At 70.2% G+C, this 112,985-nt stretch carries 110 protein-coding genes and 1 pseudogene (2 of these 111 running past the window's edge); 35 read left to right on the forward strand and 76 right to left on the reverse strand.

The genetic code is table 11. The annotated features are described in order from the left end of the window. From Q9R08_RS08165 to Q9R08_RS08205, 9 genes are all read left to right on the forward strand, one after another. Positions 1 to 851 carry the 3' portion of a sensor histidine kinase gene (locus tag Q9R08_RS08165; protein WP_308867402.1) on the forward strand. Its footprint begins 412 nt before the window's first position, so only the last 851 of its 1,263 coding nucleotides appear in the window; the start codon falls outside the window, past its left edge; its stop codon occupies positions 849 to 851. Further along, positions 848 to 1,519 (forward strand): response regulator, encoded by a 672-nt coding sequence (locus tag Q9R08_RS08170; protein WP_308867403.1) that lies wholly within the window; start codon positions 848 to 850, stop codon positions 1,517 to 1,519. The genes Q9R08_RS08165 and Q9R08_RS08170 overlap by 4 nt, the downstream gene beginning before the upstream one ends. Before the next feature lie 95 nt (positions 1,520 to 1,614). Beyond that, positions 1,615 to 2,910 (forward strand): acyltransferase family protein, encoded by a 1,296-nt coding sequence (locus Q9R08_RS08175; protein ID WP_308867404.1) that lies wholly within the window; start codon positions 1,615 to 1,617, stop codon positions 2,908 to 2,910. A 124-nt stretch (positions 2,911 to 3,034) separates the two neighbouring features. Then, positions 3,035 to 3,682, forward strand: a complete 648-nt coding sequence (locus Q9R08_RS08180; RefSeq protein ID WP_308867405.1) for a biotin transporter BioY — start codon at positions 3,035 to 3,037, stop codon at positions 3,680 to 3,682. A 174-nt stretch (positions 3,683 to 3,856) separates the two neighbouring features. Next, positions 3,857 to 4,882, forward strand: a complete 1,026-nt coding sequence (locus Q9R08_RS08185) for an iron-siderophore ABC transporter substrate-binding protein (protein WP_308867406.1) — start codon at positions 3,857 to 3,859, stop codon at positions 4,880 to 4,882. A 22-nt stretch (positions 4,883 to 4,904) separates the two neighbouring features. Beyond that, complete coding sequence (locus tag Q9R08_RS08190; RefSeq protein ID WP_308867407.1) at positions 4,905 to 5,951, forward strand: FecCD family ABC transporter permease; 1,047 nt, start codon at positions 4,905 to 4,907, stop codon at positions 5,949 to 5,951. 32 nt (positions 5,952 to 5,983) lie between these two features. Continuing rightward, a complete protein-coding gene (locus tag Q9R08_RS08195) occupies positions 5,984 to 6,997 on the forward strand; it encodes a FecCD family ABC transporter permease (protein WP_308867694.1) in 1,014 nt (337 codons plus the stop codon). Continuing rightward, positions 6,994 to 7,839, forward strand: coding sequence for an ABC transporter ATP-binding protein (locus Q9R08_RS08200; protein WP_308867408.1), 846 nt, complete (start codon positions 6,994 to 6,996; stop codon positions 7,837 to 7,839). The genes Q9R08_RS08195 and Q9R08_RS08200 overlap by 4 nt, the downstream gene beginning before the upstream one ends. 11 nt (positions 7,840 to 7,850) lie before the next feature. Then, positions 7,851 to 8,762: a siderophore-interacting protein gene (locus Q9R08_RS08205; protein WP_308867409.1), complete on the forward strand. Its 912-nt coding sequence runs from the start codon at positions 7,851 to 7,853 to the stop codon at positions 8,760 to 8,762. 33 nt (positions 8,763 to 8,795) lie between these two features. On the opposite strand, the gene Q9R08_RS08210 is transcribed toward Q9R08_RS08205, so the two are convergent. From Q9R08_RS08210 to sufB, 7 genes are all read right to left on the reverse strand, one after another. Beyond that, the gene (locus Q9R08_RS08210) at positions 8,796 to 10,166 is read right to left on the reverse strand and encodes an MFS transporter (RefSeq protein WP_308867410.1); all 1,371 of its coding nucleotides are present in this window, start codon (positions 10,164 to 10,166) and stop codon (positions 8,796 to 8,798) included. Further along, entirely contained in the window at positions 10,163 to 11,323 is a 1,161-nt protein-coding gene (locus Q9R08_RS08215; RefSeq protein ID WP_308867412.1) for a MalY/PatB family protein, read from the reverse strand. The genes Q9R08_RS08210 and Q9R08_RS08215 overlap by 4 nt, the downstream gene beginning before the upstream one ends. 68 nt (positions 11,324 to 11,391) lie before the next feature. Next, positions 11,392 to 11,721 (reverse strand): metal-sulfur cluster assembly factor, encoded by a 330-nt coding sequence (locus Q9R08_RS08220; protein ID WP_194415642.1) that lies wholly within the window; start codon positions 11,719 to 11,721, stop codon positions 11,392 to 11,394. Between the two features lie 9 nt (positions 11,722 to 11,730). After that, positions 11,731 to 12,525: a Fe-S cluster assembly ATPase SufC gene (sufC, locus tag Q9R08_RS08225; protein WP_308867413.1), complete on the reverse strand. Its 795-nt coding sequence runs from the start codon at positions 12,523 to 12,525 to the stop codon at positions 11,731 to 11,733. A 15-nt stretch (positions 12,526 to 12,540) separates the two neighbouring features. Next, entirely contained in the window at positions 12,541 to 12,870 is a 330-nt protein-coding gene (locus Q9R08_RS08230) for a non-heme iron oxygenase ferredoxin subunit (RefSeq protein ID WP_163619466.1), read from the reverse strand. Beyond that, a complete protein-coding gene (gene sufD, locus Q9R08_RS08235; protein ID WP_308867415.1) occupies positions 12,867 to 14,054 on the reverse strand; it encodes a Fe-S cluster assembly protein SufD in 1,188 nt (395 codons plus the stop codon). The genes Q9R08_RS08230 and sufD overlap by 4 nt, the downstream gene beginning before the upstream one ends. Continuing rightward, a complete protein-coding gene (gene sufB, locus Q9R08_RS08240) occupies positions 14,055 to 15,473 on the reverse strand; it encodes a Fe-S cluster assembly protein SufB (RefSeq protein ID WP_308867416.1) in 1,419 nt (472 codons plus the stop codon). It abuts the gene before it with no gap. Positions 15,474 to 15,731: 258 nt separating this feature from the next. Between sufB and Q9R08_RS08245 the strand changes: the two genes are divergently transcribed. Both Q9R08_RS08245 and Q9R08_RS08250 read left to right on the forward strand, forming a co-directional pair. Continuing rightward, positions 15,732 to 16,688: a COX15/CtaA family protein gene (locus tag Q9R08_RS08245; protein ID WP_308867417.1), complete on the forward strand. Its 957-nt coding sequence runs from the start codon at positions 15,732 to 15,734 to the stop codon at positions 16,686 to 16,688. Positions 16,689 to 16,782: 94 nt separating this feature from the next. Continuing rightward, positions 16,783 to 17,178, forward strand: a complete 396-nt coding sequence (locus Q9R08_RS08250) for a dinucleotide-utilizing enzyme (protein WP_308867419.1) — start codon at positions 16,783 to 16,785, stop codon at positions 17,176 to 17,178. A 67-nt stretch (positions 17,179 to 17,245) separates the two neighbouring features. Here Q9R08_RS08250 and Q9R08_RS08255 read toward each other — a convergent pair whose 3' ends face one another. From Q9R08_RS08255 to Q9R08_RS08265, 3 genes are all read right to left on the reverse strand, one after another. Continuing rightward, positions 17,246 to 18,451, reverse strand: a complete 1,206-nt coding sequence (locus Q9R08_RS08255) for an RNA polymerase sigma factor (RefSeq protein ID WP_308867421.1) — start codon at positions 18,449 to 18,451, stop codon at positions 17,246 to 17,248. Between the two features lie 98 nt (positions 18,452 to 18,549). Then, positions 18,550 to 18,903, reverse strand: coding sequence for a YciI family protein (locus Q9R08_RS08260; RefSeq protein WP_308867422.1), 354 nt, complete (start codon positions 18,901 to 18,903; stop codon positions 18,550 to 18,552). A gap of 84 nt (positions 18,904 to 18,987) precedes the next feature. Beyond that, the gene (locus Q9R08_RS08265; protein WP_308867423.1) at positions 18,988 to 19,953 is read right to left on the reverse strand and encodes a heme o synthase; all 966 of its coding nucleotides are present in this window, start codon (positions 19,951 to 19,953) and stop codon (positions 18,988 to 18,990) included. 334 nt (positions 19,954 to 20,287) lie between these two features. Here Q9R08_RS08265 and tkt point away from each other — a divergent pair, with 334 nt between their 5' ends. Genes tkt through pgl form a run of 6 tightly spaced genes read left to right on the forward strand, consistent with a single transcriptional unit; the run spans position 20,288 to position 28,502 of the window. Further along, positions 20,288 to 22,390, forward strand: coding sequence for a transketolase (gene tkt / locus Q9R08_RS08270; RefSeq protein WP_308867425.1), 2,103 nt, complete (start codon positions 20,288 to 20,290; stop codon positions 22,388 to 22,390). Positions 22,391 to 22,408: 18 nt separating this feature from the next. After that, positions 22,409 to 23,530 (forward strand): transaldolase, encoded by a 1,122-nt coding sequence (gene tal / locus Q9R08_RS08275; protein WP_308867427.1) that lies wholly within the window; start codon positions 22,409 to 22,411, stop codon positions 23,528 to 23,530. Then, the gene (locus Q9R08_RS08280) at positions 23,527 to 25,167 is read left to right on the forward strand and encodes a glucose-6-phosphate isomerase (RefSeq protein ID WP_308867429.1); all 1,641 of its coding nucleotides are present in this window, start codon (positions 23,527 to 23,529) and stop codon (positions 25,165 to 25,167) included. Before tal ends, Q9R08_RS08280 begins: the two co-directional genes overlap by 4 nt. Before the next feature lie 15 nt (positions 25,168 to 25,182). After that, positions 25,183 to 26,733 (forward strand): glucose-6-phosphate dehydrogenase, encoded by a 1,551-nt coding sequence (gene zwf / locus Q9R08_RS08285; protein WP_308867431.1) that lies wholly within the window; start codon positions 25,183 to 25,185, stop codon positions 26,731 to 26,733. After that, positions 26,730 to 27,686, forward strand: a complete 957-nt coding sequence (locus Q9R08_RS08290) for a glucose-6-phosphate dehydrogenase assembly protein OpcA (RefSeq protein ID WP_308867432.1) — start codon at positions 26,730 to 26,732, stop codon at positions 27,684 to 27,686. The genes zwf and Q9R08_RS08290 overlap by 4 nt, the downstream gene beginning before the upstream one ends. Before the next feature lie 36 nt (positions 27,687 to 27,722). Continuing rightward, positions 27,723 to 28,502: a 6-phosphogluconolactonase gene (gene pgl / locus Q9R08_RS08295; RefSeq protein WP_308867433.1), complete on the forward strand. Its 780-nt coding sequence runs from the start codon at positions 27,723 to 27,725 to the stop codon at positions 28,500 to 28,502. 81 nt (positions 28,503 to 28,583) lie between these two features. Here the strand turns inward: pgl and Q9R08_RS08300 are convergent, their stop codons facing one another. From Q9R08_RS08300 to Q9R08_RS08355, 12 genes are all read right to left on the reverse strand, one after another. After that, complete coding sequence (locus tag Q9R08_RS08300) at positions 28,584 to 28,940, reverse strand: RNA polymerase-binding protein RbpA (protein WP_308867434.1); 357 nt, start codon at positions 28,938 to 28,940, stop codon at positions 28,584 to 28,586. Further along, positions 28,940 to 29,188, reverse strand: a complete 249-nt coding sequence (secG, locus tag Q9R08_RS08305) for a preprotein translocase subunit SecG (protein WP_308867435.1) — start codon at positions 29,186 to 29,188, stop codon at positions 28,940 to 28,942. The genes Q9R08_RS08300 and secG overlap by 1 nt, the downstream gene beginning before the upstream one ends. Before the next feature lie 105 nt (positions 29,189 to 29,293). Then, a complete protein-coding gene (gene tpiA, locus Q9R08_RS08310) occupies positions 29,294 to 30,085 on the reverse strand; it encodes a triose-phosphate isomerase (protein ID WP_308867436.1) in 792 nt (263 codons plus the stop codon). Further along, positions 30,076 to 31,290, reverse strand: a complete 1,215-nt coding sequence (locus Q9R08_RS08315; protein WP_308867437.1) for a phosphoglycerate kinase — start codon at positions 31,288 to 31,290, stop codon at positions 30,076 to 30,078. Before Q9R08_RS08315 ends, tpiA begins: the two co-directional genes overlap by 10 nt. 9 nt (positions 31,291 to 31,299) lie before the next feature. Next, positions 31,300 to 32,310 (reverse strand): type I glyceraldehyde-3-phosphate dehydrogenase, encoded by a 1,011-nt coding sequence (gene gap, locus Q9R08_RS08320; protein ID WP_308867438.1) that lies wholly within the window; start codon positions 32,308 to 32,310, stop codon positions 31,300 to 31,302. 103 nt (positions 32,311 to 32,413) lie between these two features. Further along, positions 32,414 to 33,040, reverse strand: a complete 627-nt coding sequence (locus tag Q9R08_RS08325; RefSeq protein ID WP_308867439.1) for a superoxide dismutase — start codon at positions 33,038 to 33,040, stop codon at positions 32,414 to 32,416. A 211-nt stretch (positions 33,041 to 33,251) separates the two neighbouring features. Further along, a complete protein-coding gene (gene whiA, locus Q9R08_RS08330) occupies positions 33,252 to 34,229 on the reverse strand; it encodes a DNA-binding protein WhiA (protein WP_308867440.1) in 978 nt (325 codons plus the stop codon). A gap of 61 nt (positions 34,230 to 34,290) precedes the next feature. Next, a complete protein-coding gene (gene rapZ / locus Q9R08_RS08335; protein WP_308867441.1) occupies positions 34,291 to 35,172 on the reverse strand; it encodes an RNase adapter RapZ in 882 nt (293 codons plus the stop codon). 22 nt (positions 35,173 to 35,194) lie between these two features. Beyond that, positions 35,195 to 37,123: an excinuclease ABC subunit UvrC gene (gene uvrC, locus Q9R08_RS08340; RefSeq protein ID WP_308867442.1), complete on the reverse strand. Its 1,929-nt coding sequence runs from the start codon at positions 37,121 to 37,123 to the stop codon at positions 35,195 to 35,197. 5 nt (positions 37,124 to 37,128) lie between these two features. Further along, positions 37,129 to 40,068, reverse strand: coding sequence for an excinuclease ABC subunit UvrA (gene uvrA, locus Q9R08_RS08345; protein ID WP_418001331.1), 2,940 nt, complete (start codon positions 40,066 to 40,068; stop codon positions 37,129 to 37,131). 117 nt (positions 40,069 to 40,185) lie between these two features. Further along, entirely contained in the window at positions 40,186 to 42,636 is a 2,451-nt protein-coding gene (locus tag Q9R08_RS08350; protein WP_308867444.1) for a 5'-nucleotidase C-terminal domain-containing protein, read from the reverse strand. 174 nt (positions 42,637 to 42,810) lie between these two features. Then, entirely contained in the window at positions 42,811 to 43,254 is a 444-nt protein-coding gene (locus tag Q9R08_RS08355) for a MarR family winged helix-turn-helix transcriptional regulator (protein ID WP_308867445.1), read from the reverse strand. Between the two features lie 44 nt (positions 43,255 to 43,298). Between Q9R08_RS08355 and Q9R08_RS08360 the strand changes: the two genes are divergently transcribed. After that, the gene (locus tag Q9R08_RS08360; protein WP_308867446.1) at positions 43,299 to 43,553 is read left to right on the forward strand and encodes a hypothetical protein; all 255 of its coding nucleotides are present in this window, start codon (positions 43,299 to 43,301) and stop codon (positions 43,551 to 43,553) included. A 104-nt stretch (positions 43,554 to 43,657) separates the two neighbouring features. Here Q9R08_RS08360 and uvrB read toward each other — a convergent pair whose 3' ends face one another. From uvrB to coaE, 3 genes are all read right to left on the reverse strand, one after another. Then, positions 43,658 to 45,739, reverse strand: a complete 2,082-nt coding sequence (gene uvrB, locus Q9R08_RS08365; RefSeq protein ID WP_308867447.1) for an excinuclease ABC subunit UvrB — start codon at positions 45,737 to 45,739, stop codon at positions 43,658 to 43,660. 77 nt (positions 45,740 to 45,816) lie between these two features. Next, positions 45,817 to 46,479, reverse strand: a complete 663-nt coding sequence (locus Q9R08_RS08370; protein ID WP_308867448.1) for a hypothetical protein — start codon at positions 46,477 to 46,479, stop codon at positions 45,817 to 45,819. 91 nt (positions 46,480 to 46,570) lie between these two features. Next, a complete protein-coding gene (gene coaE / locus Q9R08_RS08375; protein WP_308867449.1) occupies positions 46,571 to 47,194 on the reverse strand; it encodes a dephospho-CoA kinase in 624 nt (207 codons plus the stop codon). Positions 47,195 to 47,698: 504 nt separating this feature from the next. Here coaE and Q9R08_RS08380 point away from each other — a divergent pair. Then, positions 47,699 to 48,442 carry a response regulator transcription factor gene (locus Q9R08_RS08380; protein WP_308867451.1) on the forward strand — a complete coding sequence of 248 codons (744 nt, stop codon included), beginning with the start codon at positions 47,699 to 47,701 and terminating at the stop codon, positions 48,440 to 48,442. Positions 48,443 to 48,532: 90 nt separating this feature from the next. Here Q9R08_RS08380 and Q9R08_RS08385 read toward each other — a convergent pair whose 3' ends face one another. From Q9R08_RS08385 to Q9R08_RS08420, 8 genes are all read right to left on the reverse strand, one after another. Beyond that, a complete protein-coding gene (locus tag Q9R08_RS08385; RefSeq protein WP_308867453.1) occupies positions 48,533 to 49,699 on the reverse strand; it encodes a hypothetical protein in 1,167 nt (388 codons plus the stop codon). Next, positions 49,696 to 51,369: a sensor histidine kinase gene (locus Q9R08_RS08390; protein WP_308867454.1), complete on the reverse strand. Its 1,674-nt coding sequence runs from the start codon at positions 51,367 to 51,369 to the stop codon at positions 49,696 to 49,698. The genes Q9R08_RS08385 and Q9R08_RS08390 overlap by 4 nt, the downstream gene beginning before the upstream one ends. A 97-nt stretch (positions 51,370 to 51,466) precedes the next feature. Continuing rightward, on the reverse strand, positions 51,467 to 52,165 hold the full coding sequence (locus Q9R08_RS08395; RefSeq protein ID WP_308867455.1) for a hypothetical protein: 699 nt from the start codon (positions 52,163 to 52,165) through the stop codon (positions 51,467 to 51,469). Positions 52,166 to 52,298: 133 nt separating this feature from the next. Beyond that, positions 52,299 to 52,835 (reverse strand): GIY-YIG nuclease family protein, encoded by a 537-nt coding sequence (locus tag Q9R08_RS08400; protein ID WP_308867456.1) that lies wholly within the window; start codon positions 52,833 to 52,835, stop codon positions 52,299 to 52,301. Positions 52,836 to 53,022: 187 nt separating this feature from the next. Continuing rightward, positions 53,023 to 54,471, reverse strand: a complete 1,449-nt coding sequence (gene rpsA, locus Q9R08_RS08405) for a 30S ribosomal protein S1 (RefSeq protein WP_308867459.1) — start codon at positions 54,469 to 54,471, stop codon at positions 53,023 to 53,025. Positions 54,472 to 54,756: 285 nt separating this feature from the next. Beyond that, positions 54,757 to 55,536 (reverse strand): PH domain-containing protein, encoded by a 780-nt coding sequence (locus Q9R08_RS08410; RefSeq protein ID WP_308867461.1) that lies wholly within the window; start codon positions 55,534 to 55,536, stop codon positions 54,757 to 54,759. A gap of 2 nt (positions 55,537 to 55,538) precedes the next feature. Then, a complete protein-coding gene (locus Q9R08_RS08415) occupies positions 55,539 to 55,706 on the reverse strand; it encodes a hypothetical protein (protein ID WP_204260153.1) in 168 nt (55 codons plus the stop codon). Positions 55,707 to 55,824: 118 nt separating this feature from the next. Next, positions 55,825 to 56,874: a zinc-dependent alcohol dehydrogenase family protein gene (locus tag Q9R08_RS08420; protein ID WP_308867462.1), complete on the reverse strand. Its 1,050-nt coding sequence runs from the start codon at positions 56,872 to 56,874 to the stop codon at positions 55,825 to 55,827. 54 nt (positions 56,875 to 56,928) lie between these two features. On the opposite strand from Q9R08_RS08420, the gene Q9R08_RS08425 reads away from it, so the two are divergent. After that, positions 56,929 to 57,222 (forward strand): DUF503 domain-containing protein, encoded by a 294-nt coding sequence (locus Q9R08_RS08425; protein ID WP_308867464.1) that lies wholly within the window; start codon positions 56,929 to 56,931, stop codon positions 57,220 to 57,222. Between the two features lie 4 nt (positions 57,223 to 57,226). Here Q9R08_RS08425 and Q9R08_RS08430 read toward each other — a convergent pair whose 3' ends face one another. The 7 genes from Q9R08_RS08430 to Q9R08_RS08460 all read right to left on the reverse strand — a co-directional run bounded on the left by Q9R08_RS08430 (position 57,227) and on the right by Q9R08_RS08460 (position 62,760). After that, on the reverse strand, positions 57,227 to 57,871 hold the full coding sequence (locus Q9R08_RS08430; RefSeq protein WP_308867465.1) for an SDR family oxidoreductase: 645 nt from the start codon (positions 57,869 to 57,871) through the stop codon (positions 57,227 to 57,229). Between the two features lie 46 nt (positions 57,872 to 57,917). Further along, positions 57,918 to 59,396 carry an APC family permease gene (locus Q9R08_RS08435; RefSeq protein ID WP_308867466.1) on the reverse strand — a complete coding sequence of 493 codons (1,479 nt, stop codon included), beginning with the start codon at positions 59,394 to 59,396 and terminating at the stop codon, positions 57,918 to 57,920. 127 nt (positions 59,397 to 59,523) lie between these two features. Continuing rightward, entirely contained in the window at positions 59,524 to 60,618 is a 1,095-nt protein-coding gene (locus Q9R08_RS08440; protein ID WP_308867468.1) for an NAD(P)-binding domain-containing protein, read from the reverse strand. Between the two features lie 68 nt (positions 60,619 to 60,686). Beyond that, positions 60,687 to 61,463, reverse strand: a complete 777-nt coding sequence (locus tag Q9R08_RS08445) for an isocitrate lyase/PEP mutase family protein (RefSeq protein WP_308867469.1) — start codon at positions 61,461 to 61,463, stop codon at positions 60,687 to 60,689. A gap of 40 nt (positions 61,464 to 61,503) precedes the next feature. Then, a complete protein-coding gene (locus Q9R08_RS08450) occupies positions 61,504 to 61,944 on the reverse strand; it encodes a YchJ family protein (RefSeq protein WP_308867471.1) in 441 nt (146 codons plus the stop codon). A gap of 1 nt (position 61,945) precedes the next feature. After that, positions 61,946 to 62,311 carry a TraR/DksA family transcriptional regulator gene (locus tag Q9R08_RS08455; protein WP_308867472.1) on the reverse strand — a complete coding sequence of 122 codons (366 nt, stop codon included), beginning with the start codon at positions 62,309 to 62,311 and terminating at the stop codon, positions 61,946 to 61,948. Between the two features lie 83 nt (positions 62,312 to 62,394). Further along, positions 62,395 to 62,760: a hypothetical protein gene (locus tag Q9R08_RS08460; RefSeq protein ID WP_308867473.1), complete on the reverse strand. Its 366-nt coding sequence runs from the start codon at positions 62,758 to 62,760 to the stop codon at positions 62,395 to 62,397. Positions 62,761 to 63,078: 318 nt separating this feature from the next. Between Q9R08_RS08460 and Q9R08_RS08465 the strand changes: the two genes are divergently transcribed. Continuing rightward, positions 63,079 to 63,612 carry a hypothetical protein gene (locus Q9R08_RS08465; RefSeq protein ID WP_308867474.1) on the forward strand — a complete coding sequence of 178 codons (534 nt, stop codon included), beginning with the start codon at positions 63,079 to 63,081 and terminating at the stop codon, positions 63,610 to 63,612. A 278-nt stretch (positions 63,613 to 63,890) separates the two neighbouring features. Beyond that, positions 63,891 to 64,367, forward strand: a complete 477-nt coding sequence (locus tag Q9R08_RS08470) for a hypothetical protein (RefSeq protein WP_308867475.1) — start codon at positions 63,891 to 63,893, stop codon at positions 64,365 to 64,367. Here the strand turns inward: Q9R08_RS08470 and Q9R08_RS08475 are convergent. The 4 genes from Q9R08_RS08475 to Q9R08_RS08490 are packed head-to-tail and all read right to left on the reverse strand — an operon-like array spanning position 64,286 to position 68,674. After that, on the reverse strand, positions 64,286 to 65,629 hold the full coding sequence (locus tag Q9R08_RS08475) for a DUF6716 putative glycosyltransferase (RefSeq protein ID WP_308867477.1): 1,344 nt from the start codon (positions 65,627 to 65,629) through the stop codon (positions 64,286 to 64,288). The two genes, Q9R08_RS08470 and Q9R08_RS08475, sit on opposite strands and share 82 nt — an antisense overlap. Further along, a complete protein-coding gene (locus Q9R08_RS08480; protein ID WP_308867478.1) occupies positions 65,626 to 66,498 on the reverse strand; it encodes an N-acetylneuraminate synthase family protein in 873 nt (290 codons plus the stop codon). The genes Q9R08_RS08475 and Q9R08_RS08480 overlap by 4 nt, the downstream gene beginning before the upstream one ends. Next, positions 66,495 to 67,748, reverse strand: coding sequence for a cytidylyltransferase domain-containing protein (locus tag Q9R08_RS08485; RefSeq protein ID WP_308867481.1), 1,254 nt, complete (start codon positions 67,746 to 67,748; stop codon positions 66,495 to 66,497). The genes Q9R08_RS08480 and Q9R08_RS08485 overlap by 4 nt, the downstream gene beginning before the upstream one ends. Beyond that, positions 67,745 to 68,674 carry a hypothetical protein gene (locus tag Q9R08_RS08490; RefSeq protein WP_308867483.1) on the reverse strand — a complete coding sequence of 310 codons (930 nt, stop codon included), beginning with the start codon at positions 68,672 to 68,674 and terminating at the stop codon, positions 67,745 to 67,747. The genes Q9R08_RS08485 and Q9R08_RS08490 overlap by 4 nt, the downstream gene beginning before the upstream one ends. 174 nt (positions 68,675 to 68,848) lie before the next feature. On the opposite strand from Q9R08_RS08490, the gene Q9R08_RS08495 reads away from it, so the two are divergent. The 4 genes from Q9R08_RS08495 to Q9R08_RS08510 all read left to right on the forward strand — a co-directional run bounded on the left by Q9R08_RS08495 (position 68,849) and on the right by Q9R08_RS08510 (position 72,167). Next, positions 68,849 to 69,772 carry a 5'-3' exonuclease gene (locus Q9R08_RS08495; RefSeq protein ID WP_308867484.1) on the forward strand — a complete coding sequence of 308 codons (924 nt, stop codon included), beginning with the start codon at positions 68,849 to 68,851 and terminating at the stop codon, positions 69,770 to 69,772. A gap of 84 nt (positions 69,773 to 69,856) precedes the next feature. Beyond that, on the forward strand, positions 69,857 to 71,068 hold the full coding sequence (locus tag Q9R08_RS08500; protein WP_308867485.1) for a sensor histidine kinase: 1,212 nt from the start codon (positions 69,857 to 69,859) through the stop codon (positions 71,066 to 71,068). Next, the gene (locus Q9R08_RS08505) at positions 71,065 to 71,727 is read left to right on the forward strand and encodes a response regulator (RefSeq protein ID WP_308867486.1); all 663 of its coding nucleotides are present in this window, start codon (positions 71,065 to 71,067) and stop codon (positions 71,725 to 71,727) included. The genes Q9R08_RS08500 and Q9R08_RS08505 overlap by 4 nt, the downstream gene beginning before the upstream one ends. A 128-nt stretch (positions 71,728 to 71,855) precedes the next feature. Further along, positions 71,856 to 72,167 (forward strand): SHOCT domain-containing protein, encoded by a 312-nt coding sequence (locus tag Q9R08_RS08510; protein WP_308867488.1) that lies wholly within the window; start codon positions 71,856 to 71,858, stop codon positions 72,165 to 72,167. A 40-nt stretch (positions 72,168 to 72,207) separates the two neighbouring features. Here the strand turns inward: Q9R08_RS08510 and Q9R08_RS08515 are convergent, their stop codons facing one another. The 3 genes from Q9R08_RS08515 to trpD all read right to left on the reverse strand — a co-directional run bounded on the left by Q9R08_RS08515 (position 72,208) and on the right by trpD (position 74,875). Next, complete coding sequence (locus Q9R08_RS08515) at positions 72,208 to 73,209, reverse strand: PHP domain-containing protein (RefSeq protein ID WP_308867490.1); 1,002 nt, start codon at positions 73,207 to 73,209, stop codon at positions 72,208 to 72,210. Positions 73,210 to 73,228: 19 nt separating this feature from the next. Continuing rightward, a complete protein-coding gene (locus Q9R08_RS08520; protein ID WP_308867492.1) occupies positions 73,229 to 73,717 on the reverse strand; it encodes an aromatic ring-opening dioxygenase LigA in 489 nt (162 codons plus the stop codon). Between the two features lie 96 nt (positions 73,718 to 73,813). Next, on the reverse strand, positions 73,814 to 74,875 hold the full coding sequence (trpD, locus tag Q9R08_RS08525) for an anthranilate phosphoribosyltransferase (protein WP_308867495.1): 1,062 nt from the start codon (positions 74,873 to 74,875) through the stop codon (positions 73,814 to 73,816). A gap of 187 nt (positions 74,876 to 75,062) precedes the next feature. Here trpD and ctaE point away from each other — a divergent pair, with 187 nt between their 5' ends. The 5 genes from ctaE (at position 75,063) to Q9R08_RS08550 (ending at position 80,118) form a co-directional block, all read left to right on the forward strand. Beyond that, positions 75,063 to 75,704 carry an aa3-type cytochrome oxidase subunit III gene (gene ctaE / locus Q9R08_RS08530; protein WP_308867497.1) on the forward strand — a complete coding sequence of 214 codons (642 nt, stop codon included), beginning with the start codon at positions 75,063 to 75,065 and terminating at the stop codon, positions 75,702 to 75,704. A gap of 20 nt (positions 75,705 to 75,724) precedes the next feature. Further along, entirely contained in the window at positions 75,725 to 76,528 is an 804-nt protein-coding gene (qcrC, locus tag Q9R08_RS08535) for a cytochrome bc1 complex diheme cytochrome c subunit (RefSeq protein WP_308867499.1), read from the forward strand. A 37-nt stretch (positions 76,529 to 76,565) separates the two neighbouring features. Then, positions 76,566 to 77,645 carry a cytochrome bc1 complex Rieske iron-sulfur subunit gene (gene qcrA, locus Q9R08_RS08540; RefSeq protein WP_308867501.1) on the forward strand — a complete coding sequence of 360 codons (1,080 nt, stop codon included), beginning with the start codon at positions 76,566 to 76,568 and terminating at the stop codon, positions 77,643 to 77,645. Continuing rightward, the gene (qcrB, locus tag Q9R08_RS08545; protein ID WP_418001332.1) at positions 77,642 to 79,498 is read left to right on the forward strand and encodes a cytochrome bc1 complex cytochrome b subunit; all 1,857 of its coding nucleotides are present in this window, start codon (positions 77,642 to 77,644) and stop codon (positions 79,496 to 79,498) included. Before qcrA ends, qcrB begins: the two co-directional genes overlap by 4 nt. Positions 79,499 to 79,698: 200 nt before the next feature. Continuing rightward, complete coding sequence (locus Q9R08_RS08550) at positions 79,699 to 80,118, forward strand: rhodanese-like domain-containing protein (RefSeq protein ID WP_308867503.1); 420 nt, start codon at positions 79,699 to 79,701, stop codon at positions 80,116 to 80,118. Between the two features lie 9 nt (positions 80,119 to 80,127). Here the strand turns inward: Q9R08_RS08550 and Q9R08_RS08555 are convergent, their stop codons facing one another. The 6 genes from Q9R08_RS08555 to Q9R08_RS08580 all read right to left on the reverse strand — a co-directional run bounded on the left by Q9R08_RS08555 (position 80,128) and on the right by Q9R08_RS08580 (position 86,185). After that, positions 80,128 to 80,937: a PP2C family protein-serine/threonine phosphatase gene (locus tag Q9R08_RS08555; RefSeq protein ID WP_308867504.1), complete on the reverse strand. Its 810-nt coding sequence runs from the start codon at positions 80,935 to 80,937 to the stop codon at positions 80,128 to 80,130. Between the two features lie 55 nt (positions 80,938 to 80,992). After that, positions 80,993 to 81,457, reverse strand: coding sequence for a cytochrome c oxidase subunit 4 (locus tag Q9R08_RS08560; protein ID WP_308867506.1), 465 nt, complete (start codon positions 81,455 to 81,457; stop codon positions 80,993 to 80,995). After that, positions 81,458 to 83,221, reverse strand: coding sequence for an aa3-type cytochrome oxidase subunit I (gene ctaD, locus Q9R08_RS08565; protein WP_308867507.1), 1,764 nt, complete (start codon positions 83,219 to 83,221; stop codon positions 81,458 to 81,460). A 2-nt stretch (positions 83,222 to 83,223) separates the two neighbouring features. Continuing rightward, positions 83,224 to 84,123, reverse strand: a complete 900-nt coding sequence (ctaC, locus tag Q9R08_RS08570) for an aa3-type cytochrome oxidase subunit II (protein WP_308867509.1) — start codon at positions 84,121 to 84,123, stop codon at positions 83,224 to 83,226. 169 nt (positions 84,124 to 84,292) lie between these two features. Beyond that, positions 84,293 to 84,658 carry an iron-sulfur cluster insertion protein ErpA gene (gene erpA / locus Q9R08_RS08575; protein WP_194415776.1) on the reverse strand — a complete coding sequence of 122 codons (366 nt, stop codon included), beginning with the start codon at positions 84,656 to 84,658 and terminating at the stop codon, positions 84,293 to 84,295. 126 nt (positions 84,659 to 84,784) lie between these two features. After that, positions 84,785 to 86,185: a dipeptidase gene (locus Q9R08_RS08580; RefSeq protein ID WP_308867511.1), complete on the reverse strand. Its 1,401-nt coding sequence runs from the start codon at positions 86,183 to 86,185 to the stop codon at positions 84,785 to 84,787. Positions 86,186 to 86,232: 47 nt separating this feature from the next. Between Q9R08_RS08580 and Q9R08_RS08585 the strand changes: the two genes are divergently transcribed. Further along, positions 86,233 to 86,829 (forward strand): DUF3043 domain-containing protein, encoded by a 597-nt coding sequence (locus tag Q9R08_RS08585; RefSeq protein WP_308867513.1) that lies wholly within the window; start codon positions 86,233 to 86,235, stop codon positions 86,827 to 86,829. A 27-nt stretch (positions 86,830 to 86,856) separates the two neighbouring features. Here Q9R08_RS08585 and Q9R08_RS08590 read toward each other — a convergent pair whose 3' ends face one another. The 9 genes from Q9R08_RS08590 to Q9R08_RS08630 form a co-directional block, all read right to left on the reverse strand. Next, positions 86,857 to 87,882 carry a quinone-dependent dihydroorotate dehydrogenase gene (locus Q9R08_RS08590; protein WP_308867515.1) on the reverse strand — a complete coding sequence of 342 codons (1,026 nt, stop codon included), beginning with the start codon at positions 87,880 to 87,882 and terminating at the stop codon, positions 86,857 to 86,859. Between the two features lie 18 nt (positions 87,883 to 87,900). After that, entirely contained in the window at positions 87,901 to 88,392 is a 492-nt protein-coding gene (gene nrdR, locus Q9R08_RS08595) for a transcriptional regulator NrdR (RefSeq protein WP_308867517.1), read from the reverse strand. Between the two features lie 31 nt (positions 88,393 to 88,423). After that, positions 88,424 to 89,725: a histidinol dehydrogenase gene (hisD, locus tag Q9R08_RS08600; protein WP_308867519.1), complete on the reverse strand. Its 1,302-nt coding sequence runs from the start codon at positions 89,723 to 89,725 to the stop codon at positions 88,424 to 88,426. Between the two features lie 136 nt (positions 89,726 to 89,861). Continuing rightward, on the reverse strand, positions 89,862 to 90,947 hold the full coding sequence (locus Q9R08_RS08605; RefSeq protein WP_308867521.1) for a hypothetical protein: 1,086 nt from the start codon (positions 90,945 to 90,947) through the stop codon (positions 89,862 to 89,864). A gap of 119 nt (positions 90,948 to 91,066) precedes the next feature. Then, on the reverse strand, positions 91,067 to 94,537 hold the full coding sequence (gene dnaE / locus Q9R08_RS08610) for a DNA polymerase III subunit alpha (protein WP_418001338.1): 3,471 nt from the start codon (positions 94,535 to 94,537) through the stop codon (positions 91,067 to 91,069). 279 nt (positions 94,538 to 94,816) lie between these two features. After that, positions 94,817 to 95,896, reverse strand: a complete 1,080-nt coding sequence (locus Q9R08_RS08615; RefSeq protein ID WP_308867525.1) for a hypothetical protein — start codon at positions 95,894 to 95,896, stop codon at positions 94,817 to 94,819. Further along, complete coding sequence (locus Q9R08_RS08620; protein ID WP_308867527.1) at positions 95,871 to 96,476, reverse strand: RNA polymerase sigma factor; 606 nt, start codon at positions 96,474 to 96,476, stop codon at positions 95,871 to 95,873. Before Q9R08_RS08620 ends, Q9R08_RS08615 begins: the two co-directional genes overlap by 26 nt. Before the next feature lie 60 nt (positions 96,477 to 96,536). Beyond that, a complete protein-coding gene (locus Q9R08_RS08625; protein ID WP_308867529.1) occupies positions 96,537 to 96,986 on the reverse strand; it encodes a DinB family protein in 450 nt (149 codons plus the stop codon). 9 nt (positions 96,987 to 96,995) lie between these two features. Further along, positions 96,996 to 97,565 carry a GNAT family N-acetyltransferase gene (locus Q9R08_RS08630; protein WP_308867531.1) on the reverse strand — a complete coding sequence of 190 codons (570 nt, stop codon included), beginning with the start codon at positions 97,563 to 97,565 and terminating at the stop codon, positions 96,996 to 96,998. A 77-nt stretch (positions 97,566 to 97,642) separates the two neighbouring features. Between Q9R08_RS08630 and Q9R08_RS08635 the strand changes: the two genes are divergently transcribed. Then, positions 97,643 to 98,122 (forward strand): NUDIX hydrolase, encoded by a 480-nt coding sequence (locus Q9R08_RS08635; protein ID WP_308867532.1) that lies wholly within the window; start codon positions 97,643 to 97,645, stop codon positions 98,120 to 98,122. A 37-nt stretch (positions 98,123 to 98,159) separates the two neighbouring features. Here Q9R08_RS08635 and Q9R08_RS08640 read toward each other — a convergent pair whose 3' ends face one another. The 9 genes and pseudogenes from Q9R08_RS08640 to murC form a co-directional block, all read right to left on the reverse strand. Then, positions 98,160 to 99,080, reverse strand: coding sequence for an RluA family pseudouridine synthase (locus tag Q9R08_RS08640; protein ID WP_308867534.1), 921 nt, complete (start codon positions 99,078 to 99,080; stop codon positions 98,160 to 98,162). A 211-nt stretch (positions 99,081 to 99,291) separates the two neighbouring features. After that, positions 99,292 to 99,870, reverse strand: a pseudogene (gene lspA / locus Q9R08_RS08645) (signal peptidase II); the annotation flags it as partial. Positions 99,871 to 99,873: 3 nt separating this feature from the next. Then, positions 99,874 to 100,446, reverse strand: a complete 573-nt coding sequence (locus Q9R08_RS08650; RefSeq protein ID WP_308867537.1) for a DivIVA domain-containing protein — start codon at positions 100,444 to 100,446, stop codon at positions 99,874 to 99,876. 137 nt (positions 100,447 to 100,583) lie between these two features. Beyond that, positions 100,584 to 100,883: a YggT family protein gene (locus Q9R08_RS08655; protein WP_308867539.1), complete on the reverse strand. Its 300-nt coding sequence runs from the start codon at positions 100,881 to 100,883 to the stop codon at positions 100,584 to 100,586. 9 nt (positions 100,884 to 100,892) lie between these two features. Continuing rightward, positions 100,893 to 101,357: a cell division protein SepF gene (locus Q9R08_RS08660; protein ID WP_308867697.1), complete on the reverse strand. Its 465-nt coding sequence runs from the start codon at positions 101,355 to 101,357 to the stop codon at positions 100,893 to 100,895. A 32-nt stretch (positions 101,358 to 101,389) separates the two neighbouring features. Further along, a complete protein-coding gene (locus Q9R08_RS08665) occupies positions 101,390 to 102,076 on the reverse strand; it encodes a YggS family pyridoxal phosphate-dependent enzyme (RefSeq protein WP_308867541.1) in 687 nt (228 codons plus the stop codon). 46 nt (positions 102,077 to 102,122) lie between these two features. After that, the gene (gene ftsZ / locus Q9R08_RS08670) at positions 102,123 to 103,274 is read right to left on the reverse strand and encodes a cell division protein FtsZ (RefSeq protein WP_308867543.1); all 1,152 of its coding nucleotides are present in this window, start codon (positions 103,272 to 103,274) and stop codon (positions 102,123 to 102,125) included. 170 nt (positions 103,275 to 103,444) lie between these two features. Continuing rightward, positions 103,445 to 104,464 carry an FtsQ-type POTRA domain-containing protein gene (locus Q9R08_RS08675; protein WP_308867544.1) on the reverse strand — a complete coding sequence of 340 codons (1,020 nt, stop codon included), beginning with the start codon at positions 104,462 to 104,464 and terminating at the stop codon, positions 103,445 to 103,447. Positions 104,465 to 104,468: 4 nt separating this feature from the next. Continuing rightward, a complete protein-coding gene (gene murC, locus Q9R08_RS08680; protein WP_308867546.1) occupies positions 104,469 to 105,905 on the reverse strand; it encodes a UDP-N-acetylmuramate--L-alanine ligase in 1,437 nt (478 codons plus the stop codon). A 113-nt stretch (positions 105,906 to 106,018) separates the two neighbouring features. On the opposite strand from murC, the gene Q9R08_RS08685 reads away from it, so the two are divergent. Next, a complete protein-coding gene (locus Q9R08_RS08685) occupies positions 106,019 to 106,933 on the forward strand; it encodes a hypothetical protein (protein WP_308867547.1) in 915 nt (304 codons plus the stop codon). Continuing rightward, a complete protein-coding gene (locus tag Q9R08_RS08690) occupies positions 106,930 to 107,304 on the forward strand; it encodes a GntR family transcriptional regulator (protein ID WP_308867549.1) in 375 nt (124 codons plus the stop codon). Before Q9R08_RS08685 ends, Q9R08_RS08690 begins: the two co-directional genes overlap by 4 nt. Here the strand turns inward: Q9R08_RS08690 and Q9R08_RS08695 are convergent. The 5 genes from Q9R08_RS08695 to Q9R08_RS08715 form a co-directional block, all read right to left on the reverse strand. After that, positions 107,290 to 108,387, reverse strand: a complete 1,098-nt coding sequence (locus tag Q9R08_RS08695; RefSeq protein WP_308867551.1) for a UDP-N-acetylglucosamine--N-acetylmuramyl-(pentapeptide) pyrophosphoryl-undecaprenol N-acetylglucosamine transferase — start codon at positions 108,385 to 108,387, stop codon at positions 107,290 to 107,292. The two genes, Q9R08_RS08690 and Q9R08_RS08695, sit on opposite strands and share 15 nt — an antisense overlap. A gap of 194 nt (positions 108,388 to 108,581) precedes the next feature. Beyond that, positions 108,582 to 109,883 carry a putative lipid II flippase FtsW gene (gene ftsW, locus Q9R08_RS08700; protein WP_308867554.1) on the reverse strand — a complete coding sequence of 434 codons (1,302 nt, stop codon included), beginning with the start codon at positions 109,881 to 109,883 and terminating at the stop codon, positions 108,582 to 108,584. Further along, positions 109,807 to 111,387 carry a UDP-N-acetylmuramoyl-L-alanine--D-glutamate ligase gene (murD, locus tag Q9R08_RS08705; protein WP_308867556.1) on the reverse strand — a complete coding sequence of 527 codons (1,581 nt, stop codon included), beginning with the start codon at positions 111,385 to 111,387 and terminating at the stop codon, positions 109,807 to 109,809. The genes ftsW and murD overlap by 77 nt, the downstream gene beginning before the upstream one ends. Next, positions 111,384 to 112,496: a phospho-N-acetylmuramoyl-pentapeptide-transferase gene (mraY, locus tag Q9R08_RS08710; protein ID WP_308867558.1), complete on the reverse strand. Its 1,113-nt coding sequence runs from the start codon at positions 112,494 to 112,496 to the stop codon at positions 111,384 to 111,386. Before mraY ends, murD begins: the two co-directional genes overlap by 4 nt. Further along, positions 112,493 to 112,985, reverse strand: partial view of a UDP-N-acetylmuramoyl-tripeptide--D-alanyl-D-alanine ligase gene (locus tag Q9R08_RS08715; RefSeq protein ID WP_308867559.1) — the 3' end only. It continues 923 nt past the right edge of the window; the window shows 493 of its 1,416 coding nt (coding positions 924-1,416); its start codon lies beyond the right edge, outside the window; its stop codon occupies positions 112,493 to 112,495. The genes mraY and Q9R08_RS08715 overlap by 4 nt, the downstream gene beginning before the upstream one ends.

Consider the following 112,985-nt stretch of genomic DNA (forward strand, 5'->3'; position numbering starts at 1 on the left):
CGGTCGTCATCGGGCTGGCGGGCGCCCTCCCCGTGGCCGCAGGCATCGTGAACCTGGTGATCGTGACGTCGGTCTCGGGGGCGGCGCTACTCGTGGCCGTGCTGGTCGCGAGCCGCTTGCGCGTGGGCGCTGAGCTCAGCCGCGAACGCGAGCTGACGGCGAGCGAGCAGTCCCGGCGTGTGCTGGTCGAGGAGCGCACCCGCATCGCGCGCGAGCTGCACGACGTCGTGGCGCACGGGATGTCGCTCATCCAGGTGCAGGCGTCGACCGCGCGGTACCGCGTCCCCGGGCTCTCCGACGAGGCGCTCCAGGAGTTCGACGAGATCGCACAGACCGCACGCGAGGGACTCACCGAGATGCGGCGGCTGCTCGGCGTCTTGCGCACCGATGACCAGCAGGTCGATCTGGTCCCGCAGCAGGGTCTGCGCGACATCCCGGACCTGGTGCAGGGGCTCCGTCGCGCGGGCGCCGAGATCGACGCGAGCATCGCGCCGGCACCCGAGGGTGTGCCGAGCGCGGTCGACATCGCGGCGTTCCGCATCGTGCAGGAAGCGCTGAGCAACGCGGTGCGCCATGCTCCCCGCACGCGGGTCACGCTGGCGGTGGAGGCCGATGCCGCGGCGGTGCGCATCGTCGTCCGCAACGGCCCGCCCGATCCCGCGCAGCCGCCGGCACTGCCGTCGCCGCGCGGACACGGGCTGCTCGGCATGCGCGAGCGCGCCGCACTCGTCGGCGGTGAGCTCATTGCCGCACGCGACGCCGACGGGGGCTGGACGGTGCGCGCCCTGATCCCCCTCGCCGGCATCGCGACCGACCCGGACACCTTGACGACCACGGAAGGCCCACAGTGACGATCTCCGTCCTCATCGCCGACGACCAGGCCATGGTGCGGGCGGGCTTCGCCGCCCTGCTCGACGCCCAGGAGGATGTCCGCGTGGTCGGCCAGGCCGCCGACGGCGCCGAGGCCGTCTCGCTGTCCGCCCGGCTGAACCCCGACGTCGTGCTGATGGACGTGCGCATGCCGGAACTCGACGGCATCGCCGCGACGCGCCGCATCCTGGGCCCCGGCTATGCCGCCGCGCACGTTCCGCGCATTCTCATGCTCACCACGTTCGACATCGACGACTACGTCTACGACGCGCTCGAGGCGGGTGCGAGCGGGTTCCTCCTCAAGGACGCCCTGCCGGAGGACCTGGTGCACGCGGTGCGGGTCGTGGCCGCGGGCGACGCGCTGCTCGCGCCGAGCGTCACCCGGCGCATGATCGAGCACTTCGCCGCCCGTCGGCCGCGGGCCGGCCGAGCGACGGCAACGCTCCGCGAACTCACCGATCGCGAGCGCGAGGTGCTCACCCTCATCGGCCGCGGACGCTCGAACGCCGAGATCGCCGGCGAGCTCTTCATCTCGGAGCAGACCGTGAAGACCCACGTGGGCAAGGTGCTGGCCAAGCTCGGCGCACGCGACCGGGTGCAGGCGGTCATCTTCGCCTACGACGCCGGCCTGGTCGAAGCCGCCTCCTGATCACCCCACGGGGTGAGAGGACAACAGCACCACGGAGCGATGCCCTCGGTGTCGCCGCCTCCATAGCCTTCCGGAACGTACCCCGAGGAGGCCTCATGACCACCGTCCACCCCACCGCCACCGCGGTCGCTCCGACCGCACCGGGCGGCAGAGACCGCGCGATCGACCTCGCCCGTGCCCTGTGCATCAGCGCGGTGGTGGTCCTGCACGCGATGATGGTCGGCGTCACCGTGACCGATGCGGGGCCATCGTTCGTCAACGCGAGCGACGGCACCGCGTGGATCGTGCCGCTCAGCTGGGCGCTCCAGGTCATGCCGTTGTTCTTCGTCATCGGCGGGTTCTCCGGGGCGACGGCGTTCCGCAGGGCCCGAGCGCGGGGAGTGGACGGCGTCGGCTTCGTCGCGGGCCGCATACACCGCCTGCTCCTTCCCGCGCTCGTCACGATCGGCGCCGCGGGCGGGATGCTGGCGCTCCTCGCGGCGGCAGGGGTGCCCTCCGACCTCGTGACCCTGGCCGGATTCCGGTTCGCGCAGCCGCTGTGGTTCCTCGGCGTCTTCCTCGTATGCCAGGCACTTCTCCCCGCGCTGCTGCGCCTTCACGAGCGGGCGCCGCTGCGCAGCATCGCCGCACTCGCCCTGGCCGCGGCAGTGGTCGACGTCGCGCGGCTCACGACAGGAATCGAGGGACTCGGATTCCTGAACCTGGCCTTCGTCTGGCTGGCGATGCAGCAGCTCGGGTTCTTCCTCGCCGACGGCCGGATCGATGCGCTGTCGCGACGAGCGCGGGCGCTCTGGGTCATCTCGGCGGTCGCAGGCCTCGCGATCTCGTTCACGAGCGGCATCCACTCCCCCGATCTGGTCGCCAACATCAACCCGCCCACGACGGCGCTGCTGCTGGTCGGCATCGCGCACACCGCGCTGTTCTCGCTCTTCCGCGGCCCACTTGAGCGCCTCGCAGAGCGGCGGCTCCCCTCGGCGCTGACCGAGTTCGCCACCCCGCGTGCGATGACCGTGTATCTGTGGCACATGCCCGTCCTCCTGGGCCTCGCGGGACTGACCGCAGCCGCGGCGGTGGTGACCGAGGCACCGCTGCCGGCCGTCGACAGCGCGTCGTGGTGGCTCACCCGCCCGCTGTGGCTGGCCCTGGCGCTCACCGCGACCGGCCTCGTCGCACGGTCGCTCGCGCCGGTCGAGGCCCTGCCCGCCCCCACTGCGGCGCGCTCCGCGTGGCGTGTGGGCACGGCCGCCGTGGTGGGAACGGCCGCCGTCGCGATGCTGCTGGTCGCGGGCACCTCAGTCGTCACCGCGCTGGTGGCCGTCGCGCTTCTCGGTACTGCCCTGTACAGTGCGCGCGGGCCGGCGCCCACCGCGCGACGCCTGGCACTCGCGTGAGCGCGAGTGCGTCCCCGCGGCACGGCCCACACCGCGGATGTCGTAGATGGCGGACAGCGGATCGGTCGATCATTGGTGGACAGCGTCCAAGAAGCCCCGCGCGGGTCCCTCTAGGCTGAGTGCCATGTCATCCATCGCCGCTGCCCCGACCGCCTCCGCAGGGACCCGTCGCGTGCTCGCCGACGTCATTGCCCGCCCGTCCTCGCGCGCGCGCGCGTTCGCTCTCGATGCCGGTCTCGTCATCGCCGGTGCGACCATCGTCGCTCTCCTCGCCCAGGTGGAGATCCCGTTGTGGCCTGTCCCGATCACGGGCCAGACGCTCGGCGTGATCGTCGTGGGCGCCGCCCTCGGGGCGTGGCGCGGCGCCGCCGCGCTCACGACCTACATGCTGGTGGGGCTCGCCGGCCTCCCGGTCTTCGCCGGCTTCACCGGTACGCTCGCCGCCGTCGGCAAGCCGAGCTTCGGCTTCGTGATCGGCTTCATCTTCTCGGCATTCGTCGCCGGCTGGTTCGCCGAACGCGCCTGGGACCGCCGGCCCGCACTGGCGTTCCTCGGCTTCGCCGCGGCCAGCGCCGTGCCGTTCCTGTTCGGCATCCCGTACATGGCGTTCATCCTGAACGTGGTCATGGGTCTCGACTACTCGTTCGGGGCCCTTCTCGAGGCGGGCCTGCTCCCGTTCATCGTCGGCGGCCTCGTGAAGGCGGCGCTCGCCGCGGCGATCATCCCCGGCGCGTGGGCGCTCGTGCGCGCGGCGGACAAGACGAAGGAGTGACCGGATGCCTCCTCACGAGGCATCCGTCATCGACAGCCCCGGCCGGATCGGCCGGGGCTGTCGTGCACGTGCGGTATGTGTCGGCGCGGATTGGCAATCTGGAAAACGGCTGGGTAAGGTTGGCCTTACTGCGCCCGAATAAGGGCATCCTTACCTAATCTTCCGGAGGATTCCGTGCGCCTGAACCGCCCCGCTGCTGCCACCGCGATGCTCGCCATCACCGCGATCGCCCTTGTCGGGTGCGCGAACGCAGCCGCCGACGACGACACCACGACCGGCTCCGCGTCCGACGACGGCTTCCCGGTCACGATCGAGCACGCGTACGGTGAGACCGTCATCGAGTCCAAGCCCGAACGCGTCGCGACGGTGGCGTGGTCGAACCAGGAGGTGCCGCTGGCGCTCGGCGTCGTCCCGGTCGGCATGGCCGAGGTCACGTGGGGCGACGACGACGGCGACGGCGTGCTGCCCTGGGTCGAGGACAAGCTCGAGGAACTCGGCGCCGAGACGCCCGTGCTGTTCGACGAGACCGACGGGATCGACTTCGAAGCGGTCGCCGACACGCGGCCCGACGTGATTCTCGCCGCCAACTCCGGCATCACGCAGGAGGAGTACGACACGCTGTCCAAGATCGCGCCGGTCGTCGCCTACCCCGGGGCGGCGTGGGGCACGTCGTACGAGGACACGATCCGCCTCAACTCGCAGGCGCTGGGCCTGGCGGAGGAGGGCGATGCTCTCATCGAAGAGCTGCACGGCGAAGTCGACGCCGCGCTCGCGGACTACCCGGAGCTGGCCGACTCACGCGTGCTGTTCTCGTACATCGACCCGTCGGACTTCAGCCAGATCGGCTTTTACACGAGCACCGACACGCGACCCGGATTCCTCGAGAGCCTCGGCTTCCCCGTGCCGACCGTCGTGACCGAGGAGTCGGACGGCGAGGCCTTCTACACCACGGTGAGTGCCGAGCAGGCGGACCGCTTCGCCGACGTCGACGTCTTCGTCACCTACGGCGACGCCAGCGGCTCGATCATCGCGCAGCTCCAGGCCGACCCGCTGCTGTCGCAGATCCCGGCCATCGCCGAAGGCCGGATCGCGATCCTCGAGGAGTCGACGCCGCTGGCCGCCTCGGCCAACCCGTCGCCGCTGTCGATCGGCTGGGGCGTCGATGAGTACTTCGCGCTGCTCGCCGGCGCGCTCGGCTGATCCCACCCGGAGTCTGATCGGAGTGGCTGTCATCGAGACCTCCGCCACGCTGCCGGACGCCGCATCCCTGCGGCGTCCGGCGGCGGTGCGGCTGGCGTGGCTCGCGGCGTGTCTCGCGGTGCTCGCCGCGCTGTGCGTCGCCTCGGTCGCGTTCGGTGCCCGCGATGTCGGCCTGGCCGACATCCTGGCCGGCCTCACCGGCGACACGAGCGGCGTCGCGCAGGCCGCCGTAGTCGCCCGCCTGCCCCGGACCGTGCTCGCGATCGCCGTGGGCGCCGCGCTCGCGATGTCGGGCGCGGCCATGCAGGCGGTGACCCGCAACCCGCTCGCCGATCCCGGCATCCTGGGGATCTCGGGCGGAGCGGCGCTCGCCGTGGTCATCGGCATCGCCTTCTTCGGCATGTCGGACCCGTACGCCTTCATCGCGGCATCCATCATCGGCGCCGGCGGCGCCGCGGTCTTCGTCTACACCGTCGGCTCGCTGGGTCGCGGCGGCGCGACGCCGCTCAAGCTGGCGCTGGCGGGAGCAGCGACGTCGGCCGCCTTCATGTCGCTCGTGAGCGCTGTGCTCCTTCCCCGCGTCGACCTGCTCGAGACCTTCCGGTTCTGGCAGATCGGCGGTGTGGGCGGCGCGACGTGGGAGCGGATCGCCACCATCCTCCCCGTGCTCGCGATCGGTGCGATCATCACTATCGCCTGCGCCCGCGGCATGAACTCGCTGGCGCTCGGCGACGACGTCGCCACCGGTCTGGGCGAGCATGTGATGCGCACGCGGCTCATCGCGTCGGCCGGCGCCGTCATCCTGTGCGGCGCCGCGACCGCCATCGCCGGGCCTATCGCGTTCGTCGGCCTGATCATCCCCCACTTCTGCCGGCTGCTCGTCGGAACCGACCATCGCTGGCTCCTCCCCTTCTCGGCCGTGGCCGGAGCGGTCCTGCTGCTCGCAGCCGACGTCGTCGGTCGTGTCATCGCGCGACCGGACGAGATCGAGGTCGGCATCCTGACCGCGCTCGTCGGCGCCCCGTTCTTCATCTGGATCGTCCGGCGCCAGAAGGTGAGGGAGCTGTGAGCACCCAGACCCTCTCCCCGGTGTCGGCCCAGATGGTGGTCACCGGTCGTCGACGCCGCGCGCGGCGGCGCACCGCGGTGACCGTCGCCCTCGCCCTCGGCGTCGTCCTCGTCTTCGCCGCCTCGCTCATGATCGGGCAGACCTTCTACGGACTCGACGACGTCGTGCGCGTCATCCTCGGCGAGACCGTGCCGGGCGCGTCGTTCACCGTGGGCGAGCTGCGCCTGCCCCGCGCCGTCCTCGCGATCCTCGCCGGCTGCGCGTTCGGAATCGCCGGCGTCACGTTCCAGACGATGCTGCGCAACCCGCTCGCGTCTCCCGACATCATCGGCATCACGGCCGGCGCCAGCGCGGCCGCCGTGTTCGGCATCGTCATCCTGTCGCTCGACGACACCGCCGTCTCGATCCTCGCGGTCGCCGGCGGGCTGCTGACGGCACTCGCGATCTACCTGCTCTCGAACAAGGGCGGCTTCGCCGGAACGCGGCTGATCCTCATCGGCATCGGCGTGGCAGCCATGCTGGATGCGGCGGTCACCTACGTCCTGTCGAAGGCGGCGTCCTACGACCTGCAGGCGGCCATGCGCTGGCTCACCGGGAGCCTCAACGGGGCCACCTGGTCGGCGGTCCTTCCCCTCGCGCTCGCGAGCGTGGTGCTCGTGCCGGCGTTGCTGTCCCGGGGCCGCGACCTCAACGTCATGCGCCTCGGCGACGACGCGGCGGCGAGCCTCGGCGTGCGACTGCAGGGCAGCCGGGTGATCACCATCGTGGCGGCCGTGGCCCTGCTGGCCTTCGCGACCGCCGCGACCGGGCCCATCGCGTTCGTCGCGTTCATGGCCGGCCCGATCGCGGCGCGGATCGTCGGCCCGGGAGGCTCGCTCCTGCTGCCATCCGCCCTCGTGGGGGCGCTGCTCGTGCAGCTGGCCGATCTGCTCGGGCAATTCGCGTTCGACAGCCGCTACCCGGTCGGGGTCGTCACCGGCGTTCTCGGCGCCCCCTTCCTCATCTACCTCCTCATCAGGACGAATCGAGCGGGAGGCTCGCTATGACCGAATCACACCGCCTGTCGGCCGAGCAGCTGACGCTGTCATACGGCGACCGCACGATCGTCGAGGGCCTCGATCTCGTCGTCCCGCCCGGGAGCATCACCGCGATCGTGGGGGCGAACGGATGCGGCAAGTCGACGCTGCTGCGCGCGCTCGCGCGCCTCATCTCACCGCGAGAGGGTCAGGTCGTCCTCGACGGCAAGGCGCTGCACGGTCGCCCGACCAAGGAGATCGCGCGGACGCTGGGGCTGCTGCCGCAGAGCCCCATCGCCCCCGAGGGCATCGCGGTCGCTGACCTCGTCGGACGCGGCCGTCACCCTCACCAGAAGCTGCTGGCGCGCTGGAGCGCCCACGACTACGAGGTCGTCGCGCGCTCCCTCGCGGCGACCGGGATCGAGGACCTCGCCGACCGCTCCGTCGACGAGCTCTCGGGCGGCCAGCGCCAGCGCGCGTGGATCGCGATGGCGCTCGCGCAGGAGACCGACATCCTGCTGCTCGACGAGCCCACCACGTTCCTCGACGTCGCCCATCAGGTCGAGGTGCTCGATCTGCTCACCGACCTCAACCGGGAGCGCGGCACCACGATCGTGATGGTGCTGCACGACATGAATCTCGCCGCACGCTACTCCGACCACCTGTTCGCGCTGCGCGCCGGGCGGATCGTCGCCGCGGGCGCCCCCGGCGACGTCATGACGAGCGAGCTCATCCGCGAAGTGTTCGATCTCGACGCGCTCGTGGTGCCCGATCCCGTGTCGGGGTCCCCCATCGTCCTCCCCCGCGGCCGGCACCACGTGTCCGCCACGATGCCCGCCGCCGCGTCCGTCGGCGCGTCCGCCTCATCCTGACAGGAGCCCCGTTGTCCGACGCCGATGTGCCCTACCGCTTCTTCCGCGCGCGTGTCACCGCGATCGCCGATGTGACGCCGAGCTTCCGCCGCTTCACGTTCGGCGGCGACGATCTCGGCGACTACGGGGACCCGGGTCTCGATCAGCGCGTCAAGATCGTGTTCCCGACGCGCACGCTGGGCCTCGACCAGATGCCGACCGGTGACGACTGGTACGCCCAGTGGCGTGAGCTTCCCGACGACCGGCGTCTGCCGTTCCGCACGTACACGACCCGGTACGTCCGCAATCACGTCGGCGAGGTCGACGTCGACATGGTGTCGCACGACGTGATCGGGCCGGCCTCCGACTGGATCGCCCGCGCGCGCATAGGGGACGAGGTGCTCATCTACGCGCCGACCGCGGCGCACAGCGGCGTGAGCTTCGGCATCGACTTCGTGCCGCCGGCCCGCGTCGACGCCATCCTGCTCGCCGGTGATGAGACGGCCGCTCCGGCGATCGCCGCGATCCTCGAGCAGCTGCCCCGCGACGCGCGCGGAGTGGTGGCCGTCGAGCTGCCGCACGCCGACGACGCCGCCTACCTCCCGCAGCACCCCGGCTTCGAGTACCGCATCGGCGCGCGCGGTGACGGCGACCGTCACGCGCACCTGGTCGAGTCGGTGACGGATGCCGCGGCCCGGCTGGTGCCTGCCGGCACCGGCGCCGACGTCGAGGAGGTCGACATCGACACCGGCATCCTGTGGGAGGTGCCTCGCACCGCCAAGGGCGGAGCCGCGCTCAAGAGCGCGCGGCTGTACGCCTGGCTCGCGGGCGAGGCCGGTGCGATCAAGGCGCTGCGCCGCCACCTGGTGTCGGAGCGCGGCGTCGACCGCCGCGCGGTCGCGTTCATGGGCTACTGGCGTCTCGGCCGCGCAGAGAACACCTGAGCACCGCCTCGGGCGGTCGGCGCCGCGCCGGCGTCAGCCGCGCGGCGACGCCTCGTGCGCGTGGCCGAGCCGGAGACCGGGTACCAAGGCGCCGAGCGCGAGCACCATGGCGATGACGAACACGGCCGGGAATCCGGCATCCGTCCCCGCCAGCGCGGTGAAGACGAGACCCATCACGGCGATCGACGACGCCGAGCCGACGGCATCCGAGATCGACAGCGCCGACGAGTTGAACCCCTGGTTCTGCGCGGTCGAGTAGGCCAGCGTCAGCACGGTCAGGCGCGGGTACATCAGGCCCATGCCCCCACCGGCGAGCGCCCAGCCCGCGATGACGACCGCGGGATGCAGTCCGAGGAGCGCCGTGGCTGCGGCGACGACCAGCGCCGCCACGAGCAGCGCGGTGCCGATCAGCGTGATGCGGGTGTTGCCGATGCGGTCGCCGGATCTGCCCTGCACGTCGGCGGCGCTCGCCCACGCCAGCGCAGCGGCCGTGAGGCCGAGCCCCGCCCATGTCGGCGAGAACCCGTACTCGTCGATGAGCAGGTACGGCACGTAGATCTCGGCGCCGAACAGCGCACCGGCGATCAGCCCGCGCATCAGCACCACGCTCGGCAGTCCGCGAGCGGCGAGCAATGTGCCGCGCGGCAGCAGCGGCCGCGATGCGAGCCCGATGACGACGACGGATACCGCCACCGCCGCCCACGCCCACGTGCCCAGTTCGCCCGCGAGGCTGAGGCCCAGGGCGCCGACGGCGACCGCCACGGCGCAGGCCAGCCGCGGCGCGATGCGCGAGGTCGCCGGCTCGTCGGTGTGGAGCGGGAGGCCGTGCAGGCGCGCCACCACCATGGCGAAGGCGACGACCGTGAGCGCGGCGACGCCCAGGAAGACCCACCGCCAGTGCAGGAACTCCGTCACGGCTCCCGCCAGGAACGGGCCGATGAGCGAGGGCACCACCCACGCGGCCGAGAACGCCGCGAAGACGCGACCGTGCATCGCACCCGGATAGACACGGGCGACGACCACGTACAGCGCCACGGTCTGCCCGCCGGTGCCGAGGCCCTGCACCAGCCGCCCGGCGACCAGCGCCGGCATCGTGAGGGCGAGGCCCGAGATGAGCAGTCCGATGACGAACAGGCCGACCGCCGTGCTCAGCGGTGCGAGCACGCCGCCACGATCGCACCACGCGCCGACGGCGACCATGCCGATGACGCTCGTGGCGAGAGTTCCGGCGAACGCCACGGCGTAGAGGCGCTCACCGTCGAGGTCGGCGCTCACCACCGGCATCACCGTCGTCACCGCGAGTGACTGGATCGCCGCGAGGAAGATCAGGGCGACGGCGCCGACCGTCACCCAGACGAACCGGCCCTGCCAGATGCCCGTCGAGGGCTCGGACGCCGTCTTCATGATCGCGCCAGGGCGCCGATGCGCTCCACCGCCTCGCGGAGCAGCTCGGGCGCGCACCCGAAGTTGATGCGGACGTGCCCCGTGCCCTCGACGCCGAACAGCGGTCCGTGATGCAGCGCCACCCTCGCGTCGCGCAGCACCTTCACCGCGGGGTTGTCGCCCCAGCCGTACGCCGACAGGTCGACCCACGCCAGGAAGCCGGCGTCGGGCGGCAGGTAGCGCGCCTGCGGCAGGTGCTCGGCGAGCAGCTCCGCCAGGAGCAGGCGGTTGGCGTCCAGGGCGGCGAGCAGACTCGCCAGCCACTCGTCGCTCTCGGGCGAATAGGCCGCGACGTTCGAGAGCGCGCCGAACAGGCCGGTACGCCACTCGACCTCCCACGGCAGCGAGCGCAGCTTGGCGCGCTGGGGGTCGCCGCCGGCGACCATCACCGCGCACTTGAGGCCGGCGAGGTTGAAGGTCTTGCTCGCGCTGGTCACCGCGTAGCCGACGCGTCGCGCCGAATCCGACGCCGCCAGGAACGGCGTGAACGCCGTCGGCGCGTAGGTCAGCGGACCGTGGATCTCGTCGCTGATCACGGTCGCGCCGAACCGCTCGGCGACATCCGCCAGCGCCGCCAGGCTCTCGGGCGTGTGCACGGTCCCCGTGGGATTATGCGGGTTGCACAGCAGCACGGCGCGTGCGCCGCTCAAGAGGGCGGTCTCCACGCCGAGGAGGTCGATCTCCCAGCCTGCCTCGCTCGCCGTGAGCGGCACACGCTCGACGACACCTCCCGCCTCCTCGACGGTGTCGTAGAACGGCGGGTACACGGGAGGCATGACCACGACACGGTCACCCGGCTCGATGACCTTGCGCAGGATCTCGACCACGCCCATCATGACATCGCCCGTCCAGAACACGTCGGCGGGGTCGACGTTCCACCCCCAGCGGCGCTCGGCGAAGCCGGCGAAGGCCTCGCGGACTCCGGGGTCGGGCGGGGTGTAGCCGGTGTCCCCGAGCTGCACCGCTCGCGTCAGGACGCGCGTGATCTCGGGCGCCAGGGCGTAGTCGGTCTCGGCCACGAAGAACGGCAGCACGTCCTCCCCGTACTTCCGCCACTTCGTGCTCGTGCGCTGACGCAGCTCGTCGAGGGGCAGTGCTTTCAGGGGGGTGACGCTCATCATTCGACCCTATCGAGCCGCGGCGACATGCCGCCGCCGCGTGTCACCGTGTGAAACCGGCCCAGGCGTCAGATCGCGAAGCCGAGCGCGCGCATCATGTCGCGCCCGTCGTCGGTGATGCGCTCGGGGCCCCACGGCGGCATCCACACCCAGTTGATGCGGAACCGCTCGACGATGTCGTCGAGCGCCTGTGCGGTCTGTTCCTCGAGCACGTCCGTGAGCGGGCAGCCGGCCGACGTGAGGGTCATGTGGATGACCAGCGCGTCGTTCTCGTCGTCCCATGCGAGATCGTAGATGAGGCCGAGGTCGACGACGTTGATCCCGAGCTCCGGGTCCATGACGTCCTTGAGGGCCTCGGTCACCTCGTCGTACTTCTCGGAAGTGAGGGTCGCCGTCATAGGTCGATCCTACGCTTCGCTGGCGACGGGAGCCTCGGCGGGCTCCTCTTCGCCCGCGGGGAGGTAGCGGTCGTAGCCCTCGTCCTCGAGCCGGTCGGCGAGCTCCGGGCCGCCCTCCTCGACGATGCGCCCCTGCACCATCACGTGCACGAAGTCGGGATGGATGTACCGCAGGATGCGGGTGTAGTGCGTGATGAGCAGCACACCGAGGTCGTTGTCGGCCTTGGCGCGGTTGACACCCTCCGAGACGATCTTCAGCGCGTCCACGTCGAGGCCCGAGTCGGTCTCGTCGAGAACGGCGATCTGCGGCCGCAGCAGCTCCAGCTGGAGGATCTCGTGGCGCTTCTTCTCGCCGCCGGAGAAGCCCTCGTTGACGTTGCGCTGCGCGAACTTGGGGTCCATGCGCAGGTTCTTCATCGACGCCTTGACGTCCTTGGTCCACGTGCGGATCGAGGGCGCCTCGCCGTCGATCGCGGTCTTCGCGGTGCGGAGGAAGTTCGTGACGGTCACGCCCGGGATCTCGACCGGGTACTGCATCGCCAGGAACAGACCGGCGCGCGCCCGCTCGTCGACCGACATCGCGAGGACGTCCTCGCCGTCGAGCGTGATCGAGCCGCTCGTGACGGTGTACTTCGGGTGGCCGGCGATCGTGTAGGCGAGCGTCGACTTGCCCGAGCCGTTGGGACCCATGATCGCGTGGGTCTCGCCCGTGCGGATCGTGAGCGACAGACCGTTGAGGATCGGCGTGGTGCCAGCATCCGTCTCGACCGTCACATGGAGGTCGCGGATCTCGAGAACAGACATTCTTCAGTACCTTCTTCAGTTCACTTCGAGCGTGACGGTCGCGTCGACGAGCACGTCGTCGCCGTCGACGGTGACCGCGAACACGGGGACCGGCTCGTACGCGGGGAGATTGAGGGGCTTGCCGGTGCGCAGCGAGAACGCCGAGCCGTGGGCCCAGCACTCGAGCGACTCGCCGTCGACGAAGCCCTCGGACAGCGAGATGTCGCCGTGGGTGCAGACGTCGCCGATCGCGTGGACCTCGCCGCTGGAATCCAGCACCAGGGCGATCGCGACGCCGTCCACCTCGACACGGCGGGCCTCGTCCTGGACGAGGTCGCTGAGGGCGCACACGCGCTGCGCGGTCATCGGCCGGCCTCCTTGGCGAGTTCTTCCTCGATCGCGGCGAACAGCTCCGCCTCGAGGTCTGCGACACCGATCTTCTGCACGATCTCGGCGAGGAAGCCGAGCACGACGAGCCGTCGCGCCTCCTCCTCGGCGATGCCGCGCGCCTGCAGGTAGAACAGCTGCTCGTCGTCGAAGCGCCCGGTGGCGCTCGCGTGGCCCGCGCCGCGGATGTCGCCGGTCTCGATCTCCAGGTTCGGGATCGACTCGGCACGCGCGCCTTCGGTCAGGACGAGGTTGCGGTTGGCCTCGTACGAGTCGGTGCCCACGGCATCCGGTCCGATGAGGACGTCGCCGATCCACACCGTGCGGGCTGCCGCGCCCTGCAGCGCGCTCTTGTACAGCACGTCACCCGAGGTCTCGGCGCCCTTGTGGTGCAGGTACACCTGGCTCTCGAGGTGCTGCCCCGAGTCGGAGTAGCTGAGGCCGTAGAGCTCGGCGCGCGAGCCGGTGCCGGCGAGCTCCACCGTCGGGTTGACGCGAACGACGCCGCCGCCGAAGCTGACGACGACGTGGCGGAGGGTCGCGTCGCGCTCGACGCGGGCCTGGTGGGAAGCGACGTGCACGGCGTCGTCGTCCCACCGCTGCACGGTCACGAGCTCGAGGTGTGCGCCTTCGCGCACGATGATCTCGACGTTCTGCGCGTGCTGGGCGGTGCCGCTGTGGCGGAACACGACGGTGGCGTGCGAGTTCGCCTGCGCCTCGACCACGACGTGCGCGTGCGCCAGGCCGCCGGTGCCGGTCAGCGACACCACGATCGGCTCGGTGTACTCGGCGCCGGCCGGGATCCGCAGCAGCGGCGCCTCGGTCTCCTGCTTCCAGGCGATAGCGCTCGGCAGATCCTCGGGGCGGAACACCTCGCCGCGGGGGGCGGTCCCGATGGTCAGTCGCTCCTGCACGAGACTGGCCGGTGCGTCGACGTCGACGTTGACCACACCGTGCGGTCCTGTCTCGTCGACGAACAGCGGCTGGACCTTGGCGGTCGGCGTGTGCTTCCAGTTGACCTCGCGGCCGGTGGGCACCTCGAAGTCGGCGGGGTCGAACGACCAGGGACGCTCGGAGCGAGTCTGAACCGGCACGAACGCGCCGGCGCCATCGGTGTGGCCCTTCGCGCCGGGAATGGTGGGGGCCTCAGTGGTGGGGCTCATCTAGCCGACGGATCCTTCCATGCCCATCTCGATGAGCTTGTTGAGTTCGAGCGCGTACTCCATGGGCAGCTCGCGAGCGATCGGCTCGATGAAGCCGCGCACGATCATCGCCATGGCCTCGTCCTCCGGCATCCCGCGGCTCATGAGGTAGAAGAGCTGCTCCTCGCTGACCTTCGAGACCGTCGCCTCGTGACCGAGCTGCACGTCGTCGACGCGGATGTCGATCGCCGGGTACGTGTCGGAGCGCGAGATCGTGTCGACCAGCAGCGCGTCGCAGCGCACCGTGTTCGCCGAGTGGTGGGCGTTCGCGTCCACACGCACCTCGCCGCGGTAGCCGGCGCGGCCGCCGCCGCGGGCGATCGACTTGGACACGATCGACGACTGCGTGTACGGCGCCATGTGGATCATCTTCGCGCCGGCGTCCTGATGCTGGCCCGGACCGGCGAAGGCGACCGACAGCGTCTCGCCCTTGGCGTGCTCGCCCATCAGGAAGATCGACGGGTACTTCATCGTGACCTTGGAGCCGATGTTGCCGTCGATCCACTCCATCGTCGCGCCCTCGTGGGCCACGGCGCGCTTGGTGACGAGGTTGTAGACGTTGTTCGACCAGTTCTGGATCGTCGTGTAGCGCACGCGGGCGTTCTTCTTCACGATGATCTCGACGACGGCCGAGTGCAGCGAGTCGCTCTTGTAGATCGGGGCCGTGCAGCCCTCGATGTAGTGAACGTACGAGCCCTCGTCCGCGATGATGAGCGTCCGCTCGAACTGGCCCATGTTCTCGGTGTTGATGCGGAAGTACGCCTGCAGCGGGATCTCGACGTGCACGCCCGGCGGCACGTAGACGAATGAGCCGCCCGACCACACCGCGGTGTTCAGCGCCGCGAACTTGTTGTCGCCGGCCGGGATGACCGTGCCGAAGTACTCCTCGAAGAACTCGGGGTGCTCGCGCAGCGCGGTGTCGGTATCCATGAAGATGACGCCCTGCGCCTCGAGGTCCTCGCGGATCTGGTGGTACACGACCTCGGACTCGTACTGGGCCGCGACGCCCGCGACCAGGCGCTGACGCTCCGCCTCGGGGATGCCGAGCTTCTCGTACGTGTTGCGGATGTCCTCGGGAAGCTCTTCCCAGGACCCCGCCTGCTTCTCGGTGGAGCGCACGAAGTACTTGATGTTGTCGAAGTCGATCTCGCTGAGGTCGGCGCCCCAGGTCGGCATCGGCTTGCGGCCGAACAGCTGATAGCCCTTCAGCCGGGTCTTCAGCATCCATTCGGGCTCGTTCTTGAGCGCCGAGATGCCACGCACCACGGACTCGTCGATGCCTCGCTTCGCCACGGCTCCCGCGGCGTCGGCATCATGCCACCCGAACTCGTAGACACCCAGGCTGTCCAGCTCCGGGCGATCGATCAGCACATCAGACATCGTCACGTTCTCCTCCGGGTCCTAGCGGTGTGATCCGCCCCGGCATCCGTGTTCTCCGGTGGAGATACCGGAGGGGGGATGCCGCTTCTCGGGCCCTCTCAAGCGGCGCCGATCATCGCGCCTAGACTGTCAGTGGTGCGCGGTGCTGGGAACTGCACCGCTACCGACCCCTCGATTCTACAGGTTCCACCCCGACGCGGACGCGCCCCGTACGTCACGCGCGGCATTCGGAGCCTCTGCCAGGAGGCGACGACCAGCATGTCCGCGCAACAGTCCACGACGACGGCCCCGGGAATCCTGCAGCGCTTCTGGCTGTGGCTTCCCGATCGCGTCGACCGCCGCGTGATCGCGGCCGCGTGGGCGACGCTGGTGGTTCAGATCGGCATCGTCGGCACCGGCGGCCTCGTCCGCCTCACCGGCTCCGGCCTCGGCTGCGACACGTGGCCGCGGTGCAACGAGGACTCGTTCGTCCCCGTCCCCGAGGTCTCGGGCGTGCACGGCTTCATCGAGTTCGGCAATCGCCTGCTGACCTTCGTGCTGGTCGCCGTCGCGATCATCATGTTCCTCTTCGTCGTCCGCATGCGCCGCGAGCGCCGCGACCTGTTCTGGCTGTCTCTGCTGATCGGCCTCTATGTGCCCCTGCAGGCCGTCATCGGCGGCATCACGGTCCTGACGAACCTCAACCCCTACGTCGTGGGCCTGCACTACTTCGCGTCGGTGCTGCTGGTCGCGCTGGCTGCCGTGCTCGTGGTGCGCGTGTACGCCGAGCCCGGCCCGCGCGTGCTCGCCGTGCCCCGCTGGTACGCCGCGGTGACGCACGTGACGACGGCGTTCGTCCTCCTCACTGTCGTCGTCGGCATCCTCGTGACCGGTTCCGGCCCCCACGCCGGCGACGGCGGCGCCGCCCGCAACGGCCTCAACCCCGAGCTGATGCAGCACATCCACGCGTGGCCGGGATACATCACCTTCACACTCACGCTGGTGCTGGTGGCCGGCTCGTGGCGCACTCCCCCGGCGCTGCGTCTGCGCCTGTGGACGCTGCTCCTCCTCGGAATCGAACTCGTTCAGATCGTCGTCGGACTCTGGCAGGCGCGGACCGGGCTGCCGATCGTGCTCGTCAACATCCACATGGTGCTCGCCGTCGGGCTCGTCGCCGCGATGACGGCCGTCGTCATGCATCTCAAGGCGACCGCGCGCCAGAGCGTCCACAGCTGATCCATAGCAACCCGATTGGCGTCGCACGGACTCCTTTGCGAGGGTGGGATGCCGCGGCCACCACGGGTCGCGCATCCCGAGGAGTGATCGACACATGTCCACCCGTCCCCGTCTCATCCGCAGCATCCCGTTCTGGGGCCTCGTCGTCGTCTCGCTGGCGACCGTCGCCGGCGGCTGGTTCATCACCACCGACAAGATCGCCTCGATGACGACGACCCTGACCGACGGCACCGCGACCGGTGTCGACGTCTACGTCGGCCAGTCCATCGCCCAGCTCGGCGGGATCCTCATCGGCGCCGGCATCGTCGGAATCCTCCTCGCGCTCGGCATCGCCGCCCTCTCGACGCTGCGCCCGCACGCGCCGGTCGAGGTCGTCGAGCCCATCGACTGGGACTCCGAGGCCGACACGATCGACGCCGCGCCCGAGCGCACCGACGCCGCTGAGCCGGCCGTCGACACCGAGGTCGACGCACCCGTCGCCTCGCGCTGATAGACGTGGAAGCCGCAGGGAGCCCCGTGCTCTCTGCGGCTTCTTCGTATCCGCCTGCGCCGCGCCGTCAGGCCAGCGACCGTGCCCGCGCGGTCTGCTCGCGCAGCCGCTGGCGCTCCGCTTCGCTCCCGGCGAGCCGGGCGGCTTCCGCGTACGCGTCGGCCGCCTCGGCCCAGCGGCCGAGATCCATGAGGAACGCGGCCCGCGCCGCGGGCAGGTACGGGTATCGCACGAGCGCAGGATCGGCGGCGACCGCGTCGACGGCCGCCAGCCCGGCCGCAGGCCCGTCGCGCATGCCGACCGCGACGGCGCTGTTCAGAGCGACCACGGGGCTCTGCCAGGCCTGAGCCAGCAGCCGGTAGAGGTCGGCGATCCGCGTCCAGTCGGTGTCCGCCCACGTCGGCGCCTGCGCGTGCACAGCGGCGATCGCGGCCGAGATCGCGAAGCGGTCCACCGCCCCCCTCGACGCGGTGGCGAGCAGCGCGAGGCCCTCGTCGATGAGCGCGCGGTCCCACCGGGTGCGGTCCTGGTCGGCCAGCAGCTCGTCGCGGGTGTCGCGGCGGGCGTCGATGAGCAGCATGAGGGCGAGCAGCCCCGCCACCGAGCGATCGGCGGGCAGCAGTCCGTGCAGCATCCGGGTGAGCGCGATGGCCTCCTCCACGAGGTCCGTCCGGACGACGGCATCCCCGGAGGGCGGCGCGTGCCCGACGGTGAACACCAGGTAGAGCACATCGCAGACGACCCCGACGCGTTCGGGAAGCTCCCGGGCGTCCGGCACGCGGAACGGGATGCGTGCCGCGGCGATCTTGCGCTTCGCGCGCGTCACGCGCGCCGCCATCGCGGATTCGCCCACGAGGAAGGCCGCTGCGATGTCGCCCGTCGACACGCCGCACACCAGCCGCAGCGTGAGCGCGACCTGCGCCTCGCGGGCGAGGGCGGGGTGGCAGCAGGTGAAGATCAGCCGCAGCCGATCGTCCGAGTGCCATGACTCTTCGTCGGCGGGCACGTCCTCCCGGACGAGCAGCGGGAGGCGGCGCCGCAACGCGGCCTCCCGTCGCAAGACGTCCCTCGCGCGGTTGGCGGCGACCGTCGTCAGCCACGCACCCGGACGATCCGGGATGCCGCGCGTCGGCCACAGATCGACCGCCCGCGCGAACGCCTCCTGCGCGCACTCCTCGGCGAGGTCGAGGTCGCCGGTGAGCCGCGCCGTCGCCGCGACGACCGCCGCCCACTCGGAGCGATGCGCGCCGGCGAGAGCGACGCGGACCTGCACGCCAGGAGCCGTCGACGCCCCGGCTGGGCCCAGCCGGCCGGACGTCCCGTGCGCCGCGCCGGCGCCGGCGCCCGATGGAGCGGACGTGGGAACCATCGTTAGGAGTGATCCACCAGCGGGTGCACCTGCACGCCGCCGTGGCCCTCGGAGGTCTCATGCAGCAGGCCGGCCAGGCCGAGCGCCGCGTCGAGGTCGGGCACGTCGACGAGGTAGAACCCGCCGAGGACCTCCTTGGTCTCCAGGAAGGGACCGTCCGTCACGAGCGGCCGCTCTCGACCGGCGCGCAGGGTGGTCGCCATCCGGCTCGACTCCAGCTCGCCCGACGCGATGATCGCCGAGCCGCCGCGTTCGCGGAACGCGGCGTGAGCGCCATCGACCGCCCGCTTCTCGTCTTCGCTGCGGGCGTCCCACTGCGCCTCGTCGCCGTAGATTAGGATCAGATACTGCGCCATGCCGTCCTCCTTCGCCGTCGAGAGGCATTGTGCCCCTCATCCATCCGACGAACGAGCCCCCGCCGGAATCGACAGGGCCGCGGATCAGAACGGCAGCAGCGGGTCGACGGCGATCGCGACGAAGAGCAGGGTCAGATACGTGATCGAGGCGTGGAACACACGCATCGGGCGCGGCTCGGTGCCCCGCACCGCGCGGTTGTAGAGCACGTGCGACTCATAGATGAACCAGCCGCCGAAGACGAGCGCAGACACCGTGTAGACCAGGCCCATGCCGGCGACGGGAATCAGCAGCAGGGAGCACACGACGGTGGCCCACGCGTACAGGATGACCTGCAGGCCGACCTGCGAGCCGCCGCGCGTGGCTCCGAGCATCGGCACCTGGACGCCCTCGTACTGGTCCTTGTACTTCATCGACAGCGGCCAGTAGTGCGGCGGCGTCCAGAGGAACACCAGCGCGAACAGGATCACCGGCGGCCACGCCAGCGAGCCCGTGACGGCCGTCCAGCCGATCACCACCGGGAAGCACCCGGCGATGCCGCCCCACACGATGTTCTGCTCCGTGCGGCGCTTGAGGATCATCGTGTAGATCACGACGTAGAAGAAGATGGCGGCCGCCGACAGGGTCGCCGCCAGCCAGTTCGTGGTCAGCCACAGCCACACCGTCGAGAACACCGCGAGCGACCAGGCGAAGATCAGCGCACCGCGGGGCGAGACCTCGCCCGTGACGAGCGGCCGGTTCACCGTGCGCTGCATGTGGGCGTCGATGTCGCGATCGAGGTACATGTTGAATGCCGCCGCCGAGCCGGCGCTCGCCGTGCCGCCGACGACGGTGGCGACGACCAGCCAGACGTCCGGGAAGCCGCCCTCGGCGAGGATCATCACCGGAACCGTCGTCACCAGCAGCAGCTCGAGCACGCGCGGCTTCATCAGCGCGACGTAGGCGCGAATGGTGCGGCCGAAGCTCTGCCGAGGCCGGCGGGGTGTGTCGAGGGTCCCCACGTCCGCGCGTGCGGACTCCGCCGCAGCCCCGGCCGTCTTCGTGCTGTCCATGACCCCCGCAATCGCCGCCTGCAGATTCGCCCCAAGTCTAGGGCATCGGCGTGTCGCGCCCCGCGCCCGGTGACCGCCCTCGACGGCGCGGCGGATCACAACGGGGGTTCGTCGCAGGTGAGCAGAACGTGACGCCCGCGACACCCGGATGTCATGGACGGCGCACAGCCCTTCGCAAGACTGCGTCACATACACGTCTCGCATGGCCTCGGCGGTCTACCCCTTCGCTATGCTGAGAAACACGCGCGCCCGTCGCCGATTCCCCCTTATCCATCCGGACAAGGGCCGCGAGCCGGCCACATTCTGGGCGCACCTCCTCGAGAAAGGCGGCCCGGTGTCGGAACTGCGTTGGGATGAGATCGATCGGCGCGCGGTGGACACTGCTCGCGTCCTGGCTGCGGATGCTGTGGAGAAGGTCGGCAACGGCCACCCCGGCACCGCGATGAGCCTGGCGCCGGCGGCGTACCTGCTCTACCAGCGCGTGCTGCGTCACGACCCCGCCGACACACACTGGGTGGGCCGCGACCGGTTCATCCTGTCGGCCGGGCACTCCTCGCTCACGCAGTACGTGCAGCTCTACCTCGGCGGGTTCGGGCTCGAGCTCGACGACCTGAAGGCGCTGCGCACCTGGGGCTCGCTCACGCCGGGACACCCGGAGTACGGGCACACGAAGGGCGTCGAGATCACGACCGGCCCCCTCGGCCAGGGCCTCGCGTCGGCCGTCGGCTTCGCCTACGCCGCCCGCTACGAGCGCGGCCTGTTCGATCCGGACGCCGCCGCCGGCACGTCGCCCTTCGACCACCACATCTACGTGATCGCCGGCGACGGCGACCTGCAGGAGGGCATCACCTCCGAGGCCTCGTCGCTGGCCGGCCATCAGGCCCTCGGCAACCTCATCGCCATCTACGACTCGAACCAGATCTCGATCGAGGACGACACCAACGTCGCCTTCACCGAGGACGTCGCCAAGCGCTACGAGGCCTACGGCTGGCAGGTGCAGGTCGTCGACTGGAAGAAGACGGGCGAGTACGTCGAGGACGTCGCCGAGCTGTTCGCCGCCATCGAGGCGGCGCAGGGCGAGACGGCCAAGCCGTCCCTCATCATCCTCCGCACGATCATCGGCTGGCCGTCGCCCGGCAAGCAGAACACCGGCAAGATCCACGGCTCCGCGCTGGGCGGCGACGAGCTCGCCGCGACGAAGAAGGTGCTCGGCTTCGACCCCGAGCAGTCCTTCGTCGTCGCCGAGGACGTCCTCGCGCACACGCGCTCGCTGAAGGACCGCGCCGCCGAGGAGCGCGCGGCCTGGCAGGAGTCGTTCGACGCCTGGGCGGCGGCGAACCCCGAGCGCAAGGCGCTGTTCGACCGCCTCGAGTCCGGCGAGCTGCCCACCGACGTGGCTGCAGCCCTCCCCTCGTTCGAAGCGGGCAAGGACGTCTCCACGCGCGCCGCGTCGGGCATCGTGATCAACGCCCTCGCCGCCGAGCTGCCGGAGCTCTGGGGCGGCTCGGCCGACCTCGCCGAGTCCAACCTCACGACGATCAAGGACGCGAAGTCCTTCATCCCGGTCGAATGGTCGACGCACGAGTGGTCGGGCGACCCGTACGGCCGCGTGCTGCACTTCGGCATCCGCGAGCACGCGATGGGCGCCATCGTCAACGGCATCAAGCTGCACGGCCCGACACGCCCCTTCGGCGGCACGTTCCTCATCTTCAGCGACTACATGCGCCCCTCGGTGCGGCTGGCCGCGCTGATGGACATCCCGTCGATCTTCGTCTGGACGCACGACTCCGTCGCGCTCGGCGAGGACGGACCCACCCACCAGCCGGTCGAGCAGCTCGCGACGCTGCGTGCCATCCCGAACTTCACGGTGGTGCGCCCCGCCGACGCGAACGAGACCTCGGCCGCGTGGCTCGAGATCGTCCGTCGCCAGGGAGGCCCGATCGGCATCGCGCTGACCCGGCAGAACATCCCGGTGTTCGAGCGGGGTCAGGGTGAGGCCGACGGCGACGTCTTCGCGTCGACGGACGGCGTCGCCAAGGGCGCGTACATCCTCGCCGAGGCGCCGGGCGGCACGCCCGATGTGATCCTCATCGCGACCGGCTCCGAGGTGCAGCTGGCCGTGTCGGCCCGCGAGACGCTCGCCGCCGAGGGCGTGAACGCCCGCGTGGTGTCGGCGCCCTCGCTCGAGTGGTTCGACGAGCAGGACGCGGCCTACCGCGAGAAGGTCCTGCCCGCCGCGGTGAAGGCGCGCGTGTCGGTCGAGGCGGGCTCGGCGCTCACCTGGCGCGGCATCGTCGGCGACGCCGGCCGCTCCGTCGCGATCGACCACTTCGGCGCGTCGGCCGACTACAAGACCCTGTTCCAGAAGTTCGGCATCACCGCCGACGCCGTCGTCCAGGCCGCCCGCGAGACGCTCGCGGCCGCGAGCGACGTTTAAGCACGAGGAGAAGGCAGCATGAGCACCCCCACTGAGAAGCTGGTCGCCGAGGGCGTGAGCATCTGGCTCGACGACCTGTCGCGCGAGCGCATCACGTCGGGCAATCTGACCGAGCTCATCTCGACGCGCAACGTCAGCGGCGTCACGACGAACCCGACGATCTTCCAGGGCGCGATCGGCGGCGGCGGGCATTCCTACGCCACGCAGATCTCGGAGCTGGCTGCGGCCGGCGCGTCGGTCGACGACGCGATCTTCGCCGCGACGACCGACGACGTGCGCGACGCGGCCGACATCTTCCGCCCGGTCTACGACTCGACGGACGGCGTCGACGGCCGCGTGTCGATCGAGGTCTCCCCCGACCTCGCCCACGACACCGAGGCGACGATCGCCCAGGCCAAGGAGCTGTGGGCCACCGTCGATCGCCCGAACGTGCACATCAAGATCCCCGCCACGAAGGCCGGCCTTCCCGCCATCACGGCCGTGCTCGGCGAGGGCATCTCGGTCAACGTCACGCTGATCTTCAGCCTGGAGCGCTACTCCGAGGTCATCGACGCCTACCTGGCGGGCCTCGAGCAGGCGCAGGCGAACGGCCACGACATCTCCAAGATCCACTCGGTCGCGTCGTTCTTCGTCTCGCGCGTGGACACCGAGGTCGACAAGCGGCTCGTCGCCATCGGCACGGACGAGGCCACGGGGCTCAAGTCGCTCGCCGGCGTCGCGAACGCCCGTCTCGCGTACGAGCTGTTCGAGCAGGCGTTCGCCACCGACCGCGCGAAGGCGCTGACGGATGCCGGCGCGCACCTCCAGCGGCCGCTGTGGGCGTCGACCGGAGTCAAGGACCCGTCCCTGCCCGACACCCTCTACGTCACCGAGCTCGTCGCCCCCGGCACCGTCAACACGATGCCCGAGAAGACGCTCGAGGCGACCTTCGACCACGGCCAGATCGCCGGTGACACCGTCACGGGCACCTACGCCGCCGCGCACGAGGTCTTCGACCGCCTCGCCGCCGTCGGCGTGGACTTCGCCGACGTCACCCAGGTCCTCGAAGACGAAGGGGTCGACAAGTTCATCGCCTCCTGGCACGACCTGCAGGGCACCGTCAAGACGGCGCTCGAGGACGCGCTCCAGGCCACCCGATGAGCTTCGACATCCACCTCAGCGGACACGTCAAGTCCGTCGTCGAGGCCACGCTGCCCGAGCTCGTGTCGAGCCTCGTGGCATCGGGCATCACCGGCGGCGACGCGTCGCTGTGGGGTCCTGCGGCCGAGGACGAGGCGTCGCGACGCCTGGGCTGGGTCGAGGCCGTCAGCGTCTCGCGCCCGCTGGTCGCCGAGATCCTGGCCCTCCGCGAGCGGCTGCGCTCGCGCAACGTCACGCGCATCGTGCTCGCGGGGATGGGCGGTTCGTCGCTCGCTCCCGAGGTGATCGCGCAGACCTCCGGTGTGCCCCTCGTGATCCTCGACTCCACGGCTCCCGGCCAGGTGCTCGCGGCGATCGACGGCGACGCGCAGGCGGGCGACCTCACGCGCACGGCGCTCGTCGTGTCGTCGAAGTCCGGCTCCACCGTCGAGACCGACTCGGCCAAGCGGGCGTTCGAGGCGGCGTTCCGCGACCTGGGGATCGACCCGGCCGAACGCATCGTCGTCGTCACCGACCCCGGCTCCCCGCTGGACCAGGAGGCGCGGGCGGACGGATACACCGTCTTCAACGCCGATCCGACCGTCGGCGGCCGCTACTCGGCACTCACCGCGTTCGGGCTGGTGCCGGCGGGTCTTGCCGGCGCCGACATCTCCGAGCTCCTCGACGAGGCAGAGGCGACGCTGCTCGAGGTGTCTATCGACAGCCCCGACAACCCGGCGCTCGTACTGGCCGCGGCGATCGCGGGCGGCCAGGAGGTCGACGGCGCAGCCTCCCGCAAGGACAAGCTGGGTCTCATCACCGACGGCACGCACATCGTGGGCCTGCCGGACTGGATCGAGCAGCTCGTCGCCGAGTCGACCGGCAAGAACGGCACCGGCATCCTGCCCGTCGTCCTGCTCCCGGTCTCCCCCGAAGTCGACGCGAAGCCGGCGGACCTGCAGATCGTGCGCCTCGTCGACGAGGCCAAGCAGTTCCACCTCTTCGAGCACCACGAGGGCGAGCTGCTCGTGAGCGGCTCGCTGGGCGCGCAGTTCGTCGTGTGGGAGTACGCGACGGCGATCGCGGGACGGATGCTGGGGATCAACCCCTTCGATCAGCCCGATGTCGAATCCGCCAAGGTGGCCGCGCGCGGCCTCCTCGACGCGCGCCCCGAGCCGACGGCTCCGGCGTTCGCCGTGGAGGGCGTCGAGGTGCGGGTCTCCGACCCCGCGCTCGCGGCATCCGGAACCGTCGCCGGTGTGCTCGACGCGCTGTGGGCACGTCTGCCCGAGGATGGGTACGTCGCGATCCAGGCGTACGTCAACCGGCTCGAGCTGTCGCAGCTCGCGGGCCTGCGCGAACTCGTCGCCGCGGACTCCGGGCGTCCCACCACGTTCGGCTGGGGCCCCCGGTTCCTGCATTCGACCGGCCAGTACCACAAGGGCGGCCCCGCGAACGGCGTGTTCCTCCAGATCCTCGAGCAGACCGACGTCGACCTCGAGATCCCCGGCCGGCCGTTCACGTTCGGCCAGCTCATCCAGGCGCAGGCCGCGGGAGACGCGGCCGTTCTCGCCGATGGCCACGGCAGACCGGTCGTGACCCTGACCCTCACCGATCCCCAGATCGAAGTGCTCTCGCTCTTCGAAGCGGCCCAGTAGGAGTTCGAGCCCCACATGACCGTCGAGATCTCGCGCGGGCACAACCCGTTGCGCGACCCCGAAGACCGTCGCCTCAACCGCATCGCCGGTCCGAGCGCGCTCGTCATCTTCGGCGTCACGGGAGACCTCTCCCGCAAGAAGCTCATGCCCGCCGTCTACGACCTCGCGAACCGCGGCCTGCTGCCTCCGGGCTTCGCGCTCGTCGGCTTCGCGCGCCGCGACTGGGCCGACCAGGACTTCGCCCAGGTCGTGTACGACGCGGTGCGCCAGTACGCGCGCACCGAGTTCCGCGACGAGACCTGGCAGCAGCTGCTCCAGGGCATCCGCTTCGTGTCGGGCGAGTTCGACGACCCCGACGCGTTCCGTCGCCTGAAAGACACCGTCGACCGGCTCGACACGGATCGCGGCACGATGGGCAACCACGCGTTCTACCTGTCGATCCCGCCGAAGGCGTTCCCGCTGGTGGCGGAGCAGCTGAAGTCGTCGGGTCTCGTGGACGACACCGCTGACCAGCCCGACCGCTGGCGCCGTGTCGTGATCGAGAAGCCGTTCGGTCACGACCAGGAGTCGGCTCGGGCGCTGAACGACGTGCTGCGCTCGGCCTTCCCGACGGACTCGATCTTCCGCATCGACCACTACCTCGGCAAGGAGACGGTCCAGAACATCCTGGCGCTCCGCTTCGCGAACGAGCTGTACGAGCCGATCTGGAACCGCAACTACGTCGACCACGTGCAGATCACGATGGCGGAAGACATCGGCGTGGGCGGCCGCGCGGGCTACTACGACGGCGTCGGCGCGGCACGCGACGTCATCCAGAATCACCTGCTGCAGCTGATGGCGCTGACGGCCATGGAGGAGCCCATCTCGTTCGACGCCAAGGACCTCCGCGCCGAGAAGGAGAAGGTGCTCGCCGCCGTCACCCTGCCGGAGGACCTGGCCCGTTCGACGGCGCGCGGTCAGTACGCGGGCGGCTGGCAGGGCGGTGAGAAGGTGCTCGGCTTCCTCGAGGAGGACGGCATGAACCCTCACTCGACGACCGAGACGTATGCCGCCGTCACCCTCGAGGTGAACACCCGTCGCTGGGCGGGCGTGCCGTTCTACCTCCGTACAGGCAAGCGTCTGGGCCGCCGCGTCACCGAGATCGCCGTCGTCTTCAAGCGCGCTCCCGAGCTGCTGTTCTCGCGCAGCCAGACGTCGGGTCAGGGCCAGAACGCCCTGGTGATCCGCGTGCAGCCCGACGAGGGCGTCACGATCCGGTTCGGCTCGAAGGTGCCCGGCGCGGGCGCCCAGGTGCGCGATGTCACGATGGACTTCGGCTACGGCCACGCCTTCACCGAGGCGAGCCCCGAGGCCTACGAGCGCCTCATCCTCGACGTGCTCCTCGGCGACCCGCCGCTGTTCCCGCGGCACGAAGAGGTCGAGCTGTCGTGGAAGATCCTCGACCCGATCGAGCGATTCTGGGACGCCCAGGGCGGTCCGCTCGAACAGTACTCACCCGGGTCGTGGGGCCCGGACTCCGCGGACGAGATGCTCGCCCGCGATGGACGGACCTGGAGGCGCCCGTGATCGTCGATCTTCCCGACACCACTGTCAGCAAGATCTCGCGTGCGCTCGTCAACGTGCGCGAGGAGGGCGGCGCGGTCGCGCTGGGCCGTGTGCTGACCCTCGTCATCCTCACGCGTGAGGCCGCGGTCGAAGAGGTCATCGAGGCCGCCAACGACGCGTCGCGCGAGCACCCGATGCGCGTCATCGTTCTGCTGATCCCCGACGGTTACGACGCCGAACCGCGCCTGGACGCCCAGATCCGCGTGGGCGGCGACGCCGGCGCGAGCGAGGTCGTCACCCTGCGGGCGTTCGGCGACGCGGGTCACTCGAACCTCGAGAGCCTCGTGACGGGCCTGCTGCTGCCCGACGCTCCCGTCGTGGTGTGGTGGCCGAACCGTACGCCCGACAACATCTCGAAGACCTCGATCGGCCGCATCGCGCAGCGCCGGATCACGGATGCCGCGACCAAGTCCGACCCGTCGGCGTGGGTCGCGGGCCTGGGCGAGCAGTACGCACCCGGCGACACCGACCTGGCGTGGACGCGGCTGACCCGCTGGCGCGAGCAGCTGGCCGCCATCCTCGACCAGCCGCCGTACGAGCCGGTGGTCGGCGTGCGCGTGCGTGGTGCGTCGGACTCGCCCTCCACCGCGCTCCTGGCGGCCTGGCTGCGTCTCACGCTCGACGTCCCCGTCGACTGGGCGTATCTGGACGCCGAGGAGTGGCCGCACGGCATCAAGTCCGTCGCGCTGGTGCGTCCGAGCGGCGAGGTGCTCCTGGAGCGCCCGACGCCCGGCGTGGCGATCCTCACACAGCCCGGACAGCCCACCCACGACCTGGCATTCCCGCGCCGGACGCTGCGCGAATGCCTGGCCGAGGAGCTCCGTCGCCTCGACCCGGACGTCCTGTATGGTCGAGTCATCACCGAGGGCTGGCAGCTGCTCGACCCTCCGGCGACGAAGGGGACGCAGGCCTGATGGACAGTGCACGGGTGACGGACAGGACGACGACGAATGCCTGAGGGCTGGGCCGAGAAACGCGTCATCATCAGTCCCGATCCCAGTGCGCTCGTCGAATCCGTCGCTCCGCGCTTCCTGAGCCGGGTCGCCAAGCGCGTCGACGAAGGCAAGCTCGCCCACATCTCCCTCACGGGCGGATCGATGGGTGCGGCGGTGCTCGCCGCCGCAGGACGCAGTCCGCGCGCAGCCCGGATCGACTGGTCGCGCGTGCACTTCTGGTGGAGCGACGAGCGGTTCGTCCCGCTCGGCGACGCCGACCGCAACGACCGCCAGGCGCGTGAGGCGTTCCTGGACGGCCTGGACATCCCGGCGGAGAACATCCACGCCACGCTCGGCAGCGATGACGGCGTGGAGCTGGATGCCGCCGCCGCCGCGTACGCCGAGGAGCTCGCCCGCTTCCCCGGCGCCGAAGGAGCATGGCCCTCGTTCGACGTGTGCTTCCTCGGAGTCGGGCCGGACGGGCATATCGCGTCGCTCTTCCCGGACCGTGCCGAGATCCAGATCACGGATCGCTCGGTGGTCGCGGTGCGCGACTCCCCCAAGCCTCCGCCGGAACGGATCACGATGACCCGTCCCGTCATCAACAGCTCGAAGCGCGTCTGGCTCGTCCTGTCGGGCGCCGACAAGGCCGCAGCGCTGGGGCTCGCGCTGGCCGGCGCGAGCTATGCCAGTGTGCCCGCAGCCGGCGCGAAGGGCCGCAAGCGCACGACGTTCTTCGTCGACGAGGCGGCTGCCGCGCAGGTGCCGCCGGAACTCATCGACCGCGAGTACTGACGCCCGACACCGGACGCCGAATACACGAGAAGAGCGGATGCCTCGGCATCCGCTCTTCTCGTGTGTGACGTCTGTCTCTGGTCAGCCCTGTCCGCGGCGCTCGCGGAGCTGCTTCAGCGCGTCGTCGAGGAGCGTCTCTGCTTCCTCTTCGGTGCGGCGCTCCTTCACGTACGCGAGGTGGGTCTTGTACGGCTCGGTCTTCGCGACGGCGGGAGGGTTCTCCTTGTCGCGTCCGGCCGGCAGGCCCGAGTGGGGCGAGTCGATCGTGTCGGGGATCTCTTCCTCGGGGATGCCCGCTGCGAAGTAGCGCACCGTCTCGTTGCCCAGGGCGTCCCAGTACGAGATGGCGATGCGCTCGGCGTGGAAGCCGTGGTCCTGCTCGCCCATCGGACCGGCACCGACGCGGGTGCCGCGGATCGCGTTGCCTCCGGTGGCCATCAGATGGCCTGGAACTTCGTGATCAGGCCGAGCGCCACGATCGATGCGAACCACACCAGAGCGAGGACCACCGTGAATCGGTTGAGGTTGCGCTCGGCGAGGCCCGAGGAGCCCATGGCGGAGGTCATGCCGCCGCCGAACATGTCGGACAGGCCGCCACCGCGCCCCTTGTGGAGCAGGATGAGGAGGGTCAGCAGGAGACTCGTGATGCCGAGAAGCACCTGCAGGACGAACTCGAGGATCTGCACAGTCGTTGAAGCCTTTCGCTGCGATCGTTCGCCGACCGCACAAGGGTCAAGTATACGTGTACGCCGGCGGGCGGCGAGGAATCCTCGCCGCCCGCCGGTCAGAGGTCAGACGCCGACGTGCTTCTGGTACCGGATGATCGCGGCGAACTCGTCGACGACGAGGCTCGCACCGCCGACCAGGGCGCCGTCGACATCGGGCTCGCGCATGAAGCTTGCGATGTTCGCAGCCTTCACCGAGCCGCCGTAGAGAACCCGCGTGCGGGCAGCGGCATCCGGTCCGAGCTTCTCGGCGATGACCTCGCGGAGCTTGGCGCACACCTCCTGCGCCTGCTCAGGGGTCGCCGCCTGGCCGGATCCGATCGCCCACACCGGCTCGTAGGCCACGACGATGTCGGCATCCGCCTTCACGCCTTCCAGCGCGGCCTGGAGCTGACCGACCGGGACGGCGCTCGCGCCGTGCTTCTCGAGGTCGTCGGCGGTCTCGCCCACGCAGATCACGGGGACCAGCCCGTGCTTCAGCGCGGCCTGCACCTTCGCGGCGACGATGTCGTCGCCCTCATGGTGGTACTCGCGCCGCTCGGAGTGACCGATGATCACGTAGCGGTTGTCGAGCTTCGCGAGGAACGCACCCGACACCTCGCCCGTGTAGGCGCCGGAGTCGTGCGACGAGATGTCCTGCGCGCCCAGCGCGAACGGGATCTTGTCGGCGTCGAGGAGGGTCTGCACCGTGCGGAGATCGGTGAAGGGCGGGAAGACCGCGACCTCGACCGAGCCGTCCTCGTGCTTCGCGTCCTTGAGCGTCCAGTGCAGCTTCTGGACGAAGGCGACCGCCTGCAGGTGGTCGAGGTTCATCTTCCAGTTTCCGGCGATGAGCGGGGTACGACCTGCTACTGCCATCCGAGGACCTCCAGTCCGGGGAGTTTCTTGCCCTCGAGGAACTCGAGGCTGGCGCCACCGCCGGTCGAGATGTGGCCGAAGGCGTCGTCGGCGAACCCGAGCTGGCGGACCGCCGCGGCGGAGTCGCCTCCGCCGACGACCGACAGGCCGTCGACCTCGGTGAGCGCTTGTGCGACGGCCTTGGTCCCGGCCGCGAACGGTGCGAGCTCGAACACGCCCATCGGGCCGTTCCAGAACACCGTCTTCGAGTCGCGGACGAGCTCGGCGAACCGCGCCGCCGTGTCGGGCCCGATGTCCAGGCCCAGCCCGGAGGCCCCGAACGGCGTCTGCTCGATCTGATCCGCGCGCGTCACCACGTGCTCCGCGTCGGCGCCGAACTTCGAGGCGACGACCACGTCGGTCGGCAGCACGAGCTCGACACCCGACTCCTCCGCGCGGCGCATGTAATCGCGGACGGTGTCGAGCTGATCGGCCTCGAGCAGGCTCGAGCCGACCTTGTGGCCCTGGGCGGCGAGGAACGTGAAGAGCATCCCGCCGCCGATGAGCAGCCGGTCGACGCGCGGCAGCAGGTGCGAGATGACGCCCAGCTTGTCGCTCACCTTCGAGCCGCCGAGGACGACCGTGTAGGGCCGCTCGGGGTTCTCGGTGAGGCGGTCCAGGACGTCCAGCTCGGTCGCGATGAGCAGGCCGGCTGCTGACGGCAGGATCTCGGCCAGCTCGTACACCGACGCCTGCTTGCGGTGGACGACGCCGAAGCCGTCCGAGACGAGCGCGTCGCCGAGTGCGGCGAGCTGTTCGGCGAACGCGCGGCGCTCCCCTTCGTCCTTCGCGGTCTCGCCCGGGTTGAACCGGAGGTTCTCGATCACCGCGACGTCACCGTCCTCGAGGGCCTCGACGGCCTCGTGGGCGGACTCGCCGACGGTGTCGCGGGCGAACGCGACGGGCTTGCCGAGGAGCTCCGAAAGACGCTGCGCGACCGGTGCGAGGCTGTACTTCGCATCGGGAGCCCCGTCGGGGCGACCGAGGTGCGAGCAGACGACGAGGCGTGCGCCCTGATTGATCAGAGCGTTGAGCGTGGGAAGGGATGCCCGCACACGGCCATCGTCCGCAATGACCGCGTCCTTGAGAGGAACGTTGAGGTCACAGCGGACGATGACGCGCTTGCCTGCGAGCGAACCCAGCGAATCGAGGGTGCGCAGAGCCATGGTGATCGCTTAGAGGCGCTCGGCCACGTACTCGGTGAGGTCGACGAGGCGGTTGGAGTAGCCCCACTCGTTGTCGTACCAGGCCGAAACCTTGACCAGGTTGCCGCTCACGTTGGTCAGCTCCGAGTCGAAGATCGACGAGTGCGGGTTGCCCTGGATGTCGCTGGAGACGATCGGGTCCTCGGTGTACTGGAGGTACCCGGCGAGGCGGCCGTCAGCAGCGGCAGCCTGGTAGGCGGCGTTGACCTGGTCGACCGTGAGACCCTCGGTCGGGGTGACGATCGTGAGGTCGACGATCGAGCCGGTGGGCACCGGCACGCGGTAGGACGAGCCGCTGAGCTTGCCGTTCAGCTCGGGGAGCACGTGGCCGATCGCCTTCGCAGCACCGGTCGAGGCCGGGACGATGTTGATCGCGGCGGCGCGGGCCCGGCGGAGGTCGCTGTGCGGGCCGTCCTGGAGGTTCTGGTCGGCCGTGTACGCGTGGGCGGTCATCATGAAGCCGCGCTCGATGCCGAAGGCGTCGTTGAACACCTTCGCCAGCGGGGCGAGGCAGTTCGTGGTGCAGGAGGCGTTCGAGATGATGACGTGGTTCTCGGGGTCGTAGTCGCCCTCGTTGACGCCCATGACGACGGTGACGTCGTCACCGGTCGCGGGAGCGGAGATGAGCACCTTCTTGGCCCCGCCGGCGACGTGCTTCTTGGCGTCGTCGGCCTTGGTGAAGCGACCGGTCGACTCGATGACGATGTCGACGCCCAGCTCGCCCCAGGGGAGGTTGGCGGGGTCGCGCTCTTCGAAGACCTTGATCTTCTTGCCGCCGACGGTGATGGAGTCCTCGTCGTAGGACACCTCGGCGTCCAGCGGGCCGCCCACCGAGTCGTACTTGAGCAGGTGAGCGAGCGTCTTGTTGTCGGTGAGGTCGTTCACCGCCACGATGTCGAGGTCCGCACCCTGCGCGAGTGCCGCGCGGAGGTAGTTGCGTCCGATTCGGCCGAAGCCGTTGATGCCGATCTTGACAGTCACGGAGTTTCTCCTGAGATGTGTCGTGCGCGAGTGCGCGGTTGGTGCGATGCGAACGAGGACAACGGCGTCCCGGCGGGCGTCCCGCCGGGACAGCCGCGCCTGTTTATGACAGTACCAGCAGGCCCGAGGTCTTCTGGCGGGCGGCGTCGAGGCGCTGCGCCACGTTCTGCCAGTTCGCGATGTTCCAGACGGCCTTCACGTAGTCGGCCTTGACGTTCAGGTAGTCGAGGTAGAAGGCGTGCTCCCACATGTCGAGCTGGAACACCGGGATCGTGCCCTGCGCGGTGTTGCTCTGCTGGTCGAACAGCTGCTGGATGATCAGCTGCTCGCCGATCGGGTCCCAGCTGAGGACGGCCCAGCCCGAGCCCTGGATGCCGGTCGCGGCGGCGGTGAAGTGCGCCTGGAACTTGTCGAAGCCGCCGAAGAACTCGTCGATCGCGGCGCGCAGCTCGCCCTCGGGCTCTCCGCCGCCCTCGGGCGAGAGGTTCGTCCAGAAGATCGAGTGGTTGACGTGACCGCCGAGGTTGAACGCGAGGTCCTTCTCGAGCTTGTTCACGTTGGCCAGGTTGCCGGTCTCGCGCGCCTCGGCCAGCTGCTCCAGCGCGGTGTTCGCGCCGGTGACGTACGCCTGGTGGTGCTTGCTGTGATGCAGCTCCATGATCTTGCCGCTGATGTGCGGCTCGAGGGCGGCGTAGTCGTAAGGGAGGTCGGGCAAGGTGTACTTCGCCATGTTCTCTTCTTCCTGTCGGCGCGCGCCGAAATCCCCGGCGCAGCGAGGGTGACGGAATCATCCTACTGAGCGGCAACGCACGGGCGACGGGGTTGCTTCCCACTGTGACGTGTGGAACACGGTCCCGCGGCGGCTGCCCGCAGGGCTTCGCGCGGTGCGGAGCCCTGGATGTGTGCGTACGGCCCCGGCCCGCGACATCAGCCGCGCAGGATCAGTCCTCGATGCCGGCGGGGACGGCCGACTCGGTGCCCGGCAGGCCCTCCGCCTCGGCCTTCTTGTCGGCCATCGCGAGCAGGCGCCGGATGCGGCCGGCGACGGCGTCCTTGGTCAGCGGCGGGTCGGCGTGGTGGCCCAGCTCGTCGAGGCTCGCGTCTCGGTGCGCGAGACGCAGGTCACCGGCCTGGCGGAGGTGCTCGGGCACCTCGTCGCCGAGGATCGCGAGTGCGCGCTCGACACGCGCGCAGGCGGCCACGGCGGCCTGGGCGGAGCGACGGAGGTTCGCGTCGTCGAAGTTGACGAGCCGGTTGACACCCGCACGCACCTCGCGGCGCTGACGCATCTGGTCCCAGTCGGCCGCCGCGCGCATGGCGCCCATGGCGGCGAGGGCGGCGCGGATCGCCTCGCCCTCACGCACGACGACGCGCGGGATGCCGCGCACCTCCCGGGCCTTGCCGGCGATGCCGAGACGGTGTGCGGCGCCGACGAGGGCCATCGCGGCCTCGGAGGACGGGCACGTGATCTCGAGCGCGGCGGAACGACCCGGGTCGGTCAGCGTGCCGGCCGCCAGGAACGCGCCGCGCCAGATCGCCGCGAGGTCGCCGCGCGAGCCCGTCGTGAGCTTGTTCGGAAGCCCGCGCACCGGCCGGCGGCGCTGGTCCAGGAGGCCGGTCTGGCGGGCGAGGGTCTCGCCGCCCTCGATCACTCGCACCGCATAGTGGCTGCCGGTGCGGGCACCGGAGCCCTGCACGTGCACGAGTTCCGGGCGCACGCCGTACAGCTCGACGAGGTCGCGGGCGGTGCGCCGGGCGAGGATGTCGGAATCGAGTTCGGCCTCGACCGCGACGCGGTTGGCGATCGAGTGCAGGCCGCCCGAGAATCGCAGCAGCGACGTGAGCTCGGCGACCCGCGCGGTGGGGCGCGGGTCTCGCACGGTGATCAGCTCGGCCTTCACGTCAGCGGTCAGCGACACGGGACTCCTTCGCGGGTCTTTCGGGAACGACCCTCCACCCTACCGGCCGGGACGCGCCTCATCACTCCCGCCCGAGGTCGCGATGCGTCACACGGACGGCCACGCCGGGCACCGCCCCGAGGCGCTCCGCGAGCTCGCGGACCATCACCACCGAGCGGTGCTTGCCGCCGGTACAGCCCACGGCGACGACCGAGTGGCTCTTGTTCTCGCGCTGATACCCCTCGAGCACCGGGCGCAGCGCCGCGCTGTACGCCTCCAGGAACTCGGCCGCACCGGTCTGCGCCAGTACGTACTCGCGCACCTCGGCGTCCTCACCGGTGAACGGTCGGAGCCGCTCGTCCCAGAACGGGTTCGGCAGGAACCGCATGTCGGCCACGAGGTCGGCATCGGGCGGCAGCCCGTACTTGAAGCCGAAGCTCTGCAGGGTGAGCGTGTGCCGCGCGGTCCCCTCCTCGGTGAAGAGGTCGGCGACCTTGGTCGCGAGTTGGTGGATGTTGTACGACGACGTGTCGATGATGACGTCGGCGTCCTCGCGGACAGCAGCCAGACGCGCACGCTCGCGACGGATGCCGTCGAGGATGGTCCCCTCGCCCTGCAGCGGGTGGGGGCGCCGCACCGCCTCGAACCGGCGCACGAGCACCTCGTCCGAGGCGTCGAGGAACATCACCCGGATCTGCCGGCGCTCGCGGAGCGCCCGCATCGCATCGGGCAGGTCGGAGAAGAGGTCGCGGCCGCGCACGTCGACAACGACGGCGACTCTCGGCAGCACTCCCCCGGCCAGCTCGGTGAGGTCCAGGAGCGGCTTGAGCATCTGCGGCGGCAGATTGTCGACCACATACCAGTCGAGATCCTCGAGCGAGTTGGCCGCGGTCGATCTCCCGGCGCCCGACATCCCCGTGACGATCAGCACTTCCCCGACGTCGTGACGCGTCGCCTCGCCCATGACCACCCCCGTCGAGCCCAGCCTACCCACTGGTGACAGGTGCGGGCTCCGCGAGGTGCGAGTGAATCGCCGCCGCGAGCTTCGGACCGACGCCCGGCAGCTCGGCGATCTCTTCGGGGGTCGCCTTGCGCAGCGCCGACACCGATCCGAAGTGCCGCAGGAGCGCCTTGATGCGGGCCTCGCCGAGACCCGGCACCTCCGCGAGTACGCTCTGGATGTCGCGGCGCCGCCGCTTGCGCTGATGGGTGATCGCGAAGCGGTGGGCCTCGTCGCGAAGTCGCTGCAGGAGGTAGAGCGCCTCGGAGGTGCGGGGCAGGATGACCGGGTACTCCTCCCCCGGCAGCCACACCTCCTCGAGCCGCTTGGCGATGCCGCACAGCGCGATCTCCTCGTGGCCCGCATCCCGGAGGGCGCGGGCCGCCGCCTCCACCTGCGGCTTGCCGCCGTCGACCACGAGCAGCTGAGGACGATAGGCGAAGCGCGGGCGGCGCCGCTCGGTGACGACGGTCTCGTCGGAGGTCACGTCGGGCACGGGCGTCGTCTCGTTCTCCTCCGGGCGGTCCAGGTAGGCGAGGCGTCGCGTGAGCACCTGGTAGAGCGAGTCGGTGTCGTCCGTGGTCTCGGCGACGCCGAACGAGCGGTACTGATCCTTGCGCGGCAGGCCGTCCTCGAAGACGACCATCGAGGCCACGACGTTTGTGCCGCTCAGATGCGACACGTCGAAGCACTCGATGCGCAACGGAGCCTCGGCGAGGTCGAGTGCCTCCTGCAGGTCGGTGAGCGCCTGGCTGCGGGCGACGTAGTCGCTGGTGCGCCGGGTCTTGTGGAGCATCAGCGCCTGCTGGGCGTTGAGGGTGGCGGTGCGCATGAGATCCGCCTTGCGGCCGCGCTGCGCCACCTGGATCGTCACGCTCCTGCCCCGACGGGTCCGCAGCCACTCCTCGAGGTCGGCCGCGTCGTCCGGCATGGACGGCACCAGCACCTGTCTCGGGATGTCGGCGCCCGAGGCGTTGCCGTACGTGCGCTGGATGACCTGGTCGACGAGATCGCCGTCGGAGATGTCGATCTCCTTCTCGATCGTCGTCGCGCGCACACCGCGCACGCGGCCGCCGCGAATGACGAAGTGCTGCACCGTGGCGGCGAGCTCGTCCTCGGCGATGCCGAAGAGGTCGGCGTCGGTGTCGGCCGCGAGCACGAGCGCGCTCTTGTTCAGCACGGCGTCGATGGAGTGCAGGCGGTCGCGGTAGACGGCGGCGGCCTCGTAGTCCATCGCCGCCGATGCCTCGCGCATGCGCGCCGTCAGCTGCTTCGTGAAGCGCTGGTCGCCGCCGGACATGAAGGCGATGAAGTCGTCGACGATCGCGCGGTGCTCCTCGATCGTGACCTTCATCGAGCAGGGTCCGCCGCAGCGCCCGATCTGGCCCGGGAAGCAGGGGCGGCCGGTCGCCATGGCCTTCTTGTACGACGAGTCGCTGCAGGTGCGGATCGGGAAGACCTTGATCATGAGGTCGATCGTGTCGTGCACCGCCCACACCTTGGGGTACGGACCGAAGTACTTGGCGCCCGGGATGCGGCGGTTGCGCGTCACGATGACGCGCGGCGCCTCATCGGCGAGGGTGATCGCCATGAACGGGTACGACTTGTCGTCCTTGTAGCGGACGTTGAACGGCGGATCGAACTCCTTGATCCACTGGTACTCGAGCTGGAGCGAGTCGACGTCGGTCGCGACGACCGTCCACTCCACGGAGGCCGCCGTCGTGACCATGCGACGGGTGCGCTCGTGGAGCGTGTGCAGCGGAGCGAAGTAGTTCGACAGGCGGGCGCGGAGGTTCTTCGCCTTGCCGACGTACAGCACGCGACCGTCCCGGTCGCGGAAACGGTACACCCCGGGATTGGTGGGGATCTCGCCCGGGTTCGGCTTGTACGGGACGGTGGGAGCGGAGCGCGCCATGCCGCTCAGCCGGCCTTGCGGGCCTCGACGAGCTCCGCGTGGCCGCCGACGCCCAGCACCTCGGCGAGGAAGACGCCGGTGTGGCTGGCTTCGACGCGCGCGACCTGCTCGGGTGTGCCCGTCGCGATGACCTCACCGCCGCCGGCACCCCCCTCGGGGCCGAGGTCGATGACCCAGTCGGAGGACTTGATCACGTCGAGGTTGTGCTCGATCACGATGACGGTGTTGCCCTTGTCGACGAGGCCGTTCAGCACCTCGAGGAGCTTCCGGACGTCCTCGAAGTGCAGGCCCGTCGTCGGCTCGTCCAGGACGTAGATGGAGCGGCCGTTGGTGCGGCGCTGCAGTTCCGTGGCGAGCTTGACGCGCTGTGCCTCGCCGCCCGACAGCGTCGTGGCGGACTGCCCCAGCCGCACGTAGCCGAGGCCGACGTCGACGAGTGTCTTCAGGTAGCGGTGGATCGCCTGGATCGGCTCGAAGAACTCGGCCGCCTCGGCGATCGGCATCTCCAGGACCTCGGCGATGTTCTTGCCCTTGTAGTGCACGGCCAGGGTGTCGCGGTTGTACCGCTTGCCGTGGCAGACCTCGCAGTCGACGTAGACGTCGGGCAGGAAGTTCATCTCGATCTTGATCGTGCCGTCGCCCGAGCACGCCTCGCACCGGCCGCCCTTGACGTTGAAGCTGAATCGGCCCGGCTGGTAGCCGCGCACCTTCGCCTCGGGCGTCTCGCTGAACAGCGTCCGGATGCGGTCGAACACGCCGGTGTACGTCGCCGGGTTGGACCGCGGGGTGCGTCCGATCGGCGCCTGGTCGACGTGGACGACCTTGTCGAGGTTCTCGAGCCCGGTCACGCGCGTGTGCTTGCCCGCCACCCGGCGGGCGCCGTTGAGGCGCGTCGCCAGGACCTGGTACAGGATGCCGTTGACCAGCGAGGACTTGCCGGAGCCGCTCACGCCGGTCACCGAGGTGAGCACGCCGAGCGGGAAGTCGACGGTGACGTTCTTCAGGTTGTTCTCACGGGCGCCTACGACGCCGATCTGACGCTTCTTGTCGATCTTGCGGCGCTTCTTCGGCGTGGGGATGGCGCGACGCCCCGACAGGTAGTCGCCGGTGATCGAGTCTCGGTCGTCGAGGAGCTCCTCGATCGGGCCGGAGTGGACGACCTCTCCCCCGTTGACGCCGGCGCCGGGGCCGATGTCGACGACCCAGTCGGCGGCGTGGATCGTCTCCTCGTCGTGCTCGACGACGATGAGCGTGTTGCCGAGGTCGCGGAGCGCGACGAGCGTCTCGATGAGGCGGCGGTTGTCGCGCTGGTGCAGGCCGATCGACGGCTCGTCGAGCACGTAGAGCACGCCCGTCAGGCCGGAGCCGATCTGCGTCGCCAGCCGGATGCGCTGCGCCTCGCCGCCCGACAGGGTCGCGGCGGCACGGCTGAGGCTCAGGTAATCCAGACCCACGCGGATGAGGAAGTCCAGTCGCAGGCGGATCTCGCGCAGCACCTGCGCGGCGATCGTCGCCTCGCGCTCGGTGAGCGTCAGCTTCGCGAAGTACTCGCGCGCCTCGCCGAGGCTCAGGCGCGACGCATCCGCGATCGAGTGTCCGTGCACCTGCACGGCCAGCACCTCGGGCTTGAGGCGCGCGCCGTCGCACACGGGGCACGGCACCTCGCGCAGGTACTCCGACCAGCGCTGCCGCTGCGTGTCGGACTCGGCCTGCGTGTACTGCCGCTCGATGTAGGGCACGACGCCCTCGAAGCCCGACGAGTAGCGCATCTCGCGTCCATAGCGGTTCTTCCACCGCACGGTGACCTTGTAGTTCTCGCCGCGCAGCACTGCCTCGCGGACGTCCGACGGCAGCTTCTTCCACGGAGTGTCGAGCGAGAAACCCAGGTCGTTCGCCAGTCCTTCGAGCAGGCGCTCGTAGTACTGGAAGAGCCCCTTACCTTGGGTGGTCCACGGGATGAGCACGCCCTCGCGGATCGACAGGTCCTCGTCGCCGAGCATCAATTCGACGTCGACCGACATGCGGGTACCGAGGCCCGAGCACGCCGGGCATGCGCCGAACGGGGCGTTGAACGAGAACGTCCGCGGCTCGATCTCGGTGAGCTGCAGCGGGTGCCCGTTCGGGCACGCCAGCTTCTCGGAGAAGGACTGCCAGGCGGCGTCGCCCTCTTCGTCGACGAAGTTGACCTGCATGACGCCGCCGGCAAGCGAGAGCGCGGTCTCGACCGAGTCGGTGACGCGATCCAGGATGGCGGGCGCCGCGACCAGGCGGTCGACCACGACGGCGATGTCGTGCTTGTAGCTCTTCTTGAGCACCGGCGGCTCTGCCAGCTGGATGAGCTCGCCGTCGACGATCGCGCGCGCGTAGCCCTTGGCGCCGAGCTCCTTGAAGAGGTCGACGAACTCGCCCTTCTTCTGGGTGACGATGGGGGCGACGATCTGGTAGCGGGTGCGCTCGGGCAGCTCGATGAGCTGGTCGGCGATCTGCTGAACCGTCTGGCGCTGGATGACCTCGCCGCACTCGGGACAGTGCGGCACGCCGATGCGAGCCCACAGCAGGCGCATGTAGTCGTGGATCTCGGTGATCGTGCCGACGGTCGAGCGAGGATTGCGGTTGGTCGACTTCTGGTCGATCGACACGGCAGGGCTCAGACCCTCGATGAAGTCGACGTCGGGGCGATCGACCTGTCCCAGGAACTGGCGCGCGTACGCGCTCAGCGACTCGACGTACCGGCGCTGCCCCTCGGCGAAGATCGTGTCGAACGCGAGGCTCGACTTGCCGGAGCCGGACAGCCCCGTGAAGACGACGAGCGAATCGCGCGGGATGTCGAGGTCGACATCCTTCAGATTGTGCACGCGGGCACCGCGGACGCTCAGCATTCCGCTGGTGCCGCCGGCGGTCTTTGCGGGCATGTTCGCGGGCAGGGCGACAGGGACGATGGGCACCAGTCAAGTGTAGGCGGGGCCTCCGACATGGGGCCTGGGAGCCGTTCGCCGTCGGCGAAGACAACGGATGCCGCGGGGCACTCGGCCCCGCGGCATCCGTGTCGGATCAGCTCCGCGTCACTTGACGACGAGTGTCACCGGTTCGCTCGTCGACGGCTTCACTGTCTCGCTGCCCGCGTAGGCGACGGACAGCTCGTGCTGGCCCTTGCCCAGCTTCGGCAGCGTGAGCGTGACGGTGCCCGCGCTCGGGGCGGTGAGCATCGCGGTCGCGATCGGCTCGTCGCCGTCGTAGACCGTGATCGCGCCGGTGATCTCCGCGCCGAACTGTGCGGTCACGGTCGTCGTGTACTTGATGACGCCGTTGCCCTTCGAGTTGGCGAAGAGCTTGTTCGGCGTGCCGACGGTGGTGCTGTCGGCGCGATCGATGGCGACGGGGACGACGACTGAGGTGCCGGTGGTCGCACCGGTGAGCCTGAGCTCGACCGATCCTCCGAGGGGCACGTCGTCCGGCAGGGTCACCGACACCGCGGCCGTGCCGTAGTCGTCGTTGAGCACGGTCGTGGTGTTCACCGAGTTGTCGACAGGGAAGGCTCCCAGCCGCTCGCCGTCGAGTGAGACGACGACCTCGGCGTCCTTGACGTCCGTCGGGGCGGTCATCGCCCACGACTTGATCCCGAACGCGACGGCCGAGCCCGGGTCGTACGCCGTGGGGGCGTTCGCGGGGAACGCGACCTCGACCGCGTGCTGCGCGTAGTCCACGGGCAGCGGGGTCGTCTCGGCGAACGTCGCGAGGTAGTCCACCATCGCGGCGAGGTCGACCTTGCCGGTGTCGCGCTTGGACGCGCCGTTGGCCAGTTCGAAGAAGTTGTCGCCACCCGTCGACAGGAACGAGTTCACCGTCACGGAGTAGGTCGCCGCCGGATCGATCGGCTCGCCGTTCAGCCACATCCCGGTCACCGTGCCGCGGGTGCCCTTGTACGCCGTCAGCGACTCGTTCACGTCAGGCGTCCGCGGGTCGTCGAGCGGGTACTCGGTGACCTCCTTCTGCGTGTAGGTGTACTCGAAGCCCTCCGAGACGCCGAGGCGCAGGAAGTTGCGGGTCGGCACCTTGTTGAGCGCATCGCGCTGCCACTGCTGCTCCAAGACCTTCTTGATCTGCTCACCGGTCAGCTGCATGTTCACCAGCGTGTTGGCGAACGGCTGGACGACCGCGGCCTGCTTGTAGGTGAGGGTGCGCGGGTACGCGCCGTTGCCCGGGTCGGTGCCGAGCATGTCGGTGCGCAGCCCGCCGGGGTTCATGAAGGCGATCTGCGCGGCGCCCGCCTCCGGCGTCTCGGTCGCCCACTGCTGCACCTCGGCGACGAGGTTGCCCAGGGTCGACTCGCCACCGCGGTTCTCGCCGCCGCTCGCGAACTTGGCGCGGTTGAACCCGCCGGCGAGCTTGCCGAGCTCCACAGCGCCGAGCACCTCGGCCTTGGCCGAGGCATCCGTCGCGATCGCCGCGGTGGCGGCGTCCACGGGGTAGAGGGGCACGTAGGTCGGCGTGGTCGACGGCGGCACCGGGGCCACGGTCTTCTCCAGCGCCAGCACCTGCTGCGTCTTGGCGGTCACCTGACCGGCGTCGTCGACCGTGTACACCAGCTGGTTGAGGTTCATGCCGTACTGACCGGCGGAGACCACGGGGCGATCGGTGACCGCGCGCCCTTCGCTCGCCCACTCGGCCACGGGGAACGAGCAGTTGTACGCCAGATGCGTGTGACCCGAGACGATCGCGTCGACGTCGGGCGAGACCTCGTTGATGATGTTCGCCCATGTGCCGGAGTCGTCCATCGTCGCGCAGTCGGTCGAGGGGGCACCCTCGTGCACGAGCATGACGACCAGGTCGGCGCCCTCCGCGACAAGGTCGGCCGCCTCGGTGTTGACCGACTGCACGATCCCCTCGACCCGGATGTCGGTGATCCCGCCGGGGCTCACCAGCGTCGGGAGGTCCTCGGTGACGGCGCCGACGAACCCGACCTCCACCCCGCCGACGGTCTTGATCCACGTGGCCGGGACCGCGTCATCGCCGGTGGCCTTCATCTTGAGATTGGCCGCGATGTACTGCCACTTGGCGCCCCCGTACGGGTTCGTCACGGCGTCGTAGGGTGCCATGACGCGGTTCACGAGGTCGTCGTAGCCCTGGTCGAGCTCGTGGTTGCCGACAGCCGAAACCTCCAGGCCGGCCTCGTTGAGCGCGTCGATCGTGGGCTTGTCGTGCTGGATGAACGACTCGAACGTCGATGCGCCGATGAGGTCGCCCGCGGCGGCGAACACCGTGTTGGGGTTGGCGGCGCGCAGCTGCTTCACAGCGCCGGAGAGAACCGCGGCGCCCGCCTCGAGGCCACCGGTGTTGTCGAGGATGCGACCGTGGAAGTCGTTCGTGGCGAGGATCTGGATGTCGGTCGTCGCTGCGTTGGCGGCGGGGGCGGCGAGCGCGCTCGCCGCCAGGGCGGCGACGGTGAGCGCCGACGCGCCGAGCGCGATTCGACGGCGGGGAGAGGGAGGTGCGGAACGCGGACCAGCGCGCATAGGTGCCTGCTTCTTTCTCTTGTGCGATGCAGAGCGGCGCGCCGGATCGGGCCGGGTTCGGGGGGACCACGCCGCGCCGAGATCGAGACTAAGAGAATCCTGCGCTTTCACCTAGAGGCGCAGTGAACAGTCCCACAACGGTTCGGAAACGGGCCGTCGGCAGCGGAGGCCGGGTCAGCGTGCGCCGGCGAAGGGTCGCAGCGCGTCGCGGAGTGCCAGGAGCGCCTCCGCGTCCGTCCCGACGCTCGCCATCACCTTGCCGGGCACCTCGAGGGCCTGTTCCCGCAGTCGGCGGCCCGCGTCGGTGAGTCGCACGTCGAGCACGCGCTCGTCGTCGTCGCGGCGCGAACGCGTCACGAGACCCTGCGCCTCGAGTCGCTTCACGAGCGGCGACAGGGTCGCAGGCTCGAGGGCAAGCTCGGCGGCGAGTTCGCGCAGTGACCGGGGTGAGCGCTCCCAGAGAGCGAGCATGACCAGGTACTGCGGGTGCGTCAGCCCGAGCGGCTCCAGGATGGGCCGGTACAGACCGACGACGTTGCGCGCGGCGGTCACCAGTGCGAAGCACACCTGGTTGTCGAGTGCGAGCAGGTCATCGGGGCTGAGGTCTGCTTTCTTCACGTCCGCCATCCTATCGTGCACGAATCGTTAGTACACTAATAAGCATGTCTGAACCGGATGCCGCTCCCGCCGCCCGCCGCCCGCTCCGCGAACGCGTGCGCGAGGCGGGTGGGTGGTACGCGTACCTCAACGCGAACCTCATTCGCGTTGCGGGACCCGCGGCCGTCGGGCCATACGAGACCGCTCCCCCACCCACGGCGGCCGAGCGAGCCGAAAGGGCGTGCCCACTGTGCGGAGCGCCCATCTCGCAGCACACCTTCGACCGCTCGGGACCGAAGCCGCTCATGCACTGCCCCTGATGCACCGCACCTGATGCACCGCACCTGATGCACCGCACCTGATGCACCGCACCTGATGCGCTGACCGTGAGTGGGCACCGGCGGGCCGCGAGGTGCGGGCGCGACTACGCGTGCCCCGCGCGCTCCATGGCGCGCAGTTCCTTCTTGAGGTCCTGCACCTCGTCGCGCAAGCGCGCGGCGAGCTCGAATTTGAGCTCGCCGGCGGCGGCGAGCATCTGCTGACTGAGATCGGCGATGGTCGCCTCGAGCTGTTCCGCACCCTCGGCCGCGATGCCCTCGCGTCGCAGCTGCGGCGTCGGGCTCTTGCCCATGCCGGACTTGGTCTTCGCCGCCGCCTTGCCGCGCAGCATCCGATCCGTGTCGGACGCCTCTCGCGCCAGCACCTCGGTGATGTCGGCGATCCGCTTGCGCAGCGGCTGCGGGTCGATGCCGTGGGCCGTGTTGTAGGCGATCTGCTTCTCGCGGCGCCGGTCGGTCTCTTCGATCGCCTTCGCCATCGAGTCGGTCATCGTGTCGGCGTACATGTGCACCTGGCCAGACACGTTGCGCGCCGCGCGGCCGATCGTCTGGATCAGCGAGGTGCCGCTGCGGAGGAAGCCCTCCTTGTCGGCGTCGAGAATCGACACCAGCGACACCTCGGGAAGGTCGAGGCCCTCTCGGAGGAGGTTGATGCCGACGAGCACGTCGTACACACCGGCCCGCAGCTCGCTGAGCAGCTCGACGCGCCGCAGGGTGTCGACGTCGGAGTGGAGGTAGCGCACCCGCACCCCATGTTCGCCGAGGAAGTCGGTGAGCTCTTCCGCCATCTTCTTCGTGAGCGTGGTGACGAGCACGCGCTCGTCGCGCTCGACGCGGAGGCGGATCTCCTCGAGGAGGTCGTCGATCTGCCCCTTGGAGGGCTTGACCACGATCTCGGGGTCGATCAGGCCGGTCGGGCGGATGATCTGCTCGACGACGCCGTCTGCGATGCCCATCTCATAGCGACCCGGCGTCGCCGAGAGGTAGACGGTCTGACCTACGCGGTTCTTGAACTCGTCCCACCGCAGCGGCCGGTTGTCGAGCGCGCTCGGCAGGCGGAAGCCGTGCTCGACGAGCGTGCGCTTGCGCGAGGCGTCCCCCTCGTACATCGCCCCGATCTGCGGGACGGTGACGTGCGACTCGTCGATCACCATGAGGAAGTCGTCGGGGAAGAAGTCGAGCAGCGTGTGCGGCGGCTCACCGGGCGCCCTGCCGTCCATGTGTCGCGAGTAGTTCTCGATGCCCGAGCAGAAGCCGAGCTGCTGCAGCATCTCGAGGTCGAACGTCGTGCGCATGCGCAGGCGCTGCGCCTCGAGCAGCTTGTTCTGCGACTCGAGCTCCTTCAGCCGCTCGGCCAGCTCGTCTTCGATGGTGCCGATCGCGCGCTGCACCGTCTCGGTGCCGGCGACGTAGTGCGACGCCGGGAAGATGGGCACGCTGTCGAGCCGCTGCACCACATCGCCGGTGAGCGGATGCAGCATGAAGAGCGCCTCGATCTCGTCGCCGAACATCTCGATGCGGATGGCGTACTCCTCGTACACCGGGATGATCTCGATGGTGTCGCCGCGCACGCGGAAGTTGCCGCGCGAGAAGTCGACGTCGTTGCGGTTGTACTGCATCGCGATGAACTTGCGGATGAGCGCGTCGCGGTCGTAGACCTCGCCCACCTGCAGCGCGACCATCGCACGCAGATACTCGTCGGGCGCCCCGAGTCCGTAGATGCACGAGACGGTGCTGACCACGATGACGTCGCGCCGGCTGAGCAGCGAGTTGGTCGTCGAGTGCCGCAGCCGCTCGACCTCGGCGTTGACCGAGGAGTCCTTCTCGATGAAGGTGTCGGTCTGCGGGACGTACGCCTCGGGCTGGTAGTAGTCGTAGTAGCTGACGAAGTACTCGACCGCGTTGTGCGGCATGAGCTCACGGAACTCGTTGGCCAGCTGCGCCGCGAGCGTCTTGTTGTGCGCGAGCACAAGGGTCGGCCGCTGCACGGCCTCGACGAGCCAGGCCGTTGTCGCCGACTTTCCGGTTCCGGTCGCACCGAGCAGCACGACGTCGGTCTCACCGGCGTTGATGCGCGCCGCCAGCTCGGCGATCGCCTGCGGCTGGTCGCCCGACGGGGCGAATTCGCTCACGACCTCGAACGGCCGCACGGATCGAGTGGTCTGCACTCAACCAGCGTAGGCGGCGCCTCCGACATCGGGGCCGCGTTCGCGACGAGCGGATGCCGCGGCCGGCCCCCCGCGGGTCAGCCGCCGAATCCCCCGCCGCCGTCGAAGCCCCCGCCGCCGAATCCTCCGGCGTCGAAGCCCCCGCCGTCGAACGCTCCGCCGCCGCCGTCGAACCCGCCCGAGCCGCCGCCGTCGAACCCCGTGAAGCCGGGATCGTACGTCTCGCCCACCCATGCCGGCTCGGAGCCGAGCATGAGCGAGCCCGCACCCATCGTGTAGTACGCGGTGACCGAAGTCGACAGCAGGAACTGGTTCGCGACGATCGCCATGATCCCGACGTTCGTGAGCATGCTCTGCACGTCGACCCGATCGCGTGGGTCGGCGTCGTCGACGCCGACCGCCGCGCGCGCCGGATCGGCCGCGCTTCGCGTCGCGGCATCCGTGCCCTCGTTCTGCGTGCGCCGCGCGCGGTGCTCTTCGGCGCGACGGACGAGACGCGCGATCACCGTGGGATCCTCGGCCGCCGCGTCTCGCTCGGACTCCGCCAGGAACGGGCGGAGCTGCTCGAACATCTCGCGGCGACGCTGCGGCGGAACGTCGGCGAAGGCAGAGGCGTGCGCGCTCTCGATCACCGAGGCCGGGAGCGTTCCGAGCAGGTAGACGTAGCGCGAGATGCGCTCCTCCTCGCTCGCCGCACGATAGGGGGCACGACGCCGCCGGAACCTGGAGAGCATACCCATGCGACACCTCCTCGGGTCTGATCCCAGGCTAGCCCGCAGGGCGTCGGCGCGGTACAGCGAAGCGCCGGCTCGACGACCGCCTCCGTGACCGCTAGGAGGCGGCTGCCCGCCGCGCCACGTGCTCGTCGAGGTTCTGCCACAGCTCGTCGACCTGGCGCAGCGTGTCGTCGATGGCGCCCGCCGTGTCGATGACCACGTCGGCGATCCGGAGCCGCGCCTCGTCCGGCACCTGCGATGCCATGCGCGCGGCGGCATCCTCGTGACTCAGACCCCGCAGTTCGACGAGGCGCTGCGCCCGCACATCGGCCGGCGCGTGGGCCACGATGACGAGTTGCCAGGGGTCCTGCACGCGCGCTTCGACCAGCAGCGGCACGTCGTAGACGACGACAGCGTGCGGGTCGGCCGCGAACGCCGCAGCGAAGCGGCGGGCGGACTCGGCGCGCACGGCGGGATGGACGATCGCGTTGAGCTGCGCGATCGCCTCCGCGTCGCCGAACACGCGCGTGGCGAGGGCCGCGCGATCCAGCGATCCGTCGGGGCGCAGCATGTCATCGCCGAAGGTGCCGGCGATCGCCGCCAGCACCGGTCCACCCGGCGCCTGCACCTCGCGCACGAGCTGATCCGCGTCGACGATCACGGCGCCGTGCTCGGCCAGGCGACGGGCGATGGTGGACTTTCCTGAGGCGATGCCTCCGGTGAGCGCGACGAGCGGCATGCATCGAGCATGCCATGCCCCGTCCTTGACGCGTTCCTGAGGTGGGCCTGAGCGAGCGCTGAGCAGTCGGCGATAGCCTCGGTGCACCCGAAGGACAGTCCACCCATACAGCTGGGGAAGGGCGCAAGTGAACGTTGGACGCGACATCGTGGCGTTCGACGACAACGCGTTCTGCTGCATGCGACGCACCCGACGTCTTCGCGACGACAGGGGCGGGCGGACGGTTCTGAGGTGCGGGCGGGCCGCCCGCGTGGGGACCAAGGCGGCCGAGGTCCGTGCACCGAGGACGCGCGCAGGGCGGGATGTGGGGAAATCTCCCGCCCTACGCGCGGCCCGTGCCTTGCAAGGAGGGCTGCCGCTGCGCGGGCCGGGCTCTCCGGAGCCGCACATGTGCGGACGCCGCGCGTGATGGGCGCCTCGTCGCACCCGTTCCGGAGCGCGTTCTGGGATATCATGACCGACGTCCAGGATCCGTCGACACCCCCGGATCCGGAGGGTGCATCGGTGGAAGAAGCGCGCGTCGCCGTCGTGATCGAAGACGAGGAGGACATCCGGTCGCTCCTCGCGACGGTCCTCGCCCAGGCGGGCTTCGAAGTGCATGGCGCAGCCAACGGCGCAGACGGCGTCGAACTCGTCCGAGAGCACCGGCCGCTCGTCACGACGCTCGACGTCAACATGCCCGGCATCGACGGCTTCGAGACCGCCAAGCGCATCCGGGCCATCAGCTCGACCTACATCGTCATGCTGAGCGCCCGCAGCGAGGAGATCGACGCGCTCCAGGGGCTCGAGGCTGGCGCCGACGACTACGTCGCGAAGCCGTTCCGCCCTCGTGAGCTGCGTGCGCGCATCGACGCGATGCTGCGGCGACCGCGGCAGGTGACGCCCCCCGAACCGGACGGCGGTCCGACGCCCGTGTCCACGGACGGCGTCTGGCTCGAGCACCACGGACTGCGGCTGAATGCCGCCACCCACCTGGTCACGGTCGACGACCAGGATGTCGAACTGACGCGGAGCGAGTTCGACATCCTGGCCGATCTGCTGGTGGCCGGGCGGCGCGTCCGGGCGAAGTCGGACCTCGCCCTCATGCTCCGCGGCGACCAGTATGCGGTCAGCGACTTCGTCTCCGACAGCGACGCACGCGCCATCGAGGTGCACATGGCCAATCTGCGACGCAAGCTCGGCGAGTCACCGACCCAGCCGCGATGGATCGAGACAGTGCGCGGAGTCGGCTACCGGCTCACCGCCTGAGGGACTCGAGCGCATCACGCCCTCGCGCCCGGGCGCCCCCATCGGAAGCAGGCGCGTCGCCTCGTGTCGCGGGTTGCTGGGACGAAGCCGCTACTCGCCGTCGTCGATGAGCACGGACGTCTCGACGTTCACGGCCGCGCGGCTCGCGGCCTCGCGGGCCGCACGGACGAGCTCCGCCGGGTCGTACCCGGCGGTGTCGCTCAGCGCGACGCCGACGCCGACGACGGGGATCACTCCCCCGCCGACCTTGCCGAGATCGTCGAACAGGCCACGGTAGATCACACCCGCCTGGCGACGCGCCTCCTGCTCGGACGCCACCGCCAGCCCGATGACGAGCCCGGTCGGCCCGTCCTGGCCGACGATGGCGTTGGTCGGCGCGTGATGGCGCACGCCGGTTCGCCAGGTCGCCGCCACCGATCCGGCCACGTCGCTGCCGAAGGCGGTGGAGATGGGATCGAGGTCGTCGAGGCGCACGGCCGTCACCGCCACTGATTCGCGGCCGCGCTCCGCGCGTCGACAGATGCCGTCCAGCAGCAGCAGGAAGGACTCGTCGCTGACGATCCCGTGCTCCTGGTCGACCCTCTGCGCGTCGCGCAGATACCCCCGCATCGGGGCGCGACTCGCCCGCAGCACCGAGGTCACGACGACGGCGACGATGGTCAGCGTCACCGTCAGGAAGCTCGTGCTGACGGTGCCGAACGCCGCCTGGAACAGGGCGCTGTCAGGACCTGACGTGAGGAACGCGGTCGTCCGTGACACGTAGTACAGCGACTGGAACCCCAGCACTGCCCCGAGCACCCACGCGGTGCGCGATTCCCGCATGTCGCCGCGGAGGCACTCCACCGCGCCGGCGCCGGCGAAGCCCAGCAGAGGTACGAACATCCACAGGACGCCGGCCCAGTCGCCGCCGTCGGCGCCCTCGAACGCCACGCCGAGCGCGGCCGCGACAACGGCGGCGGCCACGAGGATCGACGACCAGCGCATGCGGCGACCGTTGAAGCGGCGGCATCCCAGCCACATGCATCCGGTGCCGGCCACGAAGGCGGCGTTGCCGATCGCGATGGCCCACCACGCACCGTCGGACTGCACCCAGACGGTGTAGGCGAGGGTGGTGAGCATGGCTGCGAGGAAGGCGACGGACCAGATGCGCCCGGCGCCCTCGTCGCGTCGCAGCAGCGTCTCGAGGATGAACAGCACGCCGCTGACGTTGACCACCAGTGCGGTCATGATCAGGACGCTCGCCAGATCCAGGGTCATGGTGCATCTCCCTCGGGGGCGATCGCGGGCAGCTTCACGATGAAGGTCGAGCCGATCCCGGGCGCGCTGTGCAGGGCGAGCTCGCCCCCGTGCGCGCGCACGATGTCGCGCGTGATCGCAAGGCCGAGGCCGGTGCCGGTCCGCCGATCAACGCCCGCCTTGTAATAGCGCTGGAAGAGCCGCGAGCGGTCGGCGTCAGAGATGCCCACGCCGGTGTCGCGCACCAGGATCCAGCTCGAGTCGCCGTCCGTGGTCGTGCCGACGAAGACCGTGCCGCCGTCCTTGTTGTAGGCGATGGCATTCGACACGAGGTTGTCGACCACCTGCCGCAGACGGAGCGGATCCGCCCACGCCGTCGCCGGCTCCAGCCCCGTCGTGTCGATCGTGATGGCCCGCCCGGCGGCGCGCGGGAGGGCGTCGTCGGCGGCGGCGGCGACGAGTTCGCGCGCGTCGACGAGCTGCGGAGCGAGGGACGCCTCCACCGACGACGGCGAGGAGCTCGAGGCCGCGAGGATGTCGGCGACGATGCGCAGCAGGCGCTCGGCGTTGCGCTCGGCGACGTCGAGGCTCGCGCGCACCGCGTCGGGGGTGTCGGGGTCCTCGATCGCGAGGTCGAGGTAGCCCAGGATCGAGGTCAGCGGCGTCCTCAGCTCGTGCGACACCGAGGCGACCAGATCGTCGCGTGCGCGGAGTGCGGTCAGCTCCGCCGTCACGTCCCTCGAGACGACGACGGCGCCGGCGTCGCCCCCGTCGGGATCGGTGATCCGGCGCGCGGTGATCGTCAGCGCCCGACGCGGACCGGGCTCCGCCCCGAACCACACCACCTGGTCGTCGAACGCCTCGCCGCGCCGCGCGCGCTCCAGCGGAAGCTCGTCCGGCGGCAGCGGTGAGCTGCCGTCGTCGCGGAAGGCGAGCACCTCCGCCCGATCGTCGTCGGGCTCGAGACCCTGCTGCAGCCGGCCGTGCGCCTCGTTCCGGACCGCGACCCGTCCGGCGGGACCGATGCGTACGACGCCGAAGTCCACGGCATCCAGCACCTCTGTCACGACCTGCTCCTGCCGGCGCGTGCGCGCGAGGACACTCTGCAGCAGCTGCGACTGCTTCGCCAGCAGCATGCGCTGCGCGTCCGACCGGCGGGCGTTGAGATGGCTCGTCGCGGCGACGGCGAACAACACGAGGGGCAGCAGGAAGGTGCGGTAGGTGACCTCGGTGGCGCTGAGCGCGGTCAGCACGCTGACGATGCCGGCGATCGCGACGATCACGCCGAACAGGCCCAGCAGACCGAACCCGCCGGCGAGCCACATCGTCGGAAAGATCCAGAGCAGGCCGAGCACCGTGTCGGGTGCCGCGATCTGCATGAGCGTGATGGCGAGGATGTCGACCGCGGGCACCGCGGCGACCCACCCGTACGGCAGGCGGCTCCACGGGACCACGAGCGTCACGGCAGTCACCGCCACCACCACGACGACCCCGCTGAAGAAGAGCACCTCTTCACCGCCGAAGGGGCCGACCGCCACCAGCACGCCGAGCACGAACACGACGGCGGACAGCAGCAGCTGGTTGAGCATCGCGGTCCGGCCGCGCGTACGGTCGGCGGCCTCGGGTGCGGTCACGCCAGGGCGCGAGCGCACCGCGGGTGCCCCCGTGTCGCCCGGCGTCGCGGCGGTCATACCGCGACGGTAACGGATGCCGCGCCCCGGTGTGGGAACGGCGCGCTCTGGGTGTCACGCTCCCCCGGCGCGGCACGGCGCGCCGGGGGACGCGTCGTCAGAACCCGAAGTCGCCGAACCCGCCCGCGTCGGCGCCGGCCGCGTCACCGCCCCAGCCGCCGCCGGTGTCGCCACCCCAGCCGGACCCGCTGTCGCCCCAGCCCGCATCGGCCGACGCCCCGTCGCCTCCGGTGTCGGCGCCTGCGTCGCCGCCGCCGTCCGCCGCGGCACCATCCTGGTAGCCCTGGTCGTACGCGAACGTCGGCGCCAGGAACGAACTCACCAGCGCCGAGCCGATGACGTACCCGACGACGGTGCCGAGGATCGACGAGCCGAGCATCGAGCCGAACGACGGGCCCTGCCGCTGCGGCCCGAGGGTGCGCTCCATGAAGCCGGGGTTGAGGTATTCGGCGCGCGTCGCGGCGCGGGCCATCGTCTGCGGGTCGCTCGAGCGCGGCTGCTCGTACGGCGGGAGTCCCGCGGAGAGCTCGGCGAGCACCTGCTGGCGCTGCGGCTCGGTGAGCCTGCCGAATGCCTCGGCGTGCACCTGCTCGATGGTCTCGGGCGGTGCGGTCCTCAGCAGGTAGCGATAGCGCTCGATGGCGATCTCGTCCTCGCTCCGCGGGGGCTGTGCACCGGGCGCTGCCGCACCGGGTGCCGGCGCACCGGGTGCCGAGGTGCCGTAGCGGTTCGGCGGCACAGGCGGCGCCTGGCGCTCGGCATCCGAGTCTCCGAACAGTCGATCGAGGAATCCCATGTGGCGCTCCTTCTCAGCTTGGCCCGTCCGAGGGACGACTGCGCGGGTCCTGGGGGCGGGTGGACAACCACGGTAGGCGCGGTTCCTCGGAGAGGGCTGGAGGATCGGCCGCGGTTCACCGAGAGCGTGCGGATCACCCCTGTGCCGCGAGCGCCTCGCTCAGCCACCGCGCGTGCAGCTGCCACGGATCGTCCACGCCGGCCGCCAGCACCGCGATGTGAGCGGTGAGCGCTTCCGAGCGACGGAACCACTCCGTGCCGGGAAACCGGTCGGCCGCGAACTGCACATGCCGTCGCTGCTCGAGGGCGCGCCCACCGCGCTCGAACGCCAGCAGCTCGTCGTGCCAGATCGCGCCGAAACGCTGGCGCGGGTTCGCGCTCGTGCCGATCTTCACGCGATCGGCGTAACGCAGGTAGTAGACCACGTCGACGCGCGGGGGCGGCATCTCAGCGTCGGGGATATCGCCGTGGCGCCACTCGCACACCGCACAGAGCCATCCCGACGGGTAGCGGACGCCGAGGCGCGATCCGCACAGTCCGCACGGCGAGGGCAGCACATCGGTGAGCCCGTCATGCGCCGCGCCCCAGTCCGCCGCGGCGGCGAGGTGCCGCTCGCAGAGCGGGACCGGCGCGTCGGCGGGCACCGAGCCCCGGCAGCCGTCGTCGTCCACCAGGCAGTGTACGGAGACTCGGTTCGCAGGCACACCGCGACAGTACCCGCCCCCACCGACGCGTCATCCCGAGCCGTGGCGTGCATGCCCGAGGCACGCGAAAGGGCCGCCCCCGCCGACCTTGCGGTCGGAGGTGACGGCCCTTTCGGAACCAGCGGTTCAGAGAACCAGGCGGCTCAGCTCAGGATCAGCGACCCGAGAGCTTCTCGCGCAGAGCGGCGAGCGCCTCGTCGTCGGCCAGCGTGCCCACCGGGCTGCTGTCGGACGAGAAGGACGACGAGCCGGTCTCGACCGGGGCGGCAGCCTCGGCCTCGAGAGCCTTCGTGACGGCGGCCTTGTGGGCCTCCCAGCGAGCGTGGGCAGCGGCGTACTCCTGCTCCCACTTCTCGCGCTGCTCGTCGAAGCCCTCGAGCCACGCGTTGGTCTCGGGGTCGAAGCCCTCGGGGTACTTGTACTCCCCGTTCTCGTCGTACTCCGTGACCATGCCGTACAGCGCCGGGTCGAACTCGGTGCCGTTGGGGTCGACCGACTCGTTCGCCTGCTTCAGCGAGAGCGAGATGCGGCGACGCTCGAGATCGATGTCGATGATCTTGACGAAGACCTCTTCGCCGACCGAGACGACCTGCTCGGCGAGCTCGACGTGCTTGCCCGACAGCTCCGAGATGTGCACGAGGCCCTCGATGCCGTCCGCGACGCGCACGAACGCACCGAACGGAACGAGCTTGGTGACCTTGCCCGGAGCGACCTGACCGATCGCGTGGGTGCGGGCGAAGACCTGCCACGGGTCCTCCTGCGTCGCCTTGAGCGACAGCGAGACGCGCTCGCGGTCCAGGTCGACCTCGAGGATCTCGACGGTGACCTCCTGGCCGACCTCGACGACCTCCGACGCGTGCTCGATGTGCTTCCACGAGAGCTCGGAGACGTGCACGAGGCCGTCCACGCCGCCCAGGTCGACGAACGCACCGAAGTTGACGATCGACGAGACCGTGCCCTTGCGGACCTGGCCCTTGTGCAGGTTGTTGAGGAACGTGGTGCGCGACTCGGACTGCGTCTGCTCGAGCAGGGCGCGGCGCGAGAGCACGACGTTGTTGCGGTTCTTGTCGAGCTCGAGGATCTTCGCCTCGATCTCCTGGCCGAGGTACGGCGTGAGGTCGCGGACGCGGCGGAGCTCGATCAGCGAAGCGGGCAGGAAGCCGCGCAGGCCGATGTCGACGATCAGACCACCCTTGACGACCTCGATCACGGAGCCGGTGACCACACCGTCGTTCTCCTTGATCTTCTCGACGTCGCCCCAGGCACGCTCGTACTGCGCGCGCTTCTTGGAGAGGATGAGGCGGCCTTCCTTGTCCTCCTTCTGGAGAACGAGGGCTTCGACCTCGTCGCCGACCTTGACGACCTCGTTGGGGTCGACGTCGTGCTTGATGGAGAGCTCGCGCGAGGGGATGACGCCCTCGGTCTTGTAACCGACGTCGAGGAGCACCTCGTCGCGGTCGATCTTCACGACGGTGCCCTCGATGAGGTCGCCGTCGTTGAAGAACTTCAGGGTCTTCTCGACCGCGGCCAGGAAGTCCTCGGCAGATCCGATGTCGTTGATCGCGACCTGCTTGGTGGCCGGGGCGGTCGTTGCGGTAGTCATGTAGTGGGTTGTCCTTGTTGGGTTTGGTGTCGGGCTCCGGCTTTCAGCGGCATCTTCGCGCAAGGGCGAACGGATGCCTCGGGCCGAGGCGAAGCGGATTTTCCAGCGATGTCGCTCGGACCCTTGCGGGATGTGGGACACCGGCGCGAACCGGTACCCGAGCGTGGCGAAACAGCCACACGAGTGACACTCCAGGGTAACAGAACGGCCGGGTCGCCCGCGATGTTCCCGCGCACCTCGAAATCCGGCGTCACGAGGCCCCACGGGCCGCGGTGGAACGTCGGCTCAGCGGGGCAGCTGGATCGGCGCGGTGTTGGTGCGGTCGGGGTCGAACGGGGCAGGCGCCGGCGTCGGTTCGCCGCGCAGCTGCGCCAGCCGCTCGTCCTCGCGCCGCTGTGCGTCGGCGAGCCAGTCCCACCCCGAAGGATTCGTGGCGGGACGCACGTCGGGGACCGGCGCGGTGGGGTTGTCGTCGTGCGCCGCGTCTGCCGCGGTGACGGATGCCGCGGCAGCGGGCGCGGGCGTCGGGGGCGCCACGATGTGGGCGCCCCCGAACTGCTCGGCCCGGCCCGCCGCGCCGCGAAGACCGGCCTGCTGGATGACGCGCTGGATCGTGAGGCCGCGCTCGTCGGGATCCCCGACATAGCGGATCTCGCGGAGGCCCTGCTCCTGGGCGGCTGACTCGAAGACGAAGTGCCCGTAGCCGAAGACACGGCCGACGACCGGCTTGTAGACCGAGATGTCGAGGATGCGCGCGAGCGGCATGGTCGCGATGCGCTGCGACAGGATGCCGTGCACGCGGAACACGCGCATGTTGGTGATGACGAAGCGATCGGTGTGCTGCTCGAAGTACCGCCAGATGGCGTGACCGGTGACGGCGGCGCCGAGGAGTGCGGGCACCCACCAGGCCTGCGCCGGCACGAAGAACGACAGAAGGAGCACCACGATGCCGCCGAACAGCTCCAAGACGGCCGAGACCGTGGCCGTCCAGTGCTTGCGCACCTCGTCGACGACGTGCTCCCCCTGATCCGTGATCAGGTGCTTCTCGATCCGCGGATCGAACATGCTCAGCCCGCGGCGAGAGCCATGAAGAAGTCGACCACGGCGGCACCCGCGCCCCAGACGGCGCCGATGGCGCCCTGCACCGCATTCGCCGCGTCCTGCGGCCGGGTGATGAGGTAGAACGCCGCGAACGCGATGACGAGCACCACGACGATGCGCTTGACGAGCTTCACGGTCCGGGGTTCCCTTCGACTTCTGCTGTTCTACCGCACGGCGGGCGATGCGTGCGCAGGCGCGCGGGCGCGTCGCCATTCGACGGGAGATGCGTTCGCCCCTGCGCCGAGCCGGAGTTCACGGTCGCAGCAGCACCTTCGTGGCGCGGCGCTCGTCCATCGCGGCGTACGCCTCCGCGGCCTCGGCGAGCGGAAGCTCGAGGTCGAACACACGGCCCGGCCGGATCGCGCCGGAGCGGACGTCCGGGAGCAGCTCGTCGATGTAGCCGCGCACGGGGGCGACCCCGCCGTTGACGCCGACGTTGCGGTTGAACATCTGACGCACCGGCAGCTCCGGCCCGCCGTTGGGCACGCCGACGTAGCCGACCATCCCGCCGGGGCGGGTGGAGCGCAGCGCCTGGTCCATCGACTCCTTCGTGCCGACGCACTCGAGCACACGGTCGGCGCCGATGCCGCCGGTGAGAGCGCGCACCGCCTCGATGCCGGCATCCCCCCGCTCCTCGACGATGTCGGTGGCGCCGAACTCGCGGGCCAGCGCCTGGCGCTGCGGATGCCGCGACATGGCGATGATGGTCGTGGCGCCGAGCCGCTTCGCGGCGATGACGGCGCACAGGCCCACGGCGCCGTCGCCCACGACCGCCACCGCGTCGCCGGGACCGACACCCGCCGACACCGCCGCGTGATGGCCCGTGCCCATGACGTCGCTGAGGGTCAGCAGGCCCGGGATCTCGTCATCGCCGACCGGTCCGGGAACGACCGCGAGGGTGCCGTCCGCGAGGGGAACGCGCACCCGCTCGCCCTGGCCGCCGTCGGCGAACCCGCCGAAGCGGTCATCGCTTCCCCACCAGCCTCCGTGCAGGCACGACGTGCTCACGCCGTTCCGGCAGTTCGCGCACGTGCCGTCGCACACGTAGAACGGGGCGATGACGAAATCGCCCGGGCGGATGACCCGAACGTCGGCGCCGACCTCCTCGACGATGCCGACGAACTCGTGGCCGATGCGGTGAGGCTCCTTCGTGGGCGTGACGCCGCGGTAGGGCCACAGGTCGGAGCCGCACACGCACGCCGCCACGACCCGCACGATCGCGTCGGCGCCGGTGGACAGCGCGGGGTCGGGCACGGTCTCGACGCGGATGTCGCGCGCGGCGTGGATGACGGTGGCGAGCATGCATCGAGCCTAAGACCAGGGCCGTCCGCGCGTCGCCGCTGGCACCATGGACGCATGTGGATCGGGTGGATCGAGTTCGACCTGCTGCTCGGCGACATCCGCTCGCTGAAGGAGAAGCGCAGCGTGCTGCGGCCCCTCATCGCCGAGCTCAGTCGCCGCACGGAGGCGGCCGCGGCCGAGGTGGGCGAGCACGACCTCCACCGTCGGGCGACCGTCGGCGTGTCGGTCGTCGCCTCGGGCTCGTCGCACGTCCGGGACGTGCTCGACCACGCCGAACGCCTCGTGGCCGACCGCCCCGAGGTCACGCTGCTGTCGGCCCGGCGCGGACTGCACTCCAGCGAGGACTGAGGGCTCAGCCTGCGATGGCGTGGCCGATGACCTCGTCACCGGCCCCGAACCGGATGGTGCGCCCGATGGTGCTGTCGTCCGCGATGGTCGCGGCGATGACGGCGGCCACGTCGGCGCGCGGCACGGACCCGGAGCCCTCCGGATCGAGCTCGATCCGCCCGGTCGGCGCGTCGAGGGTGAGGGTGCCCGGCGCGAGGATCGTCCAGTCGAGCGCGCTTCCGGCGAGGTGCGCGTCTGCCGCCCACTTCGCGTCGGCATAGGGGAAGAACGAGGATTCCCTGTCGACCCCGTGGTCGGCGCGCGAGCCGATCCACGACACCATCACGTAGCGGAGCACGCCGGCCGCCGCCGCGGCGTCCATCGAGCGCACGGCCGCGTCGCGGTCCACCGCGTACGTGCGCGCCGGATCGCCGCCTCCTGCGCCCGCCGACCAGACGACGACGTCGTTGCCGGCGATCAGGTTCGTCAACTGGTCGACGTCGAGGATCTCGATGTCGGCGACGACCGGCTGCGCGCCGGTCGCGGCGACCTCCGCCTCGTGTGCGGGATCTCGGATGACGGCCGTCACGGTGTGCTCCTGGGCCACGAGCAGCGGCTCGAGGAGCAGCGCGACCTTGCCGTGTCCGCCGAAGATCAGGATGCGGGCCATGGGTCTCCCTCCGTCGAAGGCCACGATACGCCCGAGCCGCTGCCGTCTAGGTGGCGGAGCCGCCCCTGCCCTCATCGACGTCGGCGGATGGCGGGCCGGCGGCGGTGGCGGCATCCGTCTCCCGCTCAGTCCGGGCGAGCAGGCTGTGCCGGCGGCCCCACAGCAGGTAGTAGGCGAGCACGATCGCCACCCACACCGCGAACCACGCGTAGGTCGACCAGCCGAGGCCGGTGATCAGGTACAGGCAGGCGAGGATCGACAGCACCGGCGTCACCGGATAACCCGGCACGCGGAACGCGCGAGGCAGGTCGGGGCGCGTGCGTCGCAGCACCATGACCCCGATCGAGACCACGATGAAGGCGACGAGAGTCCCCATCGACACGAGGTCCCAGAGGCTCGACAGCGGGATGAAGCCCGCGAGGAGCGCCACGGCGATCGCGACGACGACCGTCGAGAACACCGGCGTGTGGGTCCGCGGGTCGACGCGGGCGAACGCCCGAGGAAGCAGGCCGTCCCGGCCGATCGAGTAGAGGATCCGGGTCTGTCCGAACAGCGTCACGAGGGTGACCGAGAAGATCGAGATCACCGCGCCCGCGGCGAGCACGGTGGCGGGCCACGCGGCGCCCAGCACGTCGCCGAGGATGACGGCGAGACCGGCGCTCTGCTGACCCGGGTCCTCGAAGTCCGTCCACGGCTGCGCGCCGACCGCCGCGATCGCGACGAAGAGGTACACGGCGACGACCGTCACGAGTGCGATGAGGATCGCCCGCGGCAGCGAGCGCTGCGGGTCGCGCACCTCGTCACCCGCCGTCGACACGGCGTCGAGTCCGATGAACGTGAAGAAGATCGTCCCCGCGGCCGCCGTGACTCCCGCCGCGCCGTGCGGGGCGAAGTCGGCGAAGTTGTCGGCCTGGAACGCGGTGACGGCGATCGCGCCGAACATGAGGAGCACGCCGAGCTTGATGATCACCATGACGGTGTTCACCGCCGCCGACTCGCGCGTGCCGCGGATGAGCAGGAGCGCGCACAGGCCGACGAGGATCACCGCGGGGAGGTTGACGATGCCGCCCTCGAGCGGGCCGGCCGTCAGCGCCGCCGGGATGTCCCAGCCGAACAGGTCGCCGACGAGGCGGTCGAGGTAGCCGCTCCACCCCGACGCGACCGCGGCGGTCGAGACGCCGTACTCGAGCATGAGGCACGCGGCGACGCCCATCGCGACGATCTCGCCGAGCGTCACGTAGGCGTACGCGTACGTGGAGCCCGACACCGGCACCGCTGAGGCCATCTCGGCGTAGCAGACGGCGGACAGCCCGGCGGCGATCGCGGCGACGAGGAACGACAGGATGACGGCGGGTCCGGCGAGCGGCACGGCTTCGTGCATCACGAAGAAGACGCCGGTGCCGACCGTGGCGCCGACTCCGAGCATCGCCAGCTGGAACGTGCCGATCCCCCGGGTGAGACCGCCCGGCGACGGCGCGGGCGGCGTCACCGGCTTCCGCCGGAACAGCTCTCGGGCCAAGCTCATTTCGTCCGCTCCTGTCGGCGACCGTGATCGCACGAGAGTCTATGACCGGACACGGCGAGCGTGCGTCCGCCCGCCGGGTGGAGGCGGTGCCGTCGGCCGGCGACCGGCGCGCACGCGGCGGGTGGGCTCAGGCCGCGACCGCGACCCGGTCGGCCATGATGGCGCGTACCGCGTCGCGGCCGGCACGGTTCGCGCCCACGGTCGACTGCGAGGGGCCGTAGCCGATCAGGAAGAGCCGCGGCTCGTCGAGGGAACGGCCGTTCTCCACCCGGAAGCCACCCTCGCGCGTGCGCAACCGCAGCGGGGCCAGATGGTCGAGTGCGGGGCGGAACCCCGTGGCCCAGAGGATCACGTCGGCCGGCTCGAACGAGCCGTCCGGCATCCGAACCCCGTCCTCCTCGATCGAGGCGAACATCGGATGCCGCACCAGCACGCCTCGCGCCTGCGCGGCGCGGGCCCACGGCGTCCAGTGCATGCCGGTCACCGAGATCACGCTCCCGGGCGGCAGCCCGCGGCGCACACGGTCCTCGACGCCGGCGATGGCGGCGACGCGCGCCGGGATGTCGAAGTCCGCCTCCACCCACTCCGGCTCACGACGCGTCACCCAGAACGTGTCGGCCACGTGCGAGATCTCGTCCAGCAGCTGCACCGCCGAGACGCCGGCCCCGACGACCACGACGCGCTTTCCGCGGAACTCCTCTGCCGAGACGTAGTCGGCGACGTGCAGCTGCCGGCCGCGGAAGCGCTCCTGCCCCGGGTAGTGGGGCCGGAAGGGCCGCGTCCAGGTGCCGGTCGCGTTGATGACGAATCGTGCGGACCAGCTCCCGCGGTCCGTCTCGAGGATCAGCCGGCCGGCCGGATCCTCATCGGCACGCCGCACGGCTCTCACGCGTACGGGCCGGAGGACGTCGAGGGCGAAGCGCTCCTCGTACTCGGCGAAGTACGACGGGAGGATGTCGCGGCTCGCCGCGACCGGGTCCGCCGGCGGCACCGCGAAGCCCGGCAGCTCGTGGATGCCGTTGACCGTCGCCATCCGGAGGGACGGCCAGCGGTGCTGCCACGCTCCGCCGGGAGCGGCGTTGGCGTCGACCACGAGGAACGTCGGCTCCGCGCCGGTCGCCCGCTGCAGCGGCACGAACCCACGACGGTGCAGATGGTAGGCCGCAGAGAGCCCCGCCTGTCCCCCGCCGATCACGACGACATCGACGGCTGCGGGCTCCATGCCCGGCTCAACAGCGTCCGGCCCGCGGGGATTCCCGCGGTCCGGCCGCGGCGATCGCGACGGTCGCCTCAGTTGAGGGCTCGGGTCGATGCCGGGATCACGCCGTCGCGGTAGAGGTCGGCAGCGACGTCCTGCAGAGCGGTCAGCGCGACGCGCTGCGGCAGCGGGCCGTACGAGATGCGAGCGACGCCGAGCGCCTCGTACTCCGCCGCCGAGAGCGCGCCCGGCAGGCCGATGACGCTGACCTTGCGCTCGCCGATGCCCTCGACGAGGCGCCGGGTGATGTCGGCATCGAGGATGCCGGGCACGAACACCAGGTCGGCACCCGCCGCCAGGTACGCGCGGCCGCGCTCGATCGCGTCCGCGAGCGACTCCTCGACCGGGCGCTTGCCCGCGCGCACGAACGCGTCTGTGCGCGCGTTGAGGACGAACGGCACGCCCTCCGCGGCGCCGGCCGCGACGATCGCCTCGACGGCGGCGACTGCCTCGTCGAGCGGGCGCAGACGGTCTTCGACGTTGGCTCCGACGACGCCCTTGCCGATGACGCGGCGCACGGTCTCGCCCGCATCGCCGTAGCCGTCGTCGAGATCGGTCGTGACAGGGAGGTCGCCCACGGCATCCACGATCCGGCCGACCATGTCGAGCGTGATCTCGAGCGGGATCTGGCCGTCGGGGTAGCCGAAGGTCGCGGCGATCGCGTGGCCCGCCGTCGCGATGGCACGCGTCTCGGGAAGGGCGGCGACGGCGCGGGCCGACACCGCGTCCCATACGTTCACGACGCGCAGGATCTCGGGCGCGGCGTGGAGCTGCGCAAGGGTCTGTGCTTTCTCAGCCTGAGTGGTCATGCATGTCACGCTATCGGCGCCGTGCACGATCGAGGGCCGGTCAGGACGGACGGATCTCGCCGTCCAGGTACCACCAGCGTCCGCTTTGCCGCAGGAACCGGCTGCGTTCATGCAGAGAGCCTCGTTCGCGACCATGGCGCCACGTCGCGCGGAACTCGACGACACCGCGCGTGTCGCCCTCGGCCCCGGCGTCGGCATCCAGGATCTCGAGTCCGGTCCACCGTTGGGCGGCGTCGAGGGCGAGCTCGTCCGGTCGCGTGCCGGGGTGCCACGTCTCCTCCAGATACCCTGCGTCGCCGACGACGAACGCCGTGTAGCGAGAGCGCATCAGTGCCTCGGCCGTAGGGGCCGGGATTCCCCGCAGCGCGGGGGCGCAGCATCCGTCGAAGCGATCCCCGCTGCCGCAGGGGCACGGATCCCCGTCCGCCACGCGCGCAAAGCCGTCCTGTGCGGCTCGCGAGGCCGCAGCGCCGAACGACACGTCAGACGCCTGCCTTCTCTGCGCACGTCACGCAGCGGGTGGCGAACGGGCGCGCCCGGAGGCGGGCGATCGGGATGCCGCGGCCGCAGTCGACGCACACGCCGTAGGTGCCGCCCTCCCAGCGCCGGACGGCCTCGTCGATCTCGGCGATCTCGCGGCGGGCGGCCTCTTCGAGGGCGACGGCACGGGACCATTCGCCCGACAGCGTCACGCCCTCGGGATCGTGCTCGTCGTCGGCGACGTCGCCGCGGCGATCGGCGCGCAGTTCGGCCAGGTTCTCGTCGATCGCCGCGACGCGCGCCGTCGCCGCGTCATGCAGCTCGTCGAGGAGCGCTCGCAGCTCGGTCCGGCTCGCGGCGGTGGTCATCGCACGAGGATACGCCCGCTGGTCTCGGTGCGGCGGCTGCCGTGCCGGATCGGGGTGCAGGGGTCACGACGGATCGGCGGAGGTCAGTCCGACACCTCGACCGTGAAGGTGACGTCCTGGATGCCGCCGTCCTCATTCGACAGCACGACCTCGGTCGACCCCTCGGCGAGCGCCTCGACCCCCGGGCTGAACGTCGCGCCGTCCTCCTCGCGTCCGGGTGTGAACGTCGCGACGGAGGGGTCGGAGACGACGCCGCTGTAGCTGTCGACCGCGAGGTCGCCGGTGTCGATGTCGAGCACCTGGCCGACCTCGAGCTCCACGGTCGTGCCCTGCAGATCACCCACATCGCGCACCACCGGCGTGACGACCGGCTCCGACGCCGCGCACCCGGCGATCCCTGCGAGGGCGACGACGACGAGGAGCGCAGCGACGGGTCTGGCGAAGCTCATGGCGTCATGATCGCAGCACAGCGCCTGCACGGCCAGCGTGAGGCGTTCACGCGGTCGGGCGATAGGGATCTCCCAGGTCGGACCGGGACGCTGGAGGCATCGCGCAGCGAGTGCCCCCTGCCCGCTCCGCGAACCCCCGAACGGCGCTGTGTCGCCGGGGACCGCTCCTCGTGCCCACCCCGAAGGGCACGAGGGGCGGTCTCACCGACCCGCCCGGAGCCGGCGATCCGCAACCCCCCGGACGCGATCGCCGGCTTCTTCGATCCGCGCTGTGGATAACTCGGGAGACGCGCCGATGCCAACGGTTAACGTGGGGGCGTGAGGACTCGGGTCACGGCCGCAGCGCTCGGCGCGATCCTCGTGATGGCGCTTGCCGGCTGCGCCACTCCGCAGTCGACAGAACCGACGCCGACGCCCGCGTTCTCCTCCGAAGAGGAGGCGTTCGCCGCAGCCGAGGCGACCTACCGGGCGTACGTGGACGCGCTGAACCAGGTGGATCTGAGCGACCCGGAGACGTTCGAAGACCTCTATGGCTGGACGGTCGGCGAGCTAAACGCTTCGGACCGAAAGCAATTCGCGGAGTGGCACGCCCAGGAGCTCACGAAGTCGGGCGAGGCCAAAGTCCAAGCCGTGACAGAAGGGCGATATGACCCTGAGAGCGGAGAAGTTGCAATCCAGGCCTGTTACGACGTGAGTGGCGTCGACATCCTGAACGCCGAAGGAGGGTCAGTCGTCTCCTCGGACAGGCCGGACCAGCAGCCGCTCGCAATCACTTTGACGCCGTCACCGGACTCCGCCACAGGATTTGCGATCATGTCCATCTCCGCATTGTCCGACGAGGCAACGTGCTAGCCGCTCTGCTGACCGCCGCTCTCACCCTCAGCGGCCCGGTCGTGGTGATGGGTAGTGGCACCTGCGGGACTGGAACAGCGTTGGTCCAGGGCTGCCCCACCGCGACAGCAACGGAGCAAGAAGTTACCGTTTCGGCGACTGAAACTCAGAGGAACGAGTCGTCCGGAGGCTCGCCGCGCGAGTCGCAGCAGACCACGCGGCTCACCACCCCACCCCCTCCCGAGGACTGCGGCCCGCTCAACCGCTGCATCGACTACACCGTCGTCGGGTTCCCCGAGGTGACGCTGGCCGACCTCGCCTCGTTCCGGCCGGCCGCTCCGACCCTCGGCGGGGAACCCGCGGGGTTCGGCGTCGTCGGCATGCCGACGAACCTGCTGGCCTCGGCATCCGAGGAGCGCATCCCGGGCACCGTGCTGGGCTGGGACGTCACCGTGCGCTTCGTGCCCACCGCGTACGTGTTCGACAACGGAGACGGCACCACGACCCGCGCCGACACCGGCGGCTCGGCCTGGGCCAGCCTCGGGCAGGGGCAGTTCACCCCCACCGCGACCAGCCACGCCTACGGTGCCCGCGGGACGTACGCGGTGTCGGTGACCGTCGAGTACGCGGCATCCGTCGACTTCGGAACCGGCTGGCGACCGGTGCCGGGCGTCGTCCGCGCCCAGGTCGGCGGCTACGGCGTGCGCGTCGTCGAGGTGCGGACGGCGCTCGTCGACCGCACCTGCGCCGAGGACCCCACGGGTCCCGGCTGCTGAGGCCGGCCCGCGACGAGTCGGCGCGCGCCGTGGGCGAGGCGCACGGCGGAACGCAGCGGCAGGCCGACGGCGTACGCGACGGTGCCGGTGGCAGAGGTGTCGCCGCGCCCCAGGGCGATCCGACGCTCCCAGGCGTCGCGCAGGGTGCCGCCGCGCCGCACGAACCCGGCGCGCGGGGGCAGACGTCCGGCCGACCGCTGCGCCAGCAGCGCCTCCACGTGGTCGGTCCAGTCGTCCGCCTCAGGCGGGTGGAAGTAGTTCTCGTCGAGCCACTCCGGATCCGGATGCCGGAACCGGCGCGCGACGACGTCCTCCTCGCCGGCGAGCAGGTCGGCGTCGGCGAGCGTCTCGTTGATCAGCTGCGGCGAGACGCCGTACGTGTCGAGCGCGATGACGGGGATGCCGCGCGCGATCGCCTCGATCGCGGCGGTGGAGCTGACCGTGACGAGTCCCTCCGCCGTCGCCAGCGCCTTCCGCATCGGGGCCGTCGAGGTGACGAGGTTCGGCGGCAGCGGCCCGAGGGCGGCGAGCAGTTCGGGGTAGCCGTCCTGCTCGACGTGCGTCTGATGCTCGCCAGTCGCGGCGCGGAGCTTCACCACGACCCGCCGCGAAGGGTCCGCTTCGGCCGCTCGCACGAGCATCCGGGCGATCCCCAGACGGTCGGCGCGTTCTGCGGGCACCTTGGCCTGCGCGGCGAAGACGAGGTCGCCGCCTCCTCCGCCGCCCGATCCCGACACCCGGGCGCCGCGGGCGAACGGCAGCGTGGCGAGCGCATACCGATGCGCGTATCCGGTGCGCGCCGACAGCGCTCCGAACTCGCGCACCTCGCGCCGTGAGTGCACCACGAAGAGATCACACTGCAGCCGGTAGACGACGGCCCGGCGCGTGGCGGGGATCGAGATCCCGGGCAGGCCGGTCACGACGACCGGCCGCTGCGGGAGCGCCGCGAGATCCCGCGCCAGCACACGTACGAGCGGACCGCGCGCACCCAGCACGACGACGTCCGCCTCCAGCTCGGCGAGGCGCGCGTTCAGGCGGCCGTAGGAGATGCGCTCCACGCGCTCGCGCGGAAGGCGGCTGCCGCTCAGGGCGGAGGCGAGCTGCGCGTCGCTGACCACCAGGGGCGTCTCAAGGACCAGCAGCGCGGCATCCCATCGATCCGCGACGCCGCCGAGAAGCGCCGCCGCCCATTTCACGTAGGAGTCGGTGTCGGCGATCGCGACGATGCTTGGCCTGCCGTCGACCGGCGCGTGCGGGCTCACGCGGGGACGCGGCGCAGCTTCGCCATGGGCGCGAGCTCACCGGGGTACACGCGCTTGACGCCGTCGCCCAGGGCCGCCTCGATGACGCGGATGTCGCGCACCAGGTGCTGCAGGCCCGCCGGCTCGAGCGAGGCTGCATGGTCGGAGCCCCACATCGTGCGGTCGAGGGTGATGTGCCGCTCGACCGCGACGGCGCCCAGCGCGACGGCGGCGAGCGAGATCTGAAGTCCGCGCTCGTGTCCCGAGTAGCCGACGGGCACACCCGGGTAGCGATCGCGGAGGGCCGGGATCATGCGGATGTTCGCCTCTTCGGGCTCCATCGGGTAGGTCGACGTCGCATGCATCAGGACCAGGCGGTCGGTGCCCAGCACCTCGATGGCCGCATCGATCTGTTCGCTCGTCGACATGCCGGTCGACAGGATGACGGGCTTGCCGGTGTCGCACAGCGCTTCGAGCAGCTCGACGTCGGTGAGCGACGCCGAGGCGACCTTGTGCGCGACGACCCCCAGGTCCTCGAGGAAGGCCACACTGGGCACGTCCCACGGCGACGCGAACCACTCCAGGCCGCGCAGCAGCGCGTGGTCCGAGATCTCGATGTACTGGTCGCGGTCGAACTCGACGCGGCGACGGTACTCGAGGTACGTCATCCGGCCCCACGGCGTGTCGCGCGGGATGTCGCGCATGTGCTCCGGCGTGGCGATCTCCGGCGTGCGCTTCTGGAACTTCACCGCGTCCGCGCCGGCATCGGCCGCGACGTCGATGAGCCGCTTGGCGAGCTCGACGTCGCCGTTGTGGTTCAGGCCGATCTCGGCGATGACGTAGGCGGGACGCCCGCCTCCGACGACGCGTGATCCGATGGTGACGGTCATGATGCCTCCAGTGGTGCAGTGGGGTGATCGGATGCTTCGCCTCGCGCGCCCGGGCCTGCGGCCGCTCGACGGGCGGTGCCGGCGCGAGACGCGCTCGCGAGCACGCGCTCGGCGAGATCGCGCACCGCACCCTCACCGCCTCGGCGGTCGAGGACGACGCGGGCGGCGGAGAGGACGAGGGGGTGCGCGTCGGGCACCGCCACTGGCCACCCGACGAGTTCGAGGCAGGCGAGGTCGTTGACGTCGTTGCCGAGGTACGCGACCCGCGACAGTGCGATGCGCTGGTCGTCCGCCCATTGCCGCAGCACCGCAGCCTTGTCGGCCGCTGCCTGGCGCACCTCGACGCCGAGCTTGCGCGCACGGGCCGCGACCACGGGATTCGCCTCGGTGGACAGGATCAGGAAGGGAACGCCGGCGGCACGCAGCAGCGAGACGCCCATCCCGTCCGACCGGCTCACGGTCACCGATTCGAGGCCGTTCTGGTCGACGCGCGCGGTGTCGTCGGTGTGAACACCGTCGAAGTCCGTCACGACGGCGTCGACCGCGATCGCCCGATCGGCCCGGGCGTCGCGGTCGATGACGGCTGCGAGCCGCCGCGCGAGCTCCAGCTCGTGGACGGAGTCGATCTCGATCGCCGTGCGCGGATCGACCTCGGCGATGCCGACGCTGCCGAAGAACCGGTGCTGCGCCGCGCGGAAGCCCGCAGCGCGCACGACGTAGAACCCGCCGGTCTCCAGGTAGTGCGGCTCACGATCCTGCCGGCGCGGGCGCACGTCGATCTCGTGGTTGATCGGCTCTGCCGCGTCGCCGATGCCCTTCTCCCAGAGGAAGCCGTACGTCTCGACCGCGGAGAACACGCTGTCGCGACGTCGTGATCGCACGAGCTGCACGGCCGCGGCGAGCGCCTCGGCGTCGATGAACGGCGAGGTCGCCTGCAGGAACGCGACGACGCCCACGTCGACCTTGCGCTCCTCGAGCGTGTCGAGGGCGTGGAGGAGGGCCGTCTCGCTGCGCGCCTCGTCGCCCGACAGGTCGGCGGGGCGCTCGACGATCTGGGCACCCCATTCAGCGGCGACCGCGGCGATGTCGGCGTCATCGGTCGTCACGACGACCCGGTCGATCGCCGGGCACGTCCGCGCCGCCTCGACCGCGCGCGCCACGAGCGGCACGCCGCCGACGCGCTGCAGGTTCTTGCGCGGGATGCCCTTCGAGCCGCCGCGCGCCGGGATGATCGCCACCGTCTCGCTCATGCCGCTGCCGTCCGCACCGTGCGGCGCGCGCGGCCACTGCGCCCGATCACGTCCGTGAACACCGTCGCCCCGGTACCCGCGAGCACCAGGGGAAGCGTGGTGGTCGTGCTCGACGGCAGCGTGTGCACGTCGAGCGGCTGCCGGGCTCCGGCGAGCACGAGCTCCACGGGCAGCCCGGTCTGATGGATCCGCAGCTCGGGCACGGTCGCGACGGCGTCGAGCTGCTCGGACGTCTCCCGTCGATGCGGCAGGTACACGGCGCCGCCTGCTGCGGCATCCCGCAGCCACCGCACGTAGTCGATCAGCATCACGCGTCCGTCGACCGGGAGCGCACTGCCGAGCACGATGCGGCGGCCGAGCGCCGGCGCGGCGGGCGCGGCGGCGCGCGTCCACGAGAAGTCGTGGCGGCGGACGCCGAAGCCGCGGTCGGCGAGGGCGTCGAGGCGGTCGTCGCCGAGATCGAACGCCGTGAACATTCCGGCGCGTCGCGAGGCCGCCCGGCGATGGACGAGCTCGGCGGCGAACGGTGCGACGGCGGTGGTGAGCCCTCGCTCCGCGACGTTCGGACGCGCGTAGGGGCGGCGGCCCAGCAACGCGTCGGCGTACGCGATCGCGTACGCGCCGTCGTCGAGGAACGTGACGCGGTGCGGGCGGAGCACGGCGGCGGCGAGCCGGAACTGTCCCGAGAAGCCGTCGCCGACGAGCCAGTGGCCGTGACGGGCGAGGAGGTTCCACGGGATGCCCAGGTACGGCGCCAGCTCGCCGAAACGCGCCCCACGAGCGAGCAGCTCGTCCGCGGTGGCGGAGATCTGCGGGGTCAGCCGTCCGGCGACGGGCACCGTCGCATGGTGCGCCGCGGCCCACTCGGCGGCGCCGATCAGCTGCAGGGGCGACTCGACCCAGGCCAGCACATCCTCGCGACCCATGGCGTCTCCTCTCGCGACCGTGCCCTCGCAAGCGGCTCACGGCTGTCTCCCCACGGTGGGCGCGAGACGTGAACGCGACGGGTGCCGACGTGCGACGCCCGCCGGTCCGGCAGATGAACGACGGGTGTCGTCGGCGCTCGTGCGGGCGTCCGAGCCGCATGCCAGGATGAACGCGTGACCGACCGCCTGATGCTGCTCGATTCCGCATCCCTCTACTTCCGTGCGTTCTACGGGGTGCCCGACACGGTGCGAGCGCCTGACGGCAGGCCCGTCAACGCGGTCCGCGGATTCCTCGACATCATCACGCGGCTCGTGACGACGTACCGCCCGACGCACCTCGTGGCGTGCTGGGATGACGACTGGCGGCCGCAGTGGCGCGTGGACCTGATCCCGACGTACAAGACGCATCGCGTCGCCGAGGTGGTTGCCGGCGGCCCCGACGTCGAAGAGGTGCCCGACCCGCTCGAGGTGCAGGTGCCGGTGATCCGTGAGGCGCTCGACGCCCTCGGCATCCGCATCGTCGGCGCAGCGGCCCACGAGGCCGACGACGTCATCGGCACGCTCGCGTCGACGGCCACCATGCCCGTCGACATCGTGACCGGCGACCGCGACCTCTTCCAGCTCGTCGACGACGCGCGCGACGTCCGCGTCGTGTACACCGCCCGCGGCATGAGCAACCTCGAGGTGCTGACCGACGCCGCCGTCGTCACCAAGTACGGCGTCCTGCCGTCGCAGTACGCGGACTTCGCCACCCTCCGCGGCGACTCCTCCGACGGCCTGCCCGGTGTCGCCGGCATCGGCGAGAAGACGGCGGCCGGGCTGCTGGCGACCTTCGGCGACCTCGCCGGGATCATCGCCGCGGCCGAGCTCGGCGAGGGGATGTCCGCCGGCGTGCGAGCCAAGGTTCTCGCGGGCCTGCCGTACCTCGCCGTCGCCCCGCAGGTCGTGGCCGTCGTTCGCGACCTGCCGCTCGAGGTGCCCGATTCCCGGCTGCGTCCGCTCGACGAGCAGGCGAAGTCGGATGCCGCGGCTCTCGCCGAACGCTGGGCGCTCGGCACGGCGATGACGCGGATCGTCGACGCGCTCGACGCCGTCTGACCCGATCCGCCTACTCCCGCGGGAGTAGGCCGAGGGCTCCCGCGGTCAGATTCCTCACAGTGGCACGCGGCGTAGCATCGGCGCATGCCCCGGCCCGCGCGTGACGACTCGGCGACGCGCCGCCCCCTGGGGCAGGTGACGACGGCGGAAGACGCCTGGCCGCGGTTCCGTCCCCCGGCCGCGGTGGTGCTCCTCGTGCCGGTGTTCGTCTCCCTCCTGGTGCAGGTGCCGGGGACGATCGCGCTGTCGTGGTGGCAGCGGGTGCCGCTCCCGTCGGCTGTGACCAGCGTCGCGCTGGCCGCCGCATCCGCGCTGCTCCTCCTCGCGGCGCGCCGCTTCCCCGGCCTGACCGTCGCCATGGTCGCGGTGCTTGCCGGCGCGGACCTGCTGATCGCGCCGTTCGGCGGCCCGCCGCCGGTGGCTCTCGTCTTCGCCATCGTCGGCGCGGTGGTGCGCGGCGCACGCGTGTGGGCACTCGTGTCGGTCGGCACGGTGTGGCTCGCCGTCGTGGTCGGCGCCGAGTTCGTCGGGGTCGACTGGCACCCGGCACGCATCGCGCTCGCGACCGTGGGCCTGGCGCTCTGCTTCGCGCTGGGTGAAGGCATGCGCGCGCGCATGCGCGGCGCCGAGGAACGCCGCGCGCAGCTCGCCGCCCGCCGGCGCGCGGCCGAGCAGGAGGAGCGCACGCGCATCGCCCGCGAGCTGCACGACGTGCTCGCGCACTCCCTGAGCCAGATCGCGGTGCAGTCCGGCGTCGGGCTTCACCTCTTCGATCGCGAGCCCGAGCGCGCGCGCGAGGCGCTCGCGAACATCCGCGGTCTCAGCGCCACCGGTCTGGACGAGGTGCGCGGCGTGCTGGCGTTCCTCCGCGGCGACGAGCTCGGTGCGCCTGACACGGCCCCCCTCACGCCGCAGCCGCAGCTCGCCCAGCTCGCAGGACTCGTCGCCGGCCGCTCCGGACTCGGTCTCGCGGTGGTCCTCGACGACCAGCTCGCCGGCGAGGCGCCGCCGAGCGCCGTCCAGACGACCGCCTACCGCATCGCGCAGGAGGCGCTGACGAACGTGGTCCGCCACTCCGCGGCCTCGAACGCGACCGTCAGCGTCGCGCGCGACGCCGGCGACCTCGTCCTCACCGTGGTGGACGACGGCGCCGGCATCCCGGCGACCGCATCCGAACGCGGCGGGCTCAGAGGCATGCGCGAGCGCGCCGAGCTCGCCGGCGGGCGGCTCACGGTCGGCAGCAGCGCACGCGGCACGACGGTCGTCGCCCGACTGCCGTGGCAGGGCGCGACATGATCCGCGTCGCGCTGGCCGACGACCACCAGCTGGTGCGGGCGGGGTTCCGGGCGCTGCTCGCCTCCGAGCCCGACATCGAGGTCGTCGCCGAGGCGTCGGGCGGCCAGCAGCTGCTGAACGCCTTGCGCGAGACGGCCGTCGACGTCGCGCTCGTCGACATCCGCATGCCGGACGGCGACGGGCTGTGGGCGGCCGAGCAGATCGCCGCCGACCCCGCGCTGTCGGAGGTGCGGGTGGTCATCGTGACCACGTTCGAACTCGACGAGTACGTCGTCCGCGCGGTGCTCGCCGGTGCCAGCGGATTCCTGGTGAAAGACACCGAGCCCGCCGATCTCATCCGCGCGGTGCGCGCTGTGGCCGCCGGCGACGCGCTCCTCTCCCCCGGCGTCACCCGCACGCTGCTGGATCGTGCCGCCTCGCAGCTGCGCGTCGTCCCCGACCCCCGGCTCCTCGAAGCGCTCACGGATCGCGAGGTCGAAGTGCTGCGATTGGTCGCTGAGGGTCTCACGAACGACGAGATCGGCGCCCGCCTGTACCTGTCGCCCCTCACCGCGAAGACCCACGTCTCGCGCATCATGCAGAAGCTCTCGGCACGCGATCGCGTGCGTCTCGTGATCGTCGCGTACGAATCCGGTCTGGTCGGCTCCGAACGGCCATAGCCCGGCACTACTCCCCCGAGAGCAGTCGAGATCACTCCGGGGGGCCGATTCGCGGATGCCGCGACCCGCGTTGACTCGAGGCATCCGGTCGCCCATTCCGGCGCGATCGGTCCGAGAGAGGAATCCTCATGTCCACTGCACTCGCCACCGCACTCGATGCCGGCCCGGGGATCGTGGCCACTCATGCCGTCGGCCCGTGGGGCTTCGGCTGGTGGTTCCTGCTGATCCCGCTGTTCTGGATCGCGCTCTTCGCGATCCTCTTCGCCGTCTTCGGACGCCGCTGGCGGCGCGCCGCCGTCGAGAACGGCTACGGGCCCTACGGGCGGACGCCCGCTCGCCAGGCCGAGGCGACACTGGCCGAGCGCTTCGCGAAGGGCGACATCGACGAGACCGAGTTCCGCGCCCGGCTCGAGGTGCTGCGCGCCAACGCGGCGCACTGACGACCCCGGGCGAGAGCGGCGCCGGGCCGGCTGCGGCGGGTCAGGCGCCGCGATCGCGTCCGGTCCACTCGCGCAGCCGGGTGAGCGGCCACGTCGTGACGATGCGCTCCGGCGGCACGCCCAGCCGCTCGGCGCGCTCGGCGCCGTAGTCGAGCAGCGAGAGCTGTCCCGGCGCGTGCGCGTCCGAGTCGATCGAGAAGAGGCATCCGATCTCCAGCGCCAGGGTCATCAGCTCATCCGGCGGGTCCTGGCGTTCCGGCCGGGAGTTGATCTCGACCGCGACACCGTGGGCCTCGCACGCCTCGAACACCGCACGCGCGTCGAAGGTCGAGGGCGGTCTCGTCCCCCGAGAGCCCTCGACGAGCCGGCCTGTGACGTGGCCGAGCACGTCGGTGTGCGGGTCCGACACCGCGGCGACGAGCCGGCGTGTCATCGGCCCACGCTCCATCCGCAGCTTCGAGTGGGCGGAGGCGACGACGACGTCGAGCCGCTCGAGCATCTCGCTCTCCTGGTCCAGCGAGCCGTCCTCGAGGATGTCGACCTCGATGCCCGACAGGAGCGTGAAGCCGTCGCCGCTCATCCCGGCGACCACGTCGAGCTGCGCACGCAGGCGCTCGGGCGACAGTCCGTTCGCCACCCGTAAGCGCGGCGAATGGTCGGTGAGTGCGAGGTACTCGTGGCCGAGCGCCCGGGCGGCCTCCACCATGAGGTCGATGGAGGTGAGACCGTCCGACCAGTCGCTGTGCGCGTGCAGATCGCCGCGCAGCAGCGGCCGCAGGGTCGAGGCGCGCTGCACGCCCGCACGTTCGCGCAGATCGACCAGGTAGCCGGGCACCTCGCCGCCCAGCGCCTGCTGGATCACCGCGAACGTGGACTCGCCGATGCCCTTGCGCCGGCGCAGGGCTGCGGAATCCCGCAGCTCTGCGTCGGTCAGCCCCTCGATGGCGTCGGCGGCAGCACGGAACGCCTTCGACTTGTACCGTGACGACCGCTCGCGCTCGAGGAGCGTCGCGATCTCGCTGAGAGCGTCGTGGGGGTTCACGTCGTGTACGGCCGCCTCGTCAGACGACGTTCGCCCGCTTGATCACCACCGGCACGCTCGCGAGTCGGTGGATGGCCCAGCCGAACAGGATCGCGAGCACGCCCATGCCGGCCGCGAACAGAGCGACGCCGTACGCGACGATCGAGGTGAACAGCGAGGCGCGCAGGAACGACGCCTGCATCACCGTGGCGCGCACCGGGTCGTCCTGGTCGAGCTCGGCGTAGGTCTTGCCGTCCGATGCCTCCAGGGCGTGGTGGTTGATGATGTCGGCCTGCACGTAGGCCGTGAACGGTCCGGTCACCTGCTGGCCCTGGAACGCTGCGGCGTCGTCGGGAATCGTGATGTTCTCGGCCGTCAGCTGGTTGGTCACGCCGATCCAGGCGATCACGCCGACCACGATCAGCAGGACTCCGCCCACGATCCCGAGGATGCCGATCGCCTTCACCAGGCCGACCTTCTTCTCGGGAGGCTCGATCACGTCGGCGGTGCGGGGCTCTTCCTGACTCATGCGTCCTCCTCGATCACGGTGCGTTGGGGCACACGCTATCGGCGCCCGCCGGTGCGGCGGAAGACCGCGCGCCGTGTGAAACCGGCGCGTCCCTCGTCAGCTCGACAGCGCCTTCGTGGTCTCGACCCAGCGCTCGAGAGTCGCCGTGGCCGCGCCCGAGTCGATCGCGGCCGCGGCGTCGTCGCGCGCCTCCGCGAGCCGCTCGAGGATCGGCCGCTGCACCTGCGTGGCGTCCCGGAACAGCCGGTAGGCCACGATGCCGGCCGCCGCGTTGAGCAGGACGATGTCGCGTACCGGTCCCTGCTCGCCGCCCAGCACGCGGTGCACGACAGCGGCGTTGTGCACGGGGTCGCCGCCGAGCAGGTCGTCGATGTCCGCCAGCGGGATGCCGAGGTCGCGCGGGTCGAGGTCGTGCTCGTGGATGTCGCCGCGGCTGACCTCCCACAGCCGGCTGTGTCCGGTCGTCGTGAGCTCGTCGAGGCCGTCGTCGCCGCGGAACACGAGCGCCGTCGCGCCGCGGGTCTGGAACACCCCGGTGATGAGAGGCACACGATCGAGGTGCGCGACGCCCACGGCGTTCGCCTCGGCGCGCGCCGGGTTGCAGAGAGGCCCGAGGAAGTTGAACACGGTGGGTACGCCGAGCTCGCTGCGCGTGGCTCCGGCGTGCTTGAAGCCGGGGTGGAACGCGGCCGCGAACGCGAATGTGATGCCGGCGCGGGAGAGCGTCTCGGCGACGGCGTCCGGTGAGAGCGCCAGGTCGATGCCGAGTGAGCCGAGCACGTCCGACGACCCCGACGACGAGCTGGCGGCCCGGTTGCCGTGCTTGACGACGGGGATTCCGGATGCCGCGGCCACGAGGGCCGCCATGGTGGAGACGTTGACGGTGCCGAAGCGGTCGCCTCCGGTGCCGACGATGTCCAGCACGGCTGCGTCGACGGGCAGCGGCACGGCCGCCTCGAGGATCGCGTCGCGGAAGCCCACGATCTCGTCGACGGTCTCACCCTTCGCGCGCAGCGCGACCAGGAATCCGCCCAGTTGGGACGGCGTGGCGGTGCCCGACATGATCTGCCGCATCGCCCACGTCGACTCCGAGACGCTGAGGTCGCGCCGCTCGAGCAGCGTGGTGAGGATTCCCGGCCAGGTGTACAGCTCCGCCATAACCGAGAAGCCTAGCCGGGCACGCGAATCGGAACCTTTTCGTGACACGGCGTCCCGTCTCGTGCGATTCTGCGTCTTCACCACGTGTTCACGGCAGAGTCGCAGTGTCCTCTTAGGCTCCCCTAAGTTCCAGCACGGCTGAAGACATGCCCTCCGATGCGAAAATCGCGGCCCTGGATCGGCCATAATGGGGAGTGTGACGACCTCCACAGCGACCTACTCCCAGGCCATGCGGTCCGTCAAGCGGCCGGATCCGGTCGCTGTCGGAACCATCGTGTGGCTCGGCAGCGAGGTGATGTTCTTCGCCGGCCTGTTCGCGATCTACTTCACCCTGCGCAGCACCTCGCCCGAACTGTGGGCGCAGGAGACGCAGCTGCTGAACATCCCCTACGCGACCGTCAACACGATCATCCTGGTGCTGTCCTCCGTGACGTGCCAGATGGGCGTGTTCGCCGCCGAGCGCTTCCAGCCCTACTCGCTGAAGAAGCGCGGCTGGCTCGGCTGGGGCATGGTCGAGTGGTTCTGGCTCACCTTCGCGCTCGGCGCCATCTTCGTCTCGGGCCAGGTGTGGGAGTACGCCCAGCTCGTCACCGAGGGCATGCCCATCAGCGCGAACTCGTACGCGTCGGCGTTCTACCTCACCACCGGCTTCCACGCCCTGCACGTCACGGGCGGCCTCATCGCCTTCCTCCTCGTGATCGGCCGCGCATACGCCGTCAAGAACTTCGGGCGCAAAGAGATGACGTCCTCGATCGTCGTGTCGTACTACTGGCACTTCGTCGACGTCGTCTGGATCGCCCTGTTCCTCGTCATCTACTTCCTCAAGTGAGAGCGGAGCTGTAACCCGAAATGGCACGAGAGTCCACGCGCCGCTCGAAAGGCCGCCGCAGCCCCTGGGCCGCAGCCGCACTGATCGGCATCGGCCTGCTCATCACCGGCGGCGTCTACGCCGGGGCATCCGCCGCGATGGCGGCCACCACTCCCGAGACGGTGACCAACTCCGCGCTCACCGTGGAGGACGGCAAGAAGCTGTTCCAGGCGAACTGCGCCACCTGCCACGGCCTCGACGTGCAGGGCACCGAAGACGGTCCGTCGCTGTACGGCGTGGGCGAGCTCGCGGTGCACTTCCAGATGAGCACCGGTCGCATGCCGTTGCAGATGCAGGGACCTCAGGCTCCGCAGAAGCCGGCTCAGTTCACCGAGGAGCAGATCGCCGCGGTGGGCGCGTACGTCCAGTCGATCGCCCCCGGCCCCACCTACCCCGACGAAGAGGTGCTCGACGGCGGCGGGAACACGTCCGAGGGCGGCGAGCTCTTCCGCATCAACTGCGCGATGTGCCACAACGTCGCCGGCGCCGGTGGTGCGCTCACCGAGGGCAAGTACGCCCCGAACCTGCACACCACCTCACCGCTCAACATGTACGCGGCGATGGTGACCGGACCGCAGAACATGCCGGTGTTCAACGACATGACGCTGACCACCGAAGAGAAGCGCGACGTCATCACCTACCTGCTCTATCTGCAGGACAACGAGTCGGCCGGCGGATTCTCGCTCGGCTCGCTCGGCCCCGTCTCCGAGGGCCTCTTCATCTGGATCTTCGGCATCGGTTCGCTGATCGCCATCACCGTGTGGATCACGGCGAAGTCCAACTGATCTACGTACGACACACGCAACACTGACGAGGAGCAGCATGGCCCACGAGGACGACCCGCTCGAGCACGAGAGGGCTTCCTGGAAGCCCTCCCCCGGGCTCGCCGTCGCGGTCCCCGACCCGGTGCGCAACCCTGGTCTCCCCCCGCACCGCGAGCGGATGACAGACAAGGACCCTGCTTCGATGAAGCGGGCCGTCCGGGGCGTCTACACGCTCTTCTACCTGTCGATCGCCGGCAGCATCTGGGCCATCGCCGCCTACATGCTGTTCCCGATCGAGAGCGGGCGGATCGTCGACATCCGCAACAACAACCTCTTCATCGGTCTGGGCATCGCACTCGCACTGCTCGCCATCGGCGTCGGCGCGATCCACTGGTCCAAGGCCGTCATGTCCGACCGGGAGTTCGTCGAGCCCCGTCACGCCACGCGTGGTCGCGACACGACGCGTGAGGCCGCGATCAAGGCCTTCGCCGATGCGGACGCCGAGTCCGGCTTCGGCCGTCGCGTGATGATCCGCAACTCGCTGATCGCCGCGCTCGTCGCCTCGGTCGTCCCGGGCGTGGTCCTGTTCCGCGGACTCGCACCGTTCAACTCGCCCGAGAAGCCGCACGCGGGCGACCCCGTGTACCTGCTCGAGCACACCATGTGGAAGAAGGGCATGCGCCTGGCGCACGATCCTTCGGGCGAGCCCATCCGCGCTGCGGACCTCACCCTCGGCTCCGCCGTGCACGTGATTCCCGAGGCTCTGGCCGAAGTGTCGCACAGCGAGGGCTACCTCGACGAGAAGGCCAAGGCGATCGTGCTCCTGGTCCGTCTGCTCCCTGAGCAGCTGGTCGAGTCCGAAGAGCGCAAGGAGTGGTCGTACAACGGCATCGTCGCCTACTCCAAGGTGTGCACGCACGTCGGCTGCCCGGTGGCGCTGTACGAGCAGCAGACGCACCACCTCCTGTGCCCCTGCCACCAGTCGCAGTTCGACGTCACCGACCACGCGAAGGTCCTCTTCGGACCCGCCGCGCGTCCGCTGCCGCAGCTGCCCATCACCGTCGACGACGAGGGCTACCTCATCGCGAGGAGCGACTTCAACGAGCCCGTCGGCCCGAGCTTCTGGGAGCGTCATTGAGCACCTCAACCGTCACCGAGCAGCCTGAGGCTCCGCCCGCGGCGCCCGTGTCGCCGAACGGGCGCGACAAGCCCCTCGGCGGCCGCTTCATCGGCGCCACCGCGAACTACATCGACGAGCGCACGAGTCTCTCCGGCTTCGTCAAGGAGCTCGGCCGCAAGATCTTCCCCGACCACTGGTCGTTCATGCTCGGCGAGATCGCGCTCTGGGCATTCGTCGTCGTGCTGCTCTCGGGCACGTTCCTGACCTTCTTCTTCCAGGCGTCGATGGTCGAGACGCACTACAACGGCGCGTACATCCCGATGCGCGGCATCGAGATGTCGGCCGCGATGGCATCGACCCTCGAGATCTCGTTCGACCTCCGCGGCGGTCTTCTGGTTCGCCAGATGCACCACTGGGCCGCGCTCGTGTTCGTGGCCGGAATCGGCGTGCACATGCTGCGCGTCTTCTTCACCGGCGCGTTCCGCAAGCCGCGCGAGCTCAACTGGGTGATCGGCTTCATCCTGTTCATCCTCGCGATGGGCGAGGGCTTCACGGGCTACTCGCTCCCCGACGACGTGCTCTCGGGCAACGGCCTGCGCATCATCGACGGCATGGTCAAGGGCATCCCGATCATCGGCACGTGGACCTCGTTCCTGCTATTCGGCGGGCAGTTCCCGGGTGACGCGATCGTGGGGCGTCTGTACACGCTGCACATCCTGCTGCTGCCTGCGATCCTGGTCGGCCTGCTGGTCGTCCACCTCATGCTGATGGTGATCAACAAGCACACGCAGTTCGCGGGCGCCGGGCGCACCAACAGCGTCGTCGTGGGCTACCCGATGATGCCGGTCTACATGTCCAAGATGGGCGGCTTCCTGTTCATCACGTTCGGTGTGATCGTCCTCATCGCGTCGCTGTTCACGATCAACCCGATCTGGAACTACGGTCCGTACGACCCGTCCCCCGTCTCCGCCGGCACCCAGCCCGACTGGTACATCGGCTTCGCGGACGGCGCACTCCGACTGGTGCCGCCGGGCTGGGAGTTCGTCTTCCTCAACCGCACGTGGTCGTTCAACATCATCGTGCCGCTGGTCGCGCTCGGTCTGTTCATCGTCCTCGTCCTGATCTACCCGTTCATCGAGTCGTGGGTCACCGGTGACAAGCGCGAGCACCACATCGCACAGCGTCCGCGCAACGCGGCGACGCGCACGGCGATTGGTGCTGCCGGTGTCACGTTCTACGCAGTGCTCTGGGCCGCAGCGGCCTCCGACATCATCGCCACGCACTTCTGGCTGACGATGGAGGGGGTCATCCACACCCTGCAGGCGCTGCTGTTCATCGGACCGGTGATCGCGTACTTCGTGACGAAGCGGATCTGTGTCGCGCTGCAGAAGAAGGACCGCGAGATCGCCCTCCACGGCTACGAGTCGGGACGCATCGTCCGTCTGCCCGGCGGCGAGTACATCGAGGTGCACCAGCCCGTCGACGAGTACGAGCGCTTCAAGCTGGCCGACTTCGACACCTATGAGCCGCTCGTGGTCCGCCCCAATGCCAAGGGACGCATCCCGTGGCACGAGAACCTTCGCGCGTCGATCTCGCGCTGGTTCTTCGAGGATCGCCTCACCCCTGTCTCGCAGAGCGAGCTCGATGCGGCGCTGGCGCACCAGCACCACGAGCTCGGCCACATCGCCGAGGAGGAGGACATCGAGATCCAGGGTGCGCACGAGCGCGCCGGCGTCCCCGATGCCCCTCACAGGCCGATCGACGATGGCAAGAACAGCGAGGTGCCGGTGCGTCCCTCGAACGTCATCGTGCCCGAGCCGGAGCCCGGAACGAAGTCGCCGAGGAACCGCAAGAAGGACTCTGACCAGTAGGGCGTCACCGCTTCGCCGACGGATGCCCCGGCACGATCGCAACGATCGTGCCGGGGCATCCGTCATTCTCCGGCGACGGCCGTCACGCGAGGCCAGGGCTCCCCCGCCGCTCACGACGCCCCGTGGATCGGCAGGAATCGTACGCCCTCTGACAGCGCCTCCGGGACCGCCGACCCTGGCCCTGACGTAGCGTGGGACTCATGACAGACGCGCTCTCGTACTTCTCCGCCAAGCTCGCCCTCGAGACCGATGCCTCCGATGTGTACGCCGCACAGAAGGACGGGGAGCGCTTCGTCCTCGTGGACGTCCGCGGCGACGAGGCGTGGGCGCAGGGACGCATCCGTGGGGCCATCCACATGCCCTATCGCGAGATCGCGGAACGCGCTCCGCGAGAGATCGACGCCTCGACACCGGTGGTCGTGTACTGCTGGAGCCCCGGCTGCAACGCCGGTGCGAAGGGCGCGCTCGAGTTCGCGCAGCTGGGCTACTCCGTGAAGGAGATGATCGGCGGATACGAGTACTGGGTCCGTGAAGGCCAGCCGACCGAGAACGACGAGGGCGCGCTCCCCCGCGTCTTCGACTCCCAGGTGATGGTCGTCCGCACGAAGGTGGGCAGCTGACCCGCGGTTTCAGGCCGACTCGAGCCCTTCCATGTATCGCGTAGCGGCCGATCCGTAGAACGCCGTCTGGGCGAAGACCCCCGCGCTGGCCGGCACGGGATCGACGACGTCGCACACCACGACAGTGACGTTGTCTCGGCTGCCGGCGTCCAGAGCGAGGGTCACGCACGCCTGCGCGGCCGCCTCCGCGTCGTCGATGCCGTTCAGGATCGCCCGGATGTCGTCGTCCGGAACGTAGTCGGTGAGGCCGTCGCTGCACAGCATCCACCGGTCGCCGACGGGCGCGTCGAAGGCCGTCACTACCGCGGCGTCGAGCTCCCCGCCGCTGAGCGACGCGGTGATGAGGTTGCGGCGCGGGTGCGAGGCGGCCTCGGCGATGGAGACCAGTCCCTGGTCGACGAGCGCCTGCACGAGCGAGTCGTCGCGGCTCATCTGCGTGAGCTCGCCTGCGCGCAGTCGGTAGGCGCGCGAGTCGCCGGTGTGTGCGAGCAGCACCCCGCCGTCGCGGTCGACGAAGATTCCTGTGAACGTCGTCGCCATCCCGCTCAGCGACGGATCACGCTCGACGTGGGCGCGGAGATCCCAGTTGGCCGAACGCACGCTGTCGGCGAGCTGCACCGGCTCGAGGCCGTCCAAGCGGCCCGCCGCGAGGCGATGGACGAAGGTCGCCGAGGCCAGGTCGCCGGCGGGTCCGCCGCCGACGCCGTCTGCGACTGCCGCACCCCAGGATGCCGTGAACGCGGCATCCTGGTTCGTTGCGCGGTGCGGGCCGATGTCGGACGACGCGGCGGCATGCAGACGTACCCGGAGGCCCGTCATGAACGGGCCGCCGGGCACGTCGTGCTGGAGGTCACGCGGAGCGTCGGCTCGCCGATCAGCGAGCGAAGTATCCGCGGTAGTACTCGTAGACCCACCCGACGATCGCCACGACGAAGACGCCGATGCCGATGGGCATGAGCCATGCGCCCACCGCCAGGCCGATCATGCCGAGCGCTGCCGAGAAGGCGAGCACGATGGGCCACCACGACCACGGGCTGAACTCGCCGAGCTCCGGATCGCCGTCATCGATGTCGGCGGTCAGGACGTCCTCGGGCAGCTCGCCGCCCTGGGCGTTGTGCACCCGGCCGATGTAGAACGCGATGAGGGCGCCCATGAGAGCCGTGAACAGTAGCGCGATGCTGCCGACCCACTCGATCGAGAGGGTGACGGTCTCCCAGTAAGACTGGCCGCCGGTCGCATTGGTGTCCCAGTGCGACAACAGGTTCCACGCCGTGTAGACCACGGCGACGAGCAGGAAGAAGGCGGACAGCAGCCACCAGAGTCCGGCATTGGTACGCACTTACTTCACCTCTCCCTCGGCGAGGTCGGCAACCGGGGCGTCGGGCGCATCCTTCGCGGGACCGACGCCGACCGGGATACCCGCCTCGGGGTGGTTCAGGTCGAACGCGGGGCGCTCGCTGCGGATGCGCGGGATCGACGTGAAGTTGTGACGCGGCGGCGGGCACGAGGTGGCCCACTCCAGGGATGCGCCGTAACCCCACGGGTCGTTGACGGTGACGCGCGGCGCCTTGCGCGAGGTGATCCACACGTTGAAGAGGAACGGGATCATCGAAGCGCCGAGGATGACGGCACCGATCGTCGAGACCTGGTTCTGCCAGGTCCAGCCGTCGGCTTCCGAGTAGTCCGCGTAGCGGCGCACCATGCCGTCGACGCCCAGCCAGTGCTGGATGAGGAAGGTCATGTGGAAGCCGATGAACAGCATCCAGAAGTGCACGTAGCCGAGACGCTCGTTGAGCATGCGGCCGGTCCACTTGGGCCACCAGAAGTAGAAGCCGGCGAACATCGCGAACACGACCGTGCCGAAGACCACGTAGTGGAAGTGCGCTACGACGAAGTACGAGTCCGACAGCGCGAAGTCCAGCGGCGGCGACGCGAGGATGACGCCGGTGAGACCACCGAAGACGAACGACACCAGGAACCCGAGCGCGAAGACCATGGGGGTCTCGAAGGTGACGGAGCCTCGCCAGAGGGTGCCGATCCAGTTGAAGATCTTCACGCCGGTCGGCACCGCGATGAGCATGGTCATCAGGGCGAAGAACGGCAGTAGCACCGCGCCGGTCACGTACATGTGGTGGGCCCACACGGCGACCGAGAGGGCCGCGATCGCGATCGTCGCGTAGACGAGCGTCTTGTAGCCGAAGATCGGCTTACGGCTGAAGACCGGGAAGATCTCCGACACGATGCCGAAGAACGGCAGCGCGATGATGTACACCTCGGGGTGACCGAAGAACCAGAACAGGTGCTGCCACAGCAGCACGCCGCCGTTGGCCGGGTCGTAGATGTGAGCACCGAGCACGCGGTCTGCCGCGGCGGCGAGGATGGCGGCGGCCAGCACCGGGAATGCCATCAGGACCAGGATGCTCGTGATCAGCGTGTTCCACGAGAAGATCGGCATGCGCCACATGGTCATGCCCGGCGCGCGCATCGTGATGATCGTGGTGATGAAGTTCACCGCACCGAGGATCGTGCCGAAACCGCTCATGCCGAGGCCGAGCATCCAGAGGTTTCCTCCCGCGCCCGGCGAGAAGCTGGCGTTGGCGAGCGGCTGGTAGGCGAACCAGCCGAACGACGCCGCGCCCTGCGGGGTGAGGAAGCCGGCGACGGCGATCGTCGATCCGAAGAGGAACAGCCAGAAGGCGAATGCGTTCAGACGCGGGAACGCGACGTCCGGCGCACCGATCTGCAGCGGCAGGATCGCATTCGCGAAGCCTGCGAACAGCGGCGTCGCGAACATCAGCAGCATGATCGTGCCGTGCATCGTGAACAGCTGGTTGTACTGCTCCTTCGTCGGGATGATCTGCATGCCCGGCTCGAAGAGCTCCGCACGGATGATCAGCGCCATCACTCCGCCGAGGAGGAAGAAGATGACGGACGAGATGAGGTACAGGTAGCCGATCGTCTTGTGGTCGGTGGAGGTGATCCACTTGACGATGATGTTGCCCTTCTGCTCGACGCGCGAAGCGCTGAGCAGTGCGGCCTGACGCGGCGGCAGGGTGGTCGGGCGACCCTGCGTCGTCTCCTGGAGCGGAAGCGTCGTCGCCATGATCAGTGGTCTCCCTCTTCGTCTGACGCCTCGCCGGTAGCGCCCGTCCCGGGCTCGTTCTGCAGGCGGTCGTAGGCGTCGTTGATGTCACCGGTCTGACCGGCTTCGCGCAGCGAGTCGAGGTAGTCCTCGTACTCCTCCGGGCTCACGACATCCACGTTGAACAGCATCATCGAGTGGTACTCGCCGCACAGCTCGGCGCACTTGCCGGCGTACGTGCCCTCGCGGGTCGGCGTGAACGACCAGTAGTTGTCCTTGCCGATGTACATGTCCTTCTTGTACAGGAAGTCGATGATCCAGAAGGAGTGGATGACATCGCGGGACTGCAGCTTGATCTTGACCGTCTCGCCGACCGGCAGCACCAGGGTCGGGAGCTCGCTGATGACGTCGCCGCGCTCGTCGGTCTGGGCCTGGACGCCCATGGTCCACACGGTGTCGTCGTCGGTCTCGCCGTCGTACTGGAAGTCCCACGACCACTGCTTGCCGATCGCCGTGATCGACACGTCGGGGTCGTCGTACTGCGTCTCGAGGACCGTCTGGTCGCGCGCCGTGAAGGCGAAGAAGCCGATGACGAGGATGAGCGGCACGATCGTGTAGAAGATCTCGATCGGCATGTTGTAACGCAGCTGGACGGGCAGCCCCATCTGGCCCTTGCGACGCCGGTAGGCGATCGCGGCCCAGCCCATGAGACCCCACGTGACGACGCCGACGGCGAGCAGCACGATCCAGGAGTTGACCCAGAGGCCCGCGACCATGTCGGTGCGGTTCGTGGCCGGCTGGCCGTCTTCGGTGAACCCGGGGAGGAAGCCGTGCAGCTCGGTCGGGGTGCATCCGGCGAGGACTGCTGCCGTTGCGATCCCGAGCGGGAGAACGGCCCAGCGGATACGGCGTTTCGAAGGCACGGTGCACCTTTCCGATCACGAACAGGACTCCCGCCAGTCTAGGGCAAGCGTCCAGGGGATTCAGGCCATCCGCCCAGGTTGGATCGTGTCCCAGGGATCAAAAAAGGCGGGCCCGGGCGCCATTCGAAGCGCACCGGACCCGCCGGAAAAGTGTCGGATCCGAGACCGATCAGTGGAAGCTGTCGCCGCAGGCGCAGGAGCCCGCTGCGTTGGGGTTGTCGATGGTGAACCCCTGCTCCGAGATGGTGTCCTTGAAGTCGATCGTGGCGCCGTCGAGGTACGGGACGCTCATGTCGTCGATGATGACTTCGACGCCGTCGAAGTCGACGGTCTTGTCGCCGTCGAGGTAGCGCTCGTCGAAGTACAGCTGGTAGATCAGGCCGCTGCAGCCACCGGGCTGCACGGCGACGCGCAGGCGCAGGTCGTCGCGACCCTCCTGCTCGAGCAGGTTCTTGACCTTGCCGGCGGCGGCGTCGGTCAGCAGCACGCCATGCTCGCGGGCGGTCTGCTCGGTCGTCAGTGCGGTGTCGGTCATGGCACTCCTCCGGAAGGGCCGCCCTGATCGATCTTCCACTGCGGGCGGCGGGATGCGTCGATTCTACGCGGCCCGGCAGGGAGGAGGCTCCGAGATCGGCGTGTCCACGCCGATCTCGGAGACGGCCTACGCCTGCGAGGTGCGCGCGTCGAGCTTCTCGAGCAGCAGCGCCTCGGCCAGGACGGCGTTGCGGAAGGTCTCGAGGTGCAGCGATTCGTTCGGGCTGTGCGCCTTGGCGTGGGGGTCCTCGACGCCCGTCACCAGGATCTGGGCGCCCGGGAACTCCCGCACCAGGTCGGCGATGAAGGGGATCGACCCGCCGACGCCGATGTCGACCGACTCGACGCCGTAGCCCTCGCGCAGGGCCTCCCGCGCGGCCTCGACGGCCCAGCCCGAGGTGTCCACGAGGAACGCGTCGCCGAAGTCCTGGTCGCTGAACTCGAGCCGCGCCCCGAACGGGGCGTGCGCGCGCAGGTGCGCTTCGATGGCGGCATATGCGTCGCGTGCGCTCTGACCGGGGGCGATGCGCGCGCTGATGACCACGGCGATCTCGGGGCTCAGCGTGTTCGACGCGTTGACCACGGTAGGAGCGTCGATGCCGGTCACGGTGATGGACGGCTTGTTCCAGATGCGGCTGAGGATCGTGCCGCGTCCGACAGGCGAGACGCCCTGCGGAAGCCCGGCCTCGTCGCGCAGGGTCTCCTCGCTGTACGGCGGGGTGTCGGCATCCCGCTCCGTGAGGCCGGCCACCGCGACTGCTCCGTCGTCGTCCCACAGTGTCGCGAGCAGCTTGACCGTTGCCATCATGGCGTCGGGCACCGCTCCCCCGAACATGCCGGAGTGCGACGCGTGCTCGAGCGTGCGCACCCGCAGCGTGAAGCGGGTGTTGCCGCGCAGCGACACGGTCAGGGCGGGCGTCTTGGCATCCCAGTTGCCCGAGTCCGCGACGACGATCACATCGGCGCGGAGGGCGTCCGCATTGTCGGAGAGGAACTGCGCGAACGAGCGCGATCCCGCCTCCTCCTCGCCCTCGAAGAACAGCGCGACACCGAGGTCGAAGTCGTCGCCGAGGGCCTCCTTGAGCGCGCGGAGCGCGGCGAGGTGGGCCATGATGCCGGCTTTGTCGTCGGCGGCGCCGCGGCCGTACAGGCGGCCGCCGCGGACGGTCGGCTCGAACGGCGACGACTCCCACAGCAATTCGTCGCCGACGGGCTGCACGTCGTGGTGCGCGTACAGCAGGATCGTCGGGCGACCGTTGCGCGCGGCGCGCGTGGCCACGACTGCAGGGCTGCCCTGCTCCCCCGTGCCGGGGATGACGGCCGAGCGGATCTCGACGGTCTCGAACAGTCCGGTGTCGCGCACCAGCCCGGCGACCGCCTCGGCGCTGCGCTGCACCTCTGCGGGGTCGAACCCGGGGAATGCGACGGACGGGATGCGCACCAGCGTCCCGAGATCGGCCAGGGCGGAAGGAATGCCGGATGCCGCGGCTTCGCGCACAGCATCCTGTCGGGAGAGGTCAGAGGTCATGCGGGTAATCTTAAGTGCACCCCTACTCCGTACATCGAGGATCATCCGTGGCCAAGACACCTGCAGCACCTTCGTCCAACGACGCACCGTCGGAGGGCACCGCGCTGAACGGCGTCCCCCTCGGCGGTCCTTCGCCCAAGGGACGCCCCACTCCTTCCCGCGCCGAGCAGGAGGCCGCGCGCAAGCGGCCCCTCGTCGCCGACACGAAGGAGGCGAGGGCTCGCGCGAAGGCCGACCTCGCCACGCAGCGCGAGAAGGCCCGCATCGGCATGGCCAACGGCGACCAGCGCTACCTGCCCGCTCGGGACCAGGGCCCCCAGCGCAAGTTCGTGCGCGACTGGGTCGACGCCGGCTGGCACCTCGGCGAGGCGGTCATGCCCGCGATGGTGCTCGTGATCCTGGCGACGTTCCTTCCCATCCCGGCGCTGCAGTACTACGCGTTCGTCGGCCTCTGGATCTTCATCTTCTTCGTCGTCGGCGACATGGTGATCACGTCGATCACCATCAAGCGCGCGGTCAAGAAGAAGTTCGGCGAGGGCAAGGTCGAGAAGGGCCTCGGCTGGTACGCCGCGATGCGGACGGTGCAGATGCGGTTCCTGCGGCTGCCGAAGCCTCAGGTCAAGCGCGGCCAGAAGCCGGCGTGATCACTGCGCGCCCGGGGCCGCAGGGCCTCAGCGGCGCTTCGCCAGCCCGCGGTTGATCTGCCGGGCCCACAGCGGCCCGCGGTACAGGAAGGCCGTGTAGCCCTGCACGAGCGTGGCGCCGGCATCCAGCCGCTCCTGCACGTCGGCGGCGGTATCGACCCCGCCGACCGAGATCACCGCGAAGTCGGCGGGCACGGTCTCCCGCAGCAGCCGCAGCACCTCGAGCGCGCGCGGCTTCAGCGGCGCCCCCGACAGACCGCCGTCCCCGGCCGCGGCGATCGTGGCCGGGTCGGTGGCGAGGCCCTCGCGCGAGATGGTCGTGTTGGTCGCGATGATGCCCGCGAGCCCCGCATCGACGGCGAGCTGCGCGATCGCGACGATCTCGTCGTCGGACAGGTCCGGTGCGATCTTCACCAGCAACGGCGCCACGCCTGCCGCGGCACGCACGGCGTCCAGCAGCGGGCGCAGCGTCTCGACCGCCTGCAGGCCGCGCAGACCGGGCGTGTTCGGCGACGAGACGTTGACCACGAGGTAGTCGGCCAACGGCGCCAGCAGGGTTGCGCTGCGCACATAGTCGGCCGTCGCATCGGCGACGTCGACGACCCGGCTCTTGCCGATGTTGACGCCCAGCACCGCACGGCGTGAGCGCTTGCGCAGCCGCCGCAGGCGTGCCGCCGCCGCTTCCGCGCCGTGGTTGTTGAAACCCATGCGGTTCACGACGGCGCGATCCGGGATGAGCCGGAAGAGTCTCGGTCGCGGATTGCCGTCCTGCGGGATCGCGGTCACCGTGCCGACCTCGACGTGGCCGAAGCCCAGCGCGTGGAGGCCCGCGGCGCCCGTGACGTCTTTGTCGAACCCCGCGGCGACACCGAACGGCGACTCGAACCCGAGCCCCAGAGCCGTGGTCGCAAGCTGCGGCGCCGGACGCGTGATCGCTCGCGTCACCCACGAGAAGGGGGGTACCCCCAGCAGTCGGATCACGACCATCGCGCTGTGGTGGGCGGACTCGGGATCCATGCGCGACAGCACGGTGCGGAAGAGGAGGGGATACATCCCTCCTAGGCTATCCGGTCACTCCCCCGCGGCCGCCGCACCGTCATCGGGTGCGGGCACGCGTCCGTGGTCCACTCGCAGCTGCTCGATCGCGGCCTCGAAGTCCTCGAGTGAGTCGAAGGCCTGGTAGACGCTCGCGAACCGCAGGTAGGCGACCTCGTCGAGGTCGCGCAGCGGCCCGAGGATCGCCAGCCCGATCTCGTTGGCGTCGAGCTGCGAGGCGCCGGTCTGGCGGATGCTCTCCTCCACCGTCTGCGCGAGCACCGCGAGATCGGCATCCGTCACGGGGCGGCCCTGGCATGCTTTTCTTACGCCGGACATGACCTTCTCGCGGCTGAACGGCTCGATCACGCCGGAGCGCTTGATGACGTTGAGGCTGGCGGTCTCGATCGTCGTGAAGCGGCCGCCGCACTGAGGGCACTGACGACGGCGACGGATGCTGAGACCGTCGTCGCTGGTGCGCGAGTCGATGACGCGCGAATCGGCGTGGCGGCAGAACGGGCAGTGCATGGCAGAGACAGCCTACGCCGGGAATCCGGTCTCAGTCCTCGAACCGGGCCGTGATCGCCTCGCCGTGCGCGGGCAGCGCCTCGGCTTCGGCAAGCGTCACGATCGCATCGCGGACGACCGCGAGGGCGGCGCGGTCGTACTCGATGACCTGCTGCGGACGCAGGAACGTCGCGGCGGACAGCCCCGCCGAGTACCGCGCCTGCCCGCCGGTCGGCAGGACGTGGTTGCTCCCGGCCAGGTAGTCGCCGAGGCTCACCGGCGAGTCGGCGCCGACGAACACCGCGCCCGCGTGCACGAACTCCTCCGGACGCGGGTCGGCGAGGTGCAGCTCCAGGTGCTCGGGAGCGTAGGCGTTGCTGAACGCCGTCGCGGCGGCGAGGTCGTCCACGAGGACGATCGCCGACTGCGGGCCGGCGAGGGCTGTCGCGACGCGCTCGGCGTGGCGCGTCGCGGCGGAGCGCGGGGCGATCGCCTCCTGCACGTCGTCGGCGAGCTGCTCGGAGGTCGTCACGAGCACCGCCGAGGCCTGCTCGTCGTGCTCGGCCTGGCTGATGAGGTCGACGGCGACCAGGCGCGCATCGGCACTGTCGTCGGCGACCACGAGGATCTCCGTCGCGCCGGCTTCGGCATCCGTCCCGACCAGGCCGGCGACCGCCCGCTTCGCCGCTGCCACGAAGTTGTTGCCTGGGCCCGTGACGACGTCCACCGGCTCGAGGCCCAGTGACGCGACACCGTGCGCGAGCGCGCCGATGGCCCCCGCCCCGCCCATCGCATACACCTCGGTGACGCCGAGGAGGCGGGCCGCTCCGAGGATCACGGGGTGCACACGGCCGCCGAACTCCCGCTGCGGCGGTGAGGCGAGCGCGATCTCGCGGACGCCGGCGACCTGCGCGGGCACCACGTTCATCACGACGCTGGAGGGGTACACGGCCTTGCCGCCGGGGACGTAGAGGCCGACGCGGCGCACCGGCTGCCAGCGCTGGGTGACGCGCGCGCCGGGTCCGAGCTCGGTCACGGTCGGCGCGGGCACCTGAGCGGCCGAGGCCTCGCGTACCCGCGCGATCGCCTCTTCGAGCGCAGAGCGCACCGCGGGGTCGAGCGCCGCGAGCGCCTCGTCGAGGTGGGCGGCCGGAACACGGATGTCGTGGCCCGAGGCTCCGTCGAACTTCTCCGCCTGCTCGCGCAGCGCGACTTCGCCGCGGGCGGCGACGTCGTCCACGATGCGGGCGGCCGTCGCGAGAGCCTCTTCCCGTGCCGCGGCGGCGCGGGGAACGGTCGCGAGCAGTTCGGCGGGCGAGAGCGTGCGCCCGCGCAGGTCGATCGTCCGGAGCATCCGTCTACGGTACCGCGCCGATGAGACGACCTCGGCCGGATCCCGCAGCGACGACGGCTATCGCCCGGCGTCGCATATCGAGACCCGCCGGATCGAGCAGCGACGCCGGGCGCGAGCCCGGCGTCGCGTATCGAGATCAGCCGCGGGTGACGCCGGAGACGTCGTGCAGGTATCCGATGCGACCGTCCTCGTGGCGCACCACGAAGACGTCGCCGCGGTCCTCGATCACGAGCGCCCACGCTGTCGGACCGATGCGGAACACCGGGATGCCGATCTCGTCGACGATGTCGCGCTCCTCCGGGACGAGCGCCCAGAACGCCTGATGCTGCGGAGCGGTGGCGGCGGCGGGCTCGACCGTCGTCGAGGGGTGGTCGACGGGTTCGAACGACTCACGGGCGTGCGCAGGCTCAGTCGCGGCGGGTTCGGTCGCCGGCTCCGCGGAAACCGACTCGTCCGCCGCCGCGGCCTCCCGCTCGTCGAGCGGGATCACCGTGGTCTCCGCGTCGTCCGTCGTCGCGCGGGGGGTGTCCTCCAGGTCGTACCCGCGCGTCTCCGCGTCCCCGGCTGCCGCATAGGGAGCTGCGGGTGCCTGCGGCGCGGCCTCGGCGGAGTCGTCAGCGTAGGGCGTGTAGTCGGCGTCGGCCGCAGGCTCCGGGCGGACGTAGGCGGGGCGGGGTGCCACCGGCAGGACGGGACGGGCGTTGCGGTGCGCCGGAATCTCGGGGCGCCCGCGGAAGTCCTGCGCGAACGGCGCGATGAACGGAGCCAGGACCGTCAGCACCACGCCGGCGAGCATGAGGAAGAACTCGACCCAGACCACCCAGGTCGCGACGAACACGCGCCCGCTCGCGAGCCGGATGAAGGAGTTCCAGATGATCGTCAGCCACAGCACGGTGGAGACCGAGAACGCGACCGACGCGAACTGGTCGATGCCGAGCGATCCGACTCGGCGGATGCCCTGCGGCGAGAGCCGGCGCAGCACGATGAGGAACACCGCGACCGTGGGCACACCGACGGTCAGCACCCAGTCGATACCGCTGCTCCAGACCGACGGACCTTCACCGAGAGCGCCGTAGATCGGGAAGAACGACACCACGAACGCGACGAGCCACGTGCCCGCGAGGGCGACTTCGCGGATCGAGAAGGGCCCTACTCCGTACTGCGGCGGCTCTTCGGTCGCGACCGCCTCGTCGATGTTCCCGTCCTGATTCTCGTCCGTCACGATCGTCCCTTCCGGCAGGCCTGAAGCCCGCGTCGACCCGATATTACCCACGGCGTATGAGACGCCGATGAGACCACGCGCGGCGTCCACCGCATCCGTCGCCGCCTGTGTGTCACGCCTCAACCCAGGCACTGCGGCCCGAGCAGACCCTTCAATTCGCCGTAGAGGTCAGGGGTTATCCGCACCGTGTGCGGGACCTCGAAGACCTTCGCCACCGTCCCGCTGTGGAGCTTCAACGACACCTCGGTGTCGCCCGCGTGGCGGTTCAGCGTCTGCAGCAGCTCGCCGATGAGGGCCTCGCTTGCGCGGCGCTCCGGCATCACCAGCACCAGCGAACTGGAGTCGTCCGTCGTGCCCAGATCGGGCGTGAACGCCGACTGCGCGTGCAGGTTCATCCCGTCGTCGCGCCGAGACACGCGTCCTCGTACGACGAGGATCGAGTCGGCTTGCAGCATGTGCTGGAACTCGGTGTAGGTCTTGCCCATGAACATGACGGTGATCTCGCCGTCGAAGTCCTCGACGGTGATCATGCCGTAGGGGTTGCCGCTCTGCTTGGCGACGCGATGCTGGACGCTCGTCACCAGCCCCGCGATCGTGACCTGGTCGCCATCGCCGACGTCCTCCGAGGCGAGCAGGTCGTGGATGCTGGTCGACGCGTGCTTCGCGAGCGGGATCTCGAGACCTGCGAGCGGGTGATCCGATACGTAGAGACCGAGCATCTCGCGTTCGAAGGCGAGCTTGTCCTTCTTGGTCCACTCCGGCCGTGCCGGGACCTTCGGCGGTACGACCTCCTCGACGGCGTCGTAGAGACTGTCGAAGTCGAACCCGATGGCTCCCTGAGCCTCGTTGCGCTTGCGATCGACCGCCGCCTCGGTGGCGTCCTCGTGGACTTCCAGGAGCGCTCGACGGGTGTCACCCATCGAATCGAACGCGCCCGCCTTGATCAGGGACTCGATGGTCCGCTTGTTCGCCACGTGCATCGGGACCTTGACCAGGAAGTCGTGGAACGACGTGAACTTCCCGTCCTTGCGTGCCGCCACGATCCCGTCGACGACGTTGGCGCCCACGTTGCGGACAGCACCCAGCCCGAACCGGATGTCCTCTCCGACGGCCGCGAAGTACCGGATCGACTCGCCCACGTCGGGCGGCAGCACCTTGATTCCCATGCGGCGGCACTCGTTGAGGTAGACCGCCATCTTGTCTTTCGAGTCACCCACGCTGGTGAGGAGCGCGGCCATGTACTCGGCCGGATAGTGGGCCTTCAGATATGCGGTCCAGTACGACACGAGGCCGTACGCGGCCGAGTGCGCCTTGTTGAACGCGTAGTCGGAGAACGGCAGCAGGATGTCCCACAGCGCCTTGATGGCGTCCTCGCCGAAGCCGCGCTCCTTCATGCCGCCCGAGAAGCCCTCGTACTGCTTGTCGAGCTCGGACTTCTTCTTCTTGCCCATGGCGCGGCGGAGGATGTCGGCCTGTCCGAGCGAGAACCCGGCCACCTTCTGGGCGATCGCCATCACCTGCTCCTGATAGATGATCAGGCCGTAGCTGATGTCGAGGATGTCCCGGAGCGGCTCTTCGAGCTCGGGGTGGATCGGCGTGACCTCCTGCTGACCGTTCTTGCGCAGCGCGTAGTTGATGTGCGAGTTGGCGCCCATCGGGCCCGGACGGTACAGCGCGATCACAGCCGAGACGTCTTCGAAGTTGTCGGGCTTCATCAGGCGCAGGAGCGACCGCATCGGCCCGCCGTCGAGCTGGAACACGCCCAGGGTGTCGCCCCGCGTCAGCAGGTCGTAGGCGGGGCGGTCATCGAGCGCGAGGTGTTCGAGGTCGAGCTCCTCGCCCCTGTTCATGCGGATGTTGTCGAGGGCATCGGAGATGATCGTGAGGTTGCGCAGCCCCAGGAAGTCCATCTTGATGAGTCCGAGTGTCTCGCACGACGGGTAGTCGAACTGCGTGACGATCTGGCCGTCCTGCTCGCGGCGCATGATCGGGATGATGTCGAGCAGCGGCTCGCTCGACATGATGACGCCCGCTGCGTGAACGCCCCACTGACGCTTGAGGCCCTCGAGCCCCAGCGCGCGATCGAAGACCGTCTTCGCGTCGGGGTCGGTGTCGATGAGGGCGCGGAACTCGCTGGCTTCCTTGAACCGGGGATGCTGCGCGTCGAACATTCCGCTCAGGGGCATGTCCTTGCCCATGACGGCCGGCGGCATGGCCTTGGTGAGCCGCTCCCCCATGCTGAACGGGAAGCCGAGCACGCGCCCCGCGTCCTTCAGCGCCTGCTTCGATTTGATCGTGCCGTAGGTGACGATCTGCGCAACGCGCTCGGAACCGTACTTCTCTGTGACGTAGTCGATGACCTCGCCGCGGCGGCGGTCGTCGAAGTCGACGTCGAAGTCGGGCATCGAGACGCGGTCCGGGTTCAGGAACCGCTCGAAGATGAGGCCGTGCTCGAGGGGATCGAGGTCGGTGATGCGCATCGCGTAGGCGACCATGGAGCCGGCGCCGGAGCCGCGGCCGGGACCGACGCGAATGCCGTTGTCCTTCGCCCAGTTGATGAAGTCGGCGACGACGAGGAAGTAGCCCGGGAACCCCATCTGGAGGATGATGCCGGTCTCGTACTCGGCCTGCTTGCGCACCTTGTCGGGGATGCCGCCGGGGTAGCGGTAGTGGAGACCTGCCTCGACCTCTTTCACGAGCCAGCTGTCTTCGGTCTCGCCGTCCGGGACCGGGAAGCGCGGCATGTAGTTCGCGCTGGTGTTGAACTCGACCTCGCACCGCTCGGCGATGAGCAGTGTGTTGTCGCAGGCCTCCGGGTGGTCCCGGAAGATCTGTCGCATCTCCTGCGCGGTCTTGATGTAGTAGCCGTCGCCGTCGAACTTGAACCGGTTCGGGTCGTCGAGCGTCGACCCGGACTGCACGCAGAGCAGCGCCGCATGCGCGTCGGCCTCGTGCTGGTGCGTGTAGTGGGAGTCGTTGGTGGCGACGAGCGGGATGTCGAGGTCTTTGGACAGCCGGATCAGGTCGGTCATGACTCGGCGCTCGATCGAGAGGCCGTGGTCCATGATCTCGGCGAAGTAGTTCTCTTTGCCGAAGATGTCCTGGAACTCCGCGGCCGCCGCGCGGGCGGCGTCGTACTGCCCCAGGCGGAGGCGCGTCTGCACTTCGCCGGAGGGGCACCCCGTGGTCGCGATGAGGCCCTTGCCATAGGTCTCGAGAAGCTCGCGGTCCATGCGGGGCTTGAAGTAGTAGCCCTCCATGCTCGAGAGGGAGCTCAACCGGAAGAGGTTGTGCATCCCCTCCGTGGTCTGGCTCCACATCGTCATGTGCGTGTAAGCGCCGGAGCCCGAGACGTCATCGCCCTTCTGCTCGGGCGTGCCCCACGCGACGCGCGACTTGTCGCTGCGATGCGTGCCGGGCGTGACGTACGCCTCGAGCCCGATGATCGGATTGACGCCCGCGGCCTTGGCCGCGTTGTAGAACTCGAACGCCGCGAAGGTGTTGCCATGGTCGGTGACCGCGATGGCCGGCATGCCGTACTCGGCCGCGGCCTGCGTCATGGCGCCGATCTTGGCGGCACCGTCCAGCATCGAGTACTCGCTGTGCACGTGCAGATGAACGAAGGAGTCGGATGCCACGGATCGAGTCTAGGTTCGGCCGCCGACACCGGCCGCGGGTGCTCGCGTGAGTCGCGGACTCGCGCGGAGAGGTCGGTTCACCCTCCAGTCGAAGGTGAAAGTGAGGTTCGCGACACAGGCTCACCCTCACGTGGAGAGTTGAGGGCGAAGGGTGAACTCACCGCGCCACTCGCGACAGTGGCGAGCGGATATGTCCGCTCGCCACTGTCGTGAGGCTGCTCTCCTTGATGATCAGGGCGCCGCGTCTACGGTCGAGACGGTCGAGACGGTCCGGCTCTGCCAGTCGGGAACGCCGTCGAATGCGATGGGCTCGACGTACTCCCCCATCCCCCAGTTGGTCGACTGCACGATGTAGCCGCGGGCGGTGTCGAGGACGAACTCGACCCGAGCGGAACCCGCCTCGAAGCCCTGCTCGTAAGCGAGCGTGGTGAGGTCCCCGTCGCTGGACACGACCTCGACGCCTGGCAGCGATGCGAACGCCCTGAGCATTCCGGCCCGCGCATCCGCCGGCGCGAGATTGAACGACATGAGGTCGCCGAGCGTCTCCACGAAGAAGTGGGCCATACCGTCCGACTCGCCTTCCGCGCCGTACCGCTCCTCGAACCAGGCGACCACTCCGCCGGGGTCCGTCGGCATGTCCGCGTAGGTCTCCCGGCCGTCCAGGTGGTAGGTCACCACATCGCCGTCCCGACCGCCCTCGACGATGCCGGCGGGGTACCGCGTCACGCCCGACAACCCCGCCCCTGGATTCATCTCCCGCCCCCAGGTCTCGGAAGCCTCCGCGGACCGCGGTCCGACCGACTCGGCCACGTGATAGGCCGTCCGCTCCCGCACCCACTCGCCCCCGGGGTCGGCGGGCACATAGACGCTCGACTCGTCCTCGATCAGCAGGACGGCTTCCGCGTCCCTACGGGATGCGTTGTTGAACTTCGCACCTGGCGGCATCTGCTCGTCGTACGTCGTCGCCCATGTGAATGCGGTGTCGATGCGCGTGTAACTCCCTGCAGGCACGACCTCCTCGGCCGCCCTGATGCTCGCCTCCGCCGCCTTCTCCAGCACCTCCGCGGCCGACGCTGCCGGCGCCGTGGCGGGCACGGCGACCAACCCGATCACCAGCGCCGTCGCGGCGAGCCCACCGGCCAGCGCCGAGCCGCCGATCCACCGTGCTGTCCGGCCGCGAATGGCGACGGCACCCGCTCGCTCCTCCCGAGCGATCTCGCGCAGGAGGGCATGACGCGCCTCATCGATGCCGGCAGGGCCCACCGGCAGGGCGTCGGCCCCGATCTCACGCACTCGTTCCATAAGCTCCATCGGTCTCCTCCTTCGCGATCCAGGTCAGCCGGGCGGACGATCTCGACCCCGGTGGCGCGAGCCTGCGGCGCACGCGATTGAGACGCGACCGCACGGTGCCGACGGGCACCCCGAGCGCGACGGCGACCTCCTCATACGTGAGGTCGCCCCACGCGTACAGCAGGAGCGTCTCCCGGTCGCGCACGCCGAGAGCGGCGATGCGCGGCGCCAGCGCGCGGACGGCGGCGGATGCATCCGCTCTCGCCGCGGCCTGCTCGATCGCGCCGTCGCTCACGTGGTCGCCCCGCGAGACCGAGGCCTCGAACGAACGCCACTGCCGGGCTTCGTCGGCGCGATGCTTCTTCATCACTCGCGAGGCGATGCCGAGCAGCCAGGGCTTCGCCGACTCCCACGTGTGATCGAAGTCAGCCCGCCGCCGAAATGCGACCAGCATCGTCTCGCTCAGGACGTCCTGCGCGGCATCCGACCCGACCCGCCGCGCCGCGAACGCGCCGATCACCCGCGCATGCCGCTCGAACAGCTCGGCGAACGCTGATGGGGCGTCGAGGGACCGGCGGATGATCTCGCGGTCGGTGTTCACTCCTGTTGTTGGGCTCACATCGGGTATTGCCGGATGCCGCGGGAACGGTTCACGGAATTCTCAGAAGTCCTCGTCGAGCGCGTACTGCTGCTGCCAGGAGTGGGGCCTGTCGATGCCGAGGCCGTAGAGGTAGCGGATCAGCTGACCCTGGTGCATGGTCTCGTGCTCGAGCAGCGCCAGCACGTAGCGCAGCGAGTCGTCGTCGCCGGCGTCGATGCCGCCGATCCACTCGTCGACGTCTGTCGAGGTCCGCACGAATGCCGAGCGCACAGTGGCCGCATCCGATCCGCCATCGGCGGTGACAGGGCTCGTGAACCCCTGCCACTCCCCCGCTCGCGCGGCGCGCGGAAAGCTCTCCCGGGCGCCGAGGACGCACCAGAGCTGATGGCCGATCGTGTCGGAGGGAAGATCTGCCAGGCGCGACCCGAGCTGCTCGGGCGGGATGGTGTCGAGGAAGTCGAGGTAGAGGGTGTTCGCACGTTCGAGGCGGCTTCGCAGGAGGTCGTTCACGCGTCCACGCTAGAGGTCGAGGCGCATGAGCACACGGGGGAATCCGGAGAGCACCGACGTCGTGTCGGCTGCCTTGACGAAGCCCGCCTGCTCGAAAAGGCGCTTCGTGCCGACGTAGGCCATCGTGAGATCCACCCTGGCGTCGCCGTTGTCGACCGGGTACCCCTCGATCGCGGGAGCTCCGCTCCTGCGCGCGAAGTCCACCGCACCGTCGATCAGCGCGTGCATCACACCCTTCTTGCGATGACCCGGCCGTACGCGGAAGCACCACAGCGACCAGACATCGAGGTCATCGACATGGGGGATCTTGCGGAAGGTGGCGAAGTGCGTTCTGGTGCGAGGCGCGACCGCCGCCCAGCCGACGGGCTCGTCGCCGTCGTACGCCAGCACCCCGATCGGCCCCTCCTCGTCCATGAGCCGGCGCACGCGTTCGGCGCGCTCCGGCCCGCGCAGGGCGGTCGCCTCCTTCGCTGGGATGCGGTAGCTCAGGCAGAAGCACACATTGGATGCCGGATTCTTCGGCCCCACCAGAGTCGCGACGTCCTCGAACACCGTGGCCGGTCGCACCTCGATCGTCATGCGACCACTGTGCCCCCGGCATCCGACATCGTCTAGCGCCCGGTTCACCCCCGCCTGGGTCGCTCTAGGGTGATGTCATGCCCACCCCCGACTTCGTCCTCGATCTGCGCCGTTTCGTCGGCACCCGGCCGCTGCCGCTCGTCGGCGTGACGGCCGTCGTACTGCACGACGACCGCGTGCTTCTCGGCCGCCGCAGCGACAACGGCGCCCTCACGCCGGTCACCGGCATCGTGGATCCTGGTGAGGAGCCGGCTGACGCCGCGGTGCGCGAGACGCTGGAGGAGGCTGGTGTCGCATGCCGCGCCGAGCGCCTCGCCTGGGTGCACCAGATCCCGCGCGTCACCTATGAGAACGGCGACCAGAGCGATTACCTCGACCTGACCTTCCGGTGCCGCTTCGTATCGGGCGAGCCTTATCCGGCTGACGGGGAGATGAGCGAGGTCGGCTGGTACGCGCTCGATGCGCTGCCCGCGCTCCAGCTCTCGGACGACATGCGCGGACGCATCCAGGCCGCCCTGCGCGAGGAGGACGTCGCCCGCTTCGAGGGCGGTCGCTGACCTGCCTCGCGCCGTGATGGCGGCGGGGTCGGCGGGCTCAGTCGCCGCGCAGAATCGCGAGCGCGTGAGCGAGATCGGCGGGGTAGGCCGACGTGAAGGTGACCCACTCCCCCGTGTTCGGATGGGCGAACGAGAGCTCGCGGGCGTGCAGCCACTGGCGGGTGAGGCCGAGCCTGGCGGACAGCGTCGGGTCGGCGCCGTAGAGGGGGTCGCCGACGCACGGATGCCGGTGCGCGGCCATGTGCACGCGGATCTGGTGCGTGCGACCGGTCTCGAGGTGGATCTCGAGCAGCGAGGCGCCGGGGAAAGCTTCGAGCGTCTCGTAGTGCGTGACGGAGTCCTTGCCGTCGGGCGTCACGGCGAACTTCCACGAGTGGGACGGATGCCGCCCGATGGGCGCGTCGATCGTCCCGGCGAGGGGGTCGGGGTGGCCCTGCACGACGGCGTGGTAGATCTTCTCGACCTCGCGCTCCTTGAACGCGCGCTTGAGCGCGACATAGGCGCTCTCGGTCTTGGCGACCACCATGAGGCCGCTCGTGCCGACGTCGAGGCGGTGCACCACGCCCTGGCGCTCCGCGGCACCTGTTGTCGCGATGCGGTAGCCGCCGGCGGCGAGGGCGCCGAGCACGGTCGGCCCCTCCCACCCGAGCGACGGGTGGGCGGCGACTCCGGTGGGCTTGTCGACCACCACGATGTCGTCGTCGTCGTAGACGATGCCGAGGTCGGGAACCTCGACGGGGATGACGCGCGGCTCCTCCTTGGGTGCCCACGACACGTCGAGCCACGCGCCGCCGCGGAGCTTGTCGGATTTCGCGAGCGTCCGCCCGTCCATCGTCACGCCGCCGGCATCGGCCACGTCCGCCGCGAAGGTACGCGAGAACCCGAGCATCTTCGCCAGTGCAGCATCGACGCGCGTGCCGTCGAGCCCGTCGGGAACGGGAAGGCTCCGCGACTCCACGTCAGATCTCGGCGTCGCGCCCAGGGCGGCGGTGCTCCGGCTCGGCTTCGTACTCCTCCGCCTCGCGCTCGGCCTCAGCCTCGACCTCGAGCTGCTCGCTCTCCGTCAGCGGCGGGAGACCGCGCTCGTCGGCGGGGATGCCGGCATCGGCATCCGCCACCGGGAACTCGCTGCCGAATCCTGCCACCGCACCGCCCGGTGCGAACTGGTCGCCGTCGGCGCCCAGCAGGGTTTCGGTTTCCTCTTCGTCATTGCGGCCGCGGTCGCGCGATCCGTCCATGTGCACCCCCACGAGTACCAGCAGTGCGATCGCGATCATGTCGCACACGATGAAGATGTCGGCGATGTTGTAGATCGCCGGCGACATGCCGGGGAAGAACCACATCCACGGCGTGTTGATGAAATCCACGACATGCCCGACCGCGAACCCGGGGTTGCGGAAGAGCCGGTCGGTCAGGTTTCCCAGGACCCCGCCGAGAAGGAGTCCGAGCGCGACGGCCCACAGCCGTGAGCGCACCCGTGTCGCGGCGAGCCACGCGATGACGCCGGCCACAGCGGCCAGCGCGATCGTGAAGATCCACGTGACCTCCTCGCCGAGCGAGAAGGCGGCACCAGGATTGCGTGTCAGATAGAAGCTCAGGAAGTCGCCGAGGACCTCCACGGGCTCCTGGTACGGCAGATTCTCGAGAGCGAGATACTTCGCGAACTGGTCGGCGGCCAGCACCAGCACCGCGAGACTCGCGATGATGATGCCGGCCGCCGCCTGACGAAGGGGAGGTCGACGCGTCAAGGCCTAGAGGCCCAGCGCCGAGACCGGCTGTGCGCCGGACGTCGTCGCCGAGGTCTCGAGGTCGCGCAGCTTGCCCTCGATGTAGCTGCGCAGCTGAGCGCGGTAGTCGCGCTCGAAGTTGCGCAGCTCGGTGATGCGGCCCTCGAGCGTGGTGCGCTCGCGGTCGAGCTTGGCAAGCTCCTCGCGGCCGCGGGTCTCAGCCTCGGACACGATGGAGGCCGCCTGCGACTTGGCGTCGGAGATGAGCTGGTCGCGCTGGGCGATGCCCTCGGCGACGTGCTCGTCGTGCAGGCGCTGGGCCAGCTCGATGATGCCTGCGCTCGCGGCGGGGGCGGCACCGGCGACCGGAGCGGCCTCGGATGCCGGGGCGGGAGCGGGCTCGGCGGCACGTGCGGGAGCGGCACCCGACTCGTACGCCGCCAGCTTGGCCTTCAGCTCCTCGTTCTCAGTGAGAGCCTTGCGCCACTCCACGACGATCTCGTCGAGGAAATCGTCCACCTCGTCGGGGTCGAAACCCTCCTTGAAGCGGACGTGCTGGAACTGCTTGGTGACGACGTCATCGGGGGACAATGCCATGGTGATTCCTCTTTCGAGCGTCTGGTCGCTGGCCGATGTCGGGGCGACCGCCGGCTGGCGGCCGTTCGTATCAGCAAAGCATAGTCATCGGTTCTGAGAGTGTCGAAGGCGACGCCCGGGTCGCGGCGCGTCGCGCTTCAGCCCGCGAGCGTGCGCGTGATGCTGAGCAGGATGAAGCAGCCCAGCATCGTCAGCGCGAACCCGAAGTCGATCGCGATGGCGCCCACGCGCAGCGGCGGGATGAAGCGCCGGAACAGCTTTATGGGCGGGTCGGTGACGGTGTAGATGAGCTCCGCAACGACGAGCCCGGCGCCGCGCGGGCGCCATTCGCGGTTGAAGAACGGGATCCAGTCGAGGATCAGCCGCGAGAGCAACACGAAGACATAGAGCAGCAGCGCGAGGTTGAGGATCGCTGCGATGAGTTGGACGACGGCCACGTAGCCAGACTACGGCTGCGTGAAGGGGACCGACTCCGGATCGGCCTGCGCGACGGCACCGTCGCCCGATACGGCGACATTTTCGGGCGAGAGCAGGAAGACCTTGCTCGTGACGCGCTCGATGCGTCCGTACAGGCCCAGCGAGAGGCCGCTGGCGAAGTCGATCAGGCGCCGCGCGTCGGCGTCGCTCATCTGCGAGAGGTTGATGATGACGGGGATGCCGTCACGGAAGTTCTCGGCGATGACCTGGGCATCACGGTACTGCTTGGGGTGCACCGTGAGGATCTCGTTGATCGTCGCCGGCGCCGGCTGACGGACGACCGCGGGCCGGTGGATCGGGGTCACCGGCGCGGCCGGCTTATCGACGACCTGCTCCGACTTGCGAGCACGCGGCTGGGGCGCCGGCTCTTCGTAGACCTCTTCCTCGTCGGCGAGTCCGAGGTACACCATGGTCTTCTTGAGCGGGTTCGACATCTGATCCTCCGTAGTGCTCATCTGTTCCGAGGTTAACCGGGTTCTGGTCTGGGGCCCGTGATTGCCGAACCGATCCGAAGGTGTGTCGCGCCGGCCGCGATCGCTTCGGCGAAGTCCGCGGTCATGCCGGCCGAGATCCAGTCGGCGTCGGGCACGACCGCGCGCACGACGCCCGCGAGGGCGTTCAGGCGCGCGAACGCGGGCGCCGGCGGCTCGTCGAGCGGCGCGACCGCCATCACGCCGCGTACGCGCAGCGAGGGCAGCGCTGCCGTGTGTGCGGCGAGGGCCTCGAGCTCCGCAGGCGCCACGCCGCCGCGACCGGGGTCGTCGGTGAGGTTGACTTGCAGCAGCACGTCGAGCGACGGATCGCCCGGCTCGGCAGCCGCATCCAGAGCGTCGGCGAGGCGGGCGCGATCGAGTGAATGGACGACGGATGCCGCCGCCCGGATCGCTCGCGCCTTGTTGGTCTGCGCCTGCCCGATGAAATGCCACCGCAGTCCGGCGAGGCTGCCCACCTCGCCGACCTTGCGACTGAACTCCTGCTGCCGGTTCTCCCCCACGTCGCGCACGCCGAGGTCGTACAGCTCCTCGACGAGCGACGCGGGGTGGAACTTCGTCACGACGATGCGGGTGAGCTCCGAGGGATCACGGCCTGCCGCGCGTGCGGCATCCGCGATCCGCTCATCGATCGCCGCGAGGCGCGAACGTAGGTCTCCCACGGTGTCCTGGCTTGTCGGAGGGCGATCCGCGAGCGTGCCGATGGGCTTACTTGAGGAAGTCGGGGATGTCGAGGTCGTCGTCGCCGAAGGCCGTGTCGTACGAGGACTCGGTGACGGCGCCGACCGACACGGGCACGACCGACTGCTCGACGACGTCGCGGTCCTTCGCCGCCTCGTCGGCGGGCGTCGCCGGCACAGCGGGTGTCGAGACGATGCGCGAGGCGGTGATCGGCTCGATGCGCGTCTGAGGCTCACCACCGTCGAACCCTGCCGCGATGACCGTGACGCGCACCTCGTCGCCGAGGGTGTCGTCGATCACCGTGCCGAAGATGATGTTGGCCTCGGGGTGCGCGGCCTCCTTGACCAGCTGCGCGGCGTCGTTGATCTCGAAGATGCCGAGGTTCGACCCGCCCTGGATCGACAGCAGCACGCCGTGCGCACCCTCGATCGACGCTTCGAGCAGCGGGGACTCGACCGCGAGCTCGGCAGCCTTGATGGCGCGATCCGCCCCGCGTGCCGAGCCGATGCCCATGAGGGCGGATCCGGCTCCCTGCATGACCGACTTGACGTCGGCGAAGTCGAGGTTGATCAGACCCGGCGTCGTGATGAGGTCGGTGATGCCCTGCACACCGGCGAGGAGCACCTGGTCGGCCGTCGCGAACGCCTCGATCATCGAGATGCCACGGTCGCTGATCTCGAGGAGGCGGTCGTTCGGCACCACGATGAGGGTGTCGACCTCTTCCTTGAGTCGTCCGACGCCCGTCTCGGCCTGCTGCTGACGACGGCGACCCTCGAACGAGAAGGGCTTGGTCACGACACCGATGGTGAGGGCGCCGATCGACTTGGCGATCTTCGCGACCACCGGGGCACCGCCGGTGCCCGTGCCGCCGCCCTCGCCCGCGGTCACGAAGACCATGTCGGCGCCGCGGAGCGCCTCCTCGATCTCCTCGGCATGGTCTTCGGCGGCGCGCCGACCCACCTCGGGGTCGGCACCTGCGCCGAGCCCCCGGGTCAGTTCGCGCCCCACGTCGAGCTTGACGTCGGCGTCGCTCATCAGCAGCGCCTGGGCGTCGGTGTTGATGGCGATGAACTCGACGCCCCGCAGACCGAGCTCGATCATGCGGTTGACCGCGTTGACGCCGCCGCCGCCGACGCCGACGACCTTGATCACGGCGAGGTAGTTCTGGTTCTGGCTCATGCCGGCCTCCGTAGCCCTGGACCTTTTAAACCTTCAACCTCTAGTAGAGGTATAAAGAATTGCCCGGTATGCAATTCCTTGACTCGAAAGTAAGCGGATGCCGCGCCAGCGAGCGGACCGGGACGGCGTGTCGCGGCATCCGGTGCCGGAAGCCGCGCTGGTAGGGCTGATCAGCGGATGACGATCGCGTCGGGCGAGGACACGTCATAACTGAGGACGTCGGCAGGCGGACGCGCCGCCATGGCGGTCGCCAGAACCATCGCCTTCTTGCCGGACTGGTCGGCACTCCCCCAGACGATCTGCGCGTTCGACCCGCCGAGCGTGAGGGTGACATCGTCGGGCGTCGACGCGGCCACCTCGGTCACCTGGGCCCGGATGTCGTCGGGCAGCGATCGCATCACCTGGCCGGCCGCCGCGAAGGCGTCCGAGTCGACGCCGCCGGTGATCGTGAGCAGCGGCGTGCCGGGGCTGGGCGTTGCAGTGGTCGACAGCGCGACGCCCGCAGCGTCGACGAGCGTGTAGCCGGCGCGGGTCTCGATGAGGCCGATCGGGGTGCGCTCGACGATGCGCACCACCAGCTCGTGCGGCGGCCGGGCTTCGAGCGCATAGGTCTCGATGAGCGGGAACGCGACGAGCTCCGCCTTGACCGCGCTCTCGTCGATCAGGGGCAGCGGGGTGCCGAGCTGTCCCGCCAGCGCATCCGCAATGGCGTCCGGCGACACCTGCTGCGCCCCGACCACGGAGATCTTCTCCACACCGAACAGCGGGCTGTACGCGGCACCGAGCGTTCCGAGGGCGAGCAGGAGGACGGATGCCGCGGCTCCGAGCCAGATCGCCCGCCGCCGCCGCTGCCGCACGGTGAAGCGGCGGATCTCTGCGCGCAACGCCTTGCGCCGGGCTCGCGAGGCCTTCCAGACCTCGCGGAAACCGACGTCGCCGGCATCCGTCCCGGCGCTTGGGGTCTGCGCCACGGAGCCCGGCTCGGGACGAACCGGTGGAAGCGCGAGCGGGATGATCGGAGCCGTCGTGTCGTCGCGCTCCGTCAGCGGCGCTTCGACGGACTCGACCGGGTCCGTGATCACCGTCGTCGCCTCATCGCGCCGCCGCGCGCGTCGCGACGACGGCGTCGCCGCATCCGCCGCGCCGCGCGAGGCGACCGGCGACTGCGGCAACGGCGATGGGCGGCGCATGGGTCTATTCCGTCGTGCCCGGGGTCTCGGGGCTGGTCGCACCGCTGCCCGGTCGGGCGAGCGACTCGAGGACCTGAGGAATGATGAGGTTCACGTTGCCGCAGCCGAGCGTGATGACGTAGTCGCCCTCGCGGGCGACCGACGCCGTGTAGTCGGCGGCCTCCTGCCAGTCGGGCACGAAGTGCACGTGCGACGGGTCGGCGAAGGCGTCGCTCACGAGCTCGCCGGTGACTCCCGGAACGGGATCTTCGCGGGCGCCGTACACGTCGAGCATGACGGTGTGGTCGGCGTAGTGCTCGAGCACCTCGGCGAACTCGCGGTACATCTCCTGAGTGCGCGAGTAGGTGTGCGGCTGCTGGATCGCGATGATCCGCCCGTCGCCGACGACGGTGCGGGCGGCTGCCAGAGCCGCAGCGACCTCGGTCGGATGGTGGGCGTAGTCGTCGAACACGCTCACTCCGCGCTCGACCCCGTGCAGCTCGAAGCGCCGCACGGTTCCTGCGAAGCCTTCGACGGCGCGCACCGCCGGCTCCAGGTCGTGGCCGAGTGTCAGGAGTACGGCCACGGCTCCAGCCGCGTTGATCGCGTTGTGCGCGCCGGGGATCGGCAGCTGCGCGTCGACGGCGACTCCCGCGTGGGTGATGCGGAAGGAGACCGGCCCCTCGGTGACGATGTCGCTCACCCGCACCGTCGCATCCTCCGCTTCGCCGAACGTGACGACGTGCGGATGGGTGAGCTGGGCAGCCACGAGGCGGGCGCCGGCATCGTCGGACGAGATCACGACCGCCTCGCGCGCCTCGTTCGCGAACCGGGCGAACGCGGCGTAGAAGGCGTCGCGGGTGCCCCAGTGGTCGAGGTGGTCGGGGTCGACGTTGGTGATGAGGGCGATCGACGTGTCGTAGAGCAGGAACGTGCCGTCCGACTCGTCAGCCTCGATGACGAAGAGGTCGTCGCGTCCGCTGCCGCTCGAGACGCCCAGCTGTGCGATCACACCGCCGTTGACGAACGTGGGATCGACATCCAGGTCGCGCAGCGCCGTCACGATCATGCCGGTCGACGTCGTCTTGCCGTGCGCACCGGCGACCGACACGAGCCGTCGCCCGCCGATCAGCCAGTACAGCGCCTGCGAACGGTGGATCACGTGCAGGCCCCGCTCCTTGGCCAGCACGAACTCGGGGTTCTCGGGCCAGATCGCCCCGGTGTGCACGACGGTGTCGACGTCGTCGGCGAGGTTGGCGGCGTCGTGGCCGACGTAGACCGTCGCCCCGAGCTCGGCGAGTTCGCGCAGGCCCTTGCTGTCGGCGCGGTCGGACCCCGACACGCGGATGCCGCGCTCGAGGAACATGCGGGCGAGCCCCGACATGCCGGATCCGCCGATTCCGATGAAATGGGCGGCGGTGATGTCGTCAGGGATGGGAAGACTGAGATCGGGTCTGATCATGGCCCGTCAATCCTAAGTTGGGCGGCGGCGACCTCGGCCCCGGCGCGCTGCACGGACGCAGCCCCGGCATCTTTTGTGTTGACACATTGATACAGAACGCGTACAAAAGAGGCGTGGACATCGATCAAGAGCTCATACGGACTCTCAGCGGAGCGTTCCTCCTCGTGATGCTGATGCTGTGCATCGGGCTCGTCGTCGCGATGTCGTCGACGACGTCCGCCTACGCGCGCGCTGACCGATTCTCCGTGCGCGTACGCCTTCCGTACGGAACGGCGACGACGCGGGATTCGGTCGCCCGGCGCAGTCGCGTCAGCAGTCTCACAACCGCCGTCACGATGCTGGCGACGACCGTGGTCCTCTCGCCGCTGCTGCTCACTCCGGTCGCTGCCAACCCGGCATTTCCGATCATCGTCGTCATCCCGTTGCTCGTGGCGACCGGGTTCGCCTCGGCCGTCGTCAACGTCCGGGAGCGACTGTTCCGCCCCGCACCGGACGCACCGCGAGTCGCCCGAGCCCGTGCGCTCAGCGCGGTCGACTATCTCGATCGATTCAGGCTCGTGCTCCCCTGGGTTCTCGCCGTCGCCGCGGTGCTCGCGTTCACAGTGCTGGCCCTGCAATGGATCCGCCAGCCCTCCCGCGTCGACGACGCGTTCGCTGCCGCTGCGCTGTTCGCCCTGCTCGTCACCGTTGTCGTGTTCGTCGCGTTGCCTCCTGTCGAGCGACTCGTGCTGGCGCAGCCGCAGCCCGCCACGGACACCCTTGAGCTCGCATGGGACGACGCCTTCCGCACAACGGCGCTCAGCGCGCTTCGACTCTCGGCGGCGCTCTCCGCCTGGTTGGCATGCGCCCTTGCACTGGGTGCCCTGTGGCTGGGGGCAGACGGGCTGATCAGCACGTTCGCGAGTCAGGTGCCCACGTGGGGGCTCATCGCCCTCACATTCGTCTACCCCAGCACAGGTCGGCGCCTTCGCGCCGACCTCTATCCGGAGTGGCTGCGCCGCCCCGCCGTCATGGGAGGTCCCGCATGATCGTCATCGACCCGTCGTCGCCCGTCCCGCCGTTCGAGCAGCTCCGGTCCGGCCTCGTCGACGCGGTGGCCTCGGGCGAGCTCGGCCCCGGGGAGCGGCTGCCCACCGTGCGCCGCCTCGCCGAGGACCTGGGCGTCGCGCCCGGCACGGTCGCGCGCGCGTACCGCGAGCTCGAGGCATCCGGCATGATCGAGACCCGCGGCCGCAACGGCACCTTCGTCGCCTTCGACGCCGACCCGGCGCGGCAGCAGCTTCAGCGTGCCGCCGCCGCATTCGCCGCGCAGGTGCGCGACCTCCGCCTCGACGCCGACGATGCGCTCGCGGTCGTCACCGCCGCGCTGCGCGGCGGAGAGGCGTCACCGGCGTCCTGACCGCCGCAGTGCGTCGTCGATCATCGCGACGACGTTCTCGGTTCCGGTACGGGTACCGACGGATGCCGCAGCCGCCGCCATCGCCGCGCGCCGGGCGTCGTCGGCCAGCAGCGGGACGATCTCGGAGCGCACGCGATCTCCCGTGAAGTCGGCATCCGCGATCAGCATGGCGGCGCCGGCGCGGACGGCGGACGAGGCGTTGCGGGCCTGCTCGCCGTTGCCGACGGCGTACGGCACGTAGACCGTGGGGATGCCGAGTGCGCTGATCTCGCTGACGGTGGCGGCGCCGGAGCGCGACACGATGAGGTCCGCGAGCGCGAACGCGAGGTCCATGCGGTCGACGTAGCGACGCAGCGCGTACCCGGCGACGCCGGGATCGACCAGCTCGGACCGCTCCCCTGTGATGTGCAGCAGCTGCCAGCCGGCGTCGAGCACATCGCGCCACGCGGCGCCGTGCCCTTCGCCGAACGCGGCGTTCAGGCGCTGCGCGCCGAGCGATCCGCCGAACACCAGGAGCACCGGCTTCTCGGGGTCGAGCCCGAAGTGCACGGCCCCCTCACCTCGGAGTGCGTCGCGGTCGAGCGTGACGATCTCGCGGCGCAGCGGCATCCCGACGACCCGCGACCGTTTCAGCGGCGTGCCTTCGAACGCGACTCCGACGCCCGCCGCCCGACGGGCGCCCAGGACGTTCGCGAGGCCCGGGCGCGCATTCGCCTCGTGGACGATGAACGGCACGCGCTCGCGGCGGGCCGCCACGTAGGCGGGGGCTGAGGCGTAGCCTCCGAAGCCCACGACGACATCGACGTCGCGCTGGGCGATGTGGGCGCGCACCTGTGCGATCGCGCGCGGGAACCGCGCCGGGAATGCAGCGGCGGCCTTGTCGGGGCGGCGCGGGAACGGCACCTTGTCCACGAACAGCAGCTCGTAGCCCCGGTCGGGCACGAGCCGCGCTTCGAGTCCCTCTCGCGTGCCGAGCACGAGCACCACAGCCTCGGGATCCCGGGCGCGCAGCGCGTCAGCGACCGCCAGGAGCGGGTTCACGTGTCCGGCGGTGCCGCCGCCGGCCAGAAGGTACGTCGTCACTCCCCGAGCCTACCCGGCCGGGCCGACGGGGCTTGGGGCGCTCGGCTGTCGTCCGGGGCGCACGGGACGCGCCCCGAACGGCCCCGGCGCGCCCCGAACCCGGGCAACACCGAACGTGAGGGCGCGGAACCGGACGCATCGGCTCGGCGACCGGGACGCCCGAACCCGGGGCATCGGGCACGAGGTCGACGCGGTCAGCGGACGGCGCGCAGCTTCGCCCGCTCGCGTGCCGCGCGGGCCGAGGCGATCGCCGCCTCACGACGGGCGATGGACGCCGGGAGCGAGCGTGCGAACGCGAGAAGCACGCCCGAGGCGATCAGCACGGACAGCAGCGACGTGCCGCCCTGAGACATGAACGGCAGCGGCACGCCGAGCACCGGGAAGACGCGCAGCACGACGCCGATGTTGATGAGCGCCTGTCCGACGATCCACACCGTGATGCCACCGGCGGCGATCCGCACGAACGGGTCGTCCGTCTTGCGGATGACGTGGAAGGCGCCGACCGCGAAGAGGGCGAAGAGACTGAGCACGACGGCGCAGCCGATGAGGCCGAGCTCCTCGCCGACGATGGCGAAGATGTAGTCGTTCGCCGCGGCGGGGAGCCAGTCGTACTTCTCGCGTGAATTGCCGAGCCCCAGGCCGAAGATGCCCCCGCTCGCGAGACCCCAGATGCCGTGCAGCGGCTGATAGCAGTCGTTGAAGTAGTCGTCGAGGCAGTTCGGGTTGAGGAAGCTCATGAACCGCCGCATGCGGTCGGGGCTGGTGACGGCGAGGAATGCCACCGCCGCCGCCGCGCCGATCGCAGGCAGGATGAAGATGCGCAGCTTCACACCCGAGAAGAACAGGGCGCCGAGCACGATGAGCACGAGGATCATCGCCGTGCCGAGGTCGTCGCCGGCGAGGACGGTCGCGATCGCCAGCCCGGCCACCGGGACAAGCGGGATGAACACGTGCTGCCACTTCGTCAGCAGCGACCGCTTGCGGAACAGCACGTACGCGACCCAGAGCGCGAGTCCCAGCTTGAGGAACTCCGACGGCTGTGCCTGGAAGCCGGCGATCGTGATCCAGTTGCGATTACCGTCGGCGCCGTGGCCGAGGGGCGTGAACACCAGCAGCTGGAACGCGACGCCGAAGATGAGCGCCGGCCAGGCGAGCTTCTTCCAGAACGAGACGGGCAGGCGGCTCGCGATGAACATCAGCGGAACGCCGATCACGGCGAAGACGACTTGCTTGATCACCATCTCCCACGGCGCCTCGCCGGCGGCCGTGGCGGTGGCGGACGTCGCCGACAGCACCATGACGAGCCCGAACACCGTGAGCAGGAGCGCCGTCGAGGCGATCAGCAGGAACTCGCTCGGCACGGGTGCGAACACCCGGCCCAACGACACGCGCGCGGCGAGTCCTCGCCGCGCGGACTGGTCAGCCTCGGTCGTCTGGCCCGGCGTCGTCGGGGCGGGGCGCGTCGGCCGGGTCCCCGGCGGTTGTGTCGTGGTCACCCGGGTCCCCCGTTCCGATCCGTTCCCTCACCGCAGCGGCGAATCGCCGCCCGCGGTCCGCGTAGGACGCGAACTGGTCGAAGGATGCCGCAGCGGGAGCGAGCAGAACCACGTCCCCGTCACGCGCCACCCCTGCCGCCAGTTCCACGACCTGCGCCATGACTCCTTCAGTCTCATCGGCCTCGACCTCGAAGACCGGCACCGCCGGGGCGTGTCGCTCGAACGCGGCGATGACCGCCTCGCGGTCGACGCCGATCACGATGGCGGCTTTCGCGCCCGCACCCCGGCCCGAGACGAGCTCTGAGATGTCGACGCCCTTGAGCAGTCCGCCGACGACCCACACGGCTCCGGGGTAGGCCGCGAGCGAAGAGGCGGCGGCGTGCGGGTTGGTGGCCTTGGAGTCGTCGACCCAGGTGATGCCGGCGTGCCGCGCGACGACCTCGATCCGGTGCGGGTCGAGCCGGAAGCCGCGCAGCGCTTCGCGGATCGCTGCGGGGGCGACGTCCAGCGACCGCGCCAGGGCGGCGGCGGCCAGGATGTTCGAGACGATGTGCGGGGCCGCGAGACCGAGCGAGGCGAGCTCCTCCACCGTCGTGAGCTCCAGCGCGCTGGTGCGCCGGTCCTCCAGGAACGCGCGGTCGACGACGATGCCCTCGACGACGCCGAGATCGCTCGGCCCCGGCGTTCCCAGGTCGAAGCCGACGGCGCGCGCGCCCTCGACGACTTCTGCGTCCTCGACCATGCGCTGGGTGGCGGCATCCGACTTGTTGTAGACGCAGGCGACGCGTGTGTTGTCGTACACGTGCGCCTTCGCGGCCCGGTACTCGTCGAACGAGCCGTGCCACTCGAGGTGGTCGTCGGCGAGATTGAGGCAGACCGCGGCCCACGGGGAGACCGGGTCCGGCGAGTCCTGCAGCCCCAGGTACCAGAGCTGGTGGCTCGACAGCTCCACGACCAGTGCGTCGAAGCCCGACGGATCCCGCACGGCGTCGAGCACGGGCGTGCCGATGTTGCCGACAGGCGCCGCCCTCAGGCCGCCCGCGACGAGCATCGTCGCCGCGAGGCGCGTGGTCGTGGTCTTGCCGTTGGTCCCGGTGACGAGGATCCAGTCGGCCGGCGAGCCGTCGGTCCGCACCACCTTGTCGCGCACCCGCCAGGCGAGCTCGACGTCTCCCCACAGCGCGATGTCGTTCTCACGCGCCCACGTGATGAGCGGATGCCGAGGCGCGAAGCCGGGCGAGGCCACCACAACCTCGGGCGCGAAGTCTGCCAGTTCCGCCGGCACTTCATCGAGGAGACCGGTCCAGAGACGGGCGCCGATGACCGGCAGCAGGCGCGCGTACTCCTCGTCGGCCTTCTCCGTCACCACGAGCACCTCGGCTCCGAGCTCCGCCAGCGTGTCGGCGACCGAGAAGCCGGTGACCGAGAGCCCGAGCACGGCGACCCGCAGGCCCTTCCAGTCGGCGTTCCAGCTGGTGAGGGTGGACAGGCGTTCCGAGGTCATGTGCGAGAGAGCCATTCGACGTAGAAGAATCCGACGCCCGACACGGCGAGGAGGCCGGCGATGATCCACATGCGCACCACGATCGTGACCTCGGACCAGCCGCGCAGCTCGAGATGGTGGTGGAACGGGCTCATCAGGAACAGCCGTTTGCCGCGGGTGAGCTTGAAGTACAGGCGCTGCAGGATCACCGAGCCGGGACCGATGATGAAGACGCCGGCGACGAGCACCGCGAGCAGCTCGGTGCGGGTGAGGATCGCCATCGCGGCGATGACGCCGCCGATCGCCATCGAACCGACGTCGCCCATGAAGACCTTGGCCTTCGGGGCGTTCCACCACAGGAACCCGACGAGCGCGCCGACGAACGAGGCCGAGATGATGGCGAGATCGAACGGATCGCGGGTCGGATAGCACGCGGCCTTCGCGGCGGCCGACAGCCCCTCGCCTCCCCAGCACGCCTGGTTGAACTGCCAGAACGCGATGAGGCTGTAGGCGCCGACGACGAAGATGCCCGCCCCCGCCGCCATCCCGTCGAGGCCGTCGGTCACGTTGGTGCTGTTGGAGAACGCCACTCCGATGAAGGTCACCCACGCGAGATACAGGATCCAGCCGGCGATGAGGCCGAGCGTCATGAATCCGAGCACCGGGACGTCGCGGAAGACCGACACGTACGGCGACGCCGGAGTCTGGTCGAACTGGTTGGGGAAGTTCAGCGCCACGATGCCGAACGGCACGGTGACGATGACCTGGCCGACGATCTTGCGCCAGCCGCTCAGGCCCATGAACTTCTGCTGGCGGACCTTCATGTAGTCGTCGATGAAGCCGACGGCACCGAGCCCGACCATCATCCAGATGACGAGCAGTCCCGAGATCGTCGGCGGGTTGTTGCCGGCGAAGCAGCCGACCAGATACCCGACGATCGTGCCGACGATGAAGATCGTGCCGCCCATGGTGGGCGTGCCGCGCTTCGTGTGGTGGTTGGGGTTCCGGATGTCCTCCGGGGTACGGATCACCTGACCCCAGCCCCACTTGCGGAACAGCCGCAGGAAGACGGGGGTGAGGAAGAGCGTGAATGCCAGCGAGATCGCCGCCGCAGTAAGGAGAGATCTCACGAGAACGATTCTCCCAGACGATCGCCGAGGAACCGGAGGCCGGCCGAGTTCGACGACTTCACGAGCACGCGATCGCCGTCTCGCAGCTCGCCCTGCAGGTAGGCGAACGCCTCGTCAGCGGTCGAGAAGAAGACGGCTTCGTTGTCCCACGAGCCCTGCGCGACCGCTTCGAGGTACATGCGTCGCGCAGCGTCGCCGACCACGACGATGCGCTGGATGCCGAGGCGCACCGCGAGCAGGCCGATCCGGTCGTGCTCCTCCTCGGCGTACTCGCCCAGCTCGCTCATCGCGCCCAGCACGGCCACGGTGCGCTCGCCCGGGCCCGTGATCTGGGCGAGCGTGCGCAGGGCCGCCGACATCGAGTCGGGGCTGGCGTTGTACGCGTCGTTGATGATGCGGACGCGATCCGACCCGAGCGGCTGCATGCGCCAGCGCTCGGCGATCTCGACCGTCTCCAGCCGCGCGACGGCATCGGCGAGCGACACGCCG

The organism is Microbacterium psychrotolerans (genome assembly GCF_031085295.1).
Lineage (GTDB): Bacteria > Actinomycetota > Actinomycetes > Actinomycetales > Microbacteriaceae > Microbacterium > Microbacterium psychrotolerans.

Bases quoted from the DNA above. Each gene is read 5' to 3' on its own strand.
- rapZ (WP_308867441.1), bottom strand. From the start codon at position 35,172: ATGGGCGAGGCGACGCGTCACGACGTCGGGGAAGTGCTGATCGTCACG.
- Q9R08_RS08690 (WP_308867549.1), top strand. From the start codon at position 106,930: ATGATCGTCATCGACCCGTCGTCGCCCGTCCCGCCGTTCGAGCAGCTC.
- Q9R08_RS08480 (WP_308867478.1), bottom strand. From the start codon at position 66,498: ATGACCGTCACCATCGGATCACGCGTCGTCGGAGGCGGGCGTCCCGCC.
- Q9R08_RS08555 (WP_308867504.1), bottom strand. From the start codon at position 80,937: ATGACGGGCCTCCGGGTACGTCTGCATGCCGCCGCGTCGTCCGACATC.
- Q9R08_RS08210 (WP_308867410.1), bottom strand. From the start codon at position 10,166: ATGAAGACGGCGTCCGAGCCCTCGACGGGCATCTGGCAGGGCCGGTTC.
- Q9R08_RS08390 (WP_308867454.1), bottom strand. From the start codon at position 51,369: ATGACCGCCGCGACGCCGGGCGACACGGGGGCACCCGCGGTGCGCTCG.
- Q9R08_RS08485 (WP_308867481.1), bottom strand. From the start codon at position 67,748: ATGAGCGAGACGGTGGCGATCATCCCGGCGCGCGGCGGCTCGAAGGGC.
- Q9R08_RS08265 (WP_308867423.1), bottom strand. From the start codon at position 19,953: ATGGACAGCACGAAGACGGCCGGGGCTGCGGCGGAGTCCGCACGCGCG.
- sufB (WP_308867416.1), bottom strand. From the start codon at position 15,473: ATGTCTGATGTGCTGATCGATCGCCCGGAGCTGGACAGCCTGGGTGTC.
- Q9R08_RS08650 (WP_308867537.1), bottom strand. From the start codon at position 100,446: ATGGCATTGTCCCCCGATGACGTCGTCACCAAGCAGTTCCAGCACGTC.
- Q9R08_RS08300 (WP_308867434.1), bottom strand. From the start codon at position 28,940: ATGGCCACCGGAGGCAACGCGATCCGCGGCACCCGCGTCGGTGCCGGT.
- Q9R08_RS08445 (WP_308867469.1), bottom strand. From the start codon at position 61,463: ATGACCACTCAGGCTGAGAAAGCACAGACCCTTGCGCAGCTCCACGCC.
- Q9R08_RS08635 (WP_308867532.1), top strand. From the start codon at position 97,643: ATGCCCACCCCCGACTTCGTCCTCGATCTGCGCCGTTTCGTCGGCACC.
- Q9R08_RS08385 (WP_308867453.1), bottom strand. From the start codon at position 49,699: ATGACCCTGGATCTGGCGAGCGTCCTGATCATGACCGCACTGGTGGTC.
- Q9R08_RS08460 (WP_308867473.1), bottom strand. From the start codon at position 62,760: ATGAGCTTCGCCAGACCCGTCGCTGCGCTCCTCGTCGTCGTCGCCCTC.
- pgl (WP_308867433.1), top strand. From the start codon at position 27,723: ATGCCTGAGGGCTGGGCCGAGAAACGCGTCATCATCAGTCCCGATCCC.
- Q9R08_RS08395 (WP_308867455.1), bottom strand. From the start codon at position 52,165: ATGGGATTCCTCGATCGACTGTTCGGAGACTCGGATGCCGAGCGCCAG.
- sufC (WP_308867413.1), bottom strand. From the start codon at position 12,525: ATGTCTGTTCTCGAGATCCGCGACCTCCATGTGACGGTCGAGACGGAT.
- tpiA (WP_308867436.1), bottom strand. From the start codon at position 30,085: ATGGCAGTAGCAGGTCGTACCCCGCTCATCGCCGGAAACTGGAAGATG.
- coaE (WP_308867449.1), bottom strand. From the start codon at position 47,194: ATGCCGCTCGTCGCGCTCACCGGAGGCATCGCCTCAGGAAAGTCCACC.
- Q9R08_RS08175 (WP_308867404.1), top strand. From the start codon at position 1,615: ATGACCACCGTCCACCCCACCGCCACCGCGGTCGCTCCGACCGCACCG.
- erpA (WP_194415776.1), bottom strand. From the start codon at position 84,658: ATGACCGACACCGCACTGACGACCGAGCAGACCGCCCGCGAGCATGGC.
- Q9R08_RS08520 (WP_308867492.1), bottom strand. From the start codon at position 73,717: ATGAGTCAGGAAGAGCCCCGCACCGCCGACGTGATCGAGCCTCCCGAG.
- Q9R08_RS08630 (WP_308867531.1), bottom strand. From the start codon at position 97,565: ATGACGATCGAGGTGCGACCGGCCACGGTGTTCGAGGACGTCGCGACT.
- Q9R08_RS08590 (WP_308867515.1), bottom strand. From the start codon at position 87,882: ATGTATCCCCTCCTCTTCCGCACCGTGCTGTCGCGCATGGATCCCGAG.
- Q9R08_RS08325 (WP_308867439.1), bottom strand. From the start codon at position 33,040: ATGGCGAAGTACACCTTGCCCGACCTCCCTTACGACTACGCCGCCCTC.
- Q9R08_RS08315 (WP_308867437.1), bottom strand. From the start codon at position 31,290: ATGGCTCTGCGCACCCTCGATTCGCTGGGTTCGCTCGCAGGCAAGCGC.
- ctaE (WP_308867497.1), top strand. From the start codon at position 75,063: ATGGGGAGTGTGACGACCTCCACAGCGACCTACTCCCAGGCCATGCGG.
- Q9R08_RS08260 (WP_308867422.1), bottom strand. From the start codon at position 18,903: ATGGCGCAGTATCTGATCCTAATCTACGGCGACGAGGCGCAGTGGGAC.
- Q9R08_RS08180 (WP_308867405.1), top strand. From the start codon at position 3,035: ATGTCATCCATCGCCGCTGCCCCGACCGCCTCCGCAGGGACCCGTCGC.
- Q9R08_RS08230 (WP_163619466.1), bottom strand. From the start codon at position 12,870: ATGACCGCGCAGCGCGTGTGCGCCCTCAGCGACCTCGTCCAGGACGAG.
- Q9R08_RS08580 (WP_308867511.1), bottom strand. From the start codon at position 86,185: ATGACCTCTGACCTCTCCCGACAGGATGCTGTGCGCGAAGCCGCGGCA.
- tal (WP_308867427.1), top strand. From the start codon at position 22,409: ATGAGCACCCCCACTGAGAAGCTGGTCGCCGAGGGCGTGAGCATCTGG.
- Q9R08_RS08200 (WP_308867408.1), top strand. From the start codon at position 6,994: ATGACCGAATCACACCGCCTGTCGGCCGAGCAGCTGACGCTGTCATAC.
- Q9R08_RS08360 (WP_308867446.1), top strand. From the start codon at position 43,299: ATGTCTGAACCGGATGCCGCTCCCGCCGCCCGCCGCCCGCTCCGCGAA.
- Q9R08_RS08675 (WP_308867544.1), bottom strand. From the start codon at position 104,464: ATGCGCCGCCCATCGCCGTTGCCGCAGTCGCCGGTCGCCTCGCGCGGC.
- Q9R08_RS08220 (WP_194415642.1), bottom strand. From the start codon at position 11,721: ATGACGGCGACCCTCACTTCCGAGAAGTACGACGAGGTGACCGAGGCC.
- Q9R08_RS08215 (WP_308867412.1), bottom strand. From the start codon at position 11,323: ATGAGCGTCACCCCCCTGAAAGCACTGCCCCTCGACGAGCTGCGTCAG.
- uvrC (WP_308867442.1), bottom strand. From the start codon at position 37,123: ATGGCGCGCTCCGCTCCCACCGTCCCGTACAAGCCGAACCCGGGCGAG.
- hisD (WP_308867519.1), bottom strand. From the start codon at position 89,725: ATGCTCCGGACGATCGACCTGCGCGGGCGCACGCTCTCGCCCGCCGAA.
- Q9R08_RS08505 (WP_308867486.1), top strand. From the start codon at position 71,065: ATGATCCGCGTCGCGCTGGCCGACGACCACCAGCTGGTGCGGGCGGGG.
- murC (WP_308867546.1), bottom strand. From the start codon at position 105,905: ATGATCAGACCCGATCTCAGTCTTCCCATCCCTGACGACATCACCGCC.
- rpsA (WP_308867459.1), bottom strand. From the start codon at position 54,471: ATGACTACCGCAACGACCGCCCCGGCCACCAAGCAGGTCGCGATCAAC.
- sufD (WP_308867415.1), bottom strand. From the start codon at position 14,054: ATGAGCCCCACCACTGAGGCCCCCACCATTCCCGGCGCGAAGGGCCAC.
- qcrA (WP_308867501.1), top strand. From the start codon at position 76,566: ATGGCCCACGAGGACGACCCGCTCGAGCACGAGAGGGCTTCCTGGAAG.
- trpD (WP_308867495.1), bottom strand. From the start codon at position 74,875: ATGGCGGAGCTGTACACCTGGCCGGGAATCCTCACCACGCTGCTCGAG.
- Q9R08_RS08510 (WP_308867488.1), top strand. From the start codon at position 71,856: ATGTCCACTGCACTCGCCACCGCACTCGATGCCGGCCCGGGGATCGTG.
- Q9R08_RS08440 (WP_308867468.1), bottom strand. From the start codon at position 60,618: ATGGAGCCCGCAGCCGTCGATGTCGTCGTGATCGGCGGGGGACAGGCG.
- Q9R08_RS08500 (WP_308867485.1), top strand. From the start codon at position 69,857: ATGCCCCGGCCCGCGCGTGACGACTCGGCGACGCGCCGCCCCCTGGGG.
- zwf (WP_308867431.1), top strand. From the start codon at position 25,183: ATGACCGTCGAGATCTCGCGCGGGCACAACCCGTTGCGCGACCCCGAA.
- nrdR (WP_308867517.1), bottom strand. From the start codon at position 88,392: ATGCACTGCCCGTTCTGCCGCCACGCCGATTCGCGCGTCATCGACTCG.
- ftsZ (WP_308867543.1), bottom strand. From the start codon at position 103,274: ATGAGCCAGAACCAGAACTACCTCGCCGTGATCAAGGTCGTCGGCGTC.
- Q9R08_RS08660 (WP_308867697.1), bottom strand. From the start codon at position 101,357: ATGTCGAACCCGCTCAAGAAGACCATGGTGTACCTCGGACTCGCCGAC.
- Q9R08_RS08430 (WP_308867465.1), bottom strand. From the start codon at position 57,871: ATGGCCCGCATCCTGATCTTCGGCGGACACGGCAAGGTCGCGCTGCTC.
- Q9R08_RS08410 (WP_308867461.1), bottom strand. From the start codon at position 55,536: ATGTTCGATCCGCGGATCGAGAAGCACCTGATCACGGATCAGGGGGAG.
- Q9R08_RS08615 (WP_308867525.1), bottom strand. From the start codon at position 95,896: ATGGAGCTTATGGAACGAGTGCGTGAGATCGGGGCCGACGCCCTGCCG.
- Q9R08_RS08250 (WP_308867419.1), top strand. From the start codon at position 16,783: ATGTCCACCCGTCCCCGTCTCATCCGCAGCATCCCGTTCTGGGGCCTC.
- dnaE (WP_418001338.1), bottom strand. From the start codon at position 94,537: ATGCTGGACGGTGCCGCCAAGATCGGCGCCATGACGCAGGCCGCGGCC.
- murD (WP_308867556.1), bottom strand. From the start codon at position 111,387: ATGACCTCGGAACGCCTGTCCACCCTCACCAGCTGGAACGCCGACTGG.
- Q9R08_RS08370 (WP_308867448.1), bottom strand. From the start codon at position 46,479: ATGGGTATGCTCTCCAGGTTCCGGCGGCGTCGTGCCCCCTATCGTGCG.
- Q9R08_RS08280 (WP_308867429.1), top strand. From the start codon at position 23,527: ATGAGCTTCGACATCCACCTCAGCGGACACGTCAAGTCCGTCGTCGAG.
- Q9R08_RS08245 (WP_308867417.1), top strand. From the start codon at position 15,732: ATGTCCGCGCAACAGTCCACGACGACGGCCCCGGGAATCCTGCAGCGC.
- Q9R08_RS08420 (WP_308867462.1), bottom strand. From the start codon at position 56,874: ATGCTCGCCACCGTCATCCACGCCGCGCGCGACATCCGCGTCGAGACC.
- Q9R08_RS08490 (WP_308867483.1), bottom strand. From the start codon at position 68,674: ATGGGTCGCGAGGATGTGCTGGCCTGGGTCGAGTCGCCCCTGCAGCTG.
- ctaD (WP_308867507.1), bottom strand. From the start codon at position 83,221: ATGGCGACGACGCTTCCGCTCCAGGAGACGACGCAGGGTCGCCCGACC.
- Q9R08_RS08425 (WP_308867464.1), top strand. From the start codon at position 56,929: ATGTGGATCGGGTGGATCGAGTTCGACCTGCTGCTCGGCGACATCCGC.
- Q9R08_RS08435 (WP_308867466.1), bottom strand. From the start codon at position 59,396: ATGAGCTTGGCCCGAGAGCTGTTCCGGCGGAAGCCGGTGACGCCGCCC.
- Q9R08_RS08350 (WP_308867444.1), bottom strand. From the start codon at position 42,636: ATGCGCGCTGGTCCGCGTTCCGCACCTCCCTCTCCCCGCCGTCGAATC.
- Q9R08_RS08455 (WP_308867472.1), bottom strand. From the start codon at position 62,311: ATGACCACCGCCGCGAGCCGGACCGAGCTGCGAGCGCTCCTCGACGAG.
- Q9R08_RS08195 (WP_308867694.1), top strand. From the start codon at position 5,984: ATGGTGGTCACCGGTCGTCGACGCCGCGCGCGGCGGCGCACCGCGGTG.
- qcrC (WP_308867499.1), top strand. From the start codon at position 75,725: ATGGCACGAGAGTCCACGCGCCGCTCGAAAGGCCGCCGCAGCCCCTGG.
- Q9R08_RS08550 (WP_308867503.1), top strand. From the start codon at position 79,699: ATGACAGACGCGCTCTCGTACTTCTCCGCCAAGCTCGCCCTCGAGACC.